The 115343-nt window shown below is 40.6% G+C and carries 118 protein-coding genes and 5 riboswitches (2 of these 123 cut by a window edge); of the genes, 75 read left to right on the top strand and 43 right to left on the bottom strand.

All coding sequences use genetic code 11. The features are described from left to right. Positions 1-386 carry the 3' end of an EAL domain-containing protein gene (locus AMD01_RS01405; RefSeq protein WP_053399596.1) on the top strand. Its footprint begins 2419 nt before the window's first position, so 386 of the gene's 2805 nt are visible here — the last part of the coding sequence; the start codon falls outside the window, past its left edge; it ends in the stop codon at positions 384-386. A gap of 83 nt (positions 387-469) precedes the next feature. Here the strand turns inward: AMD01_RS01405 and AMD01_RS01410 are convergent, their stop codons facing one another. Beyond that, on the bottom strand, positions 470-661 hold the full coding sequence (locus AMD01_RS01410) for a hypothetical protein (RefSeq protein WP_053399597.1): 192 nt from the start codon (positions 659-661) through the stop codon (positions 470-472). 207 nt (positions 662-868) lie between these two features. Here AMD01_RS01410 and gloA2 point away from each other — a divergent pair, with 207 nt between their 5' ends. Both gloA2 and AMD01_RS01420 read left to right on the top strand, forming a co-directional pair. After that, a complete protein-coding gene (gloA2, locus tag AMD01_RS01415; RefSeq protein WP_053399598.1) occupies positions 869-1255 on the top strand; it encodes an SMU1112c/YaeR family gloxylase I-like metalloprotein in 387 nt (128 codons plus the stop codon). After that, a complete protein-coding gene (locus tag AMD01_RS01420) occupies positions 1245-2075 on the top strand; it encodes a glycosyltransferase family 2 protein (RefSeq protein WP_053399599.1) in 831 nt (276 codons plus the stop codon). The genes gloA2 and AMD01_RS01420 overlap by 11 nt, the downstream gene beginning before the upstream one ends. 21 nt (positions 2076-2096) lie before the next feature. On the opposite strand, the gene AMD01_RS01425 is transcribed toward AMD01_RS01420, so the two are convergent. Beyond that, positions 2097-3065 carry a DUF2339 domain-containing protein gene (locus AMD01_RS01425; protein WP_157052571.1) on the bottom strand — a complete coding sequence of 323 codons (969 nt, stop codon included), beginning with the start codon at positions 3063-3065 and terminating at the stop codon, positions 2097-2099. After that, a complete protein-coding gene (locus AMD01_RS01430; RefSeq protein WP_053399601.1) occupies positions 3019-3609 on the bottom strand; it encodes a DUF2339 domain-containing protein in 591 nt (196 codons plus the stop codon). Before AMD01_RS01430 ends, AMD01_RS01425 begins: the two co-directional genes overlap by 47 nt. A 174-nt stretch (positions 3610-3783) precedes the next feature. Here AMD01_RS01430 and AMD01_RS01435 point away from each other — a divergent pair, with 174 nt between their 5' ends. Next, the gene (locus AMD01_RS01435; RefSeq protein ID WP_053399602.1) at positions 3784-4788 is read left to right on the top strand and encodes a helix-turn-helix transcriptional regulator; all 1005 of its coding nucleotides are present in this window, start codon (positions 3784-3786) and stop codon (positions 4786-4788) included. Between the two features lie 158 nt (positions 4789-4946). On the opposite strand, the gene AMD01_RS01440 is transcribed toward AMD01_RS01435, so the two are convergent. Both AMD01_RS01440 and AMD01_RS01445 read right to left on the bottom strand, forming a co-directional pair. Next, a complete protein-coding gene (locus tag AMD01_RS01440) occupies positions 4947-5285 on the bottom strand; it encodes a LapA family protein (RefSeq protein ID WP_053399603.1) in 339 nt (112 codons plus the stop codon). Positions 5286-5456: 171 nt separating this feature from the next. Continuing rightward, positions 5457-6182, bottom strand: coding sequence for a M48 family metallopeptidase (locus AMD01_RS01445; RefSeq protein WP_245638858.1), 726 nt, complete (start codon positions 6180-6182; stop codon positions 5457-5459). A gap of 337 nt (positions 6183-6519) precedes the next feature. Further along, positions 6520-6622: riboswitch (SAM riboswitch) on the top strand. A 118-nt stretch (positions 6623-6740) separates the two neighbouring features. On the opposite strand from AMD01_RS01445, the gene AMD01_RS01450 reads away from it, so the two are divergent. From AMD01_RS01450 to AMD01_RS23805, 4 genes are all read left to right on the top strand, one after another. Then, a complete protein-coding gene (locus AMD01_RS01450) occupies positions 6741-7019 on the top strand; it encodes a hypothetical protein (RefSeq protein WP_053399605.1) in 279 nt (92 codons plus the stop codon). Between the two features lie 96 nt (positions 7020-7115). Beyond that, positions 7116-7598, top strand: coding sequence for a competence protein ComK (locus AMD01_RS01455; protein ID WP_053399606.1), 483 nt, complete (start codon positions 7116-7118; stop codon positions 7596-7598). Positions 7599-8097: 499 nt separating this feature from the next. Continuing rightward, positions 8098-9753: a M20/M25/M40 family metallo-hydrolase gene (locus AMD01_RS01460; RefSeq protein ID WP_053399607.1), complete on the top strand. Its 1656-nt coding sequence runs from the start codon at positions 8098-8100 to the stop codon at positions 9751-9753. Between the two features lie 490 nt (positions 9754-10243). After that, complete coding sequence (locus AMD01_RS23805) at positions 10244-10390, top strand: hypothetical protein (RefSeq protein ID WP_157052572.1); 147 nt, start codon at positions 10244-10246, stop codon at positions 10388-10390. Between the two features lie 38 nt (positions 10391-10428). On the opposite strand, the gene AMD01_RS01465 is transcribed toward AMD01_RS23805, so the two are convergent. After that, positions 10429-11229: a VOC family protein gene (locus tag AMD01_RS01465; RefSeq protein WP_053399608.1), complete on the bottom strand. Its 801-nt coding sequence runs from the start codon at positions 11227-11229 to the stop codon at positions 10429-10431. 252 nt (positions 11230-11481) lie between these two features. On the opposite strand from AMD01_RS01465, the gene AMD01_RS23810 reads away from it, so the two are divergent. The 4 genes from AMD01_RS23810 (at position 11482) to splB (ending at position 13745) form a co-directional block, all read left to right on the top strand. After that, a complete protein-coding gene (locus AMD01_RS23810; RefSeq protein WP_157052573.1) occupies positions 11482-11628 on the top strand; it encodes a hypothetical protein in 147 nt (48 codons plus the stop codon). 114 nt (positions 11629-11742) lie between these two features. Beyond that, entirely contained in the window at positions 11743-12204 is a 462-nt protein-coding gene (locus tag AMD01_RS01470; protein WP_053399609.1) for a DUF5602 domain-containing protein, read from the top strand. A 104-nt stretch (positions 12205-12308) separates the two neighbouring features. Beyond that, entirely contained in the window at positions 12309-12554 is a 246-nt protein-coding gene (locus tag AMD01_RS01475; protein ID WP_053399610.1) for a transcriptional regulator SplA domain-containing protein, read from the top strand. 162 nt (positions 12555-12716) lie between these two features. After that, the gene (gene splB / locus AMD01_RS01480) at positions 12717-13745 is read left to right on the top strand and encodes a spore photoproduct lyase (RefSeq protein ID WP_053399611.1); all 1029 of its coding nucleotides are present in this window, start codon (positions 12717-12719) and stop codon (positions 13743-13745) included. A gap of 27 nt (positions 13746-13772) precedes the next feature. Here the strand turns inward: splB and AMD01_RS01485 are convergent, their stop codons facing one another. After that, entirely contained in the window at positions 13773-15074 is a 1302-nt protein-coding gene (locus tag AMD01_RS01485; RefSeq protein WP_053399612.1) for an NCS2 family permease, read from the bottom strand. 176 nt (positions 15075-15250) lie between these two features. On the opposite strand from AMD01_RS01485, the gene AMD01_RS01490 reads away from it, so the two are divergent. The 6 genes from AMD01_RS01490 (at position 15251) to msrA (ending at position 21679) form a co-directional block, all read left to right on the top strand. Beyond that, on the top strand, positions 15251-17419 hold the full coding sequence (locus tag AMD01_RS01490) for a GDYXXLXY domain-containing protein (protein ID WP_053399613.1): 2169 nt from the start codon (positions 15251-15253) through the stop codon (positions 17417-17419). A gap of 184 nt (positions 17420-17603) precedes the next feature. Next, complete coding sequence (locus tag AMD01_RS24855; protein WP_281176819.1) at positions 17604-17738, top strand: hypothetical protein; 135 nt, start codon at positions 17604-17606, stop codon at positions 17736-17738. A 163-nt stretch (positions 17739-17901) separates the two neighbouring features. Next, on the top strand, positions 17902-18381 hold the full coding sequence (locus AMD01_RS01495; protein ID WP_053399614.1) for a MerR family transcriptional regulator: 480 nt from the start codon (positions 17902-17904) through the stop codon (positions 18379-18381). Positions 18382-18560: 179 nt separating this feature from the next. After that, positions 18561-19001 (top strand): MarR family winged helix-turn-helix transcriptional regulator, encoded by a 441-nt coding sequence (locus AMD01_RS01500; RefSeq protein ID WP_053399615.1) that lies wholly within the window; start codon positions 18561-18563, stop codon positions 18999-19001. A 43-nt stretch (positions 19002-19044) separates the two neighbouring features. Beyond that, entirely contained in the window at positions 19045-20646 is a 1602-nt protein-coding gene (locus AMD01_RS01505; RefSeq protein ID WP_053399616.1) for an MDR family MFS transporter, read from the top strand. A gap of 76 nt (positions 20647-20722) precedes the next feature. Next, positions 20723-21679 (top strand): peptide-methionine (S)-S-oxide reductase MsrA, encoded by a 957-nt coding sequence (gene msrA, locus AMD01_RS01510; protein WP_053399617.1) that lies wholly within the window; start codon positions 20723-20725, stop codon positions 21677-21679. Between the two features lie 9 nt (positions 21680-21688). On the opposite strand, the gene AMD01_RS01515 is transcribed toward msrA, so the two are convergent. From AMD01_RS01515 to AMD01_RS01525, 3 genes are read right to left on the bottom strand one after another with little or no spacing between them, the layout of a single operon-like run. Then, positions 21689-22801 (bottom strand): GerAB/ArcD/ProY family transporter, encoded by a 1113-nt coding sequence (locus AMD01_RS01515; protein ID WP_053399618.1) that lies wholly within the window; start codon positions 22799-22801, stop codon positions 21689-21691. Between the two features lie 17 nt (positions 22802-22818). Beyond that, positions 22819-23913, bottom strand: coding sequence for a Ger(x)C family spore germination protein (locus tag AMD01_RS01520; protein ID WP_245638859.1), 1095 nt, complete (start codon positions 23911-23913; stop codon positions 22819-22821). A gap of 5 nt (positions 23914-23918) precedes the next feature. Beyond that, the gene (locus tag AMD01_RS01525; RefSeq protein ID WP_053399620.1) at positions 23919-25463 is read right to left on the bottom strand and encodes a spore germination protein; all 1545 of its coding nucleotides are present in this window, start codon (positions 25461-25463) and stop codon (positions 23919-23921) included. A gap of 248 nt (positions 25464-25711) precedes the next feature. On the opposite strand from AMD01_RS01525, the gene AMD01_RS01530 reads away from it, so the two are divergent. The 4 genes from AMD01_RS01530 (at position 25712) to AMD01_RS01545 (ending at position 29664) form a co-directional block, all read left to right on the top strand. Beyond that, positions 25712-26335 (top strand): DedA family protein, encoded by a 624-nt coding sequence (locus AMD01_RS01530; RefSeq protein ID WP_053399621.1) that lies wholly within the window; start codon positions 25712-25714, stop codon positions 26333-26335. A 280-nt stretch (positions 26336-26615) separates the two neighbouring features. After that, positions 26616-27416 carry a TerC family protein gene (locus AMD01_RS01535; RefSeq protein WP_053399622.1) on the top strand — a complete coding sequence of 267 codons (801 nt, stop codon included), beginning with the start codon at positions 26616-26618 and terminating at the stop codon, positions 27414-27416. A 254-nt stretch (positions 27417-27670) separates the two neighbouring features. Continuing rightward, complete coding sequence (gene sigI / locus AMD01_RS01540) at positions 27671-28420, top strand: RNA polymerase sigma factor SigI (protein WP_053400091.1); 750 nt, start codon at positions 27671-27673, stop codon at positions 28418-28420. Next, positions 28417-29664, top strand: coding sequence for an anti-sigma factor domain-containing protein (locus AMD01_RS01545; protein WP_053399623.1), 1248 nt, complete (start codon positions 28417-28419; stop codon positions 29662-29664). The genes sigI and AMD01_RS01545 overlap by 4 nt, the downstream gene beginning before the upstream one ends. A 47-nt stretch (positions 29665-29711) precedes the next feature. On the opposite strand, the gene AMD01_RS01550 is transcribed toward AMD01_RS01545, so the two are convergent. The 6 genes from AMD01_RS01550 to phaQ all read right to left on the bottom strand — a co-directional run bounded on the left by AMD01_RS01550 (position 29712) and on the right by phaQ (position 33438). Then, on the bottom strand, positions 29712-30899 hold the full coding sequence (locus AMD01_RS01550) for an MFS transporter (RefSeq protein ID WP_053399624.1): 1188 nt from the start codon (positions 30897-30899) through the stop codon (positions 29712-29714). 103 nt (positions 30900-31002) lie between these two features. Continuing rightward, entirely contained in the window at positions 31003-31443 is a 441-nt protein-coding gene (locus AMD01_RS01555; RefSeq protein WP_053399625.1) for a MarR family winged helix-turn-helix transcriptional regulator, read from the bottom strand. Positions 31444-31633: 190 nt separating this feature from the next. Then, positions 31634-31960: a hypothetical protein gene (locus tag AMD01_RS23820; protein ID WP_157052575.1), complete on the bottom strand. Its 327-nt coding sequence runs from the start codon at positions 31958-31960 to the stop codon at positions 31634-31636. A 56-nt stretch (positions 31961-32016) separates the two neighbouring features. Then, positions 32017-32211: an alpha/beta-type small acid-soluble spore protein gene (locus AMD01_RS01560; RefSeq protein ID WP_053399626.1), complete on the bottom strand. Its 195-nt coding sequence runs from the start codon at positions 32209-32211 to the stop codon at positions 32017-32019. Between the two features lie 181 nt (positions 32212-32392). After that, positions 32393-32908 (bottom strand): polyhydroxyalkanoic acid inclusion protein PhaP, encoded by a 516-nt coding sequence (gene phaP, locus AMD01_RS01565; RefSeq protein ID WP_245638860.1) that lies wholly within the window; start codon positions 32906-32908, stop codon positions 32393-32395. Between the two features lie 119 nt (positions 32909-33027). Continuing rightward, a complete protein-coding gene (phaQ, locus tag AMD01_RS01570; RefSeq protein WP_053399628.1) occupies positions 33028-33438 on the bottom strand; it encodes a poly-beta-hydroxybutyrate-responsive repressor in 411 nt (136 codons plus the stop codon). A 361-nt stretch (positions 33439-33799) separates the two neighbouring features. Between phaQ and phaR the strand changes: the two genes are divergently transcribed. The 3 genes from phaR (at position 33800) to phaC (ending at position 36382) form a co-directional block, all read left to right on the top strand. Continuing rightward, positions 33800-34363: a polyhydroxyalkanoic acid synthase subunit PhaR gene (gene phaR / locus AMD01_RS01575; RefSeq protein ID WP_245638861.1), complete on the top strand. Its 564-nt coding sequence runs from the start codon at positions 33800-33802 to the stop codon at positions 34361-34363. A 62-nt stretch (positions 34364-34425) separates the two neighbouring features. Beyond that, positions 34426-35172: an acetoacetyl-CoA reductase gene (gene phbB / locus AMD01_RS01580; protein WP_053399630.1), complete on the top strand. Its 747-nt coding sequence runs from the start codon at positions 34426-34428 to the stop codon at positions 35170-35172. A 73-nt stretch (positions 35173-35245) separates the two neighbouring features. Continuing rightward, positions 35246-36382, top strand: coding sequence for a class III poly(R)-hydroxyalkanoic acid synthase subunit PhaC (phaC, locus tag AMD01_RS01585; RefSeq protein WP_281176831.1), 1137 nt, complete (start codon positions 35246-35248; stop codon positions 36380-36382). Positions 36383-36398: 16 nt separating this feature from the next. Here the strand turns inward: phaC and AMD01_RS01590 are convergent, their stop codons facing one another. The 3 genes from AMD01_RS01590 to AMD01_RS01600 form a co-directional block, all read right to left on the bottom strand. After that, positions 36399-37748 (bottom strand): (Fe-S)-binding protein, encoded by a 1350-nt coding sequence (locus AMD01_RS01590; protein ID WP_053399632.1) that lies wholly within the window; start codon positions 37746-37748, stop codon positions 36399-36401. Then, the gene (glcD, locus tag AMD01_RS01595) at positions 37745-39157 is read right to left on the bottom strand and encodes a glycolate oxidase subunit GlcD (RefSeq protein ID WP_053399633.1); all 1413 of its coding nucleotides are present in this window, start codon (positions 39155-39157) and stop codon (positions 37745-37747) included. The genes AMD01_RS01590 and glcD overlap by 4 nt, the downstream gene beginning before the upstream one ends. A 101-nt stretch (positions 39158-39258) precedes the next feature. Continuing rightward, entirely contained in the window at positions 39259-40368 is a 1110-nt protein-coding gene (locus AMD01_RS01600; RefSeq protein WP_053399634.1) for a CdaR family transcriptional regulator, read from the bottom strand. A 332-nt stretch (positions 40369-40700) separates the two neighbouring features. On the opposite strand from AMD01_RS01600, the gene AMD01_RS01605 reads away from it, so the two are divergent. After that, positions 40701-42056 carry a TrkH family potassium uptake protein gene (locus AMD01_RS01605; protein WP_053399635.1) on the top strand — a complete coding sequence of 452 codons (1356 nt, stop codon included), beginning with the start codon at positions 40701-40703 and terminating at the stop codon, positions 42054-42056. 51 nt (positions 42057-42107) lie between these two features. Here the strand turns inward: AMD01_RS01605 and AMD01_RS01610 are convergent, their stop codons facing one another. Further along, the gene (locus tag AMD01_RS01610; RefSeq protein WP_053399636.1) at positions 42108-42587 is read right to left on the bottom strand and encodes a site-2 protease family protein; all 480 of its coding nucleotides are present in this window, start codon (positions 42585-42587) and stop codon (positions 42108-42110) included. 249 nt (positions 42588-42836) lie between these two features. Here AMD01_RS01610 and AMD01_RS24385 point away from each other — a divergent pair, with 249 nt between their 5' ends. Both AMD01_RS24385 and AMD01_RS23825 read left to right on the top strand, forming a co-directional pair. Continuing rightward, entirely contained in the window at positions 42837-42992 is a 156-nt protein-coding gene (locus AMD01_RS24385) for a hypothetical protein (protein ID WP_169775911.1), read from the top strand. A gap of 3 nt (positions 42993-42995) precedes the next feature. Continuing rightward, the gene (locus tag AMD01_RS23825; protein WP_157052576.1) at positions 42996-43142 is read left to right on the top strand and encodes a hypothetical protein; all 147 of its coding nucleotides are present in this window, start codon (positions 42996-42998) and stop codon (positions 43140-43142) included. A 163-nt stretch (positions 43143-43305) separates the two neighbouring features. Here the strand turns inward: AMD01_RS23825 and AMD01_RS01620 are convergent, their stop codons facing one another. Both AMD01_RS01620 and AMD01_RS01625 read right to left on the bottom strand, forming a co-directional pair. Further along, positions 43306-44697 carry an APC family permease gene (locus tag AMD01_RS01620; protein ID WP_053399638.1) on the bottom strand — a complete coding sequence of 464 codons (1392 nt, stop codon included), beginning with the start codon at positions 44695-44697 and terminating at the stop codon, positions 43306-43308. 206 nt (positions 44698-44903) lie between these two features. Continuing rightward, positions 44904-46673, bottom strand: coding sequence for a B12-binding domain-containing radical SAM protein (locus tag AMD01_RS01625; protein WP_053399639.1), 1770 nt, complete (start codon positions 46671-46673; stop codon positions 44904-44906). A gap of 274 nt (positions 46674-46947) precedes the next feature. On the opposite strand from AMD01_RS01625, the gene nadE reads away from it, so the two are divergent. The 4 genes from nadE (at position 46948) to AMD01_RS01645 (ending at position 52397) form a co-directional block, all read left to right on the top strand. After that, positions 46948-47778 carry an ammonia-dependent NAD(+) synthetase gene (nadE, locus tag AMD01_RS01630; RefSeq protein WP_053399640.1) on the top strand — a complete coding sequence of 277 codons (831 nt, stop codon included), beginning with the start codon at positions 46948-46950 and terminating at the stop codon, positions 47776-47778. A 246-nt stretch (positions 47779-48024) separates the two neighbouring features. After that, on the top strand, positions 48025-49818 hold the full coding sequence (locus AMD01_RS01635; protein WP_053399641.1) for a methyl-accepting chemotaxis protein: 1794 nt from the start codon (positions 48025-48027) through the stop codon (positions 49816-49818). Positions 49819-50011: 193 nt separating this feature from the next. Further along, the gene (locus tag AMD01_RS01640) at positions 50012-51853 is read left to right on the top strand and encodes a PAS domain-containing sensor histidine kinase (protein WP_053399642.1); all 1842 of its coding nucleotides are present in this window, start codon (positions 50012-50014) and stop codon (positions 51851-51853) included. A gap of 25 nt (positions 51854-51878) precedes the next feature. Then, the gene (locus AMD01_RS01645; RefSeq protein WP_053399643.1) at positions 51879-52397 is read left to right on the top strand and encodes a methylated-DNA--[protein]-cysteine S-methyltransferase; all 519 of its coding nucleotides are present in this window, start codon (positions 51879-51881) and stop codon (positions 52395-52397) included. Positions 52398-52414: 17 nt separating this feature from the next. Here AMD01_RS01645 and AMD01_RS01650 read toward each other — a convergent pair whose 3' ends face one another. From AMD01_RS01650 to AMD01_RS01665, 4 genes are all read right to left on the bottom strand, one after another. Then, entirely contained in the window at positions 52415-52873 is a 459-nt protein-coding gene (locus AMD01_RS01650) for a chemotaxis protein CheX (RefSeq protein ID WP_053399644.1), read from the bottom strand. 226 nt (positions 52874-53099) lie between these two features. Beyond that, a complete protein-coding gene (gene mtnA / locus AMD01_RS01655) occupies positions 53100-54146 on the bottom strand; it encodes an S-methyl-5-thioribose-1-phosphate isomerase (RefSeq protein ID WP_053399645.1) in 1047 nt (348 codons plus the stop codon). A 26-nt stretch (positions 54147-54172) separates the two neighbouring features. Beyond that, positions 54173-55360: an S-methyl-5-thioribose kinase gene (gene mtnK, locus AMD01_RS01660; protein WP_053399646.1), complete on the bottom strand. Its 1188-nt coding sequence runs from the start codon at positions 55358-55360 to the stop codon at positions 54173-54175. Between the two features lie 150 nt (positions 55361-55510). After that, positions 55511-55673: riboswitch (SAM riboswitch) on the bottom strand. Positions 55674-55750: 77 nt separating this feature from the next. Then, positions 55751-56524, bottom strand: coding sequence for a carbon-nitrogen family hydrolase (locus AMD01_RS01665; protein ID WP_053400092.1), 774 nt, complete (start codon positions 56522-56524; stop codon positions 55751-55753). Between the two features lie 220 nt (positions 56525-56744). Here AMD01_RS01665 and AMD01_RS01670 point away from each other — a divergent pair, with 220 nt between their 5' ends. The 10 genes from AMD01_RS01670 (at position 56745) to AMD01_RS23280 (ending at position 67180) form a co-directional block, all read left to right on the top strand. Continuing rightward, positions 56745-57923 (top strand): pyridoxal phosphate-dependent aminotransferase, encoded by a 1179-nt coding sequence (locus tag AMD01_RS01670; RefSeq protein ID WP_053399647.1) that lies wholly within the window; start codon positions 56745-56747, stop codon positions 57921-57923. Positions 57924-58085: 162 nt separating this feature from the next. Continuing rightward, positions 58086-58195: riboswitch (SAM riboswitch) on the top strand. Positions 58196-58270: 75 nt separating this feature from the next. Continuing rightward, complete coding sequence (gene mtnW / locus AMD01_RS01675) at positions 58271-59515, top strand: 2,3-diketo-5-methylthiopentyl-1-phosphate enolase (RefSeq protein WP_053399648.1); 1245 nt, start codon at positions 58271-58273, stop codon at positions 59513-59515. Further along, positions 59512-60174 (top strand): 2-hydroxy-3-keto-5-methylthiopentenyl-1-phosphate phosphatase, encoded by a 663-nt coding sequence (locus AMD01_RS01680; protein WP_053399649.1) that lies wholly within the window; start codon positions 59512-59514, stop codon positions 60172-60174. The genes mtnW and AMD01_RS01680 overlap by 4 nt, the downstream gene beginning before the upstream one ends. Beyond that, positions 60171-60800 (top strand): methylthioribulose 1-phosphate dehydratase, encoded by a 630-nt coding sequence (locus tag AMD01_RS01685; protein ID WP_053399650.1) that lies wholly within the window; start codon positions 60171-60173, stop codon positions 60798-60800. The genes AMD01_RS01680 and AMD01_RS01685 overlap by 4 nt, the downstream gene beginning before the upstream one ends. Before the next feature lie 27 nt (positions 60801-60827). Continuing rightward, positions 60828-61346 (top strand): 1,2-dihydroxy-3-keto-5-methylthiopentene dioxygenase, encoded by a 519-nt coding sequence (locus AMD01_RS01690; protein ID WP_053399651.1) that lies wholly within the window; start codon positions 60828-60830, stop codon positions 61344-61346. A 154-nt stretch (positions 61347-61500) separates the two neighbouring features. Next, the gene (locus AMD01_RS01695) at positions 61501-62592 is read left to right on the top strand and encodes a sugar ABC transporter substrate-binding protein (RefSeq protein WP_053399652.1); all 1092 of its coding nucleotides are present in this window, start codon (positions 61501-61503) and stop codon (positions 62590-62592) included. A gap of 37 nt (positions 62593-62629) precedes the next feature. Further along, on the top strand, positions 62630-64129 hold the full coding sequence (locus AMD01_RS01700) for a sugar ABC transporter ATP-binding protein (RefSeq protein ID WP_053399653.1): 1500 nt from the start codon (positions 62630-62632) through the stop codon (positions 64127-64129). 3 nt (positions 64130-64132) lie between these two features. After that, positions 64133-65155, top strand: coding sequence for an ABC transporter permease (locus tag AMD01_RS01705; protein WP_053399654.1), 1023 nt, complete (start codon positions 64133-64135; stop codon positions 65153-65155). Positions 65156-65256: 101 nt separating this feature from the next. Then, the gene (locus AMD01_RS01710) at positions 65257-66600 is read left to right on the top strand and encodes a CoA-disulfide reductase (RefSeq protein ID WP_053399655.1); all 1344 of its coding nucleotides are present in this window, start codon (positions 65257-65259) and stop codon (positions 66598-66600) included. A 349-nt stretch (positions 66601-66949) separates the two neighbouring features. Next, positions 66950-67180 (top strand): aspartyl-phosphate phosphatase Spo0E family protein, encoded by a 231-nt coding sequence (locus tag AMD01_RS23280; RefSeq protein ID WP_245638862.1) that lies wholly within the window; start codon positions 66950-66952, stop codon positions 67178-67180. Between the two features lie 120 nt (positions 67181-67300). Here the strand turns inward: AMD01_RS23280 and AMD01_RS01715 are convergent, their stop codons facing one another. Further along, positions 67301-68062 carry a DUF4931 domain-containing protein gene (locus AMD01_RS01715; RefSeq protein WP_053399656.1) on the bottom strand — a complete coding sequence of 254 codons (762 nt, stop codon included), beginning with the start codon at positions 68060-68062 and terminating at the stop codon, positions 67301-67303. 150 nt (positions 68063-68212) lie between these two features. After that, positions 68213-69739: an ATP-binding protein gene (locus tag AMD01_RS01720; RefSeq protein WP_053399657.1), complete on the bottom strand. Its 1527-nt coding sequence runs from the start codon at positions 69737-69739 to the stop codon at positions 68213-68215. Between the two features lie 254 nt (positions 69740-69993). Here AMD01_RS01720 and AMD01_RS01725 point away from each other — a divergent pair, with 254 nt between their 5' ends. After that, the gene (locus tag AMD01_RS01725; protein WP_053400093.1) at positions 69994-70464 is read left to right on the top strand and encodes a MarR family winged helix-turn-helix transcriptional regulator; all 471 of its coding nucleotides are present in this window, start codon (positions 69994-69996) and stop codon (positions 70462-70464) included. 124 nt (positions 70465-70588) lie between these two features. Beyond that, positions 70589-72283, top strand: coding sequence for a M3 family oligoendopeptidase (locus AMD01_RS01730; RefSeq protein ID WP_053399658.1), 1695 nt, complete (start codon positions 70589-70591; stop codon positions 72281-72283). A 47-nt stretch (positions 72284-72330) separates the two neighbouring features. On the opposite strand, the gene AMD01_RS01735 is transcribed toward AMD01_RS01730, so the two are convergent. Together AMD01_RS01735 and AMD01_RS01740 are read right to left on the bottom strand one after the other, a co-directional pair. Continuing rightward, the gene (locus tag AMD01_RS01735) at positions 72331-72816 is read right to left on the bottom strand and encodes a C40 family peptidase (RefSeq protein ID WP_083446411.1); all 486 of its coding nucleotides are present in this window, start codon (positions 72814-72816) and stop codon (positions 72331-72333) included. A 108-nt stretch (positions 72817-72924) separates the two neighbouring features. Continuing rightward, positions 72925-74514, bottom strand: a complete 1590-nt coding sequence (locus tag AMD01_RS01740; RefSeq protein WP_053399659.1) for a two-component system sensor histidine kinase NtrB — start codon at positions 74512-74514, stop codon at positions 72925-72927. Positions 74515-74771: 257 nt separating this feature from the next. Between AMD01_RS01740 and AMD01_RS01745 the strand changes: the two genes are divergently transcribed. Both AMD01_RS01745 and AMD01_RS01750 read left to right on the top strand, forming a co-directional pair. After that, positions 74772-79097, top strand: a complete 4326-nt coding sequence (locus AMD01_RS01745) for a pullulanase X25 domain-containing protein (protein WP_053399660.1) — start codon at positions 74772-74774, stop codon at positions 79095-79097. Between the two features lie 114 nt (positions 79098-79211). Beyond that, positions 79212-79463: a hypothetical protein gene (locus tag AMD01_RS01750; RefSeq protein WP_053399661.1), complete on the top strand. Its 252-nt coding sequence runs from the start codon at positions 79212-79214 to the stop codon at positions 79461-79463. 46 nt (positions 79464-79509) lie between these two features. Here AMD01_RS01750 and AMD01_RS01755 read toward each other — a convergent pair whose 3' ends face one another. Further along, the gene (locus tag AMD01_RS01755) at positions 79510-81636 is read right to left on the bottom strand and encodes an ATP-dependent Clp protease ATP-binding subunit (RefSeq protein ID WP_053399662.1); all 2127 of its coding nucleotides are present in this window, start codon (positions 81634-81636) and stop codon (positions 79510-79512) included. 442 nt (positions 81637-82078) lie between these two features. Between AMD01_RS01755 and nhaC the strand changes: the two genes are divergently transcribed. Together nhaC and AMD01_RS01765 are read left to right on the top strand one after the other, a co-directional pair. Beyond that, positions 82079-83473 (top strand): Na+/H+ antiporter NhaC, encoded by a 1395-nt coding sequence (gene nhaC / locus AMD01_RS01760; RefSeq protein ID WP_053399663.1) that lies wholly within the window; start codon positions 82079-82081, stop codon positions 83471-83473. Between the two features lie 266 nt (positions 83474-83739). Next, a complete protein-coding gene (locus tag AMD01_RS01765; RefSeq protein ID WP_053399664.1) occupies positions 83740-84621 on the top strand; it encodes an alpha/beta hydrolase family protein in 882 nt (293 codons plus the stop codon). A gap of 38 nt (positions 84622-84659) precedes the next feature. Here AMD01_RS01765 and AMD01_RS01770 read toward each other — a convergent pair whose 3' ends face one another. Then, positions 84660-85247, bottom strand: coding sequence for a CPBP family intramembrane glutamic endopeptidase (locus AMD01_RS01770; RefSeq protein ID WP_053399665.1), 588 nt, complete (start codon positions 85245-85247; stop codon positions 84660-84662). A gap of 122 nt (positions 85248-85369) precedes the next feature. Here AMD01_RS01770 and AMD01_RS24630 point away from each other — a divergent pair, with 122 nt between their 5' ends. Continuing rightward, positions 85370-85501 (top strand): DUF6254 family protein, encoded by a 132-nt coding sequence (locus AMD01_RS24630; RefSeq protein WP_242174146.1) that lies wholly within the window; start codon positions 85370-85372, stop codon positions 85499-85501. Between the two features lie 39 nt (positions 85502-85540). On the opposite strand, the gene AMD01_RS01775 is transcribed toward AMD01_RS24630, so the two are convergent. Further along, the gene (locus AMD01_RS01775) at positions 85541-86260 is read right to left on the bottom strand and encodes a 3-ketoacyl-ACP reductase (RefSeq protein WP_053399666.1); all 720 of its coding nucleotides are present in this window, start codon (positions 86258-86260) and stop codon (positions 85541-85543) included. Positions 86261-86452: 192 nt separating this feature from the next. On the opposite strand from AMD01_RS01775, the gene AMD01_RS01780 reads away from it, so the two are divergent. The 5 genes from AMD01_RS01780 to AMD01_RS01795 all read left to right on the top strand — a co-directional run bounded on the left by AMD01_RS01780 (position 86453) and on the right by AMD01_RS01795 (position 88661). Continuing rightward, positions 86453-87211 (top strand): hypothetical protein, encoded by a 759-nt coding sequence (locus tag AMD01_RS01780; RefSeq protein ID WP_053399667.1) that lies wholly within the window; start codon positions 86453-86455, stop codon positions 87209-87211. Positions 87212-87220: 9 nt separating this feature from the next. Continuing rightward, positions 87221-87673: a hypothetical protein gene (locus tag AMD01_RS01785; RefSeq protein ID WP_053399668.1), complete on the top strand. Its 453-nt coding sequence runs from the start codon at positions 87221-87223 to the stop codon at positions 87671-87673. A 10-nt stretch (positions 87674-87683) separates the two neighbouring features. Beyond that, on the top strand, positions 87684-87815 hold the full coding sequence (locus tag AMD01_RS24860) for a hypothetical protein (RefSeq protein ID WP_281176821.1): 132 nt from the start codon (positions 87684-87686) through the stop codon (positions 87813-87815). Then, complete coding sequence (locus tag AMD01_RS01790; RefSeq protein WP_053399669.1) at positions 87803-88033, top strand: hypothetical protein; 231 nt, start codon at positions 87803-87805, stop codon at positions 88031-88033. The genes AMD01_RS24860 and AMD01_RS01790 overlap by 13 nt, the downstream gene beginning before the upstream one ends. Before the next feature lie 148 nt (positions 88034-88181). Beyond that, on the top strand, positions 88182-88661 hold the full coding sequence (locus tag AMD01_RS01795) for a DMT family transporter (protein ID WP_053399670.1): 480 nt from the start codon (positions 88182-88184) through the stop codon (positions 88659-88661). Positions 88662-88673: 12 nt separating this feature from the next. Here the strand turns inward: AMD01_RS01795 and AMD01_RS01800 are convergent, their stop codons facing one another. After that, positions 88674-90029, bottom strand: a complete 1356-nt coding sequence (locus tag AMD01_RS01800) for a DUF2254 domain-containing protein (protein ID WP_053399671.1) — start codon at positions 90027-90029, stop codon at positions 88674-88676. A 141-nt stretch (positions 90030-90170) separates the two neighbouring features. Then, a riboswitch (PreQ1 riboswitch) is annotated at positions 90171-90214 on the top strand. Between the two features lie 161 nt (positions 90215-90375). On the opposite strand from AMD01_RS01800, the gene queC reads away from it, so the two are divergent. The 5 genes from queC (at position 90376) to AMD01_RS01825 (ending at position 93557) form a co-directional block, all read left to right on the top strand. Beyond that, complete coding sequence (gene queC, locus AMD01_RS01805; protein ID WP_053400094.1) at positions 90376-91041, top strand: 7-cyano-7-deazaguanine synthase QueC; 666 nt, start codon at positions 90376-90378, stop codon at positions 91039-91041. Then, a complete protein-coding gene (queD, locus tag AMD01_RS01810) occupies positions 91038-91481 on the top strand; it encodes a 6-carboxytetrahydropterin synthase QueD (RefSeq protein WP_053399672.1) in 444 nt (147 codons plus the stop codon). The genes queC and queD overlap by 4 nt, the downstream gene beginning before the upstream one ends. Then, positions 91471-92202: a 7-carboxy-7-deazaguanine synthase QueE gene (gene queE, locus AMD01_RS01815; RefSeq protein ID WP_211263377.1), complete on the top strand. Its 732-nt coding sequence runs from the start codon at positions 91471-91473 to the stop codon at positions 92200-92202. The genes queD and queE overlap by 11 nt, the downstream gene beginning before the upstream one ends. Before the next feature lie 98 nt (positions 92203-92300). Next, positions 92301-92798 carry a preQ(1) synthase gene (queF, locus tag AMD01_RS01820; protein ID WP_053399674.1) on the top strand — a complete coding sequence of 166 codons (498 nt, stop codon included), beginning with the start codon at positions 92301-92303 and terminating at the stop codon, positions 92796-92798. Positions 92799-92858: 60 nt separating this feature from the next. After that, entirely contained in the window at positions 92859-93557 is a 699-nt protein-coding gene (locus AMD01_RS01825) for an NAD(P)H-binding protein (RefSeq protein ID WP_053399675.1), read from the top strand. Positions 93558-93596: 39 nt separating this feature from the next. Here the strand turns inward: AMD01_RS01825 and AMD01_RS01830 are convergent, their stop codons facing one another. Continuing rightward, on the bottom strand, positions 93597-93812 hold the full coding sequence (locus AMD01_RS01830) for a hypothetical protein (protein ID WP_053399676.1): 216 nt from the start codon (positions 93810-93812) through the stop codon (positions 93597-93599). 140 nt (positions 93813-93952) lie between these two features. On the opposite strand from AMD01_RS01830, the gene AMD01_RS24390 reads away from it, so the two are divergent. Both AMD01_RS24390 and AMD01_RS01835 read left to right on the top strand, forming a co-directional pair. After that, positions 93953-94102, top strand: coding sequence for a hypothetical protein (locus AMD01_RS24390; RefSeq protein WP_169775917.1), 150 nt, complete (start codon positions 93953-93955; stop codon positions 94100-94102). Positions 94103-94239: 137 nt separating this feature from the next. Then, positions 94240-94758, top strand: coding sequence for an NAD(P)H-dependent oxidoreductase (locus AMD01_RS01835; RefSeq protein ID WP_053399677.1), 519 nt, complete (start codon positions 94240-94242; stop codon positions 94756-94758). Positions 94759-94791: 33 nt separating this feature from the next. Here the strand turns inward: AMD01_RS01835 and AMD01_RS01840 are convergent, their stop codons facing one another. Next, positions 94792-94977, bottom strand: a complete 186-nt coding sequence (locus AMD01_RS01840) for a YkvS family protein (RefSeq protein WP_053399678.1) — start codon at positions 94975-94977, stop codon at positions 94792-94794. 316 nt (positions 94978-95293) lie between these two features. On the opposite strand from AMD01_RS01840, the gene AMD01_RS01845 reads away from it, so the two are divergent. From AMD01_RS01845 to AMD01_RS01865, 5 genes are all read left to right on the top strand, one after another. Continuing rightward, positions 95294-96145, top strand: a complete 852-nt coding sequence (locus AMD01_RS01845) for a patatin-like phospholipase family protein (protein WP_053399679.1) — start codon at positions 95294-95296, stop codon at positions 96143-96145. 108 nt (positions 96146-96253) lie between these two features. Beyond that, positions 96254-97078 (top strand): EcsC family protein, encoded by an 825-nt coding sequence (locus AMD01_RS01850; protein ID WP_053399680.1) that lies wholly within the window; start codon positions 96254-96256, stop codon positions 97076-97078. 3 nt (positions 97079-97081) lie between these two features. After that, complete coding sequence (locus tag AMD01_RS01855; RefSeq protein ID WP_053399681.1) at positions 97082-97276, top strand: hypothetical protein; 195 nt, start codon at positions 97082-97084, stop codon at positions 97274-97276. A 203-nt stretch (positions 97277-97479) separates the two neighbouring features. Next, entirely contained in the window at positions 97480-97806 is a 327-nt protein-coding gene (locus AMD01_RS01860; RefSeq protein ID WP_053399682.1) for a hypothetical protein, read from the top strand. 290 nt (positions 97807-98096) lie between these two features. Continuing rightward, a complete protein-coding gene (locus AMD01_RS01865) occupies positions 98097-98915 on the top strand; it encodes a cell wall hydrolase (RefSeq protein WP_053399683.1) in 819 nt (272 codons plus the stop codon). Between the two features lie 526 nt (positions 98916-99441). Here AMD01_RS01865 and AMD01_RS01870 read toward each other — a convergent pair. Continuing rightward, positions 99442-99621, bottom strand: a complete 180-nt coding sequence (locus AMD01_RS01870; RefSeq protein ID WP_053399684.1) for a hypothetical protein — start codon at positions 99619-99621, stop codon at positions 99442-99444. A gap of 186 nt (positions 99622-99807) precedes the next feature. Here AMD01_RS01870 and AMD01_RS01875 point away from each other — a divergent pair, with 186 nt between their 5' ends. Continuing rightward, complete coding sequence (locus AMD01_RS01875; protein ID WP_053399685.1) at positions 99808-100083, top strand: hypothetical protein; 276 nt, start codon at positions 99808-99810, stop codon at positions 100081-100083. A gap of 69 nt (positions 100084-100152) precedes the next feature. Here AMD01_RS01875 and AMD01_RS01880 read toward each other — a convergent pair whose 3' ends face one another. Both AMD01_RS01880 and AMD01_RS01885 read right to left on the bottom strand, forming a co-directional pair. Then, positions 100153-100422, bottom strand: coding sequence for a hypothetical protein (locus AMD01_RS01880; protein WP_053399686.1), 270 nt, complete (start codon positions 100420-100422; stop codon positions 100153-100155). A 1-nt stretch (position 100423) separates the two neighbouring features. Next, positions 100424-100927, bottom strand: coding sequence for an RNase A-like domain-containing lipoprotein (locus AMD01_RS01885; protein WP_053399687.1), 504 nt, complete (start codon positions 100925-100927; stop codon positions 100424-100426). A gap of 172 nt (positions 100928-101099) precedes the next feature. Between AMD01_RS01885 and AMD01_RS01890 the strand changes: the two genes are divergently transcribed. Further along, entirely contained in the window at positions 101100-102395 is a 1296-nt protein-coding gene (locus AMD01_RS01890; RefSeq protein WP_053399688.1) for an NCS2 family permease, read from the top strand. Positions 102396-102455: 60 nt separating this feature from the next. On the opposite strand, the gene AMD01_RS23830 is transcribed toward AMD01_RS01890, so the two are convergent. Continuing rightward, the gene (locus tag AMD01_RS23830; protein WP_157052577.1) at positions 102456-102620 is read right to left on the bottom strand and encodes a hypothetical protein; all 165 of its coding nucleotides are present in this window, start codon (positions 102618-102620) and stop codon (positions 102456-102458) included. Positions 102621-102802: 182 nt separating this feature from the next. Here AMD01_RS23830 and AMD01_RS01895 point away from each other — a divergent pair, with 182 nt between their 5' ends. Beyond that, complete coding sequence (locus AMD01_RS01895) at positions 102803-103168, top strand: cytochrome-c oxidase (RefSeq protein WP_053399689.1); 366 nt, start codon at positions 102803-102805, stop codon at positions 103166-103168. 99 nt (positions 103169-103267) lie between these two features. After that, positions 103268-103525, top strand: a complete 258-nt coding sequence (locus AMD01_RS01900; protein ID WP_053399690.1) for a hypothetical protein — start codon at positions 103268-103270, stop codon at positions 103523-103525. A 42-nt stretch (positions 103526-103567) separates the two neighbouring features. Here AMD01_RS01900 and AMD01_RS01905 read toward each other — a convergent pair whose 3' ends face one another. Further along, the gene (locus AMD01_RS01905) at positions 103568-104383 is read right to left on the bottom strand and encodes an HAD family hydrolase (protein WP_053399691.1); all 816 of its coding nucleotides are present in this window, start codon (positions 104381-104383) and stop codon (positions 103568-103570) included. Positions 104384-104643: 260 nt separating this feature from the next. Between AMD01_RS01905 and AMD01_RS01910 the strand changes: the two genes are divergently transcribed. The 3 genes from AMD01_RS01910 to AMD01_RS01920 are packed head-to-tail and all read left to right on the top strand — an operon-like array spanning position 104644 to position 106176. After that, on the top strand, positions 104644-105165 hold the full coding sequence (locus AMD01_RS01910) for a TasA family protein (RefSeq protein ID WP_169775918.1): 522 nt from the start codon (positions 104644-104646) through the stop codon (positions 105163-105165). Between the two features lie 11 nt (positions 105166-105176). Further along, the gene (locus AMD01_RS01915; RefSeq protein ID WP_053399693.1) at positions 105177-105875 is read left to right on the top strand and encodes a signal peptidase I; all 699 of its coding nucleotides are present in this window, start codon (positions 105177-105179) and stop codon (positions 105873-105875) included. Continuing rightward, on the top strand, positions 105868-106176 hold the full coding sequence (locus AMD01_RS01920) for a hypothetical protein (protein WP_053399694.1): 309 nt from the start codon (positions 105868-105870) through the stop codon (positions 106174-106176). Before AMD01_RS01915 ends, AMD01_RS01920 begins: the two co-directional genes overlap by 8 nt. A 29-nt stretch (positions 106177-106205) precedes the next feature. Here AMD01_RS01920 and metH read toward each other — a convergent pair whose 3' ends face one another. Continuing rightward, complete coding sequence (gene metH / locus AMD01_RS01925; protein ID WP_053399695.1) at positions 106206-109655, bottom strand: methionine synthase; 3450 nt, start codon at positions 109653-109655, stop codon at positions 106206-106208. Continuing rightward, complete coding sequence (locus AMD01_RS01930; RefSeq protein ID WP_053399696.1) at positions 109656-111491, bottom strand: bifunctional homocysteine S-methyltransferase/methylenetetrahydrofolate reductase; 1836 nt, start codon at positions 111489-111491, stop codon at positions 109656-109658. A gap of 98 nt (positions 111492-111589) precedes the next feature. Beyond that, positions 111590-111696: riboswitch (SAM riboswitch) on the bottom strand. Between the two features lie 303 nt (positions 111697-111999). Here AMD01_RS01930 and AMD01_RS01935 point away from each other — a divergent pair. Together AMD01_RS01935 and AMD01_RS01940 are read left to right on the top strand one after the other, a co-directional pair. Next, positions 112000-114573: a bifunctional 2',3'-cyclic-nucleotide 2'-phosphodiesterase/3'-nucleotidase gene (locus AMD01_RS01935; protein WP_083446378.1), complete on the top strand. Its 2574-nt coding sequence runs from the start codon at positions 112000-112002 to the stop codon at positions 114571-114573. 206 nt (positions 114574-114779) lie between these two features. Then, positions 114780-115343, top strand: partial view of a YkvI family membrane protein gene (locus tag AMD01_RS01940; protein WP_245638863.1) — the 5' portion only. Its footprint extends 477 nt past the window's final position; the window shows 564 of its 1041 coding nt (coding positions 1-564); it begins with the start codon at positions 114780-114782; its stop codon lies off the right edge, out of view.

Here is a 115343-nt window from a genome sequence, read left to right on the forward strand (position 1 = left end):
AGGGGCTAGGGATTTTTATTTCAATCGATGACTTTGGATCAGGCTATTCGTCTCTTAGCTATATTAAAAAGCTTCCCATCGATTCATTAAAAATTGACCGCTCATTTATTAAGGACATTCAAGAGTCTTATAAAGAAGCAAAGATTGTCAAAGCGATTATCGGCCTTGCGCAAAGCTTAAACTTATCGGTTGTTGCAGAAGGCGTTGAACTTGCTGAGCAAGCAGCGCTTCTGCAGCGTGAGCAGTGTGATGAGGTACAGGGTTTTTATTTTAGTAAGCCGCTATCGGTTGGCGATCTTGAAGAGCTGTTTTTTGACATTGAAGAACAGGTCAAAGAGTACGCTCGTGAATATACGACTGAAATGATTGATGAAGTGTTGCTTTAGAAGGACCTAACAAACCGTTAGGTCCTTTTTTGGCTTCATACGTCTATGCGGTGATCAATGGTAAGAATATATAGGAGAAGAAATTAAGCTGGAAATTCGGCTAAAAGTTGGGTCATTCGAGTATAAATGTACTGAAGTCTTTGGATATTGGCGCAGTAGTCTTCAGAATACGGAACCGCATGCTCAAGGATATGGGTAATAATGTTTGCTTCGCTTTGCAAAACGGTTACATCCGTAGAATGATCAATACGGTCATAAAAGGTTTGTAAATCCATTTATTCGACTCTCTTTCTGCATAAGTTTTCGTATTTCCTAATTTTAGATATATAACATAAAAATGTAAATACGTTTTGAAAAAGACGAAAAAGTACATTTAGTCAGAAAGTTTCGAGCCCGAGCGTTTAAAAAAGCCATGATCGAGGTGATTCTAGTATAATAGAAAAATAAAAGAGGCTACAGTACAAAAAAGGAGGATAATCCTAATGCAGTTAAAACGAATTCATCACGTGGCCATCATCGCTAGTAATTACGAGCGTTCCAAGGATTTTTATACACGTGTGCTAGGCTGTAACGTGGTAGAAGAAACGTACCGGGCGGAACGAGATTCCTACAAGTTGGATTTAGAGGTAGGAGGCGTTTATCAAATTGAATTGTTTTCATTTCCAGGTGCACCTGAACGTCCGTCATATCCGGAAGCACGTGGTCTTCGCCATTTAGCATTTTCGGTTGAAAATATAGAAGACGCGGTGAACGAGCTAAGAGATAAAGGGATTGAGGTAGAAGACGTTCGCATTGATCCCATTACAGAGAAAAGGTATACGTTTTTTCAAGACCCAGACGGACTGCCGCTAGAGCTATATGAAGACTAAGCCGATTATTTCCGTTATTTTACCTACATATAACCGAGAAATCCCACTTGGTGAGCTTTTACAATCACTTGTTCTCCAAACTTTTTCTTCATTTGAAGTCATTATTGTTAATGACGCAGGTGAGTCTGTAAGGTCGGTGATAGAGCGTTACCCAGAGCTGTCCATTCGCTACGAGGAATTAACAGAGAATGTTGGTCATGTTCATGCCCGGAACCGTGCTGTAGAGTACGCTCAAGGGGAGTATATTTTGCTCATGGACGATGATGACCTTCTTGTCCCAACGCACCTTGAAACGATGTATGAAGCCATCCATGATGCAGACCTTGTCTATTCTGACGCCGAAATTTTCCACTACGAGTGGAATGAGTGGGGGCGAGTTGTGACGAACCGGACCGTTTTTGCGTATGAATACACGCTAGAGGGAATGAGAAGCTTTTCATCTTATATTCCGTCTGGAAGTTTATATAGAAGGTCCTTACACGAGGAAATTGGTTTATTTGATGGCGATATTCATAATTACTGGGACTGGGACTTCTTCCTACGGGTAGCAGATCAGCACCGGATTAAGCGCGTTCCGATTGCTGGTGTTCTCTACGCATGGGGAGGAAGTGGCAATCAATCTGCACAGTTGAATAGTAAGAGGGGGGCCTACTTACAAAAGCTTTGTGAAAAGCACGGGCTAGGTCAGCTCCCGCAAAAAAACTTTTGGGATATTCGAAGTGAGCCCGAAGTGCAGGCGAGGGAGACCACAACTACTATTGTATGGGACGGCGTAATTATTCCCGCCCGCCCCAACGAAACAAAAAACCCGAACGGCTAATCGTTCGGATTTTTTGTTTGGCTATTCTTTTCGTTTGTAGAAAGCGCGTGATACGCCAAGTCCAACGATTCCGAGTGCGATAAATAAAACGGCTCGTAGTGGGATCGGAATAAACGGCAAATCGTAAAAGACGAGCTTCAACAGCGTCAACATCAGCATTCCAACGCCTGCGTATTTGGCGATAGAGAATCGTTTTGTCAGACCAACCACAATCGCTAATACCGCTAGGAACATCCAAACGAACGTTAAAATAAGACGCTGTTGCTGTGGTTCGAGGTGCTTAACGGCAGCGAGCGTAAATTCCGTTGAGAACGCTAGAAGAAGCGCAGTTGATACAAAGGATATAAATGCCAAAAAGCTTCCTTTATTCGTTTTTTCATAACGTGATGCAACATACGTGATGGCGACAAAGCTTACAATAACAATGAGCCACTGAAACGTTTCAAAGGAAAAAGGATCGTTAATGTTACGCATGAATACAATTACGAGAGAAGCAAGTGAATAGCTCGTAATTCCAATGAATTTTTGAAGCAGTGATTTTGTTTTCGCTCCGATGTAATACACGGCTAATCCATCAAGTAAAAACGCCACTTCGTAATAATCTTCTCCTACAACGTGGCCAATGAAAAAGAGCGAGAAAAACGTAAGCTGAAGCAGAAGAAGCACTCTTCTTTGCTCTTTTATCACGAAGCAAAGTCCCGCAAGAACAACGAAACCAATGATTAAAAAGATCGTAATGGAACGGTCCGACCATATGCTATAAATCCAAGCATAGGTCACCATAAGACTCGTAAGTAGCGTATATCCGTGATGATACGGATGCTTTTTATCTCGGATCAGCTGAATTAAAATAAGCGCATATTGAATGAGTACCGGAAACGGGATCATTTTTTTGACGCTGTCTGTGGGATCTGTGAACAGATAAAACGCACCGAGCGCGATATTAAAGAACACGGCCGTACTGTAGTAAATCGGCCAGAAACAGCCCAATCATAATCCAGACCAAGTTCAAGATGAAAGCCGTTGTCGGACCACACATGTTATAGAGAACGTGCATCGCAAACGTGGTGATCATGAACAGCGGAATCGCTCCCCCTAATAGCACGTGTCCAAGCTTTATGCGATCCTTTTTCATCTGAAAGTAACCCACTACAAGCAGAGCGGTTGATACGACAAATCCAAGCGCAACTTTTACACTTGGTCTCATAAAACCGTAATCAGAGGCTGCTTTGAATCCCCAGATCACGCCAATAATAAAAACGAAAATGAAAAGGCGCGGTAGCCATGTTTGAATGAATTGATCCAAATGAAAAGGCTGTGGAGTTTTTATTTCCTTAATCGCGACTTCTACGTCTTCGTGTTGGACGGCAGATGTATTAGGCTGAAGAACCTCATAAGACGTAGGCGTACTTGCTTTTGGTATTGGATTTTTAATTTTAGTTGATTCAAGCTTCGTAAGTCGTTGTTTTAAATCATGAACTTCATGTTGCAGAAGTTGAACCTGTTCTTCTAACGTTTTTCTTGATTCATTCATGAAGATCGTTCCATCCTTTCCTTTAAACTAACAATCTATCAGTTATTTCCACATTTACGATTATAGCATAAATGCACTTAAAGTGTAAAATTACTCTTTTTGTCCCATTTGACGAATGGGAACCAAATATTGTAAGGTTTTGATAATAAGGTGAAAAAAGTAGGAGGAGTAAGATTGAGTGATATTGCAGGAAAACTTCGTTTGTTGGAAATTAAGGAATTATTGGAGAGAGAAACAGACGAAGAACACGAGTTGTCCACAAAAGAAATCGTCGAAAAGCTTAAATATAAATTTGGAGCAGAATACAAAGTTGATCACAGAGCGATTAAGCGTGATTTAGAAGCACTTATTCAGTCTGAGTTTGATATTATCGAAAATAAAGGAAAGTACGGGGAGATTTTTTATAGCCATCAGCATCGTCTTTTTGAAATGTACGAGCTTCGTTTGTTGGTTGATGCGGTTCTATCTGCGCGGTTTATTACGAAAAAAGAGTCAGAGCAGCTCATTGAAAAATTAAAGCATTTGACGAGCAATGAGCAAGGAAAGTCGCTTCCAACTCCCGTGTATTTTGATAAAGCCGTTAAAAGTGAGTATCAGCAAATTAAGCTTGATATTGATCATATTCACCAAGCCATTTCGAAAGGAAAAGCGATTGGCTTCCGCTACGGACGCTACAACATTGATAAGCAGTTCACCCTTGGTCGGGACGGGACAGAGTATGGGGTGATGCCACACGCGTTAATATGGACGAATAATTTTTACTATTTAATCGGTGAATTTCAGCCTGAAGGTCAAATTCGTCATTACCGAGTCGACCGTATGAGGGAAGTAACCGTGCTTGATCGCTCTATAAAGAAGAAGGACATTAACATCTCTACATATGTGAATCAAAGCTTTCGTATGTTTGCAGGAGAAGAAGAGTGGTTAAAAATTCAGTTCAGCAATGAATTAATTAATCCAATGCTTGATCACTTTGGGTTGGATGTATTCATTCGCAAAGTTGATGACGATTCATTCGAGCTTCAAACGAAAGCGAATATGAGCACAGGATTGATTGGATGGATCTTATTGTGGGGCAAGCATGCGAAGGTCATTTCGCCTGAACATATCGTCCGTCAGGTACAAGAAACCATTCAGCATATGCATGAAAACTATAGCTCTGCCGTCACTAAAAAATGAGAAAATAGAGCTAATACTTTACTAAATTTTACAAAGCATTTATAGTAATATAAATAGAGAGTAGAACTATATACCTAATTGTGTGAAGTGATCTCTCTAAGCCTACGAACCATTTACATACGAAGAGGGGATGATGCATAGCATCATCCCCTTCGTTATTACAACACTCGATTTGATGGAACGCGTGGGTCTTGTTTTGGTTTTTCAATCATTGGCTCGGGTTGACTTGGTTCGACTGGCTCAACCGGCTTTTGTTGCTCGGCTAATTCACGGTTCAAGGCTTTGACCTGATTTTTTAACCGGATGACTTTGACTGCGCTAAGCATTCCAACTGCCAATCCGCCGAATAATGCTGCTCCAAGAATGATCAGGATCAATGGCCAATCCTGAGAGCCAAATACGTAGTTGAATTGAACAGGGTCATCGTTCACGACAGCGAGTACTGCCACAATTAATGCAAAAATAAGTCCAAGAATAAAATAATTTTGTGCCTTCATTTTGTTGGCCCTCCTTTTTCACACACCTACTACATATATATATCCCATTTAAGCAAGGATAAAACAACACCATTATAGTCCGTGGTGCAGAAGAAAGCCAGAACGCAATGTGCAAAGGAAATTATTACGTAAGATGGAAGTAAATAAAAAGGACTGCTCGAAAGCAATCCTTTAGAATACGTTGATGTTGTTGTCTGTTAGCCATTGTTTGCGCTCAGCAGCGTCGTCATACAGCCCGTCAACGTTGTTTGTAAGTGCAGAAGCAACTACATACTCAATCGTTGCCATAGGGGCCATTAGAACGCGCCAGTTCACGTGTAGCGTGTCGCCTTCTTTTTTCGTTAAGTCTGTGATGTCTGCCCATTCAACATTTGAAGGAGCTTGTACATGCTCAGAAACTGCTTTTAGCGCTTCTGCAAACTTCTCGCTCGCACGATTTGTGTACCAGTCTGTTAGCATTGCTTGAATGCCTTCATTTGTTTGTTGAGTATTCCAATTTGAAGGAACCGTTGCGATGAATTTAGAGCGGAAGGTCATAGAAGGCTCTTTTACATCATCTTGAACGATATTTAGGCGGTATTGACGTCCAAGGTAGAAGAATTTTTCATCGTTTTCAAATGTTGCTGTTTTCGCAACAGGTGCAGCCGCTTGTTTTTTCACTGGTGTGCTTTCTTTCTTTTCAGCCACCTTCACCGTTCCGGATAGCTGTGTTAGAATCCAAGAAGATTTGCGTGATAGAACAGAAAGTACGTTGTTTTGGTTTAAGCCTTTAGGTACAATGACCTTAATTTGATTTTTATCACTAACTTGCACAGAGATGTCTGTTCGATTAGGAACAACTTCTACTGTGTAATCGATCGTTTGATTACCAATTTGATACGTATACATAGTTGTCATAGACTCCTTTCTCCAAAATATCATTGTAGATTGTAACTAAAAATTGGTCAAATGAAAGAAAATTATGATAATTAAATTAAGACCTTTGGTATAAGGAAAAAGACTCTCTTTTGAATGAAAAACAGCTACTTTTTTTCATTTTTTATTAAAAATGAAGGAATTCTTTCACTTTTTCTTCATTCTTCGCCTGTCGAAATAAAATTGTGCTTCGTAAGAAAAAATTGAAATGATGCCTTTTGTTCCAGTAGATATGGTTGAAAAAAGGGAAAGAATAACTATTCGAAAATTCTGTATTTACTTCTCCGCTGTGATTTGATATAGTAAATAGCAACTTAATAAGTTATCAAGAGTGAATGAGAGAACTGGCTCTATGACTTCACAGCAACCTGCCAACAGCAAGGTGCTCCAACCAGCAAAGCAATTGCTTTGGATGATAAGACGGTGAAGCTCTTTTCGTTTCTAAAGCGAAGAGAGCTTTTTTAGTACCATCGTTTTTCTCTGAAACATTGCTCCTAACATCTAGTAAGAACAAATAACGTGACGAAGGAGACGAATAACATGAAAGCAACCAAACAAGAAGAAAAACAAGCAACAGTCGAACAGAAGCTACAAGAGGTAATTGAAAGAATTAATCATTCCACGCAACCTGCACAAGCTCATTATCAACGACTCGAAAAGTTTTATGAAATTGTTATTTATGAGCAAACACATACGTACTCTATTGCGATTAACCATCACGAATTAGAGGGGATGGTATTTAATCATTGGAAACAGCTACTTCTAATTTTGAAACGAAAGTTCCATCGCGTAGGCTGTTCTGTTACTCTAGGTCTTTAGAAATGGTAAAAATTTCATAAAATCGTCATATTTTGCTGACCTCCTACGATGTAAAAAAATGTATAATGGTGTCAAATGGGGTGAGGAGGAGTTTGTATGATGATGAGAGAGAGTTATGAAATTTCGAGGAAAACGATGGCGTTGTTGCCAAATAAGGATCCTGTTTATCAAACGAAGGTAATTGAGGCAGAAGGAGAATATTTATGTGCGATTCCACCGATCAAGCTCATTCGCGCTGCCTGTTTGCGTGGCGGTGCTTCTTATGAGGGAAGGAGGGAAGCAATTATTGAACGTTATGACTACAAGCATCGCACACCAATACCGGTTTTTCCAGCCTTTAATGTGTTTGCCTTTCCAACGACGTCGCCAGACAATTATGAGTGCATGTGGCTATTTGAGAACCACATTTACAACGTTACATCTTCATCTGATAAAGCCTGTATTAACTTCCACAACGGAGCTAGCCTCGTGTTAGATTATCCCTATAAATTTATGCGCTTGCAATGGCAACGAACTGCTACGTGCGCGCGAATGGATGTTGCATTTAAAGACGCAAGGAAATTTGTCGAAATATTTTGAATAAAATAATCTCTATTTCGTTTGAAAATGTGGTATCTTAAGTTAAGTTTTTTTGGCGGGTGCTTAGGCGCTTTGATTATGAGCCTCTTTACATAGAGGAGAAAAAGAGCGATAGAAGAAGGGAGTAGGTGTAGTGGAGGAACTTCTCATTGAACACGGCAGTGATCAAAATTGCGAGCAGTTTATTGACTCAATTTTAGATTATTTGACGGAGAAGTAAGGTTCATATTCAGTAGCTTTAAAGCTAGAGTAAAAGAAGCGTTTTTGTATTCAAAGAGTGGGATGAGAGGAAGAAGGCACTGTTCGAATAACGGACAGTGCCTTTTTTTGTTTTCATCCCAAAAATCTTGTAAAGAGAAGGATGGTATGGGATGGAAGGGAGTTGTATAATGGAAGAAAAGTGCAATGAGCGAGTATCAGAAAGATGGAAGAGGATGAAAATTCGGTCACCAAAAGAGAAAGGTTTTTCACATATCTAACACAGAAGGGGGAGTGGAGTATGACACAGCGTACGTTTTTTCAAACAGCTGATGAGCTGAAGCAATTACTTTGTCATCTTGTGTCTATTCCAAGCGTAACAGGGACAAAAGCAGAGCAGGAGATGGGGAGAACGATATACGAGGATCTTGGTCAGCTACCCTATTTTCAAACACATAAGGAGCAGCTGCGTCTTCATCCAACAGGAGATGGTCGTTATGTAGTAGCGGCCCTTGCTAAGCGTTCTAATAAGAAGAAGACGGTTGTTCTCATTAGTCATTATGACGTTGTGGACGTTCAGGATTACGGAATTTGGAAGGATCGTGCTTTTTCACCTGATAAATTAACGGACTATTTTTACAATTCAAAAGAAGTTCTTCCGGAACATGTAAAAAGAGACGTAGAAACAGGAAACTGGTTGTTTGGTCGGGGAACGATGGATATGAAATGTGGATTAACTCTTCATATGAGCATGATTGAGCAGGCGGTCAACGGTGAGTTCGACGGAAACGTTTTGTTGCTTTCGGTACCGGATGAAGAGGTGAATTCGGCGGGGATGCGTAGCGCGGTAATGCTACTGCTACAGTGGCAAAAAACGTATGATCTGGAATTCGAGCTCATGTTAAATGGAGAGCCGATGTTTGCTCGTTATCCAGGCGATGAAACGAACTACGTGTATACAGGCTCTATTGGAAAAATAATGCCAGCCTTTTATTGCTATGGAAAAGAAACGCACGTTGGGGAACCGTTTGCTGGGCTGAATGCTAATCTGCTCGTAGCAAAACTTACGAGTGAGCTTGAGTTGAACGTTGATTTTTGTGAGGTCGTGGAAGGTCAGGTGAGTCCGGCGCCGACATCCCTAATGCAACGGGATTTAAAAGAGGAATATTCAGTGCAAATTCCTCATCGTTCGGTAGGATTGTACAATCTAACCATTTTTAATCGGTCGATTGTGACATTGAATCAGATGCTCCTTGAGACGGCTGAGCGGGTGGCAAGTTCGGTTGAGGAACATTATCATAAAAAAGCCTGGAAGTACGGAGCACTTTCTAATTCAGCTCCTCGCGATGTGAAAGTGCGAGTGATGACCTATGAACAGCTTTATGAATATGCCATTTTGCACCATGGTCAAGAGCACGTTGAGAGCCTTCACGCACATCTTCTGCAAAGCTTAGAAACAATTGATGAGAGAGAGCGATCCATTAAACTGGTTGATGAGCTTGCGATTTTGTGTAAAGAGCTTGCTCCGATGATCGTATTATTCTACACACCGCCTTACTATCCAGCGATTTGTTCAGCGGATCATCCGCTCATTCAATCTCTGGTAAAAAATGTAGTCACAATAGCAAAAGAAACGTATGGCACCATTTTAGAAGAACAGTTATATTTCGGGGGGATTTCGGACCTGAGCTATGCGGGGCTTCAAGATGCTCTTCAAGAGGTAGATCCACTTATTTCCAATTTACCACTGTGGCAAAAGGGCTATGCTATTCCGTTTTCAGAAATGGCCGAGCTACGGGCACCCGTTCTTAATGTCGGACCAATTGGTCGTGACGCACACCAATGGACCGAACGTTTGGAGCTTGACTATGCGTTTGGACCATTAAAAGAGCTGATCGAACAAGTGATTCATGACACCTTTTCGTTTTCGAGTCACAAAGCTGTATCGAATGAATAATGAAACGGAGCAGGCGTATAACCGAGGCCACTGAAAAAATTTGGATTTTTTAAATGATCAGTAGAACGTAAGACAGAAAAGCTGGGTCGATTTCGTTTTCCGGAATCGACCCAGCTTTTCTTCATTCTTCTTCCCTTGTTTTCCTTCATTAACTTTAACACTCTTTTTAGGTTGACGGTGCAAATGGCCCTCGCCCTTTGCATTTCCATGCTAACGAGACACGAGTATGTTGGCTACATCATACTCGTGTCTATGCTGGAGTTCGCTATTCTTTGCTTCCATTTTAGATTGTTCCTTGGATTTCTCCTGAAAGTATGCCCTTTTTTAAAAAGGTGCTTGTTCCGTATGTTCCGGTGACTTCAATGAAACAGAATAATTGGAAGCACCCATTCGAATAAATGGATTTTCTTTATTATAAAGGAAAAAAGGGGCAAGTTCCTTTCAAAATGGAAACTGGGCCCTTCTATCTGATGCAGTCGCTCTAGGTTGTTTGGAACGGAAGGTGCGAGACTCCTGCGGGATTAGCGTGACAGGTGAGACCCCGCAGCGCAGCGAGGAGGCTCACCGCACGCCCCGCGGAAAGCGAAGCGACCTGAAGTGGAAATCAACCGACTCCGTTATGAACGCAATCCTTTAAGAACTTTTTAGTGGCTTCATATAACCTGCTCCTTTTTGTTACGGATGAAGAGAAAAGCGGGCCCCTTGTAGTGAAAAAGAATAGCGATGCGGAGCATTAGAAAACGATGCAAGGAACGGACCGGCACCGAATGTCTCGTAAAATTCAGCGGCTATCCCACCTTCAGTAGGCTCACAAAGAATAAGCTTCACGCCGTCTAAATGAAGGGTCTGACAGCGTCCTTGAAGAGAAGGTGAAAAGTCGGGGGGATCTGCCTGAATTTGAAACAGCTCACTCCATTTCGTACTTAGTTGATTCATGTCAGGCGTGACGAGGTACAGGGCGTCGAATTGTAGATTCTGTTTGTCATGATTCAAGAAAGGCTGTAAGCTTTGAAGTCGTTCATCATCCTCTTGCCCCCATTGAATAAAGAACGGCATCTCAAGATCTGTCGTCGCCTCTTGTACAAACAGCATCGACCATTCTAATAATTGCCCATTTTCTGTTCGACGTGATCCTGCAACAGGTCCTATCGTTTTGTAGCCATCGTTCTGTAATCGCTCTTTCAGTTCGCTCATATTATCTGTTCGAAGGGCAAAGGTACCGAAGTGGCTTCCTTTGGAATAGTCACGAACAAACTTTTTAATGAGCTCATTATCTGATACGGTTTGTGCGAGAGAAGAGTCATTCATACCGAGCCACTCAATATAAGGCAATCCGAAATAGGCGAGAGTATTGTATGTTCCCCACTTTTCATGCTGTCCGCCCTGGACAGCGTGTATTCGATGTTCTTTCAATTGTGTTATAACTTCATTTGGATCGTGAGAAAAATGAACAAGATGATCAAAAGCTAGATTCATTTGTCGTGCTCCTTTTCAAACGTTTTTTTGTGAGCTTGAAAATCTAATGAGGACATGATGCACAAACGATTCGTGGTGTAATATCTCTACCATTTAGTCTAAAATATTCACCGGGAAATTTCTACATATACGCGTGGCATTTGTCGAATGAAAATGATTCCTTTTTACTGTTTTTGGCATTTTTAGATTAGTTCCCTCGACGCATACTTAATTTTTTGAAAAAAATTACATACAAAAAACAGGGGGAGAAATATGAAAAAGCTAGTTGGATTTTTAATTGTCATGGCACTGATGCTTGTGGGGGTATCAGTAATGGCGAAGGAGACAGCACCAAAGGTAGAAATAAATGGAGTTGACGTTTATTCTCCGTATAATCACGTATCAAAAGGGAAATTATGAGGGATTCTTTAAGGTAGCAAAGCAGCCTGTTACAGTGAATGAAAAGAAAGCGACGTTTGTTTATAAAGGAAAACATATCTTGCTCAAAAATACAAAGATGGGTTAGTTGCTCATGTGAATGCATTAGCGAGCATTTTAAAGAAAGATTATGAAACGGTTCTTACTACAAATAAAGATCAATCTGTCTACCTGTTAGTTCTTCCAAAAGGCACGATGCAGATGACGCCTTCTGTACCAAAAATGGGTGCACACTGGTTTAATCCAAAAGCGGATTTGTATCAAGCTGAAGACGGAGTAACGGTTTTTAAAACGATTTATGGCGTCGAAAAAGGCAAGCTTGTTTTTATTGAGCAAATGATTGCCCAAAAGCATTTGGCAGAAGGAAAGAGTTTTACAGACTTTGATGGAATGCAAGGTCTTCCTTCTCCAGCAATTGATCATAGCAATATTGAATTTATTGCGCACGGTCATGAAGGATTTGAAGTGCCACATTATGATATTCACCATTATTTTATTTCCAAAGCAGAACAAGACCAAATTAAAGGTGACGGAGCACCTCCTGCACACACTCATTGATCGTTATCGAAAGGAAGCCTGTTCTTATGCTTCTTTTTTTGTGTTATTTCGATTCATTCAGGGGACACTACGAATACTTCAGATGAGAGAAAGGAAGCGAAATGATGGAAAAGAAAGAGTATCAGGTAGGAGATCAAGTTTTTGTTATTTATCGCAATCCCCATACAGCAAACGTCGCTAATATTAAGTCAGCTGAAATTGTGCAGCATCCAGATAATCCAAATCAGCAGGTGCTTTTTTTACACAACACCCTTCATGTGATTGAAGATGACGATGCCATTTTTCATTCATATGAAGAAGCAGAGCAAACGTATAACGCTTATTTTAGCGGCGATCATTACGAAGGATAACGACATCTATTCGTCCCCACCATTTGAGCGTGGGGATTTTTTATAGGGAGAAATATGCAGGATAGGAACCATCCTTTTTGCTGAACTTAAGAATATAATCATCTCTATTATGGATGAAATGATGATCATGCAAAGTCGTGTTAATGAAAAGGAAGTGTGAAGATGGTAAAACCGTTTGTACCACAGTTAGTTTATATCGAACCACGTGCGCTAGAGTATCCGCTTGGCGTTCAGCTTAAGGAAAAGTTTGAAGGAATGGGAATTGAAATCCGTGAAACAACGTCACATAATCAGGTGCGAAATATACCAGGGGAGAATCATCTCCAAAAATATCGAAATGCGAAATCAACGCTTGTTGTCGGAGTAAGAAAGACGCTAAAATTTGATACGTCAAAACCATCCGCAGAATATGCGATTCCACTCGCAACGGGCTGCATGGGGCACTGTCATTATTGCTATTTACAAACGACGATGGGAAGTAAGCCGTACATCCGAACATACGTCAATACAGATGAGATTTTCGAACAGGCAGAGAAATATATGCAAGAGCGTGCACCAGAGATTACGCGCTTTGAAGCGGCGTGTACGTCTGACATCGTAGGAATTGATCATTTAACACATTCACTGAAGCACGCCATCGAATATTTCGGTCAGTCTGATCTCGGTCAGCTTCGTTTTGTGACAAAGTTTTCGCATGTTGATCATTTATTGGATGCAAAGCACAACGGTAAAACGCGCTTTCGTTTTAGTATTAACGCTGATTATGTGATTAAAAACTTTGAGCCTGGAACCTCTCCTCTAGCAGAACGTATTGAAGCGGCGGCAAAGGTCGCAAAAGCAGGATATCCGCTTGGATTCATCGTGGCGCCTATTTACATTCATGAAGGATGGCAAGATGGGTATCGCCATTTATTTGAACTGTTAGATGAGCATTTGCCACAGGAGGCGCGCAAAGACGTAACGTTTGAAATGATTCAGCATCGATTTACGAAGCCGGCGAAGCGCGTCATCGAAAAAAACTATCCAAAAACAAAGCTTGCGATGAACGAAGAAGAGCGCCGGTATAAATGGGGACGTTATGGAATTGGAAAATACGTGTATCAAAAAGATGAGGAGCACGAGCTTCGCGAAACGTTGGAATATTACATTAATCAATTCTTTCCAGAAGCAAGGATAGAATATTTCACATAAAAAAAGCATCCCAAGAGGATGCTTTTTTTAGTGAGCCAAGAAGGCAAGCTGATAGAAGAACAAGACTGCAAATACGTACACAAGTGGATGAACTTCTTTTGCTTTTCCCTTGACGATTTTTAAGATTGGGTAAGAGATAAATCCAACCGCAATTCCAGTTGCAATGCTTGATGTTAGTGGCATTGTAATGATCACAAGGAAAGCAGGGAAGGCTTCATCAAAGTCTGACCAGTTCATTTTTGCGACGTTCCCCATCATTAAGCTTCCGACAATAATCAGTGCTGGAGATGTAATAGCTGCAATGCCTGATACAGCACCAACCACTGGACTAAAGAATGCAGCAACGATGAATAAAACCGCAACTGTTAACGAAGTAAGACCTGTACGTCCACCTACTGCTACACCAGATGTTGATTCAATATAAGCAGTTGTTGGGCTTGTACCGAAAAGAGCACCAACTGATGTACCAAACGCATCTGCAAGAAGCGCTTGACGCACACGAGGCATTTTGCCGTCTTTTACAAGACCTGCCTGCTGTGCCACACCAACCATTGTTCCTGTTGTATCAAAGATCGTGACAAGTAGGAAAGAGAACACGACCGTATATAATCCGTAATGGACCACATCGCCAATCGCATGAATAGGATTACCGATAACTAATCCTTCAGGAAGATGAGGTGCTGCGACAAAGCCTTTTGTGAACTTAAGCATTCCTGTGAAGTAGGCAATAATTCCGGTAATGATCATTCCGAAGAACAATCCACCGTTTACATTTAGCGCGATTAGCACGATTGTAATTAATAAGCCGATGAGTGTTAGGACAACACCTTCAGAGCGCAAGTCTCCAAGAGCAATTAAGTTTGTTTTGTTTGACACGATAATGTTGCTCATGCGAAGTCCGACAAAAGCAATGAATAGCCCGATCCCAGCGGAGATTCCGTATTTCAAGTTTGTTGGAATCGCCTCAATCAATTTCTGACGGAACGGTGTAAGAGATAAAATAATGAAAATTAGTCCTGCAACGAATACCGCAGCAAAAGCAATGCGATAATCAATGTCGCCGTGTGAACCTAATACAATAGAAGTAAAGTAAGCATTCAGCCCCATACCAGGTGCAATTGCGATTGGATAATTAGCGGCAAGCGCCATCCAAAGAGTCGCAATGACAGCTGAAATAATGGTTGCGGTAAACACTTGGTCAAACGGGACCCCAGCAGCCGATAAAATGGCTGGATTGACGATCACGATATATACCATAGTTAAGAAGGTTGTTAACCCTGCTAGTAATTCAGTTTTTACGTTTGTCTTGTAATCCTGTAGTTTAAACATATTTAACCTCCGAAATCACGAACATTTAAACAAGCAATTTATATAATATTCGTTTTTAGTCGATAATGCAATACCTTTACACAAATTTAATAAGGAGATTTCGTTTCGTGCAGAAAAAGAAAGATTCTTTTTCCAATAAATGTGTATATAATGAAGGCAATAGGAGGGGGAGAACTGTGCAGGATAAATTGATTAGAAGTCAATACTTGCTGAGCATTTCACTTATTATAACCAGTATCATTTATTTCTTTGCATCCAACTGGGGTGGTTTTAGTAAATGGGGTAAAATTGGTCTTTCAGTCGGTCTGATTGTTTTGTTTTACGTCGTAGCAGTGCTTGCTGCGAACTGGCTGTCGAGATACCGATTTTTAGGAAATTGGCTGTTTTTCGCGGCCTCGCTAGCTTTTGGGGTAGGAATTGCGCTGCTAGGGCAAATTTACAATTCTCATGCAGACAGCTATTGGCTATTTCTTCTTTGGTTTATCCCAACGGCCGCATTTGCAATTGTAACCAAGTACCGTCCATTCTCTGTGCTTGCGTATTTGCTTTTTCATCTTGCTTACTTAGCTTATTTTTTTCCAACGGGTGCGTTTTGGATTCGTAGTCCATTTGAAGAAGTAGGAATTGTTGGTGGACTTGCGTTACTTAACGGAATTCTATTTATGTATTTGTTTGTGAGAAAAAGCGCTGCGAAAGAATTATTGTATCTTTCATATAGTATGTTTCACGTATTTGCGGTTAGCGTTAGCTTTTTCGATCGATTTGGAGGAGTCGGTCTACTCATTACGTGTCTACAAATCATCCTATTAATAGTTGCTTTAAAATATTTCTCTGTTAAACAGAAGCGTGGTCTACAAATTGTTACGATTGTGATTACGACCATTGTGGCATTTATTAAATATACGGAGCTTAGTTTTGAAGTAGGCGGAGGATTTTTCTTCTTTGGCGGCTCGCTCATTGGTGTGGTTATTGTAGTAGTAGGTAGTGTGAAGGTGATACAGCTACTAAAAAAACAATCAGAGAGCGGGGCAACCTCTCGTGCGCTATCAATCATTAAGCACGTGCTCATTATTTGTTTAACGCTCTTTTGTGCATTCACGGCGCTATCATCGATTACGGGGCTTCTGTTTCTGATCGTCCCTCAGGCACCAGAGTACCCGGGATTTGTCATTGCGATTATCTTCATCTACTTCTCGGGCTATCGCTTTTTTAGATCGTATCCAACCGTTCAATATACGCTGCTTGTAACAGGCCTTTTACTAGCGTGCTCCATTAGCCTGATGATGTCGTTTTGGTGGAGTATTGTACTGCTACTAGTTATCTTTTATATGATGAAGACGCTCCCTTATCGAGGGGTGCGGGTGATTCTCTACACGGCGCTTCATCCGATTTTGTTTGTCCTGTATTGGCGTATATTGGAGGAATTCAACGTCGGGCTTTGGGATCACCCTTATCTGTGGGAACTTGCCTTCATTGGCTTTTTAGTGATGAATATTATCGTCTGGTCGGCAAGCAAGCTGTCTTATCTGCGTGTCCTTTCTTTTTGTCTAGCGTTGATCACGGCATATGTGCTGTCTTTTCAGGGGGAACATCTCATTTACTATGTGTATAACCTCGTATTTTTGGTCGTATCCTTTCTCCTCGTTTATGATAGCTATAAAAAGAAACAAATCATTCAATTATATGTGGGATATTTCATGTGGTTCGTGTACTTGTTTACGAAATACTATGAGTACGGATGGAAACTTTTACACAAATCCATTTCATTTCTTCTCATTGGCCTTCTCATTGGAGGAATTGCATATTGGTTAGAACGTAGAAACGGTGATCGTACGCCGGTGGGCACGTTTATCTTTACAGGGCGAAAACCACTTCTAATCATCATTATTGCGGTTCAGTTTCTAATGATTGGTGGTATTACCTTCATAAAGGAACAAACGCTTGCGAACGGTACGGAGATCAAGCTTAAGCTCGAACCTGTTGATCCTCGTTCAATGTTGCAGGGAGATTATGTTCAGCTTCGCTATACGATTTCTGACTTGCCGATAAGCAAAAAAGTGAGAAGCGGAAAGCGAATTGCCGTCATTCTTCGCTCACAAGAAAATGATTTATACGGATATGGTGGCTATTATCAGTATGAAGGAAAGTGGAACAAGTCATATGTAAAAAAAGCAGGCGATGTAAAAATAGTCGGAAAGACGACTTATAACGGCGTTGAGTATGGGATTGAGAACTTCTTTGTAGAAGAAGGAACGGGATTAGATCTTCAGCAACACATTCGATACGGGCATGTAAAAGTAGCTGAAAACGGCGATGCACTTCTTCTGGATGTTACGAAGAAATAAGGAAAGGGCCAATTTTGAGGCCACTGAAAAACTTCGGATTTTTTAGATGATCAGTAGAAGGTAAGACAAAAAAGCTGGATCCATTCCGTTCTTTGGAATGGATTCAGCTTTTTCTTCCTTCTTTTTGCCATGTTTTCCTTCATTTTAAAGCAAAAAACAGCCAAGTTCCTTGCAAGATGGGAACTTGGCCATTATATCTGATGCAGTCGCTCTAGGTTGTTTGAAACGGAAGGTGCGAGACTCCTGCACGCCCCGAGGAAAGCGAAGCGACCTGGAGCGGAAATCAACCGAATCCCTTATGAATGCAACCCTTTACTGACTTTTTCAGTGTCCTCCCCAATTTTGAGTCCCTTTTTAAAGCTACCTTCTTTGTAGAAACATCACTTTCTTTGTTGAATGCTCACTAGTTTTGTCAGGTGAAAAGGATTTCTTTTTTTCTTCACGAAATGTGTAGGTAATAGTTGCGGATGGAGGGGAAAAGAATGAAAACGAGTGAGGTAGCAAAATTATTGGGGGTCAATCCAAGAACGATTACAAAATGGATTCATCAATTTGAATTGAATTGCGAAAAAAATGAGCTAGGTCATTTTGACTTTTCAGAGGAAGATGTCGAGAGTCTACGTGAAGTTCAAAAAACGATGCAGCAGGGAAGCCGTCGCCAAGGTGTTGTCACAAAGGTAGTGGACGAGGAAATGACCGGACTGTTGCAGCAGCAACTCGATGAATTGCTGACAAGAGTGATTGAAAATGAACGACGCACAGAAGAAAAAGCGGGCGAGATCGTGACGTTTCAAATTCTAGAGCATCGCAAGGAACTCGATGCGCTTCATAAGCATATTCAAAAGCTTGAAGGGACGATTGAGGAGCTAGAGACAAAGCTTAAGGATCAGCATAGCGTTCGAGAAACTAGGAAAGCAGCGCCGAAGTGGCGTACCTTTTTAACGGGATTGTTTAGTTTTTAATTCGTTCCCCCTCCGAAAAGGAGCAGCTTACGTGCTGCTTCTTTTTTCATGCTGGTTATTCAATCGGATGGAAAAAATATCTTGACGTTTTTGCCAACATCTGTTAAAAATTATTTAGTTAACGTTGTGAAATAAATATATTAAAAAGTTTAGAGTTTAGAAGAAAAGGAAGTGAATCATTGAGCAAACGACATGATCTCATCGTAGACGTAGAACGCTTGCTACGCATCGTGTTTCGTCAACTTCGTCAAGAGGTAAACGGCGTGTTGGAATCTGAACTGTCCGTAAATGAATTTATGACGTTACGAATGCTTGTAGAAGGTGGTCCTCAAAAAGTAACGGATGTTTCAAAGTATTTGAAAGTCGCACCGAGTCACGTAACGGCGATTACAGAGCTAATGCTTTCAAAAGGTTGGGTGGAAAGACAGCGCTCAGATACGGATCGTAGAATTGTTGAAATCGTTGTATTACCTGAAGGAGAAGGGGTTTTTCGCGATTTTGAAGAGCGAAAAAGAGCTTACTTCTTTGAACGTTTTCAAGATTTTACAAATGAAGAACTGACCATTATTTTAACGCTTTTTCGAAAGTTAGATCGCACAACTATTTCACAAGAAGAATAATTCATATAGTGAAAGATTTTAAACGATAAAAAGGAGATGCATCATGGAACATTTAGCTTACAAACGTAAGGTAACGATTATGATTGCGATTATGGCGGCTATGCTGTTTGCTGCGGTCAATCAAACGATCGTTGGAACAGCGCTACCTCGAATTATTGCAGAGCTTGGGGGCATCCAGTATTTTAGCTGGGTATTTACAATCTTCATGTTGGCTTCAAGTATTACCGCTATATTAGTCGGAAAGCTGTCTGATATTTATGGACGAAAGCCGTTTATTTTAGTTGGGATCGGAATTTTCTCAGTCGGCTCACTTTTAGCAGGCTTTTCGAACGATATTTTTCAATTAATTGCATGTCGCGGAGTACAGGGGCTTGGTGGTGGACTGATTATGTCGACGGCATTCGCTGCGGTTGGTGATTTGTTCGCACCGCGTGAACGAGGACGCTGGCAGGGACTGATGAGTTCTGTATTCGGATTAGCAAGCGTATTTGGTCCAACGCTTGGCGGTTGGATCGTTGATAATGCGAACTGGCACTGGGTGTTTTGGGTGTTTCTACCGTTTGGAATTGTTGCTTTTGTTCTTATCCTTGTCTTATTTCCAAACGTGGAGAAAAAAGCAGGAGAGAAAGTGGATTATGCAGGCTCACTCTTTTTAACTACGACGATTACGCCTCTTTTACTCGCTTTCTCGTGGGCAGGATCTAAGTACGACTGGGCTTCCGTGCAAATCATCGGTTTGTTTGTGGCAACCATTGCGTCATTAATTGTCTTTATTGTGGTGGAAAATAAGGTGAAAAGCCCTGTCTTACCCCTTCACTTATTCCGCAATCCAATTTTTTCGTTATCAAACATCATTGGATTTATCCTTGGGGCTGGAATGTTTGGTGCGGCGATGTATATTCCATTTTTTATTCAAGGTGTCATTGGCCGCTCAGCTACCGCTTCAGGATTTATTATGATGCCCATGACGTTTGGAATGGTTATTGCAAGTACGCTTGGCGGTCAATTCATTAGTAAGACCGGTAAATATAAAATATTGGCACTAGCAGGTCTTCTGGTCATGTCAGCTGGCATGTTCTCACTGGCGTTTATGGATCTAAATACGACCATCACACACGTCATTGTGAGTAATATTTTTATTGGTGTCGGGCTTGGTATGAGTTTCCCTGTCTTTACGCTGACAATTCAAAATGCGGTCGAACAACGTTTTCTTGGAGTTGCGACAGCTTCTGCACAGTTGTTCCGTCAAATTGGTGGAACGGTTGGCGTTGCGCTTATGGGAACGATCATGAACCTTCGTATGGAGCATGAAACAAAAGAAGTAACCTCAGAGATGGGCGCATCAATGATGAACAACCCGATGCTTGCAAAAATTGTCCAGAAGCTTGATCCACAAATTTTAATGAATCATGATGGTCTAGAAAAATTGAAAGACAGCATTCCTTCGCAGCTTGCTCCTGCGTTTGCGAAAATTATGGATTCAATGCGTGACGTACTGAGCTACGGTTTAACAGGCGTCTATTTCATTGCTGCTTTTGTGGTGTTAGCGGGTTTCCTTTTAACATTCTTCTTAAAAGAAATTCCACTTCGCTCAAGTCAGCCTGCAGATGAAAAGCAAAAAAAGGAAAAACAGCAGGCGATGTAACGAGCCGAAAAGTTGGATAGTATGCGAAGAATGCGTATAATAAGGAACACAAACAATAAAAGGATGGTGAACGAAAATGGGACAGCGACAAGAACTAGCGACATTTGCAGGAGGGTGCTTCTGGTGCATGGTGAAGCCGTTTGACGAACAGCCTGGAATTATTAGCGTGGTGTCTGGTTATACAGGCGGTCATAAAGAAAATCCAAGCTATGAAGACGTATGCTCCGAGACAACTGGGCACTATGAAGCCGTTCAAATTACGTTTGATCCAGATGTGTTCCCGTATGAAAAATTACTAACATTATACTGGCAGCAAATCGATCCAACGGATAAAGGTGGACAGTTTGCGGATCGTGGAGAATCTTACCGTACGGCGATTTTCTATCATAACGATCAGCAAAAAGAGGCGGCTGAAAAGTCGAAGCAAGAACTAGCAGAGAATGGTCCTTTTTCTGACCCAATCGTAACGGACATTCTTCCAGCACAGCCTTTTTATGAGGCGGAAGAGTATCATCAAGGGTACTACAAGAAAAATCCAATTCGCTACACTATGTACAGAAAAGGATCTGGGCGTGAGCGCTTCTTAAAAGAGACGTGGAAAGATCAAGGAAAAGAAGCCGATTTGAAAAAGAAATTAACGCCTATGCAATATGAAGTGACACAAAATAACGGCACTGAACCACCGTTCCGCAACGAATTTTGGAATCATACAGAAGAAGGCATTTACGTGGACATCGTATCAGGCGAGCCGTTGTTTAGCTCTCTAGACAAATACGATGCAGGCTGTGGCTGGCCATCCTTTACGAAACCGCTAAAAACGGAGCAAGTAAAAGAGAACATGGATGTCAGTCATAATATGGTTCGTACAGAGGTGCGAAGCAAGGACGGAGACTCACATCTTGGCCACTTATTCGATGATGGTCCTCAGCCGACCGGAATGCGCTACTGTATTAATTCTGCTGCGCTTCGATTTGTTCCAGAGAGTGAGTTAGAGGAGCAAGGGTACGGTGAATTTAAGGATTTATTTCAATAAGAAAAAAGCTCAAAGGGATGCGTTCCTTTGAGCTTTTTTGGTTTTGATTCGTTTTCGGATAAACGCGATGATAAATAAAAATGGAATGTAGCCATAAACAAGATAAAACCCAAATTGAGAGACGGTATTATTCAGGAGGTTGATCATTTGACGATCTTTAAAGTAGATTGCCCCTACAAATAAAAGAACCACTACTAAGCGTAAATACCAAGATGATTTACCACCAAATTGCTTTTTAAACATTCGAATGAATCCCCATGCTGACAAACAAATGCCAGGCATCACCACGAGAAGCCAAAGGGCAATAATCACATATTCAAAACGCTGAATGAATGGGATTTCAATGATTTTTGCCATGGTAAGAGTGGCCCAGATGGCATGATTCAGCTGTCCTTGACTAAAATACATTAGTGATACGAGCGTAATAACAAGGTAAATCAGTATCGTAAACAGGTTACCTGCTTGAGCCCATTTGTGAGACTTTTGAGCATTTTTGATAAAAGGGTAATACAGTAATAAAAACTCAAATCCCAAATATTCATAATTCATGGTTCGATGAGACAAAAAGTATTCGTATAGATTATGTTCTAGGAACGGCAGAACATTTTCTACATGGGCATACTGCATCGGAAAAATAAACGACAACATAAGCGGAAGAGGAAAAATGATACTAAAATAAATCATCCCTGCAACGACTCGAAATCCGCCCATGATGATGTAGTAAATAAGGGGTATTAACACGATAGAAATCATCCATGTTTGCATAAGTGGGAACATCCATACTTGAATAACCTCAATGTATGTTCGATAGACCGTGACGAGTAGCATGCAAAAGTACAGGGCCCATACGAGGTTTGCCATTCCTCCCAACCATTTTCCAAAGTACAGACGATGAATATCAGAGAGATCGCGACGTTCTAAATTCAAGATATAGTAACACATTGCAATTAAAAGAGATACACCGACTCCAGCAGTGATTACAGTGATCCAAGAATCTTGTCCAGCTCCCTGAATCAGGATACGCTGATAACCGAGTATTCCAACGCCAACTTGAGGGCCATGGATGAGGAGGAAGGCGAAATATGGCGAGACTTGATGATTTGGTTTAACCGCTGATTCCATAAATAACGCCTCCGTATTTATTCATTAATTCCAGTTTGAACAAGCGTTACATCTACACGTACCGATATAGGAATATCTTTATAGATAGAACGAATTCGTTCGTGATTATAATGACGAGTACGACTTCGGATAAAGTCTTTAAATCCAAGTGGATCGACATCCAGTTTTTGAATATGATTAATGATAGAGTGGGATTCACTTTCAATTTTGTTTTTTAACTGTTTTGAGATCAATTTCACATTCTCAGGGTTGTTCACATTAATCCAATAAGGATATTCCTGAAGCTTTCCATCAATTTTAAGAACAATTTGGATTTCAGGTTGTTCCCTTGTACCCTTTAAATAATATTTTCTTTTTGTATACAAGTTTTGAAGCGCAATTTGTCCTTTATGGTTTCCTTTTTTTACATTCATCATGTATCGTCCATTTTTTGAACCATCATCCAGTAGTTTAAAGATAAAGGCATGTTTCATTGGAATAACATCAACAAACTGATACTTTTTAAAAAGCGCAATGCCATTCAGCTTAATGGCATTCTTTTCACTCTTTAAATAAGGTAAAAAAGCATCACGATCTTCTGCAAAAAAATTAAACAAGAAAATTTGAAAATTTGTACGTGGAAAGCTTTCTAAACGAATGTTTTGTTCAATCAATTTGTTAATATACTGTGTGTCACTTATTTTTTTCCTCGTTACAGAGCTAAGCAACTCATGGGCACTACCTTCTGAAATAGCCAGTTGAAGTGTTCGTCCTAAATTAGGGTTACGAGAGATGGTGTTAATCGTGTTTCGCAACCCATGTTTAGCAAAAGATTCGCCCAAAAGCAAACTACGCAACTGTCCATCGGCAATAGGAAGAGGTGATTTATTGTCTAGCTTTGCAGGTACATCAAACGTCGTTTTTGTTTTTGCAGCAATTAAGCTAGGTTCTTCTGTTGCCCCATATTTAAACAAAGGATACAAGATCGTTCCCTTAATTTCCCCATCTTCATAATCATAACCAAAGGAGTTAACAATTTGGATTTCATCCACAATTTCCTGATTTGAACATCCTGTTAATGTTAGTAGAAGGAGTACTAAAATAGTGCCTAATTTTTTCATACGATCACTCATTTTCCTTATTCATTGTCTAGCTCGTTTTGTTTTTTAGGAGACTTCTTTTTAGAAGAATTTCCATCATATCGCTTTTTGGATAGAGTGCGCAAAAAGCTTGGGCGGTCGTCGAGTTTATTTAAAGCAGGGCGAATAAATGTATCTCCATAATCAGTTGGTCTAAAGGGATAAAACGGGACCAAATAAGGATTACCTAACGACTTTAGACGTAGCAGATGAGCAAGCATGAACATCATCCCCATGGTAATTCCAACAATTCCAAAGAATGCAGCGAAAAAAATGAATGGAAAACGTAAGAGACGAATTGTATTGGACATTTTAAAAATAGGTGTAGTAAAGGATGCAAGGGCTGTCAGGGATACAATAATTAATAGGACGTTACTTGTAAGAGAGGCTTCAACTGTTGCCTGTCCAATTACAATGCCTCCGACAATACCAAGTGTTTGCCCGACTTTAGATGGAAGCCTTGCACCTGCTTCCCTAAGAAGCTCGATGGTGATTTCTAGGAATAGAACTTCAACAACGGGTGGAAAAGGAACATTTGTCCTTGAAAAAATAATAGGACCAAGTAAATCTTTTGGAATCATTTCGTAATGATAGGTCACGACCGCTACATAAAGAGGAGTGGCAAAAATAGAGAAAAACACCCCGAAAATACGAATGATTCTCACAAACGATCCAACAATCCATGGAATGTAATAGTCTTCAGGTGAAATGAAAAAATCAAACAACGTGGCAGGCCCGATTATAGCATAAGGCGATCCACTACTAAAAACGACCACTTGTCCTCTTGTTAGAGAATACAAAACACGATCAAGACGTTCAGAAGTAAGCAAAGTTGGAAACGGTGTGCGAGAATAATCGTTGATAGCATGATCTAAAATAGAGCTATCAAAGATAATATCAAACTCAAAGTCATTTAATCGTTGCGTAACCGTTTCAATATAAGTAGGATTCGTTACATCTTCTAAGTATGCCACCACTACACGCGTTTGGGAGAGTGATCCGACTGTTAGCTCTTTCAGCACGAGTTTGTCAGAAACAACTTCTTTTCGCATTAAATATAAATTGATATCTAAATCTTCTACAAACCCCACCTTTGGTCCAATTACACTGAATTCATTATCGGTATCGTTCTCTTTCCGATATCCTGCGTCTGAATTTTGAACTTTAATTAAAGCGCCTTTTGGATCCTTTTTACGAATCTGAAAAAAGAGATAACCTTGTAAAATTTTTTCCTGAATTTCAGAGGGATCTGTTGAAATGCTAATGTCCTCAATTGGAATAAGATCTTTTAAATCTTCTAAATCCGTAATAGGTGCAATCGTTTCTTGAACTTTTAAGATAAACTGACGCTGCAAGCTTTCAATGTTAACTAGTGACTTAAAATAAGATACTAGGTAGTGATTGTCTTTTTGTCCGATTGACATATACAAAAAATCACTTGATTGACGAAAGTGTTCAATGATTTCCAATGTGTTTTTATCTGTTTTTGGCTTTTGTTCTGACGATCCTTTTGTTCGTTTGGAGCTGAAAAAATTTTTGAACATCTTGATCCCTCACCGCTTGTTTTATATTTAGTGGTAGTTTGTTCTTTTGCTTCCTTTTTATTCATAGCGGTTTGGACACAAAATTATCATTTGTTCTTCCACAGAGACATATGGTAGGTTAAGAAGAAGAAAAGAGAACGGAAATTCTTTTCGGACGGCACGTGAATAAAAAAGAGGCTGTTACCTTTGCATACAGCTCTCGACGTTACCAAAGAGATTAATGTATGTAGGCGGTGGATAATTACAGTATGGAACAGTGGATCTTTTCGTTTATTGAATTTTTCAAACAGTTTTCCTATTTCGGCATTATCTTTGCTCTCACGTTCGAATTTGTTCCCGCGGAGATTGTACTTCCGATGGCAGGATTTTGGGTATACGAGGGAGATATGAATTTATGGTTAACGGTTCTTGCTGGAACAATTGGTGGGGTGACCGGACCATTAACGCTCTATTTCATAGGGAGATGGGGAGGACGCCCGTTTCTTGAGAAGTACGGAAAGTATTTTTTTATAAAAGACAAGCAGCTAGATGCAGCTGATACGTTTTTCGCCCGTCATGGCGGAGCCGTTGCATTCACGGCCCGATTTTTACCAGGTGTTCGCACGCTGATTTCAATTCCATGTGGAATGGCGAAAATGAACGTCCTTGCGTTTAGTCTTTACACTTTTTTTGCCATGCTTCCTGTTACGTTTTTTTATGTGTACCTTGGCTACAAGCTCGGTCCGCATTGGGAAGATGTTGGAAAAATTATGGATCGATACACGCTTCCGATTGTCATTGGAATAATTATCCTCATCGTGATATATATATTAATTAAGCGAAAGAAAAGAAAAAGTCGCTATTCAGTCAAAGAGTTTTTGACTAAAAAGTGACAATTTTGCAAAAATGAGAAAGAAACAATTGACAGGTTTTACAGAATCTCATAAAATAAAGACAAGTAAATACGAATTTCTTCCTCAGTGAAGGGGAGTAGCGTCAGGGAAACCTGAAACAAAGTCGTCATTACATGAACATTGCGTTCATCGGCTTTGTTGGCATTTATCATGCTTAGCGAGACCTTTGCCATATTTGGCAAAGGTCTTTTTGCGTTTTCCCTTCCTTGCTGAGGTCGAATGAGTAACAAAAAATAGGAAGTGAGAGGAGACTAAACAGATGGAACTATCGTTGTTATTAGAATATGGATGGGTCTTACTGATTTTAGTAGCATTAGAGGGGATTTTGGCAGCAGACAATGCGCTAGTGATGGCAATTATGGTGAAACATCTACCGGATGACCAGCGTAAAAAAGCATTATTTTATGGATTAGCAGGTGCATTTGTTTTCCGTTTTGGTTCACTCTTTGCAATTTCGTACTTAGTGAACGTATGGCAAATGCAAGCAATTGGAGCGCTTTATTTACTCTTCATCTCGATCAATCACCTTATTAAGCACTACTTTAGAAAAGGAAACGAGGAAGAAAAGGAGTCCAAATCAAAATCGGGCTTCTGGGCTACCGTTATTAAAGTAGAGTTAGCGGATATCGCTTTTGCGGTAGATTCCATTCTTGCGGCTGTCGCTTTGGCTGTTACGTTACCAGAAACAGCACTTCCTAAAATCGGTGGATTAGACGGTGGACAATTTATCGTCATTTTCGCTGGAGGAATTATCGGGCTTGTCATTATGCGTTTTGCAGCAAACCTGTTCGTACAGGTATTGAAAAAACGTCCTGGTCTTGAGACTGCAGCCTTCTTAATCGTTGGCTGGGTTGGGGTCAAACTAGCGGTTCATACGTTGGCGCATCCAAGCCTAGGGTTTATTAGTCATCACTTCCCAGAATCAGGTTTATGGAAGGGGATTTTCTGGACGGTACTTCTCGGTATCGCTGTTGGAGGCTGGTTCTTTTCAAAAGAGAAGAAAGAAGCAGGAAACGATGAGTCCTCTGAAAATTCATACAAGAAAGCGAACAATAGCTAATGAACAATCATAGAGAGCTTCCTCTAAATAGAGGGAGTTCTCTCTTGTTAAGTGGCATAAATGGAGGGATATTTTAGGAGGTAATGTGCCGACAATATGTAAAATGTTTCGATACTTTTCTTTTTCGTAACAATCCTGGAACATGCGTAGCCAAACTGTAAGGGAGGAGTTATAATGATGGCTCGTGTTGGGGAAAGTTTTAGACTGCCCCCGAAATTTTGAGCATCGGAACGAAAGATGTAAAGGTAAAAGAGGTGAAACCATTGCTCAACGTGCTGTTTGGAGTCGGCCGACGAAAAACGTTAGAAGAAATGGCAGTTCAAATTCAAAAAGGTGACGGACAATTACAAAATGAGGTGATTGATCAGTATAAGCCTTTTATTGCGAAAACTGTCTCTAGCGTTTGTAAGAGATACATTCATGAAACAGATGATGAATTTAGCATTGGTCTCATCGCTTTTAACGAAGCTATTGAGAAATATACGAAAGAAAAAGGCAGTTCATTGTTATCGTTTGCGGAATTAATCATCAAAAGAAGGGTGATTGATTATATTCGCAAGGAAGTGCGAGTGCGATCTTGGCATTTCGATCTGAAGGAAGACATGGAAGAGGAAGGAGCTCAATCGAAGATAGAAGCTGATTTGTCCATCCATGCCTATCACAAATCCATTGAACAAGAACTGCGTCAGCAAGAAATTATTCAATTTCATGAAGTACTAAAAAAGTTTGGGATGAGTTTATCAGAAATTGTCGAACAGTCTCCCAAGCATTATGATGCCCGTATTAATGCCATCGAGGTTGCTCAATATATTGTGAATCAAGAGGAAGTTTGTGAACAGCTATTTAAAAAAAAGCAAATTCCGATTCGTCAAATTGAGCGTCACGTGAAGGTTAGTCGCAAAACGATTGAACGCAATCGAAAGTATATTATTGCGATGGCCATTGTGTTAACAGGTGACTATATCTATTTGAAAGATTACTTAAAAGGGGTGCTCAATCATTGAAAAAAGGCATTATTATGGAGATACAGCCTGATTATGTCACAATGTTAACCCCGGATGGCGAGTTCGTAAAAGCACGATATAAAAAGCGTCACTACGTAATAGGAGAAGAAGTAGAAGGTCATGAGGTTTTTATTGAAGCGACAACAGAGAAAAAGAAACGTCGCACAAAACTAGCTCTCGTGCCGCTTTTTGTAGCAGCGCTGTTGCTTCTATCATTCATTCCGTATTATTCGCAAAACCAGGTATATGCTTACATGTCCATTGACATTAATCCTAGTCTTGAATTAGAACTGAATCGTCATATGAATGTGACCGATATACATGCGTATAACAAAGAGGGAAAGACAATCATAAAAAAATTGCCTAAATGGAAGAAACGGCCTGTTCATGAAGTGACGACCAATATTATTACGCTTAGCCAAAAAGAGGGGTACTTGCAGAAAAAACACGAAATCTATATCGCGACGGCTTTAAAGCGAAAGAACGTACACGCTTATAAAAAGAAGCTACAGGAACAGGTTCAAACCATTACCACTGAATGGACAACAGATGACGTGCGTGTTACGGCAAAAGAAACTTCCTACGATACGAGGGAAAAGGCTGAAAAGCAGGGCGTGTCAACAGGATCATATCTGCGGGCACAGCCTGCTGAAAGGTCAAATGAGCAGGAAGCAGAGATGAAATTGTCTGTGCCGTCTAGTGAGAAGGTTCAGGATGAAAAAAGGGAGTCAAGCTCGGTAGAATTATCGGAGACAGAGGATACGGATCGAAAAACGGATGCGGATGAACATGCGAAAAAACAAAAAGAAAAGCAAGATCAGCCGCCAAAGCCAGCGTATCCTCCAAAAGAAAGCACAAAACTAGAAAATGAAAAATGGCTAGAGAAAGAAAAAGAAAAAAATGAACAAACTAAACAAGAAAAACTAAAAGAACAACCCGACAGAGACAACAAAAATCAACCAGTACCACCTAAAGAAGAGAGAGAAAAACCAGCTTCTGCTGAAAAAGAGAAAAATAATCATGAGAAAGATTCGAAGCATTCCAACGAGGAGGAATCATCGACTCCCCCTGATGAGGTGGAGCATGAGAAGCCAAATGACTCCACGCATGAGGAAGAACCACCGAAAAAGGTTCATAAATCAGCCGTTCCTCCGTCAGTTGAGGAAAATGCTGATGAGGAGACAATAGATGAAGAGTCCCCCTCGTCAAATGAAGAATTAAATGAGACACCATCTCAACCATAATAAAAAAACAGCCGGTGTGAATTGCGCTCACACCGGCTGTTTTTATTTTATTGCTCGACCGTATATTTTTGCGTCTGTGCAGTTGTTTTACGGAAGAAGTATAGAATAAGAAGTGCTACTACAAGCAGAGAAGAATAAGCATACATCATATGAAATGTTGTGTGGCTCACAATGCTTCCTAAAACAAGAGAGCCAAGCGCCACTCCTAAATCCATAAAGCTAAGCGTCATTGCATTTGCTGTTGGACGTTTGTCTACTTCAACGCGGCTAACTGCCCAAGCTTGGAATGTTGGCTGCATAATACCATAAGCAACGCCGTATAAAATCGCTGCTAAAATAAACATGGGCATGCTGTACGTATTTGATAGAAGAACCAATCCAATAATTCCGCACAGTGCACCGGGATACACGAGGTACTTATGTCCGAAGCGATCATAGATGCGACCAGTGAACGGACGAATGACGACCATAATGACCGCATTAATGAGGAAGAACAGAGATACGTGGCTTCCTAAGCTTGCTTCTTTACCAAGTCCATCGATAAAGTTAATAATACCTGCAAAACCGAAGTAAAACAGCATCACTAAAAAGACGGGTAATAGCGCACGAGAATCAAACGCGTAATGAAGAAGCGATGGCTTTTTCTCGGTTCCTTTCGGAGGCGTGTAGGACAATTTTAGATTTTTCACCGTAATAGCGAACACAAACGATAGAGCCATTAAGATCACAGACGAGATAATCATGATATTAAAGGAGAACGAATGTAACAAAGATAGTGCCACCATCGGTCCAAGCGTGGTACCAAGACTTGTTGCCATCCCAAAGTACCCGATTCCTTCACCAAGACGATTACCAGGAATACGATTTGTCGCCATCGTCGCTAAAATCGTTGTGTTAATTCCAAAACCAATTCCTTGAATAATGCGTAGTGGAATTAAAATTAAGAGTGCTGACTGATTATAGCTAAGAACGAGTGTCACGGTCATCACAGCGAAAACGATTAACAGCGTTCGTTTCATGTTCATTTTATGAAGTAATGCTCCCATAAATGGCCGCGTGATAATGGCCGCAATCATAAATGCTGTTGTCATAATGCCGGCCTTCGCCGTATCATGCTGAATGCCTGCAATGTACACAGGGAATCCAGCTGTTAACATTTGGACACAAATGAAAAAGATAAATGTTGTGAGGACGATCATCGTAAATGGAACGGTCCAAAGTTTTGTTTCTTTCATTATTCCGCCTTCTTTCTGTCTGAATGTATGATGTAAAAGGGGCGTCTTCACCTACGAAAAAATAAAATGACACTCAGGATGATTACTGAGTGCACAGGAAAAATTACTTTTCAGCTGTCAGATGTTGAATGTTTTTTTCTAACTGATTCATCACCTTTTGATAAATGGCAAGCTGATCCGCCTCAATGCCCTCAATGACCTCTGTAAATACCCGTTCCACAAAAGGAAAAAGCTCGTCTTTTAACGAAATACCCTTTTCTGTAATTTCAATTAAGAACGAGCGGCGATCCTCAGGATTCGGCAGGCGCTGAATAAGTGAACGCTTCTCCAACAAATCCAAAATTTTCGTTAGCGTTGCATGATCTTTCATTGATTTTTCCGCTAGCTGCTTTTGCGTTAACAGCACTTGCTTTTCCAAGCGCTTCAATACGCCCCACTGTTCGATCGTAATTTCAAAGGGCTTTAATGATAAAGTTAAAAACTGGCTTAGCTGTCGACTTGTTCGTACAGTAAGAAATCCTACCTCTTCATCTAATGATTTCATGGTAAACCTCCCGAATAACTTCCTTGTTAACAATATCACATAAAATTGTTTGTGTAAATATAGTTTGTATACAAACTATATTAGTGTGGGGTGAGAGAGGAGGGGAGTGATCGATTGAATCCGGAAAATGGTTGATAAGGAGGGGGAAGTGATCGATAAAAACGAAAAACTAATCGATAGACGAGCAAAACTAATCGATAGGCGGAGAAAAGTGCACGATAGACTGGTGAAAGTGCACGATAAGATGATACAGCGGTGAAAATGATCGATAAAAACGAAAAACCGATCGATAGACGAGCAAAACTAATCGATAGGCGGAGAAAAGTGATCGATAGAACGGTGAAAGTGCACGATAAGATGATACAGCGGTGAAAATGATCGATAAAAACGAAAAACCAATCGATAGAAGAGCAAAACTAATCCATAGACCGAGAGAACTAATCGATAGACCGGTGAAAGCAACCGATAGCGATATAAATAAACAGCGTGGAGACCCAGAGGGGGGAGTTCTGTTCACAAGCAAAAGGTGCTCGTAGGAGCACCTTTTTAGCCATATGATATAAAGTTTATAAATTATTTTTGTTGCCCGTTGAATTGTGATTGAGCTTGTTGAACAAGACGTTTTGTGATTTCTCCGCCTACAGAACCGTTGCTGCGAGCAGACGTTTCAGAACCAAGAGTTACACCAAATTCTTGAGCGATTTCGTATTTGTACTGATCTAAGAAGCTTTCTACGCCAGGTACAAGAAGTTTGTTGTTGCGTGCCATTGTGATTTCCCTCCTTTTTGTTTTGAGTACAACGAGTAAGTAACTCGTTGTTAAAGATAGTATTGCTTGTGTGGAGGAAATCATGCTGGTAATGGTATGTAGAAGAAGCGGATATTGGGTGCGCTTCCTATTTACTAAAAAATAAAACGCCGCTGCCTAAAAAGGCGAGCGGCGAAACGTCTTATTTTACAAGCGAATAAGGCTCTAGTGAATCTAAAAATGATTTTTGGAAGCTTTTTAATTGTTCCATATATTTATCTGTTAATTGTTGGAATTCATCGCGCGTTTTGTGTTGTTCGCTAAGAAGCTGACTTACTACTTGCTCATATTGCTTTTGTGCTTGTTGTACAAGAGCATAATTTGTTTTGCTTTGACTTAACGTCACGTCTTGAAGCTTTTGAAGTGCTTCGTGCGCGCGATTTGACCATTCTTCGTATGAATTTGCCACAGCGTCTCCAGCCGTTTTGCGAATGGATTCGACCGTTTTTACTTGTACTTCTTTTGCGTCTTCTTTCCATTTGTCATCTACTTCTTGAAGCTGTTCAAACGTTGTAGCGAAAAGTTCCTTTTGTTGTTCAAGCGCTTGTTTCGTCCAGCTTTCCAATTGCTTGTTGCTTTCATATACGTGATTTAACCCTTTTGACCATTGTTCCCATACTGCGTCGATCATTGAGTGATAATTAACAGTTGCCATCATTCATTCCTCCTAAAAAGTTGGTTGTACAATAAAGTAAAACGAAACGTTGTGAGGTAATAGCTTATGATGTGGGTCTAACATTTCTCATATTGGCACGCAACATTCGTTGCGAAAATCCCTTATTCGTGGCTCTTTGATTCGTCCTTCTTCGTGCCGAATGGAAACAGCATGTCTGTATATAAAGAAAAAAAGGAATTTAACATCGTTTGATATTGTTCAAGAGATCCAGCCCATAGCTCCAAGTATTGTTCCCCGGCTTTTGTTAGGGAATAGATACGTCGGGCAGGTCCATCAGCGGTTGTATCCCATTCAGATGCGATGAGATCATCTTTTTCTAGCTGTCGTAGCGTGCGATAGACATTCCCCTGATCGACGGAAGTAAACCCAAAGCTCATCAGCTGTTGAATGAGTTTATAACCGTGAAGATTCCAACCTCGTAAGCTCAGAAGTAAAAATGGAATCATAAAATTCTTAGGTGCGCCGCTCATTGTTTTTTCTGCTGCGTTTTTCGCTTCTTGTTTCTTTGTCATTGGAATGCCTCCTTTCAAAAAATCTATATGTGTAAATTACACCTATATGAATAATTTGTCAACCCTTTCCGCTTAACCCATAAATAAGGTGATAAAAGGAGGAGGGACAAACGTCACGAAATCTAAAATTCGACAAAATTAGTCGTCTTTTATCGAAAAATATTAAAAATTTTGAATTGTTTATTAAGCCTTGCACTCTTATAATAAGACATGTGGTTCATTCATAAACGTCAAATGTTAGAAAATGGTGCGCAATACTGGGTACCGGTGAATGATGAAAAGGGCAACGTCATCGATCGCTCTTGAGTAAAGGTTTACTCGATAAGAGCAAAAAAAGTGAGTGTATCAAACGAAAAGGGAGATGGAACAGTTGGACCAACAAAACGTATTTGATCCATTTTTAGCTTGGAAAGACATGTATGACAAGACGGAATCTTACTGGGGAAAAGTAATCGGTGAGAATATGAACCGTGAAGAATTCTCGCAGTGGATGGGTAAAGTGCTGAATATGAATCTTCAATATCAGCAGGTAGTCAACGAGACGACCACTCGTTACTTTGGTCAACTTAATATCCCGAGTAAGGATGATATTTCAAACGTTGCAAGCCTTGTTGTAAATGTCGAAGAAAAAGTAGAAGAATTAGAAGATCGTTTTGATGTGCTAGAAGATGCGACAAGTGCAAATGCGAATCTGAAAAAGGAATTTACTAAGTTAAAAAGTGATGTAAAATCTGTAGAAAAGAAAGTAGACCGAGTCCTCACCCTACTTGAAAATCAAGAAAAACTCCAAATAAAGCTTCAAGAACAGCTCCAAGCTCAACTTCAAGAGCAAATAAGGGAATATAGCCAGCAGCTTCAGGCGCAGCTAGAAGATCTTCAGGAACAAAGCGAAGCAGCGGTATCTTCAGAGCCCGTAAATAAATAACGATCTATTTATAGCTTATCTTCATACACTAACTATTTTAAGAATTAAGGGGAGAATTGAATATGACGACAGCATTAGCAGGTAAAGTAGCGATTATTACAGGTGGATCTAAAGGAATCGGATCGGCTATTACGAGAGAGTTAGCGTCAAATGGCGTAAAAGTAGTAGTGAACTATAATCAAAGCAAAGAATCTGCTGAGGCCATCGTAAATGAAATTAAAGCAAATGGCGGAGAAGCTTTAGCGGTTCAAGCTGACGTTTCCTATTGCGATCAAGCGGAACGTCTTGTAGAAGAAACGAAAAAACAATTTGGTCAGCTTGATATTCTTGTTAATAATGCAGGGATTACGCGCGACCGCTCGTTTAAGAAGTTAGGCGAAGAAGATTGGAAAAAAGTAATTGATGTGAACTTAAATAGCGTCTATAACACGACAACAGCAGCGCTAAGTCACTTATTAGAGGCAGAAGCAGGACGCGTCGTTAATATTTCTTCGATCATCGGCCAAGCAGGTGGGTTTGGTCAAACAAACTATGCAGCTGCCAAAGCAGGACTGATTGGTTTTACAAAATCTCTTGCCCTTGAGCTTGCAAGAACAGGCGTTACCGTGAATGCCATTTGCCCAGGCTTTATTGAAACGGAAATGGTGATGGCGATTCCGGAAAATGTGCGTGAACAAATCGTTGCCAAAATTCCTGCGCGCAGGTTTGGTCACGCGGAAGAAATTGCCCGCGGCGTTCTGTTTTTATGTCAAGACGGTTCCTACATCACCGGTCAACAACTAAACATTAACGGCGGTTTATACATGTAATCTAGTTAAGATTGTGAACTATTTTACGTACTTTATCCAATTATTAGCCCTGACGCATGTCGGGGCTAAAGCGTTGCGTCAGTCCAAGCATACTCATACTAATCGAAAGGTTGTGGAAGAAATGGCGACATCCTATATAAAAGAGTGGGAAAAGTTATTGGAAGCAATGCCAACCGAATACAAACAATCAGCAGGTCGCTTTAAGCGTGCCCTTGACATTATTACAGAGGAATCAGAACCGGAAGTGGGATTATCCCCTAAAGAAGTCATTTGGAAAAAGAACAAAGCAAAGCTTTATCGCTATATACCGAAACAAGAGAAGCTTCATAAAACACCGATTCTACTTGTGTATGCACTCATTAATAAGCCGTACATTTTAGATTTAACACCTGGTAATAGTCTCGTTGAATATCTCGTTGATCGAGGGTTTGACGTCTATCTACTAGATTGGGGAACACCTGGACTTGAAGATCAGGACATGATGCTTGATGATTATATTTTAGACTACATTCCGCGTGCGTTTAAAAAGGTGCTTCGTTACTCAGGTGCAACGGACTTATCGGTTCTTGGCTATTGCATGGGCGGAACGATGACATCGATCTTTGCTTCCTTGCATGATGACCTTCCAATTCGAAACTTAATTTTTATGACGAGCCCATTTGATTTTACTGAAACGGGTCTGTACGGCACGTTTTTAGATGAGCGCTACTTCAACCTTGATAAAGTTGTGGACACGCTAGGGAATGTCCCGCCCGATATGATTGATTTTGGCAATAAGATGTTAAAGCCAATCACTAATTTTTACGGTCCATACGTAAGCTTAGTGGATCGCTCAGAAAATCAGCGTTTCGTGGAAAGCTGGAAGCTCATGCAAAAATGGGTAGGAGACGGCATTCCATTTCCAGGTGCTGCTTATAGACAGTGGATTCGCGAATTCTACCAGGAAAATAAGCTGATCAAAGGTGAACTTGAAATTCGTGGTCGAAAAGTGGACCTTTCTAACATTAAGGTAAGCGTGCTGAATATCGCGGCAAGCCGTGATCATATTGCGATGCCTGATCAAGTGAAGGCTCTCATGGACGCGATTTCAAGTAAAGATAAAGAATTTAAGCTTCTTCAAACCGGACACGTTTCGGTTGTGTTTGGACCAAAAGCTGTGAAGGAAACGTACCCTTCAATCGGCAATTGGCTTGAAAAGCGTTCAAAATAAGCAAAAAGCACGGTCTCTAGAGGGAGACGGTGCTTTTTTGTTTCGTATATTCATAGGCCTCGATAAGTAAATCGACGATGTGAACGGCTCGCATACGATGTGCGACACCTTCTCGTTCGATACCAAGCTTCATCTGCAACAAGCAACCGGGGTTCGCCGTCACGATCGTTTCTGCTTGAACGGCTTCGACGTTTTCCATTTTGTGATCTAAAATTTGCATCGACATGTCTGATTCCACAATATTGTAAATGCCCGCTGATCCACAGCAACGGTCAGCATTTTTCATCTCTCGGAACTCAATCCCTTTAATCCCTTTTAATAGAGTTCTTGGTTCGCCAAATGTTCGCATCACGTTTCGTAAATGGCAGGAATCCTGATACGTGACAACCTGATAGGGAAGTTCTAGCTGCTGTTCGAAAAAGCGTAGCTCAACTAAAATCGACGAAATATCTTTTAGCTTTCCTTTAAACGCCTGTGCTCGCTCTTTCCAAGATAGGTCGTCTTTTAGGAGATGATCGTAGTCAATCAAAAACCCCCCGCATCCACCTGCATTCGTAATGATAAAATCTACTTCTAGCGATTCAAATGCTTCAATATTTCGCTTAGCAAGCTCTTTCGCCTTGGCTTTTTCACCGCTATGTCCATGCAGTGCTCCGCAGCAAGCCTGCTCTTTTGGAATAACAATTTCACAGCCAGCCAGCTGAAGCAACTTTAAGGTTGCGTTATTTGTATCTAGAAACATCGTATCCATTAAGCATCCCGAGAAAAAAGCCACCCGTTTTTTGACGGGACCCTCTGCGAGAAGGTGCTGAGGCCGGTTTTTCATCTCTTTTCGCGTTGGAACAGTAGGAAGCACTTTTTCCATCGTCGCGAGATTAGGAGGAAGTAAATTTAATACACCGCTTTTACGGGCCAGGCTCTGAAGACCGGATCGCTGATAAAAGCCAAGAAGTCCTGTCAGATTTTGCATTCGTCCCTGATGGGGAAACAGACCATTAAATGCAATATTTCGTGCAGTTTTGACCGAAAAAGAGTGTTTTTTGTTTTGGTTAATAATGTCGCGCGCATCCTCAAGCAAATGTCCATAGTTCACGCCAGATGGACAGACTGGTTCACAAGCACGGCAACCGAGACAAAGGTTTAGTGAACGCTCTACGTCTTCATCAGGCTCAATGATTCCATCTACAACGGCCTTCATCAATGCAATACGGCCACGAGGCGAATGCGATTCCTTATAGCCTGATTCAACGTAGGTCGGACAAGCGGGAAGGCAGAATCCGCAGCGCATACAGTTCAGTAACTCATCTTCGTTCATTTGTTCTTTAAACTGCTGCTGAATGACTTTTCGTTCCTCTGCTGTTGTCATGACGTCACCACCACTCGTTTTCGTTCATTTTTGGCGAAAATTTTCCCAGGATTCATGATGTTATATGGATCAAAGGATTGCTTAATGGCCTGCATCGCTGCAATTCCCTCTTTGCCTAGCTTTAGTTCTAAATAGGGAGCTTTCATTTCGCCCACACCGTGTTCACCTGTAATGGTACCACCAAGCTCGATCGACTTTTCGAAGATTTCGGCAAAAGCCTGCTCAACTCGGTGGATCTCCTCTTGATCTCGTACGTCTGTTGGACAAGTAGGATGAAGGTTGCCGTCACCTGCATGACCGAACGTACAAATTTTCACATCGTACTTTTCGGCAATGTCGCTGATGGCCTGCACCATTTTAGCGATTTCAGAGCGCGGGACCGTTGCATCTTCTAATATCGTTGTAGGCTTTAGACGAGCTAAAGCAGATAGCGCTGAACGTCTTGCTGTGCGAAGCGCCTCAGCGTGTTCATCAGACTGTGCGACTTCAACAGAAACGGCATGTTCTGATTTGCACAACTCCGCAATTTTTTGAATATCACGCTCTACTACTTGGAGGGGACCATCTTGTTCAATTAAGAGCACGGCTTTTACGTTAGTCGGAAGTCCAATCCGGGCGAAATCCTCTACGACAACAAGGGTTGGCTGATCTAAAAATTCAAGCGTGGTTGGAATGATTTTATTCGCAATAATGGTTGAGACCGATTTAGCAGCCGCTTCAATATCTTGATACAGCGCAAGGATCGTTTTTTTCGTTTCAGGCATGGGAATGAGTTTTAGCGTCGCTTCTGTGATGACACCTAACGTACCTTCTGATCCAATGAATAAACGGGTTAAGTCATAACCAGCGACGTCTTTTGCGAGTTTGCCACCGGTGCGAATGATGTCGCCATTCGGAAGAACAATCTCAAGTCCAATTACGTAGTCCCTCGTAACGCCGTACTTTAATCCACGAAGACCACCGGAATTTTCGTTGATGTTTCCACCAATCGTCGAAATCTTCATTGAGCTTGGATCAGGTGGGTAAAACAGTCCTTTTGCTTCAACCGCTTCAATCATCTCGAGTGTGATGACGCCTGGCTGTAGCGTTACCGTTAGGTTTTCTTCATCAATCTCAAGTATTTGTTGCATATGCTTAAACAGCATGACGATACCACCTTGTGTCGGGCATGTTCCTGCACAAAGATTGGTTCCAGATCCGCGCGGAACGATCGGCACACGATGCTCAGAGCAAATCTTTAAAATGTCCGATACATCTTTTGTATGACGAGGACTAATCACCGCATCAGGCATTGACTGAAACTGTGGTGTAGCATCATAAGAATAGACGAGGCGTTCTGCGGGTGAGTCCTCATAATTTTCTAGTCCTACAATGTTAATAAGCGTTGCACGAACGTGTTCAGAAATCATTCTGTTCCCCTGCCTTTAGCACGAATTTTATGTATGAATACTTCTATCCTATAATATTCGACCCCTGCTCTCTATAGACGATCATCTAAAATAGAGCGTTATCATTCTTTGTTTTTTAGATGATCATCTAAAAAATGAAAAGCTAAATAAAACGTAACGATGTCTGATGTCCGCTTTAAGTCGATGGAGGCAAGTTCTTCAATTTTTTTCATACGGTAATGAAGCGTATTAATATGAATGTGAAGGGCCTGAGCTGTTTGTTTTAATGCCATATTATGCTGAAGAAGTGCCCGACCTGTTTCTAACAGGTCCTCGTAATTTTCGAGCGCATGAAGCACACGATGTGAAAAATCTCGTTTCGTTTCTTTCGAAATGTTTTCTAAGCACATTTCAAGTCGAAGGTCGTGATCAAACGCAATCGGATGCTCGCTTGTGGTAACTGAAAGGGCACGGTTACTTTGCTCATAGGAGGTTCGTAAATGGTGAGGAGACACTTGTTGCCCAACACCAATTCGAATTGAAGAACCCCACGTGCCGTCCAAATAAGCGCGCCACTCATCGAGAGTTTCTTTTATATCTCGTTGAGGGTGGACGGCATGAATGATTAAAAGACGATCGGCGCCCCACGGAATAAATAAATCTTCTTCGTGATGCCATAGGTGCTGCAGTTGCCAAATATCTGCGTGTGTAAGTGAATGGTGAGGAGGAAGAGCCATTAATAATACCTGTCTTGTAGTCGTTAAATCGACATTCAAAATACGCGCCCGTTCTAAAAAGGGCGCAGACCATTCACGAAGTTGCATCCAGTCAAACACGAAGGATTCGAGCATGCGTAAGTGCCACTGCGTTTGCTCCGTGTAATAGGTATCTTGAATTAATAGCTCGGTCATTTTTCGTAGAAGTTCCCCGTAGTTCGAAATTTCAGCAGGATTTCCCGTAATACCAATCACACCAATGACTTCCTGAGATAAAAAAAGGGGAAGGTTAATTCCAGGCTTTACTCCTCGTAAAGTATGCTGATCGTTTTCTGTGATAACGATTGTTTGACGTTCTTCAATACTTCGAAGTGCGCCTTCGTGGAACTGACCGATTCGATTTTCGTCCGTCCCGGCGATAATGTGACCGTGCAAGTCGACAATAATGATGTCCTCTTTTAACAGCTTTTTCACTTCAAGAATAATTTTATGTGCTAATGATGGTAGTAAAAGCATGTCGCATTTCTCCCTATCCACTATGTTTCTTTTTAGTATAGCAAATAAGAATTTGGAACGGAGAAAGGGCGTTGTGTTTTCATAAGTAAAAAAGGGTTTTTTTGTGAAAACTATTTAAAACAATGTGAAAATATGATAAGACTTAATGATGTAGAAAAAAGGTTATCAACTATAAATTTAGCACCCTGACCAATGGTTTCAACGTGTTTAAAGGCTCATAAAAACATGCTTACATATGAAAACAGAAAAGGAAAGGGGAATATCCATCTTAATCACTGTGTGAATCGGGTAGATAAAAAAGGCGGATTTATAGACTAGAAAGGAATTATTTCATGCCAGTTGTTATACGTTCAGGACTAAAAAAATTTTCATCGGCCCAAATTATTGTCAGCTTTTACATCATTGCTGTCACGGTGTCGGTGATCTTAATTAGCTTACCAGTTGCTCATAAGCAAGGGGTTCACTTATCCTTTATGGATTCTCTTTTTACAGCCGTGAGCGCGGTCAGCGTAACGGGTCTTTCCACGATTTCAATTAAGGATACGTTCAGCGTTCCTGGAATTTTTATTCTTATTTTTGTCCTTCAATTTGGTGGGATCGGCATTATGACTCTCAGTACGTTCATTTGGCTGCTGATCGGTAAAAAGATTGGTCTACAAGAGCGACGTCTTATTATGACAGATCAAAATCAATCCAATTTATCAGGACTCGTCAACCTGATTCGTAACATTTTAATCATTATTTTAGGAATTGAAATTATCGGAGCTGTTGTGCTAGGCGTTTATTTTATGAATTATTATCCAACATGGGAAGAAGCGTTTTTACAAGGCTTTTTTGCTTCTGTAAGTGCGACGACAAATGCGGGGTTTGATATTACAGGACAATCGCTCATTCCATACGCGGATGATTATTTTGTTCAGAGCGTCAATATTTTGCTTTTAACGTTAGGAGCGATTGGCTTTCCGGTATTGATTGAACTGAAGCAGTTTTTCTTTAATTTAAAAGAAAAACGAAAATTCCACTTTACGCTAAACACAAAAATTACAACTTCCACGTTTGGAATTATTTTCGCTTTAGGCACGATCATCATTTTCTTTTTAGAATATCAACACTTCTTTAAAGGCAAAACGTTTCTCGCTAGCTTTTTTTATGCGCTGTTTCATTCGGCGACAACGAAAAGTGGCGGTTTAGCCACAATGGATGTGAGTGATTTTACTCCGGCAACTCTTCTATTTCTCTGCCTGTTAATGTTCATTGGAGCTTCTCCTAGTTCTGTCGGTGGGGGGATTCGAACAACGACCCTCGCACTTAACTTGCTGTTTCTTTATCATTATGCACGAGGAAGAAAGCATATCCGCGTCTTTAAACGCGAGATTTTAGATGAAGATGTAAGAAAGTCACTTGTTGTAACGATGATGGCGATGGTACTGTGTTTTACCGCATCGCTCATATTAATGACGACGGAACCTTTTTCACCTCTTGAAATCGTGTTTGAGGTGTGTTCGGCGTTTGGAACGACCGGCCTTTCAATGGGGATCACAGCTGATTTGAGCGTAGTGGGGAAGTTTGTCATTATGGTGCTGATGTTTATTGGTCGAATTGGCATTTTGTCGTTTATCTTCATTATTAGTGGAAAAACAGCTCCGCCTAATTATCACTATCCAAAAGAGCGTGTCATTATCGGATAGCATGAAAAAGCCCTGCTTAATCTCAGCAGGGCTTTTTTGGGGTGCTGTTTATTAGTCGATAGGATCTTTGGATTTCCCGTACTTAATGACTTCATATATCGCAAGACCGTCACTCGGGTTTCCAGCGCCGTTTTTGAACGGAAGCATGGAAAAGAAAATGAAGTACACTGAAAAATAAACGAACTGATAAAAGAAAATATTTGCAGGCAGTATACCTTTGTATATCATCGAATTGACCATAAGGATGGCGATTAAGTTAAATACACTTCCTGCTAAATAAATCAGAATGCGGGCAAATTTTGTATCGTATTTTAGATTTCCGTGCTGACACCACGCTTCCATAAAATAAAAGCTTTTGACCTCACATGGTCCGAGTTTTAAAAGGGTATTTCCGACGCCTAAAACAAAGCGGATTTTCGCACCAAAGATGCGCGCAACTAGTATGTGACCTAGCTCGTGGATAATCGTCACGATTGGTAATGTGAGAAAAAAAGCAAGGAAAAAGGTCCAAATATCATCAAGCCCAAACAAGAGAATCCCTCCTAGATGTTATGGTATGTATGTTTTAATGGTTATTCATGATGTGGAGATGAGGTTTATCTGATGTCTATTTGAGTAGTACCCTGTGTATAGGTGCTATAACATGTTTTGAAGAGGTTTTTTCTTTGTCTGTTAAAAAGTCAATGTGTTGTTAATATTTAACCGTTATGAATTCGGGAAGAAGAGGCTATTCTAAGTAGTGAGCAACACGCTCACAAAGAGGACAGGGGGATGATCGCGTTGGCAAAACGTAAAGTAGCACATGATCCTGCGAAGAAAAATAATCAAACACCTAAAGAAAGCATGCCTGATACGGAATTTTCTGTTGAGTATGGCGGGGAAGATCGCTTTAAAGCAGCAAACCGTAACTCAAAAAAGAGCCGTCAGGGGAGATAATATATGATGAAGAAAAATCATCCAAGTCAGAAAGAAAAGACGAAGAATCTGTTTCAAGAGGAGTTTGGGAGTGAAATGGGCGATTTTAACGCTCATCAAGCTTATCAACCAGAAGCAGAATCACAAGCAAAAAAACGCTGTAAAAAATAACATGCTGTGCTAGAGTGCCTTATTCTACACAGGGTTGTTTCCGATAAAAGTGCATTTGATCTGATTGCGAGGTCCTTTGCACGTAAGCAATGGAATACCAATCAATAAAGAGAAAATGCATGAAAAAATCCCTCGCAGAATCGCCTGTGAGGGATTTTTCTTATTAGCTAGCTTTTTTAAGAGTAGTGTGTTCTTTCTTTTTACCGAAGTGATAAAACAACAGCCCTAAGCCGCTAAATACAACCGGTCCAATAATAAGCGGCGCATACTCTGTCCATGTTGTTGTAGAAGAAGGAATTAGCGTCAGAACAATTGTACCGATAACGGATAAAAGTCCAACTCCTGCAATAATATACGCAACGACATTATGCTTAATTTTAAACGGACGAACACTTTTTCGATCCGTGATGCGCAGTTTTAAATAGGCGCTAATTAAAAAGATATACGGAATGAAAAAGGCAAGTGTCGCCATTAATACTAGCATATTTAACGCTGCAGAAATCGTTGGGATAAAGCTTGAAAGAATCAAAATGGCTGTTACGCCACCCGCTTGCCAAAGAATAAGGTTCGTTGGCATATTCGCTTTATTTAACTTTGTTAAAGAGGCAGGTAAAATATTCTTTCCGCTTTCTCGAATCATGACGCTTGGATTAATAATTAGGAACGATAGTGATCCACCTACTGACAATACAAAGCAAATACCAAGTATTTGCCCTAAGTTAAACGGTAAGTGAAATTGCTTTGTAACCGTGTCTGCAAATACATAAAGAGCCGTTGCGGTTTGATCAGGTGTAATATTCACCACAAATTGGAATGCAACTGTTGCTAAAATATAAACGGCACCAATTAAGATCGAAGCTGTTAAAATCGCTTTTGGAAACGTCTTTTGCGGATTACGCACATCGTTTGCGATTGTTCCGAGCATTTCCATTCCTGAAAAAGCAAACATTAAGCTAGATAAAAACATAATTGTATCAAGTGATAAATTGTTTGGCGCAATACTTTTCGCTGTAAATTCTGTTGCGGAGTGGTGTCCTGTAAACATACTCGCAAATCCAAAGCCAAAAATCAGTAGTGCAGGCACTAATACGCCAAGCGGTGCCCCGATTGAGGCAAGCTTTTCACTCATTTTTGTCCCTCGTAGCGTTAGAGCCGTGACGAATAAGAAAATACCAATCGAAATGGATGTGGTCATCCACGTATGATCCAAAATTTGTGGCTGACGAATCGCATACGCGACGTTTACTGTAATCCCAATTAAAAGAGAAGGATAGTACGTAAAATTGGCGACCCAGAAAAACCACCCGCACAAAAAGCTCGCTCGCTCACCGAACGCACGCTTCACCCAGGAAGCGAGTCCCCCTTGATCAGGGTACGTCGTTGAAAGCTCTGATACCATTAAGCTAATTGGAATAAAGTATAAACATGCGGCAATAATCCAAAAGACAATGGCCGAAGGCCCAATTGTAGAGGCAAAGGGAATATTTTTAAGTCCTAATATTGAATTGATGCTCAAAAGGGAAAGCCCCATTACACCAAGTTTTTTGTTATTCATTGCTGTCACCATCCTCGTGTGTCCAAAGTTCCATGAGTTATCATGTCATAAACATTCAAATCTGTGACTAATCATACATCAAAAAGTATAAACAACCAATATGTTTTATTAAAATAACATTTTTAAATATTTTCTGACTCTTATTGAAACGGGGAGACCGATAAAAAAGGCAACCTCTGAGAGAGATTGCCTTCGTTTATCTTTCCTTAGTTAAGAACGGGTACCGTAAAGGAAGAGAGCGGTTTTGAGTATAGTTTGGTTCTGTTTTCACGCTGATCAAAAAATACAAGAAGCAGCGATGGTTTAGAAATAATGTCGCCTGTTTCTTTGTAGACTTCATAGTCAAAAGGCAGAATTTCAAGAAGCGTATGCTTATACAATTCTTTTTCTGATAACTCTTCTGCTACAAAGGCTTCACCCATTACGCTTGCATCTGCTGAGATTTGGCGATAATAGTGTGAGCGAATAGGCTTGTCTGTTAAGTCATTCCACCATGGCTTACGTGGTTTGAACTTTTGTTTTTGTAGATAATCAAGCTTCATGAATCCAGAGATAATGTGATGATCACTGAAACCTTCCGTAAGTAAATATTCATCCAAGCGTTTAAAGAGATCTTCTAGCTGATGACCAATACGTGACCAGCCCTGCTCGTCCCAATACGTGCCAAAGCCTTGGAAAAAGTCGAACGGCGTTTCATACACATGCTTGACTAAGAATTCAATCGTATGATCCACGCGATGATCGTTCCAGTACTTCTCCAAAATGTCTTCAACCTGTTTAATACGAATAACATCTTCGAATGAAAGGACGTTATTTCGAAGAATTTCGTACGGTGAGTGATCCATGTATACGTAGTCGTGCTGATCAGCACGAAGGCGCAGTCCTGTTCCACGAAGCATTTTTAAGAAGCCAAGCTGCAACTCTTCAGGACGGAGCGCGAACACGTCGTTAAACGTATTTTTAAAGGATGCATAATCTTCATCAGGAAGACCCGCAATTAAATCAAGATGCTGATCAATTTTGCCGCCGTCTTTTACCATCGTGACCGTACGAGTAAGCTTTTGGAAGTTTTGCTTTCGCATCACAAGCTCGTTAACGGCATCATTTGTAGACTGTACACCAATTTCAAAGCGGAACAGACCTTTTGGTGCATTGTCATTAAGGAATTGAATAACTTCAGGGCGCATAATGTCCGCTGTAATTTCAAACTGGAATACGGTTCCCGGAAGATGCTCATCAATTAGAAACTGAAACATTTCCATAGCATAGCTACGGCTAATATTAAATGTACGATCCACAAATTTAATGGTTTTTGCCCCGTTTTGCATTAAGAAGCGGATGTCGTCTTTTACTTTCTCACGGTCAAAGTAGCGAACGCCTACTTCAATAGAAGAGAGGCAGAACTGACAGCTGAACGGACAGCCCCGACTTGTTTCAATATACACCACGCGTTTTGAAAGCTCGCTGCGATCCTCTTCAAAGCGGAACGGAGACGGCATTTCTTTTAGGTCGATTTTATTACGCTGTGGGTTAATGACTTTCTCTCCGTCGCGTCGGAATGCAACGCCGCTTACGTTCTCATAGTTTCCTTCACCCTCAATTTCACGAAGGAGCTGTGTGAACGTTTCTTCACCTTCACCGATTGCGATAAAGTCAGCATCTGGAATACGATCAAGCCATTGACTTACATCGTACGTTACTTCAGGTCCACCCAGAATAATCTTTACCTCTGGTTTAATTTTCTTCAGTAACTTCACCACTTTAATTGTTTCTTCGATGTTCCAAATGTAGCAGCTGAATCCAATTACATCAGGATTTCGCGTATATAAATCAGTGACAATATTTAAAATAGGGTCTTTAATTGTATATTCAGCCATTTCTACCGCAAATTCAGGTTCGGCATAAGCTTTTAAGCAGCGAAGTGCTAGGCATGTATGAATGTATTTAGCATTTAATGTACTTACGACAATATTCATTAAAATTACGAAACCTCCTATCAAATATAACGCTCTATTGTATCACATTTTTGCCAAAAAAAGCGTAAGAGATAACAAAAAAGCACGGCTTCTCTTTTTAATCTCGTTCACCAAGGTACATAATAGAGAGGGAAGTATTTTTGTCCTCGGTTTCAGTGAGGATGAATGGGGAATACTACAGGAAATAGTGTTATGCTTTTCCAACAAGACAGAACGTGAGATAATACAATGTGGTCAATCGACACAGGTCGTGATGATGAAAGGAGCTTATAACATGAGTGAATTACAACGTAAAATTATTGAGGAAATGGAAACAAAGCCTCAAATTAATCCACAAGAAGAAATTCGCCGTAGCGTCGATTTCTTGAAATCGTACATGAAAAAAAATAGCTTTCTACGTACGTTTGTACTAGGAATTTCAGGCGGTCAGGATTCTACTTTAGCTGGTAAGCTAGCACAGCTTGCTGTGAATGAATTGAATGAAGAAGCAGGAAAAGAGCACTATCAATTTATTGCGGTCCGTCTTCCTTACGGGGTGCAAGCGGACGAGCAAGATTGCCAAGATGCGCTCCAGTTTATTCAGCCTAGCCGTAGCGTAGCAGTTAACATTAAAGGTGCAGTTGATCAAGCAGTAGAAGCAGTAGAAGCTGCAACAGGTGAGAAGGTTTCCGATTTTAATAAAGGAAACATCAAAGCACGTCAGCGCATGATTGCTCAATACGCAATTGCAGGATCATCGAATGGCGTAGTTATTGGAACAGATCATTCTGCAGAAGCAGTAACAGGCTTTTATACGAAATACGGTGACGGCGGAGCAGACTTAGTACCTCTTTATCGTTTAACAAAACGTCAAGGGAAACAGCTGTTAAAAGAGCTAGGCTGCCCAGAGCACCTCTATATGAAAAAGCCAACGGCTGATCTAGAAGAAGATCGTCCACAGCTTCCAGATGAAGAAGCATTAGGGGTTACATATGAGCAGATTGATGAATATTTAGAAGGACAAGATGTTGGGGAAGAGGCAAGCAAAACGATTGAAGGTCATTACTTGAAGTCTCAGCATAAACGCCACATGCCAATTACGGTATTTGATGATTTTTGGAAATAAAGAGTAGGGAGAAGGTCGTGATTTTGGTCACGGCCTTTTTTTACAAAAGATAGAAAATTTAGTAAATGTAGTCTAATTTTCATAAAAGCAGACGATATAATAAGTGTAATTATATCGTCTGCTTTTTTTATGTCATGAATAGGAAAAAAGATTCATTTTTTTAGTGAAATAATATTTATTATTATCTAAAAATTTTCTATAATAGGAAAATAATGAAAAGAGTAGGGTGAAAGGGGATTGTAAAGCGTGAAAAAACAGCGTGAAAAAAAAGTGCGTGCAAAAAAAGAGAAAAAGCACAAAAACGCAAGTAAGCCCAATAACCGTGGGAGGGAATGGTTCAGTAGAGTATTTAACCGATTAACGCTCGGAAAAAAATATGGACTAGGTATGCTAGTAGTAATCGTGTTATTCTCCTTATCGATCATTGCTACGTTTGTTTCATTGACAGTCGTTAAGCGCGACGTAGGAAATGAAATGGACGGAAGTGAACGATCGATTACGATCGTCAACATGCAAAAACAATTCCGTGAACAAGGAAATATTATTAATAGCTATATTTTAGATAGCAATCCTGCTCATATTGATGAGATGAGACGAAATGATCTGGCGTTTAAAGAGTTGTCAAAAACACTAAAAAGTTCGATGAGTGATAAAGAACATCAAACAAAATTGACACAGATTTTAAGTAACGAAGATAAAATTGTAAAGTTATTTAATAAAGATGTCGTTGATGGTGTTGTAGCACAAAATAAGTTGGCGTATACGACGGCAAAAATGAGAGCCGATCAAATTATTACGGATAACGTAATCACGCTTGATTCACTTAATGAAATTATTCAAAGTGAACGAGATACATATGTCAATCGTGCGCAGGCTATTTTAAGTACGGCAGGTTTTATTCTATTAGGAGCCCTTGTCGTATCCATTATTATTGGATCAGGCATTATGATTGTGATTACGAGAACGTTAAACAAACAGCTAGGAATTCTCGTAAAAACAGCGAAACGGATTGCACAAGGAGAGCTGAATGTTGAACTGCCGCATTACAACGGAAAAGATGAGATTGCACAGCTCAGTGATGCGGTAGATATGATGAGGCAAAACTTGCAGGGAATGATTCAAGAAATTTCAGCTGTTTCTACTCATGTAACAGAAAAAAGTGAAGAATTGACGAAATCGTCTAGCGAAGTAAGACAAGCGAGTCTACAAATTGCTACTACGATGACACAGCTGTCAGCAGGAGCAGATGATCAGGCTAAGACAGCTTCAAATATCGCAGAAATGATGGATGGATACGTAGATAAAATCAATCACGCCACCATCGAAAGTAAAGATGTTCAGTCCGTATCTACAACGATTCTACACATGACGAAAGAAGGAAACACGTTAATGAATGAATCAACGGTGAAAATGGAAGATATTCATCGTCTCGTGAAAACGTCCGTTGATAAAGTAAAAGGATTAGATGCTCAAACAAAGCAGATTTCAAAATTAGTGAACGTAATTCGAGATATTGCCGATCAAACGAATCTTCTAGCGTTAAACGCAGCCATCGAAGCAGCACGCGCAGGTGATCACGGTCGTGGGTTTGCAGTAGTAGCTGATGAGGTGCGCAAGCTTGCTGAACAGGTGTCACACTCCGTTTCAGATATTACAAGCATCGTAAAAGGAATTCAAGCGGAGTCACACGAGGTAGTGTCTTCGTTAGTAGAAGGGTATGAACAAGTAGAAAGCGGAGCAGGTCAAATTCAGCACACGGGTAAAACGTTCCAAAACATTCACCAGTCGATTACGAATATGGATAAAAGCATCGTAACAATGACAACGAATTTAAACGATATCTCGAACGTGACGTCTAAAATCAATGAGTCGATTGAAAGCATTGCATCTGTTTCAGAGGAATCCGCAGCAGGAATTGAACAAGCTTCTGTCTCTGTTCATCAGTCAAATGCATCCATTGAGGATGTATCTGATAACTCAGCTTATTTGGCGCAGCTAGCCGATCAGCTCAATCAGATGCTCTTACGCTTTAAGCTCTAAGAATAAGCTAGATGGCATAACGCCATTTAGCTTATTTTTTTATAAAAATGGAAGCGAACGCTGTCTCTTTTTTAGGAAGAAAGACGGAGGGAATCGAAATTTCTAAGATTTTCTCCTCAGAAATAGAAGGGTATTGATCGAATCTGTAGAATAATGTGATAGCGTTGTTTAAATGTGAAAGGAGACAAAGCACGTGACCGAAAATAAAATGGTAACAGTAAAAAAAGGGATCACGGAACCATCTCGTCTTCTTAGTATGGATTCATTTCCTTCTAATGAACAAGTATTTAACTACGAACTATACCAGGATATATTCAACCAGGCAGTGGACGGGATTATTATCTTTGATGAACATGGATGGATTTTGGAAGTAAACCCTGCTTTTTGTAATCGAACATCTTATCAGCGTGAAGAATTACTTCGTATGAAGATTGATGGAATGGTCGATGAGAAGTTTCAATATAAAATACACAAGCTGTTAAAGCTTCTTCATAAAAATGGGCGTGCGAGAGGCGAACTTCCTGTCAAGCTCCATAATGGAGAAGAAAAATATTTTGAATTTATTACCACGACGCATGTTGAACAACACTATTACATGTCCATTATGAGAGACGTAACAGAAAAGCGATACATGGAAAAACAGCTCGCCAAAAGTGAACAAAAATTTCGCGAAGTGTTTGAGAATGCCCTTGATTCCATTATCATTTGGGAAGATAATGGACGAATTGTTGACGCTAATTTAGCCGCTGAACGTACGTTTGAGCTCCCTCTTTATGAGCTAATCGGAACGAATCTTCAGCGCTTTACCGATACCGGTAAAAGTGACGTATCATCCATTGTAAAAGAGTTTTTTAACAATGGAGCCATTCGGGAAGAATTATTATTTTGCATGGGAAATGGTCAAAAAAAGGAATTAGAATTTACGGCCAAACGTGGAGCCATTGAAGGATATAATATTGCTATTTTTCGAAATGTAAGTGAACGAAAGCGAATGGAGCGGGATCTACGTCAAAATGAGCAGAAATTCCGTAAAATGTTTCACGGTTCGCTCGACGGGATCGTTTTGTGGGATGAACAAAAAAGGGTTGTTGATGTGAATTCCGCAGCTTGTAACATTTTTGATCAGTCGATTGAAGAGCTCAGAGGGAAAAAAATATGGCAGTTTATACACAAAGATTCTTTTGAAGAGCTAGATTCTCACTGGCAGACGCTTGATAATAGTGGGGAAGCAGACGGTGAAATTTTGTGCGTTACGACGGGGAATGAAGAGAAAATCATTGAGTTCTCGATTAAAAAAGATATCATGCCGGGTCTCTACATGACGATTATTCGAGATGTAACGGATAAAAAGCAGTTACAAGAGCAAATACGTAAATCAGACACGCTTCAAGTCGTGGGGCAACTTGCCGCTGGTATTGCTCACGAAATACGTAATCCGATGACGGCTTTGAAAGGGTTTATCCAGCTTCTTCAGGATAACATTAATCAAGAAAATGCGCTTTATTTTGATGTGATTACCTCTGAACTGCACCGGATTGAAACAATTATTACAGAATTTTTGGTCCTGGCTAAACCACAGGCCATTCGATTTGAGAAATATCCAGTCATTAAAATCGTGCGTGAGACGATCGATCTTTTAGGCGCACAGGCGCTGCTTGAGGATGTGCAGTTTTTACCGATATTTGACTATGATCTCCCACCGATTTATTGTGAATCACATCAGCTTAAACAAGTATTCATTAATATTATCAAAAATGCTATTGAAGCGATGAAAAACGGTGGGTTTATTACGATTAAGGTCAGTCGTTATGATGAGGCGAATATTCTCGTATCGATTAAGGATGAAGGGGAAGGCATACCACCGGATCGTGTAAAGAGTCTCGGAGAACCATTTTACACGACGAAGGAAAAAGGAACGGGTTTGGGGCTAATGGTGTCCTATAAAATTATTAAAGAGCACAAAGGCCGTATAGAAGTAGAAAGTGAAATTGGATCAGGAACAACATTTGATATTATTCTTCCTACAGTTTTATAATGGCAATATGAAGGGAGATACAGCGATGTATTACTATAAAAAGATAACAACTCCCATTTTCAAAGAGCTTCATCTAGTGGCAACTGAAAAGGGAATTTCTCATATTTTTTTAACAGAAAACGAATTTGAACAGTTTCAAGCGAATGCAAGTATTCAACGGGATGATGTAGGGTATACGGAAGAGGCCGTACAGCAGATCGAAGAGTATTTTGCAGGTAGCAGAAAGGCGTTCAATCTTTCAATTGATCTGCAAAAAGGGACAGCGTTTCAACGCGAGGTGTGGCGAGCGCTGTCTGAAATCCCTTTTGGGGTAACAAAGTCTTACCAAGACGTTGCGACGCTTATTGGGAGACCAAAAGCAGTACGCGCTCTTGGTCAGGCAAACCGACATAATCCATTACCTATTGTCGTTCCGTGTCATCGAGTCATTGGAAAAGATCGGCGTTTAACAGGATATGCGGGAGATAAATTGGCTGAAAAAGAGCAGCTTCTTGCATTAGAGGGAATTTTAGTTGTAGAGGGTATGATAAAAGAGGGGCAATGATTACCATTGGCCCTCTTTTAACTGATATTTGATAGTTCTTTGTTGACAGAAATATTGATTTCTAAAAAACCTTTGTCTTCAAGCTTCAGAGGTAGTTTAAATAGTAAGTGTTGGTGCGGCGTATGAGTGTAGTTAGTGAGAAAGGTTGGTGGTGTTATATCAATATTAAGTTCATGTTGAGTTGCTTCTGTCGCAAAGTTTCCTGCTAGCATATTTCCTAGTTCACACGTAAAGGATTGCAGCATAGAGCCTTCTACAGCCATGCCAAACATAGAGGTAGCTAAATTAGACAGAGTTACTTCATCGCTTTTAATTAAGAGTTGTCCCGTAATGTCACCTGTTAGACCGATCGATACGATGCATTCGGCTGGTAGTACTTTTGGTGCGTTTTCGGTATCAACAGTAAGTGTAGTTGGAATAAAACTTTGAAAAGATGTGACAGCTTTTTCTAATACAACAGACATTGATGCTTTCATTTTCTCACCTCGATCATGACTTTTGAACTGATTCTATAATAACACAAAAAAACCAAATTTCGACTATTATTTACAGAAAAATGAATAAAAATTAATATATTTTGATTTTAATTAGTCAGAAAAGTTAATATTTTCAGTTTTAAAGAGTTGAGATCACCTGTTTTTAAAGCTTTACAGTAAAAAAGTCACGTTTACCTATCAGGAAACGTGACTTTTTTATGCATGATTAACTGAATAAAGCCGCAATCTCGGATGTGAAGTCATCTTTTAAAATTCCTTTTTCCGTAATGATGGCTGTAATCAGTTCATTCGGAGTGACATCAAAGGCTGGATTGTACACATGAATCCCATCAGGTGCGATTTGCTGACCGTGAATATGGGTAATCTCTTCTGGGCTACGTTCTTCAATCGGAATGGAAGAACCGTCTTCAATACTTGTATCAAACGTTGACAGAGGAGCTGCGACATAAAATGGAATGTCAAAAGCCTGGGCAAGTAGAGCAAGACCATATGTCCCAATTTTGTTTGCCGTATCACCATTAGCGGCAATGCGATCCGCTCCCACAATAATGGCGTTTACACCTTTTGTTTTAATGGTGTGTGCAGCCATGCTGTCTGTAATGAGAGTGACGTTGACCCCAGATTGTTGAAGCTCCCAAGCCGTTAAACGAGATCCTTGTAAAACAGGGCGTGTTTCACAAGCAAAGACTTCTAGCGGAATGTCCCGTTCAACGGACAAATGAAACGGTGCAAGCGCTGTTCCGTAGTAGGCGGTTGCGATTGAACCGGCATTGCAAATCGTCATAACTCGGTCATGTTTTGAGAAAAGAGAGAGTGCGTGATCACCAATTTGATAGCACACTTCCTCATCTTCAATTTGGATACGAATGGCTTCGTGTACAAGTGTCGTTTTTGCTTCATTTAACGATTTTACGTTGGCAATACTCGTTGTTAAGCGATCGAGCGCCCAAAATAAATTAACGGCTGTTGGACGAGAGCTTGCTAAATAATCACGGTCCTTTTGAAGCTGTGTTTCAAATTCTTCGCGTGTTTCAAATTCGTAGGACTGAGCAGCAAGCGCTAATCCAAATGCAGCTGTAATTCCAATGGCGGGTGCTCCTCTTACTTTTAAAGAGACGATCGCATCCCAAACATCTTCAATGCTTTGTAATTCAATGTATTCAACCGCTGTCGGTAAAAGCTGCTGATTTAATAATGTAATAGATGTTTCCTTCCATTCCACAGAACGAGGAACACTTAATAAATTTGTCATACGTTTTTCTTCCTTTCTAGACTCAGTTAAGCCGTTTGTTTTACTAAGTCTTCTAGCTCAGCCGGTGATGAGAGTGTTGTTTGTGATAAAAGTAGCGCACGACCTAGTCGTAAAGCTTGTCGCTTTGTTGCAATTCGCTTTTCATAAGGTTCAATACCATCTAAATCAGCTACGTGGGCTAAACCAATGGTGCGTCTAATAACCTCGCACCCCGCAAACCCGATTGCATCTTTCCAAATACGTTGAAGGACGTAATCCAGGTAGCCTTCTGTTTTTGTGTAGTGGTCACGACCTTCATTTCTCCATAGCGTTGAAAAGGTTTGAGAGAATACTTCCCACGTCTTTGCAATATGTGCATATAGCACATTGCGGCTTTCCTCTTTTTGTGAAAGGGCGTTTAGCAATAAATTGGCTACGAATTGGCCAAGATCAAATCCGAGTGGACCGTAAAAAGCAAACTCGGGATCAATAATTTTAGTTGTATGAGAATCTGCAAATATACTTCCTGTATGAAGGTCTCCGTGTACGAGCGCTTCGCCACTTGTCTTAAATTTTTGCTTTAGTTTTGCGACCTCAAGTTTTACAGCAACATCTTCCCATAATTTTTCTACATCCTGTTTTAATTCAGGTTCAAAATCATTCGTATCGTGATCAAAAAATGGGTCGGTAAAGACTAAATCCTCTGTAATTTTGCATAAGTCGGGATTAATGAATGATTTAACCGATTCCTTTTTTGCCTTTGCATCAGCGGAAAAATCAGACGTGTAAAACAGAACGTTCCCGAGAAACTCCCCAATATGCTGTGAAAGAAGAGGGTATGATTCTCCTTCAATAAGTCCTGCTCGAGAAATTTGCAGATGTGATAAGTCTTCCATCACCGTAATAGCAAGCGTTTCGTCTGTGTAATACACTTCAGGCACGTACTGCGGCACATACTTTGCAAATTCAAGTAAAGCATTGCTTTCAATTGTTGCTCGCTTTAATGTAAGAGGCCAGCTTTCACCGACTACTTTTGCATACGGTAGTGCTTGTTTAATAATGAGGCCCCGATTCGACTGATCACTTGTAACATGAAACACGAGATTTAAATTCCCATCTCCAATTTCACGGCATGTTAGCGCTTCTTGCTCGCTAAATAGCTGAAGTTTTTTGGAAAGCTTAATGGCTGTGATTTCTGTTAATGGTTCATACACTGCTTGTTGTGTTACGGACATAATATAACCTCCTGAATATTAATTATTTTCTGAACGAATAAAATAAAGGGAATTTTCAATGAATAAAGTGTGGAATAAATCGTGTACGAGCAAGAGGCGATAAAAAAGCCTCTTTCGTAGTGAAAGAGGCTTGAAGTCGAAACGTCAAACCTCTTATCTACCAGAAAGAACATCTTTCTGTTGGAATTAGCACCGTGCCTTACAGAAACAACGTGGTTTCTGGCGCCAATTGAAGCGCCCCATTTCACAATGGTATTATGGTCGGTTGCTGGGCATCACAGGGCCAAATCCCTCCGCCAGCTCTTGATAAGAGTTTGTTATTTGCATATTTTGTTTGGAAAATTAAAACTTCTGTTGAGAATATTAACAGCTAAAATGGAATGATGTCAACTACTTTTGAAAAGAAAATGAATAAAATTCAGTTCGGCGATCGGAAAAAATAGGAATTTGCTTGCGAACAGAAGCGACGAGTTGGGGGTCAATAATTCCACTAATCATCTCCTCTTGTTCACCTGCTTCAGCCACAATATCTCCCCACGGATCAATAATGAGAGAATGTCCAGCAAATACGTTGTTTGGATCGCTTCCTGACCGATTACAAGCGACCACGTAGCATTGATTTTCGATTGCTCTGCTAATCAAAAGAGCCTTCCAATGCGCAAGACGAGGAAGAGGCCATTCGGCTACAACAAACAAAACTTCCGCTCCTTTGCTTGTGTGCACGCGAATCCATTCGGGAAAGCGAATGTCATAACAAATCATGCCGGCGCATGACGTATCCTCAAGCGTAAACATATTTTCTGTTTTGCCAGAAGTTAAATAGAGATGCTCGTCCATCAGCTTAAACAAATGAAGTTTATCATACGTTCCGATCTGCTCGCCTTCTTTGCTGAAAATGTACATCGTGTTCGCAATGCCCGCGCCGTGATCGTTGGCGACCGAGCCACCGACGATGGCTACGTGATGTTTTTTTGCAAACGAAGATAAAAATGCTTTTGTTTTTTCGCCGTTTTGATCAGCAATTTCCGGTAGTCGGGTTAAGTCATAGCCCGTTGTCCATAGCTCTGGTAAGACAATGACGTCAGGTTGTTCGTGAAGCGCTTCTTCTAGTTTGAGCGTCGCTTTTTTTATATTTTCCTCAGGCTGTCCGAATGCAATGTCCATTTGTATACATACTACTTTCACTACGCGTTCCTCCTAAAGTGTACCTAAAAGATAAAGTGTCTAGTAATCTTTTAATGTTCGCTCCTCATTGCCTATACACCTCTATAAAAGTGAAAAGAACGTGATGAGGTTCTGTCGATAAAAAAGGCTTTACAAGTTGCTGATAAGGATATATCATTTTTCACTAGAATTTCAAGAAAATTTTGAGAAGGTGTAAAATATGGTGCAATTTCAACAATCAGACTTATTAAAAAAATTACCAAAGCAATTTTTTGCTTCACTAGTGGCAAAAGTCAGCAACGTAGTAGCCCAAGGGCACGACGTCATTAACTTAGGACAGGGAAATCCAGATCAGCCAACACCTACACATATCGTCGAAGCATTAAAAAAAGCAAGTGGCAATGTGGATTATCATAAATACTCACCGTTTCGCGGGCAAAAATTTTTGAAAGAGGCGGTTGTCACATTTTACGAGCGTGAGTATGGCGTAAAGCTTGATGCCGAAAAAGAAGTGGCGATTTTATTTGGTGGCAAAGCAGGGCTTGTGGAAGTTCCTCAATGTCTCCTTAATCCAGGGGATACGGTACTCGTTCCAGACCCCGGTTATCCGGACTATTGGTCAGGCGTGGAGCTAGCTCGTACAAAAATGGAGATTATGCCACTTCGAGCGGAAAATCATTTCTTACCAGATTACGAGGGAATTAGTGAAGATGTGAAAGAAAAAGCAAAGCTGATGTTTTTGAACTATCCAAACAATCCAACAGGTGCGGTTGCGACAAAGGAATTTTTTGACGATACGATCTCCTTTGCTCGTGAGCATGATGTATGTGTCGTACACGACTTTGCTTACGGAGCAATTGGCTTTGATGGTCAAAAGCCGATAAGCTTTCTAGAAGCCGAGGGTGCAAAAGACGTCGGTATTGAAATCTATACATTTTCCAAAACGTTTAATATGGCAGGGTGGCGAATTGCATTCGCTGTTGGAAATGAGAGCGTCATTGAAGCAATCAATCTTCTTCAGGATCATTTATATGTGAGTATCTTTAGCGCTGTACAAGAGGCAGCAGCGGTTGCGCTTCTTAGTTCGCAGGAATGTGTCACAGAGCTAAACGCGCTCTATGAATCTAGACGTAACGTATTCATAAATGGACTACAGGAAATCGGTTGGAAGGTAGAAGCACCAGCAGGATCATTCTTTGCATGGCTGCCTGTTCCAAAAGGATATACGTCACAGCAGTTTTCAGATTTATTGCTAGAGAAGGCCAAGGTAGTCGTAGCGCCAGGAAACGGGTTTGGAGAATACGGTGAAGGCTATGTGCGAGTAGGGTTACTGACGGAAGAACATCGACTTCAAGAAGCCGTTAAGCGCATTAAGGAACTACAGTTATTTAACGTCTGAACATGAATAAAAAAACACTGAAAATTTTAAAGATACGGTATTGACAATTTTTAATAATGCTGTCATAATCCAAATTACATGCGAACCAAGCAGGTAAATAATTCAAAACATTAACACGTATGCGTTTATTAGAAACGTAGTTTATTAAATAAATATGACACTATCTTATCAAGAGCAGGTGGAGGGACTAGCCCTATGAAGCCCGGCAACCGACTTAATAGACTTATTAAGCACGGTGCTAAATCTTGCAGCATATTGCTGACAGATAAGAAGAGTACAAGAGCGCCTCTTCTTATAATTTTAGAAGGGGCGCTTTTTTTGATAGTGTTTGAAAGGAGTTTTACGACATGAGTGAAGTCATCGCAAGTTATTTAATTCATGATTCTTCAGGGGATTTCGAAAAAAAGGCAGAGGGCATTGCCCTTGGTTTAACGGTAGGTTCATGGACGAATTTACCTCTACTAGAACAAGAACAGCTTAAAAAGCATAAAGGACGCGTCGTCTCCATTTCTGAATTAGAGACGTGTAATCGCGTAAATCAATACGCAGGGGAACAGCTAAAGCAGGCTATTGTTAAAATTGCATACCCGGCAGCAAACTTTTCGCGCGATCTACCTGCTATTTTAACAACGGTTTTCGGAAAATTATCGCTAGATGGAAAAGTGAAACTAATTGACTTAGACTTTTCAACGGACTTACTACAAGCATTTCCTGGGCCACGTTTTGGGATTGACGGTATTCGCCGTTTAACAAACGTGTCTGATCGACCGCTCGTTATGAGTATTTTCAAAGGCGTGATCGGTCGTGATCTCGATTATCTAGGAACACAGCTGCGCGAGCAGGCACTTGGTGGAGTCGACCTTGTGAAGGACGATGAAATTTTATTCGATAGCGATTTAACGCCATTTGAAAAACGCATTACAACCGGAAAAGCGATTTTGGACGGAGTTTACGAGGAAACGGGCCACCGAACGCTTTATGCGGTTAATTTAACAGGTCGTACATACGATTTAAAAGAAAAAGCGAAGCGAGCAGCAGAGCTAGGAGCGGACGCATTATTATTTAACGTATTTGCTTATGGACTTGATGTTCTTCAAGCACTACGTGAGGATGATGAAATTGGCATTCCACTGATGGCTCATCCCGCTGTGAGCGGAGCGCTAACGCCTTCTGAGTTTTATGGATTTTCTCATGGACTGCTTTTAGGAAAGCTGCTTCGCCTAACAGGTGCGGACTTCTCCCTATTTCCATCACCGTACGGAAGTGTGGCTCTCCCGTTTGAAGAAGCCATTAGCATCGGAACAGAACTGACAACTCCGAATCACTACGTGAAGCGTTCGTTCCCAGTTCCATCAGCAGGTATTCATCCTGGACTTGTCCCACTTTTAGTTCGTGATTTTGGAATTGATTCAGTTATTAATGCCGGCGGCGGTGTTCATGGTCATTCAGACGGAGCAGTTGGGGGAGGTCAGGCATTCCGTGCCGCTGTGGACGCATCGTTGAAGGGAATCGATTTACGTGATGCAGCCGACACATCAGATGCTTTGAAGAAAGCCCTTGATCTATGGGGAACGGTGGAGGTGCACGCATGAGAAACCTCATCCTGTTTTGCGATTTTGATGGGACGATTACCAATACAGATAACATTATCGCCATCATGAAACAATTCGCCCCACCAGAATGGAATGCCATTAAAGATGACGTTCTTGCACAGCGCGTTTCCGTGCAAGAAGGAGTAGGAAAGATGTTTTCTCTTCTTCCATCTTCACTGAAGAACGAAATCATTGAATTCCTACTGAAAAAAGCAGAAATTCGTGAAGGTTTTCAAGAGTTTGTGGCTTTTGCGAGAGAGAAGGGGCTGCCGCTGTATATCATAAGCGGAGGCATTGATTTTTTTGTAGAACCGCTTCTTGATGGATTAGTTGAGCCGTCTTCTATTTACTGCAACGGATCCGATTTTAGCGGCGAAAGAATTCGTATTACATGGCCTCACGACTGTGATGAACATTGTGACAACGGCTGTGGCTGCTGTAAACCGTCCCTTCTCCGCGACTTGGCTCACGGTGATGACTTCAAAGTGGTCATTGGGGATTCTATTACAGATCTACAGGCCGCGAAGCTTGCTGATGCTGTTATTGCCCGCGACTTTTTAATTGAGAAATGTGAGGAGCTTTCCATCCCTTACCGTCCGTTTTCAACATTTCATGACGTGAAAAATCATGTTCAAGAGCTGTTAGAGGTGCGCGTATGAGTTTACTTATAAAGCGCTGGCATGAGCTAGCAGACGTAAAAGAAGAACTAGCGGACCGAGATTGGTTTATGGGCACGAGTGGAAATCTTTCCATTCGTGTAGGCTCTCATCCTACGACCTTTTGGGTAACGTCAAGTGGCAAGGATAAGCGAAAGCGGACGAGTGAGGACTTTTTATTAGTAGACGGTGTGGGAAATCCTGCGGAGGAGACGGATTTAAAACCATCGGCAGAGACGCTTCTTCATGTAAAAATCTATGAACGCACACAAGCAGGCTGTGGCTTGCACGTTCATACGATTGATAACAACTTAATTTCAGAGCTATACGGAGATGAAGGTGAGGTCGTCTTTCAAGGTCAAGAGATCATTAAAGCACTCGGTCTTTGGGAGGAAGATGCCATCATAAAAGTTCCGATTATTCCGAATTATGCGGACATACCACGTTTAGCTGAAGAGTTTGCATCGCATATTCACGGTGATCAAGGTGCCGTATTAATTCGCAATCATGGTATTACCGTATGGGGACGAACGGCGTTTGAAGCAAAGAAATTTTTAGAGGCGTATGAATTTTTGTTTAGCTATCAGTTGAAATTGCGTCTTGTACAGCGTGATTTTCAAACTAATTAATAGAATTAACCATTAGGAGGAAAAAACATGGCAGTTATTCGATTACATGAAACAAATGAGCGTATCACAGATCAACAGCAAGTCGAAACATTTCTAACAAACGAAGAGGTAATTTATGAGCATTGGGATATTAACAAGCTACCACAAGCTCTTCGCGAAAACTTTGATCTAACCGATGAACAAAAAGAAGAGATTTTACAAGTATTTAATGAAGAAATTAACGATATTTCCGCTCGTCGTGGTTATCAGGCTCAAGATATCATCTCTTTATCTGATTCCACACCAAACCTAGATGAACTTCTTGCAAACTTCCAGCGTGAACATCACCACGAAGATGATGAGGTTCGATTCATCGTAAGTGGTCATGGTATTTTCGTCATTCAAGCGAAAGACGGCCATTTTTTTGACGTAGAACTAGAGCCAGGAGATTTAATTTCCGTTCCAGAACACACACAACATTATTTTACACTGATGGAAGATCGTAAAGTTGTAGCCGTGCGTATCTTTGTCACAACAGAAGGTTGGGTACCAATTTACGCATCATAAGTAGAAGGACAATGGGAAGTCAAAAGATACGAAACATCGCCTTGTTGTAGGTTGATTGAAGGGTCCATAACAAGGAGTGGGGCGTATCTTTTCTATTGTCTAACGTTAAAACATAGTATTTCGATCGAATTAATATAATAAGGAGGAACTCTTTATGAAGCGAAAACTAGTTGGACTATTCGTGTTTACGTGTGTGTTGATTTTAGCGTTAGCAGGGTGCGTGAAAGAACAGCCCCCGTTAGGTAGTGACGGTCAACCGATCGTAGCAGCTACCTCGAAACCAACGGCAGTAACGAAAACGAAAGCAACGCCTGTTAAAAAGACCGTCAAAAGAAATGGAAAGTTAAAAATTGCTCTGATTGCTGAATTTACAACAGGTACTCATGCGTCTCAATACATAAATGGTGTCAAACAAGGTGCAAAAAAAGCAGGGGTAGACTTAAGGATTTCCGATGCAAACAATGATCAATCAAAGATGGCTTCTTACTTAGACACCGCTATTAACGAACACGTGGACGGGATTTTGATTAAGCATGGTCGAACAGAGACGCTTCAACCCGGCGTAAAGAGGGCGATTAAGGCAGGAATTCCAGTCGTCGCATTTGATGTAGAGCTAAATGTTCCAGGCGTAACAACCGTTGACCAAGATGACTATATGATGGCTCTTATGGGGTTAAAGCAAATGGCACAGGATCTGAACGGTGAAGGAAACATCGTGTATATCTTTGTTGGAGGATTTGCTCCCATGGAAAAGCGAAATCAAGTGTATAACTTAATGATGCATCGCTATCCTGGTTTAAAAGAAGTGGCGAGGTTTGGGAACGCGACAGAAAATACGTCCTTAGACACGCAAAATAAGATGGAAGCAATCCTAAAACGCTATCCGAACAAGGGTGATATTAAAGCGATATGGGCACCGTGGGATGAGTTTGCGAAAGGAGCGACGCGTGCCATCAAAGAAGCGGGGCGTGATGAGATTAAAGTATATGGCATTGATTTATCTGATGAAGATTTGCAAATGATGCAGCAAGCCAACAGTCCATGGAAAGCTTCAGCCGCAGCGAACCCTGCAGCAGTAGGTGAGAAACAGCTAAATCTTTTAATTGATAAGCTGTCAGGGAAAAACATTCCTCGCTATTATTCATTTGATCCCGTTCTTGTCACACAAGACCAGCTACCAAATCAAACGATTAACATGGATCAGCTCGGACAGTACGTAAAGGATTGGAATAAAAACGACCAATAAAGAAGTGAGATGTGAACAGGAAAAGGAGGGAACCGCTATGACCGGTCAGCTGAACATGCAGCATATCTCCAAGCATTTTGGTAGTTTTCAAGCACTTAAGAAAGTGAGTTTTGATGTAAAACAGGGCGAAGTTCATGCCCTTCTAGGAGCGAACGGAGCAGGGAAAAGTACGCTAATGAAAATTTTATGTGGTGCTTATGATGGATACGAGGGAGAAATTCGTCACGGGGACAAACATCTTTCCATTCATTCACCGGCAGATGCGAAGCGAGAAGGCATTCAAATCGTTCATCAAGAAGTGGATGTCGCGCTCATCCCGTCTCTAACAGTAGCAGAGAATATTTTATTAGACGTGCAGGCTTCGAAAGACGGAGATCGCTTGTTGAATTGGAGGAAAACTCAGCAAAAAGCAAAAGAAGCGCTACAGATGCTAGGATCTTCAATCGACGTAAAAAAAGACGTATCAACGCTAACTCTTTCAGAAAAGCAGCAGGTGCTGATTGCGCGAGCGATCATTGGAAAAGCCGCATATCTCATTTTAGATGAGCCAACTGCGCCTCTTAGTATAGAAGAAACAAAACAGTTATTTCGAGTTATTCAGCACCTTACAGAAACGGGAGTAGGTGTGATTTATATTTCCCACCGGTTGCAAGAAGTGTTTGAAATCGCAGATCGTATTACGGTTCTTCGAGATGGAGAATGGGTTACAACCGTTCGCACAAAGGACACGTCAGTTAACAACGTGATCACGTCCATGCTTGGAAAAACGTTCTCAGAAGAAATCGCAAAAGCCAGCATAGAAATCGGAGAAGATCTGTTACGAGTTCAACAATTATCATGGAAGGATAAAGTAAAAGATGTTTCGTTGCAAGTTCGTGAAGGTGAGGTTGTCGGCATTGCAGGACTCGTGGGAGCTGGGAAAACGGAATTATGCCGGAGTCTCTTTGGACTCCACCCACAAGTAAAAGGTTCCATACACGTAAGAGGTAAAAAGCTACGGCTCACGACCAAACCCCACTACTACATTGAACAGGGAATTGCCCTTGTTCCAGAAGAACGTCGAAAAGAAGGTATTTTGGTAGAGGAGTCGATTTCTTCCAATTTAACGCTACCAAGTCTACAGCGCTTTACGAATTATTCATTTGTTAAGCGGAGACGAGAAGAGCGAGAGGCGAATACAATCATTCAGCAGGTGGGCATTAAAACGAATTCTACTAAACAAGCGGTTGGCACGCTGAGCGGGGGAAATCAACAGAAGGTAGCGATTGGAAAGTGGTTGCTTCGTGATGCGGATGTCTATCTGTTTGATGAACCGACAAAGGGAGTAGACGTCGGATCGAAGCAAGACATTTTTGAACTTATTCAAGGGTTGGCAAAACGAAAAAAGGGTGTGCTGTATGCTACCTGTGAGTTTAATGAGCTATTAGGCGTCGCTGACCGAATTTACGTCATGTACGACGGCCAAATCGTCAAAGAATTAACGAAAGAAGAAGCCACGCATGAAAACTTATTTTATTATGCAGCAGGAGGGAAGTAAACCATGAATAGTCAAGCGATCGAAAATAAGGAGCCTGTTCGTTTAAAGCGAAAAAAAGGTACCGCATTTGATTTTCTTTATAAGTATGGCACGGTCGTCACCATTTTACTGACGATCGTCATTTTCTCTATTTTATCGCCAACATTTCTCACAACGGCTAACTTGAGCGATATTTTACGTTCGATTTCAATTGTGACACTCATTGCGATTGGCGTGACCATTTCTCTCACGATTAACGGACTCGATTTGTCCGTTGGTTCAACGGCAGGGTTAGCGACGACTCTGTCTGCCTCAATGCTCGTGTTTCATCGTCAAGAAATCTTTGTGGCGGTGGCGATTCCTATTGTGGCGACGCTAGTAGTAGGTCTTGTAAATGCTTTTTTAGTCGTTAAAGTGAAAATCCCGGATATTCTAGCTACGCTCTCGATGATGTTTATCGTACAAGGCGTTTTGCTTACCTATACAAAAGGGTCCGCGATCTACACAAACATGCCTTTAGAAGAGGGCGGGAGGGCACCAGGTATCTTTATTCCGTCCTTCTTGAAAATCGGTCAGGGTGAGGTAGTGGGAATTCCGATTCCGGTTATCATTATGCTTGTGGCGGTACTTGTTGCACACTTGTTTTTCCGCTATACAAAACACGGACGCTTCTTTTATGTAACAGGTGGAAATATGGAAGCAGCAAGGCTATCTGGTGTCCCTGTTAATCGTTATCGTATGTATGCGTATGTGCTATCTGCTCTTTTTGCAGGTATCGGGGGCGTTGTACTAGCTGCGCGAATTGGGGTAGGAGAAGTAAACGCAGGGTCATCCTTTTTAATGGATGCTGTTGCAGCCTCTTATATTGGTTTTTCGGTGTTTGGTGCAGGAAAGCCGAATGTCGTTGGGACGTTGTTTGGTTCAATTTTAATCGGGGTGTTGTTAAATGGTTTAACGATGCTAAACGTTCCGTATTATGCACAGGATATTATAAAGGGTGCTGTTTTGGCAGGTGCACTTGCGATCACCTATTACCGCTCTAAATAACGGTTTGAAAAGGAATCAATCATTTTTACTGGTTGATTCCTTTTTTGTTATAAGGAAATGCTTGTAGGGTATAGTAACGACAGAAAGGTAGGGATGTACTGATGAAACGTGTGGTTATAATTGGAGGCGTTGCTGCTGGAATGAGCGCTGCTTCAAAGCTGCGTCGGTTAGAAGAAGAGACAGAAATTATCGTGTTTGAAAAGGGAGAAGATATTTCATACGGGGCATGTGGATTGCCTTATTATATAGCTGGAACCATTTCTTCGAGTGATCGTCTAGTCGCAAGAACAAAAGAAGAATTTGAAAAGCAAGGCATCAACGTTTATTTACGTCATGAAGCAGTAGCGCTATTTCCAGAGGAGAAAAAAATTAGAGTCGTTAATCATGCAGATGGATTAGAACGGGACGTTAACTATGATCATCTCGTTCTAGCTACGGGTGCTTCCGCTATTCAACCACCGTTTTATACGGAAGAAGCGAGCAATGTCTTTACGTTAAAAACGTTACAGGACGCTATACATATGAAAGCTTTTTTTGAGAAGACGCCTGCAAAAGACGTAACGATTATTGGCGGTGGATATATTGGCATGGAATTAGTCGAAACGATGAAAACGCTTGGAAAGCATGTTCGAGTCATCGATGTGCACGACCATGTCCTTGCAGTATATGACGAGGATATCGCACATTTGGTTCAGTCGCATCTTAAAGAGGAGCATGGCATTGAGTTTTGTCTTGGAGAAGAAGTAACGTCGCTGCAACAACAAAACGGAGAGGTTGTAGCCGTTGAAACGAAAACGAGCACCTATCAAACAGATGCGGTGATTGTGAATGTGGGAATTCGTCCTAACACGTCCTTTTTAAAGGAATCCGGGATTGAATGCTTAGAGAACGGAGCGATCCTTACAAATCAATATATGGAAACGAATCTTCCGTTTATCTACGCGGGTGGCGATTGTGCGACGAGCTATCATCGCCTGTTGAAAAAACCAGTACATATCGCTCTTGGTACAATTGCGAATAAACAAGGCCGTTTGATCGCTGAAAACATCTACGGGAAGCGTCATGCTTTTCAAGGGGTATTAGGAACAAACATTGTAAAGATTCTAGATCTCACAGTGGCGAAGACGGGTTTATCGGAAAAGGAAGCAAAAGATGCCAACATTCCCTACGGAACGGAAACCATAACGGCGAATAATGGAGCATCCTATTATCCTGGAACAGAGGAGCTAACAATTAAACTCCTTTTCAATAAGGAAAGTCATGTGATAATCGGGGCACAAATTGTCGGGGGAGCGGGCGTAGCACAGCGGATTGATACGCTTGTTGCCGGTATTTACAATGAAATGACCGCAGATGAAATGACGTATTTGGATCTTTGTTATGCCCCTCCATATGCCGGCGTCTGGGATGCTGTCCAAGTGGCTACCAATAAGATTAAGGAGTAAGTAGAGAGGAACCTCTCTACTTTTTTCCTATTTAGGGCTCTCTTATATTTAGTTTCTTTTGCTTATGTTAAAGTTTTACAATCTCTATTATAATAGTGTGCTTAATAAGTTTTTCAGGATTTGTTGAAAGACCTCTATTTTTGTCGGAAAAAATGCGAAGTTTGTAGCAGGGAATATGGGAGAAATACGGGAATTGTAGAGATATAGAGACAAACATAGCAGTAAGTTTACAAAACCTTAAAAAAAACGTTAAAAAAAATGTCTATTATTGCGACTCTATTTACATATTTAGTAGAATTTGTAATACTACGTTAGTAGAGATTTTTTTCGTTAAAAGGAGGAAGTCGCGTTGCAAATCCAAAATCAGTGTGAAGCTGAGGCGTTATTTTTAGAGATTGTCCAAAAACGCAAAAAGATGATGGACATCGCGGAGGTAAAAGGGTTCACGAGCTGTGAAACGTTGAGATGTAGCCAGGAATTAGATCTACTTCTAAATAAATATCAAAAGCATTTATCGAAGAGGGAAGAAAAACGACCCCTTTTCTCATTTTTTCAAAAAAACTTTGCGTTGCAAAAATAATAAACTTGATTAGGACTGTGACGATATAAATGATCATTTTGATATCCTCCTGTTAAACTCGTCCTTCAAAACATGGATGGTGGACGAGTTTACAGAGAATCAGAAGCTAAAAGCTGTTGGTTACGATAAATAAAGTTCTTTTACTTTTAGGGCCACATCTCCAATTTTATTTGAGACTTGAGGAATTCCATAGCCTACAAACAAAGGTGAAGTGGCGAAGCGCGGCACAATTTTCGCGTAGACGTCTCCTCGTAAATAGTAAAAGAATAAGTTATAGCTTGTGCAGCTTCGATGAAAATGATTTAACACGTAGTGAGCAGCAATTTGAATGTAGTCGGCCATCTTTGAGAGCTTTTCCTGATCAGATAGACGAACGTTAAACTCAAAGAAGCCCATTCGTGGCTTGCTAGAAAGGGTAAACTCCACTCCGCTTTCTTGATCAATCGTTACTCCTTCAAAATTCTCCAGCAAAATATCTGCATGTGCGTCTAAGTTTTTTAACCCAACAATCTGCATATGAGGATGTCGCAAAGACCCTCCTGACATCGGGCCGTGGTTTTTATAAAACATGACCGATTTAAATTCACCGCTATTCATCATTTCAAACCAATGTTTGATACCAAAAGAAATTAACGTATGAAGATGATCCTTCGAGTATTCAGACAGCTCTGATGAACAATCATCTGTTTCAATAATGACCGTTTGGAACGTATCCTCTAGTACAGGGTATTTATTTTTTAAGAAGATAATAGAGCCTTCTTGATCCAAAATGTCGGTCAAGTGCTCCACGTCACAAAAAGGACAGGAGTTTTGTCTGTTAACAATGGTTTCAGGTTTTTGAGAACCGATGGATGAATTAAAAATAAGATGTTTCTGACTCATACTATTCTCCTTTATCTCATTATTTTTAAAGGGATCAAACGGTAAAACCCCACTTCTATAAAAGTGAGGACCTGACCCTTACATATTATGAAGACGTAGTTTTATTATCGCAAACAATCGAAAAAAAGCAAAGAAGATGACCTTTCTTCGTTACTTCACGAGGGGAAGCGTAACTGCTACGGTTGTACCGACGTTAAGTTCGCTAGATATCGCTATTGTTCCCCCGTGCATTTCAATAATTCGTTTGCAGACAATAAGACCTAGCCCTGTTCCTGTTTCCTTCATCGTGAAAAAAGGAGTAAATAGCTTTGGCAATACTTCCTTTGAAATCCCCATTCCATTATCAGTCACAGATAGAACACAATACTTTCCGTCTTTAATAGCGGAAATCGTTAATTGTCCGTTTTCCTGCATCGAGTCTAGCGCATTTTTAGCAAGGTTCAATAAAACCTGCTTAATTTGATTTTGTTCGCAGGAGATGAGCAATGCAGTAGGTGGTAGATTAACTTGTACTTGGATACCGTGCATATTTGCTTCTGATTGGATGATAGGGAGTGATTCGGTAAGAATCTTTTTTATATCACAGGTTTGCAAGTTTTGTGCAGCGGGCTTTCCTAAAATTAAAAACTCGCTGACGATTTGGTTGATCCGATCAATCTCAGTCTGAATGACGGAGAAATAATACTGATCTTTTTCGTTTGTATGTGTTTCGCTTAGCAGTGTCACAAGCCCCTTAATACCAGTGAGGGGATTACGAATTTCGTGCGCCGTACCTGCAGCAAGCGTTCCGATTAGTTCAAGCTTTTGTGCTTCGTTTGCGGCTCGTTCTCGCTCATTTTGTCGTTTCGTCCGCCAAAGGTTTAAAAGTAAGAACAAAATAGTCGTGACAATTAATGAAAGGAACATCGAATAAATGAACCAGTGCGTAATTTGTGCATCTGATACGGCAGGAACCGTTACGACTAGCGTCCAAGGCGCTTGATCGAGCTTCATTGTATAGGTGAAGCTGCTATCATCGTACTCGACGTCATGATTCGTATCAAAAATTAAAATTTGATTTTTGCCATACAGCTGTACTTTATCCGCTGGGCTTGCTTGTTTCGTCAGCTTTTTCAAATAATCAAGTCGCAGAGTGGCGAGCAAAATACCGCCAATTTGCTGCTGTTCGTTTTGAACAGGTGTCGCCATCGTAACGATATAACGACCCGTCAAACGTCCATAATAAGCATCTGAAATCGCCGTTTGTTTCTGTTTGATAACGTCTTGGAAAAAGTCACGGTCATAGACATTGATGATTTTAGATAGAGGATGAGAACCGAGAAACATATCTCCCTGCATATCAACGTAATAAAGACCTGACAAGCGATCATCTTTCCTGTGCAATTGATGAAGGGTATTGGTAATGTCATCACGTCGATCTAAATCTTTGCTGTCCTGTGTGATGGGCCTAATTGTCATAGCAATGGTTTCAATACTTGTTCTCGTATCTCCGATAAAGCGATCTAGATTGTTTTTATGTAATCGAGCGGTCGATTCTGCGACGCGACGATGATCTTGTTGAAATTGATAGTATCGAAATTGTACGAAAAGTAAGCTGAGTACAATAGAAGGAATGAGAACCATTACGAGAAATAAACAAATGTTTTTTAATTTAAATTCTGAAGAATATGTGGTCATGCTAGTGTAAACCGCCTCTATTAAACGTCTTTCTAGGGTATATTATAGCAAAATTAGCGAATACTTCCTAGATAGAGAAAGAATATGGAAATGAATAAAGGTTGTTGCACGTTTACGTAGGAAATAAAATACGTGAATATAGTGGGATGATAGGGTATACTGTTTGACAATGACATACGATTTTAGTATAATTATCTCGAAGTCAAGATAAATGAATCAAGAACGAAAATGTTAAAAAGAGGGAAAAGATGTCTATGAACAAGGAAGCTACAAGAGAAGAATTAGATCAATCATTGAAGCTGTTTATTGTACTTTCAAGAGCACATCGCGCTATTAACGACCACGTACACAAGCTCATTCAAAATCATGGCTTAAACCCAACCGAATTTGCTGTATTAGAGCTTTTATATCATAAAGGAAGACAACCTCTTCAACAAATCGGAGGTAAAATTCTTTTAGCTAGCGGAAGCATTACGTATGTGATTGATAAATTAGAGAAGAAGGAATTTCTCGCACGCGTTGCTTGTCCGAGCGACCGCCGCGTGACGTATGCGGAAATTACCGACAAAGGAAAAGCCTTTATCGAGAGCATTTTCCCAAGCCACGAGCAGCGTATTCACGAGATTTTATCTGCACTGTCCGCTACTGAGAAAGATCAAGCCATTGAGCTATTGAAAAAACTTGGTCACTTTGCAAATGATTACGTACCAACAGAATCTGAATAAGTAAGTAGAGGCCTTCTGACTTAAGAAGGCCTCTTTGTTTTATGAAAAAAGAAAAGGAATATCGATAGTTTTGTCGAATTTAGTAGTGTTAGCAGTACATACATAACCTAGAGGGGGACTTTAGATGAAGTTTCAAGATTTTACATACGAACGACCAGATATTAAGAAAGTAGAAGCAAGTTTTGAAGAAGCTCTTCAGCTTTTTAAGGAAGCAAAAAGCATTGAAGAACAAGAGAGTGCGTTAAAAGCGATTCATAAAATTGAAGCAGACTTTGGCACGATGGCTACTCTTTGCTCAATCCGTCACTCGATCGATACGAACGATGAGTTTTATAAAGCTGAACAGGATTACATGGACGACGTAACGCCTCACATTCAGGCGCTTAAGCACAAGTACTATCAAGAGCTTGTTTCATCACCTTTTCGCGCAGCGCTTGAGGAAAAGTGGGGAACACAGCTATTTGCACTTGCGGATGCAGAGTTAAAAACATTTTCACCTGAGATCTTAGAGGACTTGCAGCTTGAAAACAAACTGTCTTCTGAATACACAAAGCTTGTCGCATCAGCTAAAATTCCGTTTAACGGAGAAGAGTTGACGCTCGCACAGCTTGGCCCGTACGCTGAATCTGTTGATCGTGATGTTCGTAAACAGGCGCTTGAAGCTCGTACGGGGTTTTTCAGTGAAAACGGCGAAAAATTCGATGAAATTTATGACAAGCTTGTAAAAGTTCGTACGAAAATGGCGCAAAAGTTAGGCTATGAAAACTTCGTAGAGCTTGGATATGCACGTATGTCACGCACAGACTATGACGCAGAAATGGTGGCTAACTTCCGTAAACAAGTACTCGATCACATCGTTCCATTGGCACAAGAGTTGAAAAAGCGTCAAGAAGAGCGTATTGGCGTCGATAGCTTGAAGTATTATGACGATGCGTTTGAATTTAAAACAGGGAATGCGGCACCAAAGGGTGATCCGGAGTGGATTATTGACAACGGTACAAAAATGTACGACGAGCTTTCAGCTGAAACGAAAGAGTTCTTCCACTTTATGTTAGATCGTAACCTAATGGATCTAGTAGCGAAAAAAGGGAAAGCAGGAGGCGGATACTGTACGTTTATTGATAACTACAACTCTCCGTTCATTTTCTCTAATTTCAACGGAACATCAGGCGACATTGACGTGTTGACGCATGAAGCAGGGCATGCTTTCCAAGTGTACTCTAGCCGTCATCAAGAAGTACCTGAATATTTGTGGCCAACATATGAGGCAGCAGAGATTCACTCAATGAGTATGGAATTCTTCACATGGCCATGGATGGAGCTATTCTTTAAAGACGATACGGAGAAATATCGCTTTGCACATCTAAGCTCAGGACTATTATTCCTTCCATACGGCGTATCAGTTGATGAGTTCCAACACTTTGTGTATGAAAATCCAAATGCAACGCCACAAGAACGCAAGCAAGCATGGCGTGAGATCGAAAAGAAATATACACCGTATAAAGACTACGACGGAAATGAGTATTTAGAAGAGGGTGGATTCTGGCAGCGTCAAGGCCATATTTATAATTCACCGTTTTATTACATCGACTACACGCTTGCACAAATTTGTGCATTCCAATTCTGGAAGCGCGATCGTGAAAATCATGAGGAAGCCTGGGCAGATTATCTTCACCTCTGCAAACAAGGAGGAAGCAAGTCATTTACAGGACTTGTGAAAGAAGCTAATTTAATTTCTCCATTTGAAGACGGCTGCGTAGAATCAGTCGTATCAGAAATTAAATCGTATCTAAATTCGGTTGATGATAAAGCTCTATAATGAGAAAGCCCCCCTGTCCTTTTAAAAGGACAGGGGGGCTTTTGTAGTTATTTAACTCCGATATGTTTTACCGCTGCGACTTTTGAATTCCAATAGGAGTCAAGAGAAGAAACGGCGACACCTTTTTTAGTTGTCACAGAGATGAATTTATTTTCTCCTACATAAATGCCCACATAATTAATATCCTTTTTCTTGTTATCAATCGTATCAAAGAACAGCAAATCGCCAGGTTTTACTTGCTTAAGCGTAACGACCGTTCCTTGCTTATATAAATCGGCTGTCGTACGTGGTAGTGAAACGCCTACCTTTTTATAGACATGTTGAACAAAAGCAGATGAATCAAATCCCTTAACGGTTGTGCCACCATTTTTATAAGGAGTGCCAATCAGCGTTTTTGCATAAGCAACAAGCTGACTAGATGGATCTTTGTGAACAGGAACAGCAGGTTTTGTCGTCGTTGCAGCACTAGCTGCACTAGTACCTCCCATTGCTAATCCTGTCACAAGTAGAGCGGAAAGAGTTATTTTTTTCATTGAATACACGAATACTACCTCCTAAAATTGTCACCGTGGGTACGGTCATTATCCGTGGGCATGTTATGGCCCATCTATTAGACTATTAAAAAAGGAAAATGTTACACATTATGGTGAAAAAATTTTATGATAGGAGAGAGGAAGGGAGATGCGAATGGTTGTCCCACTATTCTCTACGCTATCAATTGTTAGTTCACCGTGATGGCTGTGAATGATTCGTTGTGTCACTACGAGTCCTAAACCCGTGCCAGATTCTTTCGACGTGACAAACGGTTTGTACAAATTATTGAGAAGAGACCGAGGAATTCCAATACCCGTATCCTCTATTTTAATGTCTACTTCATCTTGATCATGACTAGCACTTAAACGTAATATACCACCATTTGGCATCGCTTCTACTGCATTCTTAAATAGATTAATAAAGACTTGTTTAAGCTGATTACTGTCACACATGATCGTAATGTGAAAATCAGCTTCATTATACTGAATGACAATTCCCTTTGATTCACATTCTTTTTCAAATAAATGCAAGGCGCCTTTTAGAAGGTGATCAAGGGTGTGGAGCGCAAACTTTTCGCGATTTGGTTTTGCTAACGATAAAAATTCCTCTAGTATTTCATTAATGCGATGAATCTCATCCATCATAATTGATGTATAGGGCTCAAATTCATGAGACTGCTCGTGAATGAGTTGCACAAATCCATTAAGAGAGGTGAGAGGATTACGAACTTCATGAGCAACCGTTGCCGCCAGTTCTCCAGCGAGCGCCAACTTATCAGAGCGACGAAGCATAACATCTAACGTTTTTTGTTCTGAAAGGTCATGAACGATATGGGTAAAAGCCATCAGTTTGCCATGATCATCGTAAATAGGTGAAATATTAATTTCAACATCAATAAGGGTACCGTCCTTACGTATATCTTGCGTTTGATAACCGATAATGTTTTGCCCGCTTTCTAACACTTTTTTGACATTTTCCAAATGCTCAATTGATTTATTTCCCGTCACAGGTAATTTTTTACCTAAAATCTCGGCTTCACTCCACCCATAGATTTGCTCAAATGCTGGGTTTATCATAATTACATGATCATCTAAATCAACAATCGACATCGCATCATTATTATTTTGGAAAAAGGATTGCAAGTACCCCTGAGTCGTGTGAAGTTCCTTTTTGGTAGCTTGTTCATTTTGATAAGCGGTTCGCCAAAGGTGATTAGCATATCTAGTGTAAAAAAGAAGGAAAATTAAGCATAGAACCGAAAATAAAATGAAGAAGATGACGTCCGTTGCCACTACTTCTGAAAAAATTTCTTCCATATTATAAAAATAGAAAAAAGATAGCAACAGAATGCAGATGATGCCAGATACGACAATAGATACGTAGTCATGATAAATCGTCGCAATGATGATGCCAAATATGAGAAAAAGATAATTGATTAAATAAGGAAATTCGATGAGTAAATAAGTCATGTAGGCATAATAAGCAAAGATATAAGACCACCTTATAATTTGCGGAGAAGGCTTGAGGACGTATGAAATAAATGCAAGGATCGCTAATACTCCTACACCTACTGGTGGAAACACCATATCCCAATCATTACCCGTTAAAATGAGTGTGACAACATCTAGTAAATAAAATGTGGTAAGTAGAATAAGTAATAAGTGATTTCGTTTTTTTAACAAAGAAATTTTGTCCAAGGGAATCATTCCTATATTTCTATAATTTATAGCTTCTACTAACAGTTATATCGTATTTTTCACCATATTTCTACCATATTTACCAAATTAGTAAGTGTAAAACTGAAATGTAAAGAGTGAGAGGTGTCAGATAAATAAATAGTAAAAAAAATCAGTCTTTTTAGTTCCTTATACCTATTTGATCAACTAACTAAGCGTGCCATAATATAGAAGAAAATGCAAGCGGTTTCATCAATTTGTCAAGGGGAGATGGGAAGATGAAGGGGGCAAAAAAGATTATCGGTTCAACCATTCTTATTTTGCTGTTAGTTCTGCAAACGGTTGCATCAGGTGGGGCTTTTACGAGTCATGCAGCTGAAAAAATAGTCACGCTGGTAGGCGATTTGCAGAATGAGTTAGGGGCAAAAAATGATTGGGACCCAGCAGATGCTGCAACTCTTATGGTCAAGCAAGCCGATGGAACGTACAAGTTCACAGGCAAGCTGCCTGCTGGAACATACGAGTACAAAGTGGCGATTAATCAATCTTGGGACGAAAATTATGGGGTAAACGGTGAGGCTGGAGGAGGTAACTACAAGCTCGTACTCGATCAAGAAAAAGTCGTCACGTTTATCTACAATGATGCTACACATAAAATAACGATACCGGTAGCATTGGATAAAGACAAGCTTCCACGTCTCGTTGGAAACATTCAGCCTGCCATTCATGCAGGAGAAGAGTGGAAGCCAGACCAATCCACAGCTATTTTTGAAGATGAAAATGGCGATAATATCTATACGTATAAAACTCTTGTTCCAAAAGGTCAGTACGAATACAAAGTGGTGTTAGGTAAAACGTGGGACGATGCTGCTTATCCAACAGACAATGCGAAACTAGTTGTTGTAAAGGATACAGAGATTACGTTCTTTTATAATCATGACACAAAACAAGTGTCGACAAACTATGATTCTGGTATGCCTGATGGAAGCATACAAATGAATGCTCTATTTCATAACACGTGGGATCTTGCCTATCGTATGCCGTTTGGAGCGATTGAAGCAGGAAAAAGCGTTAAGCTCCGCCTGCAAGCAAAAAAAGGTGATTTAACAGGTGCGAAAGTACAGCTTAAAAATTATGATAAAGGCACAACGAGTACAGAAGAAATGAGTTATGCGGGCTGGACAGAAGTAGATGGGAAGAACGTTGAACTATGGGAGACGACCGTAACTCCGAAAGAAAAGGGCGTATATGGATATAAATTTATTGCACGAGACGGCACAGCGGTAGCAGAATACGGAGAAGATACACAGGAAGGAAAAACAGGCGTTGCGACTGAGAAAAATGCAAATCTGTTTCAAATGACGGTCTATGATCCAACATTTAAAACACCAGACTGGATGAAAAAAGCCGTTGTATATCAGATTTTCCCTGATCGATTTTTTAATGGAAATCCCAAAAATGATGCAGCGAAATCGAATGCTCGTGGCAAAGAGCCAATCGAGCATATGAAGTGGAGTGACCTTCCAGATAATCCACGCCTTGCGAGTGAAGAAGCATATAAAGGTGATAACATCTGGTCAAATGATTTCTTCGGTGGAGATATTGCAGGGATTCAGAAGAAGTTAGATTATATTCAATCGCTTGGTGTAAATACGCTCTATTTAAATCCAATTGCATCTGCTTCGTCTAATCACAAGTATGATGCAACAGATTATAAAGCGATTGATCCGATGTTTGGATCACCACAAGAGTTTGACGCATTCACTAAAGAATTGAAAAAACGCAAAATGCATTTAATTTTAGACGGTGTATTTAATCATGTTGGTGATGATTCCGTCTACTTTGACCGCTATGGAAAATATCCAACGGTTGGTGCTTATGAGTATTGGGCACGCATTTATGATTTGATGAATAGCAAAAATCTTACGGAAGCAGAGGCGAAAAAAGAAGCCGAAGCACAATTTATTAAAGAAGGACAAGTATTCAGTCCGTATGGATTTCAAAATTGGTTTAACATTGAGAACGTGAAAACGAACGGTGTGTATAAATACCAAGCATGGTGGGGATTTGATTCGTTACCAGAAATCAAATCGGTACCCGGTGCCAAAGTTCCTTACAATTCGGAACTGAACAATACAAACTTTGCAAAATACATTATGTATGACAAAGATTCAGTTGCAAAATCATGGCTACAGCGCGGCGCAAGCGGTTGGCGCTTAGACGTTGCAAATGAAGTAGATCCGGAGTTTTGGCGCGAATTCCGTCATGAGCTTAAAACAGGAAAAGGCGAAGAGCCACTCATTTTAGGCGAAATTTGGGATGATGCATCCAAGTATTTCCTTGGAGATTTATATGATTCGGTGATGAACTATCGTTTTAGAGGAACGATGCTTGATTACCTAAAGAATGGGAAAGCAGAGAACGCATACGATCAGCTTCAAGCAGTAGAAGAGGATTATCCGAAAGAAGCATTTTACGCGCTTATGAACTTAATGGGTTCTCATGATACGGCTCGTGCTGTCTTTTTACTAGGAAATGGAACAGACACTTCAGAGCGTGCAGAATATGATAAAAAATATGATTATGAGCTAGGTGTACAGAGACTAAAATTAGCTTCTATTTTCCAAATGGGCTATCCAGGCGCTCCGACTATTTATTACGGAGATGAAGCTGGTGTAACAGGCTCAAAAGATCCGGATAATCGCCGTGTTTATCCTTGGGGACATGAAGATAAAGCACTTGTCGCACACTATCAAAAGGTAGGAAAGGCTAGAAAAGCAAATGCAGATTTATTTGCATTAGGTGATTTAAAAACGCTTTATGCAAAAGGGGATATTATTGCTTATGCCCGAACGAATGAGAAAAAAGCAGCGGTTGTTATCGTGAATCGAGGCAATGAAGAACAGACGGTTACAATCGATGTAAAAGATGTAGCGACAAACGGAGCATTTTTTGTCGATCAATTAAAGTTTGCTTATCATACAACCGTTAAAGATGGCAAATTAACCGTTACAATTCCAGCAATGAATGGTCGCATGCTCGTTGCAAATAAGCTTCCGAAGCAACAAGCATTTGTAAAAAATGTAGCGGTAACAGAAAGCAACCACACTGCAACACTCACATGGACTGGAAATGCCAAAGTTTACAAAGTATATCAAACGCCGATTAACGGAGCATTTTACAAAGAAGTGCAGAATACGTCTTCAGGTCGTGCGGTAATTTCAAATCTAGAAAATGGACGTTCTTATTATTTTGCGGTGACAGCAATTGATAAATACGGAAACGAATCAAAGCAGGTCGTGACGCAGGCTGTTATTCCGCACGTACCGCTAACGAATAATTACGCAATTTCAAATATGACAAAGTTAACAAATGGAGTCATTGACTTAGAAAAACCACAAACGGTGTCTGCTGATATTATGATTAAAGGCGTAACGGAAAAAGAACAGGGAGAGGGGCTACTTGTTCAACTTCAAGTAAAAGACCCTGGCCACACAAAATGGACTATCCTTCCTGCAGGATACGTAGGGCAAAATGGTGACGCAAACACGTTCCAGGGAGAATTTCTACCGATTAATCAAGGCGCATACGAAGTGAAGATAGCTCTTTCAACAGATGCCGGTCGAACGTGGGTATGGAGTAACGCGCAGACTGTTACGTTTGCAAAAGGAACAGACGCTGAGCCTCCAGCAAAGAGCGTCACTTTGAGCAATCCACAGCAGGAATCAGGACAAGTAAATTTATCATGGAATATAAACGAAGCAAAAGATCCATATATGATTGAGATTGTCCGAAACGGCAGTGTAATTGAGCGCTCAACAGATGTCAAAACGACAGCTTATAAAGATCTTAATGTCGTGAATGGACAATCCTATGAATACGCAGTGAACGTATATGATCAGGCAGGAAATATCGTCACCTCTAATACGGTTAAGGTTAAACCAGACCTTGTGTTAGTCAAGGTAACATTTAAGCTCCATGCACCTGATTATACGTCTCAAAATGCGAAGATCACGATCCCAGGAAGTATTAACGGTTGGAATACAACTGCATTCGAAATGACGCGCGGCGGTGCAGTCACGAATGATTATCAATATACGTTTGAGGCACAAGAAGGTGAAGTACTAACCTATAAATACGTAAAAGATAATTCGTGGGATAAAGAAGGATTGCCTGATCATACCCCAAGCAACAAATCAGATGATGATGTTAGTTATTATGGTTACGGAGCACAGGGGACCGATTTAAAAGTAGTCGTCACCAACCAAGGCGGAAATCAAATGGTGATTGAAGATACAATTCTACGTTGGATTGACATGCCTGTTGTGATTACGTCACATACAGACGGTCAGACTGTTTCAACGGATACGATTACTTTAAAAGGAACTGCTATTAAAGGAGGAACGCTAACGATTAACGGTGAAAAAGTGACGGTTAATGAGGATATGACCTTTACACACACCCTTCAACTTCGTAGCGGAGAGAATCCACTCACAATTAAAATTGAACCTTCTGAAAAGGCGAAGGCTGATATCTTCAAGAATGATGGTGGTGCGATTGAGAAAAATACGAAAACAATGACGTTTACAATCACGAAGAAATAATCATCAAAAAAGCAAAACCGCTATGGTTTTGCTTTTTTTGTTTCATTTTCTATACATAAATAGGTAAAAAATACCATATTATTTTTTGTAGTAACGAACAAAGGAGTGTTCATCATGACAGAGAATCGAATTATTGTCTCAAATACAAAAAGTGTGGGCCTTTCGCTCATTCTAACATTTCTTTTTGGCTCACTTGGCATGCTGTATTCCACTATTTTAGGAGCGATATTGATGATCGTGGTGGAAGGAATCTTAGGATTTTTAACATTTGGAGTAGCGCTATTCATTACTCATCCCATCTGTATGATTTGGGGTGCGGTCGCCGCTCATAATTACAATAAACGACTCGTAAATGCCGCCCATTAATATAGACAAAACAAGAGCAGGGGAATTCCCCTGCTCTTGTTTTGTTTTACTTCACGACAATTTCATCGTTTTCCACATCAACGGTAAAGGCTGTAGATGTTTCTTCTAAAATAAAGTCTGTAATGCGATTTTCAAGCTGTTCTTGAATGACGCGGCGAAGTGGTCTAGCACCGAACGCTGGGTGATAGCCAAGCTCTGCTAATTTTTCTTTTGCTGCATCAGAAACCGTCATTGATAAGTCTTGCTCTGTTAGCGTTTCTTGTAGTTCATCAAGCATGATATCCACGATTTTTACAAGATCTGCTTTTTCAAGATGGTTGAACTCAATAATAGAATCAAAGCGATTTAAGAATTCAGGCTTGAAGTAAGCAGACAGAGAATCAAGGATCGATGTTTCTTTGATCGCATCGTTCACTTTTTCAAAACCAACGGTAATTTTTTTCTCTGTAATACCAGCATTACTTGTCATAATGATTACCGTATCTTTAAAGCTCACTGTGCGGCCTTGACTATCTGTTAGACGACCGTCCTCTAAAATTTGTAAAAACATGTGCTGTACGTCAGGGTGTGCCTTTTCAATTTCATCTAATAAGATGATGGAATAAGGATTACGACGTACTTTTTCAGTCAATTGACCAGCATCATCGTGTCCTACATATCCTGGAGGAGCACCAATTAATTTAGACACGGCGTGTTTTTCCATGTATTCACTCATATCAAGGCGAACCATCGCATCTTTTGAGCCAAATAGCTCCTCGGCAAGTGTTTTCGTTAATTCGGTTTTCCCGACACCAGTTGGTCCAACGAATAAGAACGAGCCAATTGGTCGGTGTTTCGCTTTTAGACCCGCACGAGAGCGACGAATCGCTTTTGAAACTTTTTCTACCGCTTCTTGTTGACCAATTACTTTTTCGGCAATGTTAGAAGCGAGATTCTTCATTTTGTTTGCTTCGTTGTCCTGAAGTTTTCCAACAGGAATACCTGTTTTCTTTTCGATGATGGCCTGAATATGCGCTACATCAATAACAGACGTTTCAGCCGTTTGTTCGTTTAATTGTTTTTCAAGCTTCGCTTCTTCATCGCGAAGTTTGGCCGCTTTTTCATAATGTTCATCTTTTAACGCTTGCTCTTTTAGCGTAGCAATTTCTTTCAAACGAGCTTCTACATCATCTTTGTTGGCCACACCTGATTTTAAGTTCATTTTAGAGCCTGCTTCATCTAGTAAGTCAATGGCTTTATCAGGCAAGAATCGATCTTGAATGTAGCGATGAGATAAGTTAACGCAGGCACGAATCGCTTCATCGCTAAATGTTACGCCGTGGTATGTTTCATACTTATCTTGAATACCTTTTAAAATTTCAATCGCTTCATCAACAGACGGTTCGTGTACCATAACGGGTTGGAAGCGACGTTCAAGAGCCGCATCTTTTTCGATTGAGCGGTATTCTTTTAACGTTGTTGCCCCAACGAGCTGCAATTCTCCGCGAGCTAGCGCTGGTTTTAAAATGTTTCCGGCATCCATAGAGCCTTCAGCTGATCCAGCGCCAACGATTTGATGAATTTCATCAATGAATAGAATGACGTTTTTACGTTGCTGAAGTTCAGCAATTAATTGCTTCATACGTTCTTCGAACTGACCACGTACGCCTGTATTTGAAACTAGTGATGCCACGTCTAGTAGATATACTTCTTTATTTAGCAGTTTTGCAGGTACTTCGCCTTCTGAAATTTTAAGTGCGAGGCCTTCTACAATGGCTGTTTTACCTACCCCTGGTTCACCAATAAGAACAGGGTTGTTTTTGTTACGACGATTTAAAATTTCAATGACGCGTTCAACTTCTTCATCACGTCCGATTACGGGATCAATTAGACCTGCTTTAGCTACGTGTGTTAAATTTCGACCGAATTGATCAAGTAGTCCGCCGCCGTTCCCACCTTGCTGCGGTTGAGCGGCTTGGTTTGGCTGCTGTGCCGCTTGTTGATTGGCTAAATGATTGAATAAATCATCAATTGACATAGATCCAAATCCTCCTCCAAAACCTGATGGAATTTTATTTTGTTTCATTAATGATTGATAGCATATATGACACAAACGATATTCTTGTTGTTGACCATTATATTTTAAATTCACATGTACTTGTGCTTGATTTTCATGACAATGTTGACACATCATAAAAAAACGCCTCCTCAATAAGGAAATGTCAAAGATGTTTTATTTTGACTTTGACTATCTTTGACTTTAGTAAGTTCATTATACTTTGACCTTTTTTGACTTTCAAGTGTTTTGCTCGTAAATTTTTTACTCCCTCGATTGGGCTTGTAATAGTGCCTGACAACCCGCTTTCTTCCTATATAAATGGAATCGTATATGGATTACTGTTCGTTCAGTAATTTTTTTGCACTAGGTAACAGGGAATTTCCCGATTACGTCTTATCTAAACATAGAAGTAGGCATACGTAAAATAATTGAACTGAGCAAAGCAAAGAATAAACATGGAAAGTTCGTATTGACAAGACATTGCTTCAACCGTATACTCAAATAGGTTTAATACTTAACTGCATAAAAGCATAAAAGCGTTTAAGCATAAAAGCTATAAAGAAAGGATTGCAGCAAAATGAAAAAACAGCCATCATTCATACAGGCGCTTACGGTTATCATTCTTATTTTAGCGCTCATTTTTATCGGGCTTTTTGAATTTAAAGTGGAGCCTCATATACCGCTCATCATTAGCCTTGTTTTTCTCGGTTGTCTAGGGAAACTGTGGAAATACAAGTGGAAAGATATTGAGGAGGGAATTGTAAAAGGAATTACGCTTGGAATTAAGCCAATTCTAATTCTTGCTCTTGTCGGGTTGCTGATTTCAGCTTGGATGAGCAGCGGAACAATTCCGATGATTTTAAGTCTCGGCTTAGACTGGATCTCACCGAAATATTTCTTAATTAGTGCACTAGTCATCACGGTTCTTGTTTCAACGTTCACAGGGAGTACGTTCACAACGGTTAGTACTGTTGGTGTGGCGCTCATGGGAATTGCAACAGCTGTTGGGATTAGCCCAGCGCTTACAGCAGGTGCCGTTGTATCTGGAGCGGCATTTGGAGATAAAATGTCTCCGTTATCGGATACAACAAACTTCTCGTCGGGGATTTTAGATGTAAAATTATTTGATCACGTTCGACACATGATGTGGACAACTGTACCAAGCTTACTTTTAACGGCGATTATTTTTATTGTAGTAGGGTTTCAATCTGATTACTCTCACATTAATTTAAATGAATTAAAGCATTTAAAAGATGTGCTTGGTGATCAATTCACGTTAAGTTGGATTACGCTCATTTCTCCGCTTATTGTCATCGTTCTATCTGCAAGAAGAGCAGAGGTTGTCCCAACTCTTATTGCGGGGATTGCAAGTGCTTTTATTACGGCGTTACTCATTCAGCACCAGTTTTCAGTAAGTGATTTACTTACATTCTTACAAAGTGGTGTAAAAATTGATTCTGGAAATAGCATCGTCGATGGAATTGTGAATAAAGGCGGCCTTCAGTCCATGATGTGGACAATCTCACTTGTGCTGACAGCATTGTCACTAGGTGGAGTGATGAAGGAGTTAGGCATTGTTCAAGCGTTACTTAATGGACTAACGAAAATGATTCGCCGCACAGGTGACGTAACGTTAACAACTGTACTAGCATGTATCGGGGTAAATGTGATTACGGGTGAGCAATATTTATCCATTCTTCTACCAGGTCAAACGTTTCGACCGCTCTACGATAAATGGGGATTGGATCGAAAAAACCTTTCACGTACGCTAGAAGATGCAGGAACGCTTGTTAATCCGCTAATTCCATGGGGTGTGAGCGGCGCATTTATTTCTCAAGCGCTAAATGTGGATGTGGTGAGTTATTTACCATTTGCATTCTTTCTTATTTTCTGTCCTGTATTTGCTGTTATTTGGGGCTATACAGGTATTGGAATTGCCAAAGTGGCGCCAAAGAAAGATGTAGCAGCATAGTGAATAAAAAGAGGGGGTTCGTTTTGTTGCGAACCGCTTCTTTTTTTATTGAAAAAGAGGTTTAAGACAAACTATGTGCTAAATAAAATAAGACTAAAGTCCATCTAGATAAAAATAAAAAAAGGACTATGATAGGAATAGTGAATGTGCTCCTAGCGTACCAGTATTCGCCTGTAGAACAAACATTTACAGTGCGTAAAGCGCACCGGAGACCATCATCCTAATAGAGAAAGAATTAATATTGAGCATTTTTAGGAGAGACTGCGTTGAAAAAATTTATCATTATTGTTGTAAGTGCAATCGTTTGTTTTTCTTTTACAGCATTTTGGCATCATGCCAACAGTGAAGATCAAGGAGAATTTAAGCAACGAATTCCACTTCCATCCCCATATAACCAGCATGTAGATGCTTATCAGTTAACCTATCCAAGCGATGGATTAAAAATAAAAGGTTTTTTGTTACAACCCAAGCATATTGATGGAAAGCTTCCTTTACTCGTATATAACCGTGGGGGAAATCGTGAGCACGGAATGATTCGGCAAAAAACAATTTCTTATTTGGCTTCTTGGGCACAAAAGGGATATGTTGTCGTAGCGACTCAATACCGAGGAAACGGCGGTAGTGAAGGAACGGAAACATACGGCGGAAAAGATATCGATGATGTGATCAATATTATGCATATTGGTGAAAAGCTTCCGTATGTTGATACAACGAAAAAATATGCCATCGGTTATTCACGTGGCGGTATGATGACGTACTTATTAATGAAAAGCGGTGCGAAGTTTAATGCGGTAGCCGTTGTGTCTGGAATTACGGATATGTTCCAGTTTTATGATCAGCGAGGTCCAGAAATGAAGCAGGTTCTTCGACAGCTAGTAGGAGACCCAAAGGATCCAAAGGTGGCCCAAACATATCGCGATCGCTCTGTCATCTATTGGAGTGATAAGATTAATTCACCTCTGCTTATGCTTCATGGAAATCGTGACTGGCGTGTGCATTACACACAGGCTGAAAAGCTTGTACGTCAGCTTGATCAAACAGATAAGGAACATAAGTTTATTTTATACAAAGGGGCGGATCATCCGCTTACGAAGTATTTTGACGAATACAATGCTGAAATCGATAAGTGGTTTCAAGCTCATTCTTAAAAAAGCCATCCTCGCCATGGAGCGAGGACGGCTTTTTTTTATGAAAGTGGAAACAGGTAGACAAGAAGAACGTCAAACACAACGTGAGCAACCATCGCAACTTCAATTTTTTGGCGCCATTCAAACAATGCCCCCCACATAATACCACCAACAAAAGCTGCTAGAGCGAGCAATGGATTGAGCGAGCAAAGGTGAGCGGCCGTATAGAAGGATGCTGCGACAATAGTGCGTTGAAAAGGTGAAAGAGTAAAAAGCCTTTTATGCAAATAACCCCGCCAAAATAATTCTTCACCTGGTATGATGAGCAGAAACATTAGCAGGTGCTGCCACCATACAGAAGGAGAAATGGATGAGTATAAATGTCGCACGTACGGTTCGATGGGGATATGAAGCCACTGCATAAAGGCGTTGCCACTTGCAAAAAGACCGTATAAAATAACCCCACTCATAATACCAACGATCCAATCGGCTTTAGTTAAAAAGGACCATGATACATACTTAAGTGAAATGATCACCAACAAAATATACAAAAGGGGAAAGGTCACCCAAAAAGAAGTGGATGTAAAGCTACCATAAAATCCAATGCCAATTACAAAACTTAGGGCGAAAGAGAAAAGCCAATTCATACGTAAAATCCTTTCCTGTTCTTAAGGTTCATAGGGATAATTATAGCGAAGAAAGCCATGCTAATAAAGGGAATGAGTGTAACGATTCAGAACCCAACATGTTTGTAAAAGGGGATAGGACCATGACACAATCGAAAAATCAAAAAGAGCGTCAATGGAATGTGCGTAAGCATTCACAGCAACCACATGGAAAAGTAAAGTCCTTTGAAGAGCTATCTGAAGAAGTAGCGCCTCAATCGACAAATAAAAAATAGCAAAAAAGCGTGAAACGGATGAACGTTTCACGCTTTTTTTTATGGATTCGTTGACCACATGCCAGCAGATTTAATGAAAATACGAGGATGAAGTTTTAATTGTGCCACCATAATTTCTGCTAGATCTTCTGGTTGCATGACTTTTTCTGGATTTCCGTCCGTTAAGTTTTCGGCAAATGCCATTTCTGTTGCAACGGTACTTGGTGTAAGTGCCGTCACACGAACATTATGCTTACGTACTTCAAGTGCTAATGATTCCGTTAAGCCAAGTAATCCTGCTTTTGAAGCGCTGTAAGCACTTGTCACAGGTGCGCCTTTTTGACCTGCTGTAGAGGAAATATTGATGATGTCTCCACCGTTTTTCTCGATTAGCTGTGGAAGAACAGCGCGTGTGACGTAATAAACGCCCATTAAATTCACATCAATAATTTTTTTCCAGTCCTCTGGGTCTAGTTCAAGGAATTTGCCGAACTTTCCGATCCCTGCATTGTTAATGAGGATGTCTGTACCACCAAGTTCTTGGTGTAGAGATTCAACCGCTTGGTTAACCTCCTCCATTGATGAAACATCTGCCGTTGCATAAGCAACTTTTACGCCTGTTGCTTCTACTTCTTTCGCAACTTCTTTTAGTGAAGATTCCGTACGAGCTAGTAATCCTAAATTTACACCTTCGTTTGCAAGTGCAATAGCTACAGCGCGTCCAATTCCTTTTCCAGCGCCTGTAATAAGGGCTGTTTTACCTTTTAACGATTGTGCCATGTTATTGTACTCCTTTCCTACCTGTTCTTTATAAGCCATTTAATCCTACAAAAGGGGGAAACAATTGTCAAAGACAACGCCTTGTTTAATTCATCATAAAAGGCAACTTCCTTTTGGCTCATGCATATTTTACCTTTTTTAAATCAAACTAATGGTAACGAATAACGTGCAGAAAAAGGAGCTTGAAATTCCGTGCAGAGGTCCAAAATCAGGCGATACATCGGATATGCAAATTCATTAGGAACCAACACCATTCACTTTCGAAATCCATGGGTAATTGCTTGGTGGTCCGCTGCTTTTCCAGGATACGGGCATTTCACCTTAAATAAATTCTTACTGGGATTTATTTTAATGATTTGGGAAGTCGTCGTAAACAGCCTTTCGCATTTAAACGAAGCCATTTATCTATCAATGGTAGGGGAATTTAATGAGGCAAGTGAGGTACTAAAAGAACAGTGGGCAATCTTGTATGTGACCGTTTATATTTTTGCGATATGGGACAGCTATAGGCGAACGGTAGAAATGAATCAGTACTGCGTGCTTGCTAAGCGAGAAGGAAACCATACCATCGTTAAAAATGACTCCTTCTTTGAATTTAATAATGTGAGTACATACAAACCTTCCCTTGCGCTCGGGTGGTCGTTGCTTTTACCAGGGCTCGGCCATTTATACCTCAATCGTCTAATTGGAGTGGTCTACAGCATTGGCTTTTGGTTGTTTATTACGTATCAATCAAAGTACTATCAGTCGTTTTACTATATTTTAATAGGCGATTTGCAAAAAGCGAACGCCGTTGCCGATCCGCAGTGGTTATTGTTCATTCCATCCGTTTACGCTTTTTTTGCCTACGATGCTTACATTCAGGCGATTGAAATGAATCGTTTGTTTAAGATTGAGCTTGATGTTCACTTGAAGAAACGATACCAGGATAAACCGAAATTGCTCACATGAGAGAGGAAAATGAATGTGTATATTTTATCAACCTTTGAATACACAACTCAATTAGAAATGGCGCTCTCAGAAATAGAGCAAGCAGGAATCGACAAAAGCCAAATCGCTGTCGTCAGGCTGGATCACAATGACGAGAAGGGACAGGTAGCGGATTCATTTGAGCGCTTTGATGGGACGAGTTACATAGACTTAGCCGCAATTTTTGGCACTATTTTTATGCTTTTAGGAGTTATTTACGGCCACGTTTTGTATTTGGGTCCGATTCTATGGGGCATTATTGGACTCCTAATTGGGGGAGGCGGAGGGTTCATCGCTGATTATCTGTATACGAAGCGCAAGGCTTCACCGAAGCGAACACATCAAACAGAAGTTATCGTTATTATCGAATGCAATCACACAACCGAAAAAACGGTAAGAAGAATTTTAGCGGCAAATCAGTCCAAAGCGATCGGGCAGCTATGAAGAGGGGGACATGGTGCGAATTAAAAAGCTAGGTGAGCTAAAAAGCGAACGCGAACGGAAACGACTGCAAGCAAGACTAGAAAAAGTCGAAGAAGTGGTTGCTCCTCCGGAAGTTGTGATTGGCCTGGTATGGACGGATTAGTTAACTGCGAAGTCATTGAGCGCTTCATTATGAATGCAATGGGACATCATTTGGAGAAAGATCTCCGTAAAACGAAAAGTGACCCTTATCACACGATCGTAGAATACAGTTTGTCAGTGGAAGAGATTAGTGAAGAAACAAAGCTAATCATTCCGCTATGCGTCGCTACAATTGCACTCGGTCACTTTATGGCAAACACTTATATCCGCCATTTGTAAGTTGGGCTTGAGCTCATGCCGATGTACGTACATATCCCAGCGTAAATTATTATCCCGCTTCTGTTAGTAATCGTGTACAAAAGCAAACAAATACTTCTCCGTAGGAAACAACTTTCGCTATAATAGAAAAGATCTAATTAGACATGAAATGAAAAGAATACGAAATGGAGGGGCTAAGGTGGTTCGACTACTCATTATGCTATTAGCGGTCGCAGGAGGAATTGCTCAAAGTACGCAGGCGTCTATTAACGGAGCGCTCGGGAAAAAAATTGGTTCGTTTGAAGGTGCATTTTTTTCTTTTTTCATCGGCATGATTTCATTATTACTTATTACGTTTTTCTTTGGAAAAGGCAATTTATTAAACGTGTTTCAAGTTCCTAAGTGGCAGCTTTTCGGAGGACTACTAGGCGCAGCTTTTGTAGCGATTCAAGTATTTGCCGTACCGAAAGTGGGAGCTGGGGCTACCATCATTTCCATTATTGCGGGACAAATTATTATGAGTTTAATCGCAGATCAATTCGGCTTATTTGGAAATCCGAAAATCGCGCTTCATGGAACGAGACTAGTGGGCGTTTTACTACTAATCGTCGCGCTGTTTCTTATTTTCAAAGGCGGAGCAAAGGCATAATAAAACGATGCGTCATTGTGACGCATCGCTTTTTTTTGTGAGAAGGTTGAACTCTCCGGCATGATCACACGCCTTTGCTAATTGTAAAAGCAAGTCATTCAAATAGCGAAGATCGAGGGATAAAAGCACGTTGTATTCAATGCCCTCGATAATAAATTCGGCGAATTCCCATACCGTTTCTTTGATTTCGTGCTCATTGCTTTCTGCAATAAGTGTGAGCGTTTTAATAATTGCACGAATGACGGAGATGTCTTCGCGCCCGTAGTGACGAATTTGATAAAAGCTTAAATACAAATAATCGCGAAAAATCGGCTGCTGTGTAATTAAGCGTAAGTGACCGTTCGTGTCGTATCGGTATGGTTTTGGTAAATATCGTTTTCCTAAGCTTGTTAAAATGTTTCCGATTTGCTCAATAGCATTGATCGCTGTATTTGGATCATTAATAGCAGGTGAAATCGCGCGTAGGGCAATTTCAGAAAGCTTTCTCAAACCAAACTCCATGTCACGATAAGGCGCTCTTTGGGGCCCAATCGATACATAGTGAGAAAGCTCTTCTTTCAGTTTTTCTTCTGAGCTACTAGACCCCCACAGTTGGAAGAGTGGAGAATGCTCGTCTACGTAATCAGGCTGTCGTTTTGTAAGGCGAATAAGCCAGTTTCGCTCAGCGGCTAACAGGAGAAGTCCTTGTTCATCTAGAAAGTCAATATAGCCTGATTTGGCGGCTGGAATATCTAATCGTGTTCCTTTCATCACCTCTGTTAATTCTTCGTCGGATAATGACAGACGGTCATGTATGGTATCTTTTTGCTCAAAGTTTTTATGTACGGCTTGTACGGTTCCGACAGCGATATTGGAAATCAAGTTTCCCACCTGAATCCATTCGGACGTATGATGAACGAAAAACACAAAGACGGCCAAACAAATGATGGTCATAATAATAGCAAAGGTAGGCGTGATAAATGATGTCTTTTCCTTCGTTTCGCGTAGCATCACGAGTAAAATAACCGAATAAATAAATCCACCTACAAAGCTTCCTAGAACTCGCTGTGTGCTATGGTCGGTAATAAAGTTTTGCACGGTGCGGGGTGAAAAATTGGACAAAAAGGTTGTTAAGACGACCAAAATGGATGAAAACGTGATCGTCGTAATCGTTAGTAGTGATGAAGAAATGGCGCTCAATACGCTTTGAGCGACGTCCGCATCTGATAAAATAATTTTGGGAACGAGTTTCTTCATTGTATCATTGCTCGTCATGAAATAATCAAGACGAACGGTTAAGAGTGCCAAAATAAAGGCACAGATCCCGTAAACGGTAGGGACGTACCAAAAGTTCTCCCTAATAGAACGCAGGCGATCCATGAAACGCATGATGTGGTCCTCCTTCTTGTCATTTCAAACGTTATAACCGATTCATACATAAACAAAACCTCTATCTTTCATATAGTTTTTCCAATTTGAATGTGTTATAGTAGTCAAGGATAATTGAAGAAGAAATTCCGCGCGTGTAGTGCGGGAGAGGTTCGCGAACTCCCTCTATAAAAAACTATAGAAAGCTATTTGCGAGCGGTGTATTCGCTCGGACGAGTAGTTTTTTTGTTGCGCTCTTTCTGTTCGAGTAACTGAAGGGCGTTTTTTAGTAGAAACAGGGATTTGTTCATGGCTTTTCTTTCTTCTTTTATGAGAACCATTCATGAAAGAAAAGGAGACGATGAAAATGAAACAAGAAAAAGCAGTGGTTGTATTTAGTGGTGGTCAAGATAGCACAACATGTTTATTTTGGGCGCTCCAGAATTTTAAAGAGGTCGAAACCGTTACGTTTCAGTATGGACAACGCCATAGCCAAGAAATTGACGTAGCAAAATCAATTGCGGCTGAGCTTGGGGTTGAAAACACGGTATTAGATATGTCGTTATTAAACCAACTTGCTCCGAACGCGTTAACGCGTGGAGATATTGAGATTGAGCAAAAAGAAGGAGAGCTTCCATCAACGTTTGTAGATGGTCGTAATCATTTGTTTTTATCGTTTGCAGCTGTGATGGCCAAGCAAAAAGGAGCACGTCATTTAGTAACAGGCGTGTGTGAAACAGATTTCTCAGGATACCCAGATTGCCGAGACGTATTTGTAAAATCACTAAACGTTACGCTGAACTTAGCAATGGATTATCAGTTTGTCATTCATACACCGCTTATGTGGATCAACAAAGCAGAGACATGGGGGTTAGCGGATGAATTAGGAGCACTTGATTTTGTCCGTGAAAAAACGCTCACTTGCTACAACGGAGTGATTGCAGACGGTTGTGGCGAATGCCCGGCTTGTCTTCTTCGTAAGCGTGGATTGGATGAATACCTCGAACAAAAGAACGGGGGAGAACGTAAATGATTCAGCAAATCTATCCACAAGTTCAGCATTCCTATAGCTATGAATTAAATAAAGATATGCATTTTGCTGCGGCGCACTTTGTTCCTCATGAGGCTGCCGGGAAGTGTCAAAACATTCACGGTCATACGTACTTTGTGAATGTGACCATCGGTGGCGATGAGCTAGATGAATCGGGTTTTCTCGTTAATTTTCAAGTGCTTAAAAAGCTAGTGTCAGGTCAATTTGATCACACGTTATTAAATGATCACGACCAGCTTTTTAATGAGCAAAATGCCAACGATTTTCCAACAACAGAGGTTATCGCACGTAAAATTTATGAACTGATTCAAGCACATCTTGATGTGTTACCTAATAAGCCGAGCTGCTTACAGGTATTCGTTCGGGAGACGCCGACAAGCTACGTGGTATATCGTCCAAAGCAGGTGAGAAATCATGGCTAACATACCTGTATTAGAAATTTTTGGACCGACTATTCAAGGTGAAGGGATGGTTGTCGGACGTAAGACAATGTTCGTGCGTACAGCAGGCTGTGACTATTCATGTGCATGGTGCGACTCCGCTTTTACGTGGGATGGATCAGCCAAAGACGATATCCGTCAGCTCAGCGCGCATGAGATCTGGAGTGAGCTAACACAAATAGGTGGTAAGAAATTTGATCATGTTACCATTTCTGGAGGTAATCCGGCGCTCATTCGTGCTATTGGTGAATTAGTTGAGCTGCTTCATGAAAACGGCGTAAAAGTAGCGCTTGAAACACAAGGAAGCAGATGGCAGGACTGGTTTGAGCAGATTGATGATCTCACGATTTCACCGAAGCCACCGAGCTCACGTATGGAAACTAATTTTGACGTTCTTGATGACATTATCACTCGATTAAGCAGTAAAGCTCGTGAGATGGCACCTAGCTTGAAGGTTGTAGTATTCAACGAAGAAGATTTTCACTATGCAAAAGAGGTTCACGCTCGATATCCAGACATTCCATTCTTTGTCCAGGTTGGAAATGAAGACGTTCATACGTCTGATGACGGGGAGCTAATCTCTACGCTATTGAGGAAATATGAGGATTTAATTGATCGTGTCGTAGAAGACGAGATGATGAATGATGTACGCGTATTACCTCAGCTTCATGCGCTCGTTTGGGGAAATAAACGCGGCGTGTAAACCCTTACGAAAAAAAAGGAAAGAAATTAACAAAAATCATATATACAAATTAAAAAAACGCTGTTAGAATGACTAACGGGGAAAGAGAGGATGCCATTATGACTGGTAGAAAAGATGAAGAATTAGAAGGAGTAACTTTGTTAGGAAATCAAGGAACAAAGTACTTGTTTGAATACGCACCAGACGTATTAGAAGCATTCGATAACAAACATCCGAATCGAGATTATTTCGTGAAATTTAACTGCCCGGAATTTACGAGCCTTTGCCCGAAAACAGGTCAGCCGGATTTTGCAACCATTTATATTAGTTACATCCCAGATATTAAAATGGTGGAAAGTAAATCACTGAAATTGTATTTGTTCAGCTTCCGTAACCATGGGGACTTCCATGAGGACTGCATGAATATTATTATGAATGATTTAATTGAATTAATGGACCCGCGCTATATTGAAGTATGGGGGAAATTCACGCCAAGAGGTGGAATTTCCATTGATCCTTACGTCAACTATGGACGCCCAGGAACAAAATATGAAACAATGGCGGAACACCGCTTAATGAATCATGATATGTATCCTGAAACGATTGATAATCGCTAAGGTGTTCTAAAAGGAGCTCTCTTAGTCGAAAGAATATATAAGGTTAAGAAGGTGAAAAGCATGTCACAAAGATCGGCGGTTTTACTAGGCGCAACCGGTCTTGTCGGTCAAGAACTACTAGAACTATTGCTAACGAGCACTCATTACGAGAAAGTAACGGTTCTAGTTCGAAAACAACTCTCCATTCAGCATCCTAAATTAAAGCAGTTAGTCATTGATTTTAATCAACTTGAAGAACATGTGGAAGAATTCAAAGTAGACGATGTGTATTGCTGTTTAGGAACAACGATGAAAAAAGCCAAAACAAGAGCAAACTTTTTAAAAGTAGATTATGATTATCCGCTTAAGGCTGCTAAATGTGCAGAAAAGAAGAAAGTGAAAAATTTCTTGACGATCACAGCCATTGGTGCTGATCTTTGTTCTCCTTTCTTTTATAGTAAAGTAAAGGGGCAAGCGGAAGTGGATATGGCGCCGCTTTATATCCCTTCTACTCACTTTTTTAGACCGGCATTGTTATTAGGAAAGCGACAGGAATTTCGAGCGATGGAAAAGCTAAGTGGCTATATGCTTCAATCGCTGTCGTTTTTACTAGTTGGAAAATGGCGAAAGTATCGCCCGATTTTGGCAGCGAATGTTGCTAAAGCAATGTATGAGGCAGCAACACAGGATAAACCAGGTGTGCATATTCATGAGAGTCATGACATTCACACAGGTGAGTGCTACTACTCATTTACAAACGGAAAACGAGTTATTTCTTAATAGCGAAACCCCTCTTGCTTTTGTAGCAAGAGGGGTTTTTTAGTGAGCGTCATCATTGCCATCACCGTCAGCGTCATTCGACCAGCTGTGAAACGAATGACCTTGTTCATATGGTTCATTTTCTTCTTCATCTGCATAGCTCTTTGGTGTAGATGACGTTTCTTTTTTCCCTGACTTTATGGTTGATAGTAAAGTAATGAGGATAAACGCAGCGATCAGGCCGACGAAGATGATGGAAATTAGAGTTATACTCATAAGCATTCCCTCTTTCTTAAGTAGTCGCTTGAATGATACATACATAATAAAAATGAGAATTAGAACGCAGTCTTATTTTCTCATTACTTTCAAAGCGGTTCAATAAAAAATAGGTTTTGAATGAAGCAACAAACTTGCATTTGCGCAATATTATAAAGAAAAAGGGGATTATGACGGTGAAAACAACGCGTATAACGAAAAAAGTTCAGGGATGTACGCTCTTAATGCATAAATTAGGGATTATCAGCAGTGATCAGAAGGACCAGCTTTTAAGCAAGGGAAAGATGTAGTAGTATCGTTTGTTAAGTAAGCGATAGTCTCGTTTGGCCAAGGCGCGCCAAGCGAGGCTATTCTGTTTGTACGTCGACAGATGGTATGCTACTATTTTAAACAGAAAAGCATCATGGTACTGAAAGGAAGAGAGTAAATGAAAACATTAGTGTTAGTAGCACATCCAAATCTTAACAAATCGAACGTAAACCGCGCATGGGTAGAGCGCTTGTCGAAAGAGGAAGGCGTCTATGTTCATGATTTGTATGAAGAGTACCCTGATTTTAAAATTAATGCCGAAAAGGAACAAGCGCTTGCAGAGCAGTATGACCGTATCGTGTTTCAATTCCCTTTCTATTGGTACAGCACACCAGCTATTTTAAAAGAGTGGCAAGACGTTGTGCTAACGTACGGTTGGGCATACGGAAGCGAAGGAACGAAGCTTCAAGGAAAAGAATTTATGGCTGCAGTATCAACGGGAAGTCCGGAAGAAGCATACGGAGAGAACGGCCGTAACCACTATCCGATGACAGAGCTGCTTCGTCCTCTTCAAGCGATGACAAACTTAACAGGCATGACGTTTGTCGAACCATTTCTATTACAAGGTGTAAATTCACTCGATCCTGATGATCTTTCTGTTAGCGCAGAGGAGTATGTGAAAAGAGTAAAGGCTTAAAAAAAAAACAGGGTGGCCTTTGCCACCCTGTTTTTAAGCTTCACTTGGTACAATTTTGTAATTTTTATGATTTACGACTGTACGTTGCTCTAAGTCTAAGTCACGATAATTATCCATGCAAGTTAAATCGACGATGACTGAGTTTTCGTTCACCTTTTCTACGATTCCTTTTAACCCATTTTTAAATTCAATTAAGTTTCCTACTTGAGCAATTTCCATAGTCTTCTCTCCTTTATGTTTACGTCATCTTACATTCACCCTATGTGTGTTTTCTTTATAATATTTATAAAACTAGCAAAACAATGGGGATCAACGATCTATATTTTCAGATTAATCAAACAAGATAACGCTTTCTATTGTAAATAGTGTGCCTTAAAATTACAATCTAGTAAAGACATTTCTTTAAAAAATTTCAAATTAATGTAAGTTGGTGTTTTTTTTAAGAAAGACCTGCCTAAATGATCGACAAATAATCACAGATTCGCTATTATTTTTTACATACTAAATTTTTGTAAAAACAATAGAAGGTGTAACTATGTTAAGTGAAACAGGCTTGGTATTAGAAGGTGGAGGCATGAGAGGTGTGTATACAGCGGGTGTGCTCGAATACTTTATGGAACAAAATTTATTTTTTCCATACGTTGTGGGTGTTTCAGCTGGAGCTTGTCACGCTACGTCCTATTTGTCACGTCAAAGGGGGCGAAATCGTCAAGTTAACATCGATTTTGTAAACGATCCTCGCTATTTGTCGTGGCGAAATTATTTGAAAACGCGCGAAATGTTTGGAATGAACTTTATTTTCAATGAAATTCCCACAAGCATTGTCCCGTTCGATTTTACGGCATTCCATAACCGTGAGGAGCGCTTTGTTGTGGGAACGACAGATTGTGTCACAGGGAAACCAGCTTACTTTGAGAACGTGACAGATGAGAACGTCCTAATGCTTGTAAGAGCATCCAGTTCGCTTCCATTTGTAGCTCCAATTGTTAACTTTGAGGACAAGCAGCTATTAGACGGTGGCATTAGCGATCCTATTCCCGTAAGAAAAGCGCAGCTGGATGGATTTGAGAAAAACGTCATTGTTCTAACGCGCAACAAAGGGTATCGAAAGAAAAAGTCAAGCATGATGTGGATGGCAAAACGTCCTTATCGTCAATATCAAGGGCTGCTTCAAGCAATGGAAAATCGTTATCAGTTGTACAATGAAACGATGGACTACATTGAGGAGCTTGAACGACAAGGAAAGCTATTCGTTATTCGCCCTACACAACCACTGTCAGTAGGACGAATGGAGCGTAATCCTGTGAAGCTTCAAACGCTTTATGAGCAAGGGTACGAAGAAGCGACCACTCAGTATGAATCCTTAATGAAATGGTTAAAAAACTAACCGTAAGCTTTGTCTGCATGTCAGGCAAAGCTTTTTTAAAAGAAGGAAACTTTTTTTGCCTCTCATACGTATCACATATAAGTGAAAACAGGAAGTGGAGGAACTAGCGTGGAAACGAAGCAACAGCTTGAGGAACAGTTAGCCGTTATTGAAAAGTGGGAGAAGGATCAAAAGGGACTATGGTTCTGGGAGCGAATTGGACGTCTTCCTTTTAAGCTTCTTGATAAAGTAACTCCAGCTTTTTTGCAGAAAAAAATAGGGGACCTATTAGATGAAGTGGGAAACTTTGTACAATCTGGTGGGCAATATCTCGTTCAGGAAAAGGCGACGCTAAGCAAGTTTAATGGGAAGAGTGCAAATGTGATTGAAACGATTGATGATGTTCGACGCCTGCCAATTCGCACGATGAACGAGGTTGGAGAAGAACTGAGAACAAACCGTTCGCGTATTGCAGGCATCCAAGGAGCAACAACGGGATTTGGTGGGATTTTTACGCTAGCCGTTGATATTCCAGTGCTATTAGGAATCTCGTTAAAGACCCTTCAAGAAATTGCGATCTCATATGGCTATAATCCAAAAGAGAAGGAAGAACGTATCTTTATCATTAAATGCCTTCAGTTTGCTTCTTCTGATTATGTAGGAAAACAAGCCATTTTAGACGAGCTAACGGTGTACGGTGAGCCTTTAAACAATCGGCAAATGATTTCACAGCTTCAAGGGTGGCGTGAAGTCATCTATACGTACCGGGATCAGTTCGGCTGGAAAAAGCTTTTTCAAATGATCCCGATTGCAGGGATGATTTTCGGTTCCCTCACGAATAAGGCGATGATGCAGGATGTAGCAGAAGCTGGTATAATGCTATATCAGAAGAGACGGATTTTAGAGCGTCTACATGACGATCAAGTTCCTGTATTCGATGATAGCGAGGTGTGAAAGATGGATGAGCAACAGGCAACAAAGATACTAGATCAGCTTCGAGACGGAGAAGTAGAAGAAATTCATATTAAAAAAGACGATTTTTTACTGTTTCGCCCTTTTCTCGTGACGAGACCCGACTTTAAACGCTTTCGAGGAATTGCACAGCGCGGTGGAGATGTCGTGTATCACTATTTAGATGTGGCTCGGAGCTAACGAGGATGGGCTTATGAAGCGAGAATAGTCCTTATTAAGGAAGAGAATGAGAAAATCGGCAAAATAAGTGTCAAACACTCATAAACATGATAAAGTGAAGAGAGAAGTTTTATTGGATGATGGCTTGTGCAAGTAGCGGCATATTATTAGTTGATAGTCTACATTCAGTATAAAGCTTACATTGGAGTATAGGAGGGAATGGCATGGATGAATTTAAAGGAAGTAAATCGCCCTTTTATTTTGCCGATTACATTTGGAAAGATAAAAGTGGGGAAACGACTTACGGGATGCTGTTAATTAAGCGCCCAGAAGAAGACGCCGAAGAAGACCTCCATTCATTGTTACAAGAAGCACATCTTCATCAGAAGAAAGTAGCCATTACGACTGTATATGACAATCGTGAGCAGTTATTAAATGGGTATGTGGTTCATATCTCAAAAGACGAAGATGTTTTCACTTTCATGGATGAGCAAGGCGCGAAACTCGTCATTGATTTTTATGATGTAGTGGAGATCAATATAGAAGATTAACGAAACAGAAGTAAGCTTTTCGCTTGCTTCTGTTTTTTGTTTTCCGATTAAATGTGAACCCCCTAAAAAAAGGTGTGGGAATAAACAGACTATTTAGTTATAGACTTTTTCTTACTATAATTTACATAAACTAGCTCAAATATTTCTGTTTATGTAACAAATGTAAAGTGAGGCAGGAAAGTGTAACGATTTTAATGGACTTAATATAAAAGTAACCATTTTATGCAGTGTAATCCGAAAATAGGTGTGTTAACGTATGTACATACCAATTTTTCAGGAGGAATATTTTTATGAAAAAAAATAGCATGAAAAAATGGGTTATTGCTTCTACAGCTACTTTCTCATTTTTAACAATCCAAGGAGTAGCTCAAGCAGACACACAACATAATGTACATGAGGGTGATACATTATGGTCGCTTGGACAGAAGTATGGGGTTTCAGTAGATAACATTAAAAATGTCAACCATCGTCAAAACGATACCATTTATATTGGGGAAACATTGTCCATTCCAAATGGTCAGCCTGTACAAAGCGGATCTTATACCGTAGCAGCTGGTGACACACTATGGTCTATTTCATCAAAACACGGCGTATCGGTAGACGCTGTGAAACAAGCAAACAACTTATCATCAGATATAATTTCAATTGGGCAAGCATTAACAATCCCAACTGGAGGACAGGCACCAGCACCACAGCCAGCACCAGCACAAGCACAGCCGGCACCAGCGCCACAGCCAGCACAAGCAAATGCGAATAACGAAGAAAAAGAATTACTAGCCCGTCTTGTAGAAGCTGAAGCAAAAGGAGAGCCACATGCTGGTAAGGTGGCAGTTGCGACTGTTGTCTTAAACCGTGTGGATTCATCGGATTTCCCTAACTCCATTTCTGAGGTTATCAATCAACCGGGTGCATTCTCACCGGTATCAAATGGAGCAATTAACCAACCGGCTTCGGATGATTCAAAACGTGCTGTAGATGAAGCATTCGCCAATAGAGGTGCTACACAAAATGGTGCATTATTCTTTTATAACCCACAAACAGCTCAAGACGAATGGATTAAATCTCGTCAAGTAACAGCTGTAATTGGGAATCATGTTTTTGCTAAATAAAAACATGTATTGATTCTTATTTTAATAGATAAAGCTTTCCCTACATATGAGTCATTGATTACTTATATGTTTTATGAAGCCTAACCCATATGAAAAGGTGAGTAACCTTTCCGAGAACCCCGCGTTTGAATGAGACGCGGGGTTTTTAGATGGAAAATTTTTGTCTAAATAGGGAGAGGTTTGAAAAAAAGTCTTGCTTTTTGAAATCGTTTACGGTAATAATATAAATAGAAAGTCATGTTGAATGTCTGCTTTGATTCTACTTCTTTTTTAGTCTTAATGTAAGCGATTACAGTTTTATGTGATTTTGCCATCATTCATAAAGTTGTTACGGATTGCTGTCGTGCTGGGGGAAATATTCACGGTATTTAAAAAAGGGGTTTATATACACGTGTTCAAAAGTAGAAGAAAGCGATTCAACATACATACGCAGTGCAACGGAAAAGGGGCCGTCGCACTGTTTTTTTTGTGCAAAAAAGAACAGAAGCTGCACTGCTTCTGTTCTTTCGGCTTAATGAACATTTATTTACTGAGATTTAGGCTTATGGTTTTGGAGCTCTTTTTGCCTGCTGACAATTTCACCAAGGTGCATCGTAGTGTGGATGTTTCCCATTAATCCTTTTGAACTTTTTCGGCGGTTCGCCGTGAACAGAACAACAGTAAGAGCAACAATAATTGCAAAAGCAGCTATAATCCAAGGAATCATGATTAAAATCTCCTCCTGGTATAAGAAATAATTAGTAAATAAATACCCGATCGATCAGGCGGTAAACGTTGGAAGTTGGACAAATACCTAGAAAAAATCATCAACTTGAGACATATGCCCATTCACTTTCCTCTTCTGTTTCATATGCTACAAAGTAACGTAATTCGAAATGCAGGAGGGAACACTATGCAAGATCCAACATTATTATATTCATTCGATGACACACGACGTCCTTTTGGGGGTTTTGGAGGATTTGGTAGACCAGGATTCGGCTTTGGTCGTCCGGGATTTGGTTTTGGCCGTCCGGGATTTGGCTTCGGTAGACCAGGATTTGGATTTGGATTTGGACTTCCATTTGTAGGTGGATTAGCGTTAGGTACGGCATTATCAGGACCAGGATATTACCCATACTATCCACCGTATCCACCATATTCACCATATCCGTATTATCCGTATTATTAAGCCGAATGAAGGCTATAGGGGGAGATTCCCCCTATACATATAAAGATCCTGTGCCTTGGCGCAGGATCTTTATTTTTTGTGCTTCAGTTGTTGATCGTTGTGTAAAATCCACTCTTTCGTTTCAGAGACGGACAGTGCTCTAGAGCCGAATTCTTCAATTAGGTTTTGAGCCGTTTTGTATTGCTCTCCATTGATAATTTGCGTGAGCTCTACTTGAAGCTGATGCTGAATCTCAGCATCCTCTCCGTCTATAAATAGCTGAATTGCCGACCAAAAATCGTCCTGGTCTAGGCTCAACGTACAGTAGGATGTCAAAAAGTATTGAAATTCCTTATACATTTTAATCGCCTCGCTTTGCTACAGGATACGATGTAATAATCTTATATTTTCGTTCACTCGTTGGATCTTTTGCTAATACAGTGAGTGTATTATGTAACTCATTATGTACACGCATATCCGATCGAAGCACCGATTTCCCAACGGCAAAGGAGTGAGAAGTTTGAAGTACAAGGCGATCACGATTTGATTGAAGCCAGTTCTCAATGTCCTTTTCATGTACCTTCAACGCTTCTTCTACTGCTTTTGTAGCAGTATCTTTATCAGAATAAGAACTTGCTGCTGTCACGTGTTCTCGCTGTACGCGATCTGTTAATTCCTGATCTGATTTCCCAACGTGTTTTTCGAGCGTATGGCCGTTTTTGGGTGGGCCTTCCATTTCATCAAGAATGTTGCTTTCCTTCTTTTCTGAAGACGTAGGATGTGGTTGCTCGCTGCTGAGATTACACCCAGAAAGGGCAAAAACCGCTATGAGCAAAATCATCCATATCATGTATAGCTTTTTCATTTCTTCACCTCGTAAATTAGTATACAGAAAAATAAATCCACTCACAAAAATTTTGGTAAGAAGGGAAAACAGGTGGCAATCACCCTTGCAAGGCTGTTAATTTCTGATATAATAACTGACGGTGGCTTTTGCCATTGGGTGGGAGAGGGAATTTTGTAGAGAAGGAAATACTTTGAAAGCAATAGCAGAAAGAATTTTTAAGCTGAACGAACATCACACGACGTTGGGAAAAGAAAGCATTGCAGGTGTGGTCGCTTTTTTATCCATCATCTACATCGTCGCGATCAACGCAACCATTTTGTCTGATGCAGGCATTCCGTTTGAAGCAGGCGTCTTTGCAACGGTTATGACATCCTTTATTGGCTGTTTGTTAATGGCCTTTTGGGCAAATGCTCCGATTATTTTAGTTCCCGGGATGGGAATTAATGCACTATTTACGTATACAATGGTGCAATCAATGGGGTTGTCTTGGCAAGAAGCGCTTTGTGCGGTATTTGTATCAGGAGTTTTATTTGTCTTGTTGGCATTTTCACGAGTTTCAACAGTGCTTGTAAAATCCATTCCTCATTCATTAAAGGAAGCAATTACGGTTGGCGTCGGTTTGTTTTTAACGTTTATCGGACTTCAAAAAGGTGGAATTGTGAAACCAAGTGAGACGACGTTTGTTGCTCTTGGAGATTTAAGCAGTCCAGCGGTACTTGCGACGTTAATTACGCTTGCGATTACAGTGGTGTTGTTCATTCGAAACGTGCAAGGAAATTTCTTAATTAGTATGGCGATTGGTAGTTTGTTAGCCTGGCTTCTTGGAGTTGTACCCGCAGCAAGTGAAGCTCCTGTTCAAAACGGAGCAACGTTTTTTGACAGCTTTGCGGTTCTATCATTTAGTGGAGTAGCAAAGATCTCCTTTTGGGCTGCTGTCTTTTCCATGACGATGGTATTAATTTTTGAAAATATCGGTCTTATTCACGGTCATTTACAGATGACGGGAAGAGAAGACAAGTTTTCAAAAGCGTTTCAAGCGAATGCGGTATCCTCTATGCTATGTGGCATTTTTGGAACGAGTCCAACTGTTTCAACGGTTGAGAGTGCGACAGGAATAGCTTCTGGGGGACGCACAGGATTTACGTCCTTTATTACAGGAACGTTATTTTTAGTGTCGTTACTATTTATCCCGATTCTTAAACTTGTGCCAAACAGCGCCATTGCACCTATTTTAATTGTCATTGGTGGATTAATGATTCAAAATATCAAAAACATTAATCTTCAGGATTTGACAGAAGGATTTCCGGCCTTTTTAATTATTGCCTTAATTCCGCTTACGTATAGTATTGCAGATGGTATTGCATTCGGATTTATTGCGTATCCACTGTTAAAAGTGTCGCTCGGCCGAATTAAAGATGTATCTATCGCAATGTATATTATAGCGTTTTTATTTCTATTGAATTTTGTTTTGCATTATATGTCATAGTGTGTGATATAAAAAAAAGCGTCTCCTACGAATATCGTAGAGACGCTTTTTTCAATGCCGTCAGTTCTGTGAATGAGATGATTCAGAAGGGAACGGTTCAGTAGGAGTCGCAGAACGAGCAGGTTCTTTCGGGTGGCTTTCTTTTTTTCGAATGTTGAAATCAGGAAGCATGGCCATAAACAGAATAGCCCCAAAAAAGATCAAGAAGAAGGTCCAAACAGGCATATCGATCATTCTCCTTTCTAGTAATAGTATACGAATCTGCTAGATTAAAAGTTTCGTTTATTTGCAAAATAAGCTTGTACATGTTTTATAAAACCATTTTTTTACATTTAACTCAGTTTAAGCTTCTACGAAAATAAAAAGTGAATATGAATAAAAAGACCTATGAAGAATGGGGAGTTAAAATGGGTATCCGAATGATTAAAATATCTGCTGTTTATTTTGCTATCGGAATGATTTTAGGTTATTACATGTCCATTGTTCATCAATACGCGTTGACTCCTGTACATGTCCACATTAACCTTCTCGGCTGGACATCTTTGACGTTAGCTGGACTACTTTATCATCTCTTTCCCGACATTTCTAGAAATATGCTCACAAAGATTCACGTATGGCTTCACAACATTGGTTTGCCAATCATGATGATTGGACTAACATTGACTCTCGTAATGAACACTCAAACGTTTATTCCAATAGTGGCTGCAGGCGCTACATTAGTGGCGATTGGTGTACTCGTGTTTGTTTATAACGTAGTGAAGAACTTGAAATAGTTCGTTTCTTTTTTGATTGAAATTAAATTAAAGGAATTTGACCAGCAGTCACGAATATAACTAATAATACCAATCGTCATGAAAAGAGGAGGATGGAATATGGAAGAACGTGATCAGTTGCTGCGTGTTCGCGAGCTAGCCAATGAAATTTTACGTCTTAAGGTGCAAGATCGTACAACTTACGATGAGTTAGAGCTACGAAATAATGTGGAATTATTAGCACGTTCCGTAGTCGATTTGACGACGTTGCATCTAAACGAAGATGTCGATCCACCTACATCCTTGCGAGCAACAGTCTCTAAGCTTAAAATGGCGTGTAACAATATGGGGAACTACAAAAAGACTGAAATTATATAGGTAAAGAAAAGCTGACGTTTTTTGAAACGTCAGCTCTTTTTGTTATGCGTTGGGATTCATTTTGCTTTCTTCACGATTTTGGCGTAAGACAATTTCTACTGCCTCACTTACAGAATCTACCACATAGTTTGCTTCTTGTTTCACTTCGTCATACGCCTCGCTCATTGCAAAACTATTCGGCGTTAAGCGGAACATGGGGATATCATTGAAGTTATCTCCCACACAAGCAATTTCGTCTGGCTGAAGATCCAGGTGGTCAAGCAATACCGCAATGGCATTTCCTTTGCTGATATGCTTGGGCATAATATCTAAACAGCTTTTAGCTGAGATATATGTGTCAATGTCATCACCAAACATGTCATTAAGCTTTTTTTGTAACTCTAGGACCTGTTCGTGATCACCAAGCACCGTAATTTTTGAAGGATTTAGTGAAGTTGAGAAATCTTCTCGCATCGTAGGATTTTCCTGAATAGGAAAAAACATCACTTTTTCAATTTCTTTGACAACATCAGACATTTCTTCTACGAAATTCGTGTTATCCGAGCATACAAGCGTAATTTTATCAGGCATTTTAGTGAGTGAATAGAGCTTAGAGGCAAGCTCATGATCAAACGTTTTTTCGTGAAGAGATTGATCATCATGTGTGAGTACAAATGCACCATTCTGACTGACACGATGAACGTCACCTTCTAGCGATTCACTAACTTTTACAATTTCATTATCCATACGGCCTGATGCTAAGCAAATCTCCACTCCGCTTTCTTTTAACTGTTGCAGAGCATCAATTTCTTTTTGCTCCACTTTTTTATCATGATTCAAAAGCGTACCGTCTAAATCACTTACAAATAATTTAATCATTATGTTTACTCTCCTTTGCTGTAAATAGGGGGAACGTACGTAAAATAACAGCGAGCTTTTATAGAAATGTAATAGGAGCTCAAACCTTCATGCTAGCAATTATAAGGAATTGAATGTAAATGTGCAATTTAATCAACTTTCCAAACATAGGTGCATTCATTAAGTCACTTTTGTACTCCGATGAATACACTTGTAGTACTGAACAAAATTTTCACATAATCTTTCAGAGGTGAGCAACTCAAATGAAGGAAATAACGATCATGAAAAGATATGTGTGGTTAGTGGGTAGTGTTTTTTTACTACTTCCTCTTTTGTTTTTTCATTCTACCTCTGCTTTATTTACCAAACAAATGAATGATCCAAACAATACCTTTCAAACCGGCACGTTGAACATGGCTATTTCTCCGAGTGCAGTATTTAACATTAGTAATATGGTCCCCGGTGATTTTGCGACAAAAACAGTAACTGTACAAAATACAGGCAGTGTCGACTTTACGTACGTAGTAGGAGCGATTAATACTGGAAACACGAATTTATGGACAGATAAAACATACGGTCTTCAAGTTGAAATAAAAAAAGGTGTGACAACGTACTATTCAGGTCCGGTGTCTGATGTGAGTGCGAATCCAGCTTCGCCACTTTCGCTTTCTGTTGGGCAAAATGATGTCTTAACGATCAAAGTGACGCTGCCGACTTTAGCAGATAATACCTTTCAGACGCTGACAGAAGTGATTACGTTCACGTTCCAGGCTACTCAGCTACCTGGTCAAGATCGATCCTAGGAGGGGATGAGGTGAAGCAGGCATTTAGCGTTACGTTTTTAATCATCTCGCTTCTTACGTTTGTACTGTTTTGTTTCTTTTATACAGCTGGCTGGCGTTTTAGTACAGTGACCACGGGAAGCATGGAGCCAACGGTTGAGCAAGGGTCAGTAGTGGTGACAAAGCCACTGCAAATTTCAACGACGATTGTAGATCAGATCATTCTATTTCATTCAAAAAACCATCAGGCCAACATTTTGCATCGTGTTAAAAACGAGCAAATTGCAAAAGACGGAACGCTTGTGTTTACAACAAAAGGGGACGCAAACATAGTAACGGATCGGGTAGTTGTTTATCCGAATGAAGTAAAGGGGATCTACGCTTTTCACGTCCCTTATATTGGGTATTTAGCTGATTTTATTCAAAAACAACTTCTATGGGTAATTATTCTATTTTTCATCCTACTTCTCATTTGTATAAAAAAAAATCGCTTTTTTAAGCATTTTGATCGTAGTGGTCATGTCGCTCCTGGTTATTTCGGGACCTGTATACGCACTCTTCCAAAAGGGGAGGACGGACGTGGCAACGTTCTCTACGGGATCAGGCTTTTTCTTTTACTATTTATTAAACAGCACGAATGCCATGCAGCCCAACAATTCGGCTACACCGATATCAACAGGACAAAATCAGACGCTCAAAGTAAACATCGGTATTTTATCAAGTTTGCTTGATTCAGGCCGAACAATTGCTAATATCTTCACGATTACAAATAAAACCAATCAGACGCTAAATGTGCAGATAACGATTGAAAACACGTCTCGCCCGGCTCTTGCGCTTGTAGGTATTGATTATATTTTAGGAATTAGCAACCAAACAATCGCTCCCAACACAACAAAAAGTGTGAGCGTAACGGCTCAGTTTTTACCTCTTTTAAAAATAGGAGGGAGATATACGGGAAATATTGTTTTGAAAGACGTAGTGAATAATTTGGAGTACCGTGTTCCGGTAGAAGTGGTTATTTTACTCATTTGAACAGCCGGTCAAAAGACCGGCTGTTTAAATTATAATACGTTAAAATATCGCGCCTCTGGGTGAGCAAACACAAGAGCTGTGACAGAAGCTTCTGGTTCCATCATGAACCCTTCTGTTAGACGAATACCAATCTCCTCAGGATGCAGCAGACGAAAGAGTTTTTCCTGGTCCTCTAAATCTGGACAAGCTGGGTAGCCGAATGAGAAGCGCTGCCCCTGATATTTTGCTGAAAATCGTTCGTCCATTGTAAAGTCAGGAGAATCAGGGAACCCCCATTGATCACGGACCTGTTGGTGAACACGTTCAGCCAGTCCTTCAGCCGTTTCAAGTGCTAACGCTTGTAAGGCATGGCTTTTTAGAAAATCACCTCTATCTTTATATTCCTGTGCTAAAGAACGAATGCCAGTACCCGCTGTAACAGCTAAGAAGCAGACATAATCCATTTGATTAGAGTCCACAGACTTTACGTAATCAGCGAGGCAAAGATAAGGCGCCTTTTCCTGACGCGGAAACGTGAATGTTTCAATGATTTTCGCATGATCGTTCGGATCATAAATCAGAACATCGTTTCCCCGTGATTGTGCCGGGAAAAATTGATACAGAGCAGAAGGCTTAATAAGCTGTTCGGATTTAGCTTTTATGAACAGCTCGTCGACAACTTCCTTGATCTTTAACGTACGCTCATCTTTTTCTTGAAGTAGTCGTTTAATTTTCCCTTTAATTCCGAGATGATGTCCAAGCAGCATTTGCTGATTGATATAAGGCTCTACGTGAGAGAGGTCGTAATGTTTAATTACATGGCGATCCGTATCGTGTGGAACGAACACCGGTACGTCTGTTGAAATCGCTGATCGCTCCAATACAGCAGTTGCGGAACGTTCTTGCTTTTGGCTTTGAAGGAGAGCTGTGTTTGCGACCGATTTTTCCTGACGTTCTTTAATCTCGAGAATGAACTGCTGACTTTCCTGTTTATTTTGAAGGCGGTTTGCAATCGCAAGTCCGTCCATTGCATCTTTTGCATACAAGACGACTCCGTTATATTCAGGCGCAATCTTATTATCCGTGAACTTTCTTGACAGTGCGGCACCTCCTACTAAAATAGGCAGCTTGATTTCCGACTGTGTTAAGTCCTGTGCGGTTAAGACCATTTGCTGTGCGGACTTCACAAGTAGTCCAGAAAGTCCAATCATGTCCGGTTTTTCTTTTTGGACAGCATAAATTAAGTCTTGTGGCGTTACTTTAATACCAAGATCCACAACCTTAAATCCATTGTTACTCAATATAATATCGACTAAGTTTTTGCCGATGTCGTGAACATCTCCCTTAACGGTCGCGAGAAGCACTTTTCCTTTTCCATTGTCATCTTCTTTTTTCTCCATGTGTGGTTCTAAAAAAGCAACGGATGCCTTCATTACCTCTGCGCTTTGTAGCACTTCTGCGACGATTAACTGATTATCATTAAAAAGGCGACCAACTTCTGACATCCCGTTCATAAGGGGACCATTAATAATGTCGAGCGGATCGTCGTATTTAGCAAGCGCTTCTTCTAAGTCAGGTAACAATCCTTCTTTTGTTCCTTCTACAACGTAGCTCGCTAAGCGTTCTTCAAGTGACATGTTGGTGAGCTCAACCTTTGTGGTCTGCTTTTTGTCACGATAAAAATTGGTGAACACGTCAAGCGTTTGATCGTTTGTTTGGAAAAGAAGGTCATCGGCTAGCTTGATTTCATCTTCCGAAATGGACGCATAGCGCTCTAGTTTTTCCGTATTGACAATCGCATAATCAAGTCCTGCCTGTGTACAGTGATACAAGTAGACGGCGTTCAAAATTTCACGACCAACGGGAGGAAGTCCAAAAGAAACATTACTGATTCCGAGAATCGTTAAGCACTGCGGAAGCTCTTTTTTGATTAACTCAATGCCACGAATGGTTGCTTCAGCTGATCCGATATACTGCTCATCCCCTGTGCCGACAGGAAACACGAGCGGATCAAAAATAATATCGGTTGGCTCTAGTCCATATTTATTAACTAGTAGATCGTAGGAGCGCTTGGCGATTTCAACCTTTCGTTCTGCCGTAACGGCCATGCCGACCTCATCAATCGTTCCGACAACAAGCGCTGCGCCAAATTTTTTGACGAGGGGAAGGATTGCTTCAAATCGCTCTTCACCGTCTTCTAAATTAATTGAGTTGATGATCACCTTTCCCTGCGAATACGTAAGAGCTTTTTCGATTACTTTTTCATCCGTTGAGTCGATCACGAGCGGGACTTTGACTTTCTTGACGACTTCTTTGATAAAGTTCTCCATGTCTTCTAATTCATCCCGATCAGGATCGGCTAGGCAAATATCAATAACGTGTGCACCGTTTTTTACTTGAGCACGCGCTACTTCAGACGCTTCTTCAATTTTTCCTTCTGCGATCAGACGCTTAAATTTACGAGAACCGATTACATTTGTACGCTCACCAACGAAAAGAGGGCGCATCGAGTCATCATAAATAAGGGGCTCAATACCCGAAACGGCATGGGAATGAGAGGGACGCTCTAACGTTCTAGGTTCAATATCGTGTACGGCACGAGCAATCGCTTCAATATGGTCAGGAGTCGTCCCGCAACAGCCGCCTACGATGTTTAGCCATCCCTTTTCAGCAAATCCTCGAAGCTTGGTCGCGAGAAGCTCGGGAGATTCGTGGTAGCGCCCTTCTTCATCAGGAAGTCCAGCATTTGGGTAACAGCTCACAGCGGTTGTTGCAAGCTCTGACAGCGAACGAATATGATCGGTCATAAATTCGGGACCAGTCGCACAGTTTAGCCCAACTGAAAGTGGCTTCATATGCTCCAATGATAAGTAAAATGACTCAATGTCTTGACCAGCAAGCGTTGTTCCCATCGGTTCAATCGTTCCAGAAATCATAAGTGGGACTTTTTGTCCGGTAATTTCAAAGGCCTTGGAAATTCCTAAAAAGGCTGCTTTTACATTCAGCATATCTTGAGACGTTTCTAAAAGAAGAAGATCCACTCCGCCGTCAAGTAGACCTCGCGTTTGTTCCTCATAAGAATGAGTCAACTCTTCAAACGTTGTCCCGCCCGTGACGGATAATGTTTTGGTTGTCGGCCCCATTGAACCTGCCACAAAGCGTGGCCATTCAGAAGTTGAGTATGTTTCGCATGCTTCTTTTGCGAGTTTGGCTGATACGACATTAAGCTCGTAGGCAAGGTGACCGAGCTCATATTCATCAAGCACTAAAGACGTGGCGCCGAATGTATTCGTCTCAATAATATCGGCACCAGCTTCTAAATAGGTTTCGTGAATGCTCCGAATCACGGAAGGAGCGGTCAACGACAGGTATTCGTTGCACCCGTCATATTCTTCTCCACCAAAGTCTTGAGCTGTCAAGTCGGCTGCTTGAATCATCGTCCCCATCGCGCCGTCAATAATTAAAATTTTCTTTTTGAGTTGCGCATCAATCGTCGTCATTTACATCTTCCTTTCTGTGGTTACTGGTTGTTTTTGATGGATATACGACGTTAGCTGGGCCGTCATCTCATAGCGCATAAATGGTGTGATTAGGTAAATCCCGTTAAAGAGCTCGTAGGCTGTATCGATTAAATCCTTTGCAATTGCAAGACCTTCTGCTTCGCCTTGGCTACGGTCATCACCAGCGTACTCCATCGCTGCTAAAATCTCGTCTGAAAGCTTAATGCCTGGCACCTCATGATGGATGAATCGGGCATTTTTCGCACTCGTAAGCGGCATGATCCCAATGTAAATGGGAGCCTTTAGGTGCCTTGTTGCTTCATACACATCTAGTATTTGTTTCTTCGAATATAATGGCTGCGTAATAAAATAATGGGCGCCGCAGTCGATTTTCTTTTCTAAGCGCTGCACGGCACGATCCAGGTGACGAACGTTTGGATTAAAAGCAGCCGCAATAGAAAAATTCGTCTTTTGTCCGAGTGGCTTTCCGGAGTAAGACATACCTTCATTGAACTGTTGGATCAAACTAATTAAATCAAACGATGATAAGTCGTAGACGGACGTGGCTCCTGGGAAATCGCCAATCTTTGAAGGATCACCTGTAACCGCAAGCACTTGATTAATACCTAATGTATGAAGTCCCATCAAGTGAGATTGTAGCCCAATTAAGTTTCGGTCTCGACACGTAATGTGAACAAGTGGCCGCGCTTTAATATCGCTTTGCAACAGCGTCGCCATCGCCAAGTTGCTAATGCGAGGGGAGGCGAGAGAATTATCTGCAAGCGTAATGGCATCTACCCCAACATCTTTTAACGCCTGAGCACCTCGTAAAAACTCACTGGCTCCAAGCTTTTTCGGTGGATCTAATTCAACGATAACCGAGCGTCTTTCCTGCACAAGATTATGAAGGTGCGGCTCAACCGGTTCGCCGTGGTCCTCAATAATAATCAATGGGCGCTTTTTGACGAGCTTTTCTGTAACGGGTGGAAGCCCTTTGACCGCTGATGCGATGGCTTCAATATGAGCAGGAGTTGTCCCGCAGCATCCGCCTATCAAACGAACACCTTGCTCACGAAATGCTTTAGCGGTCTGGTAAAAATAATCTTCGTCTGTTTCATATACCAGTCTACCGTCCTGATAATCTGGTAAGCTTGCATTTGGATAAGCCGACAGAAAGGCTTTTTCGGGAAGATCGACTTCTGTTAACGATTCAATCATATGATAGGGGCCTAGGCGGCAGTTAAGACCAACAAGATCAGCTCCGAGACTTTCTAACTGTTTAAAAGCGTCATTAAGATGAGTGCCGTCCTGAAGTACTCCAACTTCGTGAAGAGAAGCGTGTGTAATAATAGGTAAATTCGTTTCTTTGCGAGCAATCTCAAGAACCGTTTTTAGTTCTTCAAAGTCATAGTAGGTTTCAAAAAGAAGTCCATCAATGTCTCCTTGAAGAAGCCAAAAGAGCTGCTCTCTGACACTCCGTTTAATTTCATCAATTGTCAGGACACTCTTTCGGAAGGAGCGGATGCCACCAATAGTGCCAACAACATATTTGTCACCAGCTGCTTTGCGTGCAAGCTTGGTAGCGGCAACGTTAATATCTTTCACGGATTCTTCTAATCCGTAGCGTGCAAGCTTCTGATAATTTGCACCATACGTATTCGTCTGAATAACGTCTGATCCCGCTTGAATATACGCTTCATGAATTCGCTGAATTTCTTCACTTTTCGTTACATTGAGTTCTTCAAAACAGCTATCTACTCCATGCGCATAGAGCAGAGTACCTGTTGCGCCGTCTCCGATTAGTATTTTATTTTGTAAATCTGTTAATAATCCCAAAAAAATGGCCTCCTTAAATGAATGGAAGAAAGAGATACATAGAAGGCTATTGGTAAAAAAGAAAAAAGCCTTCTATGGTAGAAGACTTTTAAATCGCCTTCTCATCTTCCAAGCAATACTTGCTTAGCTGGATTTAGCACCGTGTCCACGACGACTGGTTGCTGAGGTTTCGTAGGGCCAGTCCCTCCACCTCTCTTGATAAGAATCTGGTATTTATTTTTAAAATGATTAGTACTAATTTATCTGATTTTTATAAATAATACAACACTTATTGGGAAACTTTTTAATGTAAGCGTTATCTTACGAAGAGGAGCGATTCAGGGCTTAAATAGAGAGAACAATTTACATATATTATGAGGATAGCCTCGAATCGAAAAGAGTTATGCTACATTATATTAATTGTGTAAATAGTTGATAATTTTTTGTAAAATATGTTTTCTTTTGTCGAGTTTTGTTTTAGAATGGAATTGTTCGGACTTTTACAAAAGTTATAGTGGGGGGAACCATTTTGAAGAAAACGAAAAAACGATTTGCGGCAGGTACAGCGTTAGCCTTAGGATTAATCATTCCTCAAGTAGCACCAACACTTACATATGCAGACGTTGTGAATGAAAACGTCGTAAAATTACGTATTCTTGAAACTTCAGATATCCATACAAATCTAGTAAACTACGATTATTTCCAAGATAAAAAGACAGAAAAGTTCGGTCTTTCTAAAACAGCGGGCTTAATTCAAGCGGCGCGTACAGAAAACCCAAATACGCTATTGTTCGATAATGGTGACATTTTACAAGGAACACCGTTAAGTGATTACGTAGCAAAAAACATTTTTCCGACTTACAAGGACAAAAAAGAAGAATTTGTAAATCCGGTCTTTAAAGTGCTTAACTTATTAAAGTATGACGGAGCAACCGCTGGAAATCATGAGTTTAACTACGGACTTGATTTCTTAAACAATAGCATTGATGATGCAAACTTCGCGTATGTGAATGCAAACGTATATCACGATGACAATGCAGATGGAAAGCCTGAACTTGATCATCCGTACTTTAAGCAATATGAAATTTTAGATCGTGAAGTGACTGATCAAAACGGTAACAAGCACACGGTAAAAGTCGGTGTAACAGGATTTGTTCCGCCAGATATTATGAATTGGGATAGCGCGAATCTAAAAGGAAAAGTAGCAGTAACAGATATCGTAGAATCAGCTAAAAAAATTGTTCCTGAAATGAAAAAAGCTGGTGCGGATGTTGTCGTTGTTCTTTCCCACTCAGGTATCAGCACAGATCCATACACAGAGAACATGGAAAATGCCTCTTACTATGTCACGCAAGTTCCTGGCGTAGACGTTGTCTTAACAGGGCATCAGCATAAAAAATTCCCGGCGCTTCCTGGGACAGCAGCAGACTACAAAGATAGCGCAGAGCTAAAAATCGATAACGCAAAAGGAACGATTAACGGAATTCCTGTCACAATGCCAAGTTCAACGGGTGACGTGTTAGGACAAGTTGATTTAACACTTGAGCAAGTAGACGGCAAGTGGAAAGTAAAAGACAGTCAATCGGCGTTAAAACCGGTAGCAGATGCAAAAGGGACGTCTCTTGTAGAGTCTGACAAAGCTGTTGAAGATGCTGTAAAAGATGAGCATGAAGCAACAATTAAATATGTAAATCAGGCAGTAGGTAAGACAACAGCGCCAATTAACAGCTATTTCGCTCTTGTAAAAGATGATCCGTCTGTCCAAATCGTAAACCAAGCGCAAAAGTGGTATATGGAAAAGAAGTTAGCAACAACGGAATATAAAAATCTTCCTGTACTGTCATCTGCAGCACCGTTTAAAGCGGGTGCACGTGGTGGAGCTGGCTATTACACAGACATCAAAGCTGGAGATTTAGCGATTAAAAACGTAGCAGATTTATACGTATATCCAAATACGGTATATGCGCTTAAATTAACAGGTAAGGAAATTAAAGAGTGGTTAGAGTGGTCAGCAGGACAGTTCAACCAAGTGGATCCATCTAAAACAGAAGAACAATCTCTTGTTAATTTGGATTTCCCTACTTACAACTTTGATATTATTGATGGAATTAAGTATCAAATCGACGTGACACAGCCATATCGCTACAAAGATTACACAGTAGCTGATGAAAATGCACATCGTATTAAAAACGTTGAGTATGACGGAAAACCACTTAAGGACGATCAGGAATTTGTTGTTGTAACGAACAACTATCGTGCAAGCACAAACCAAGTGATTAACCCAGGTGGGAAAAATACGATTTTGGCGTCTCCGGACGAAAACCGTCAAGTAATCATTGACTATATTCGTGAAAATGATGAAATCAATCCAACAGCAGACAACAACTGGACGTTTGCACCGGTAAACAAAGATGTGAATGTGACGTTTGAATCTTCTCCTAAAGCGCAAGAGTACCTTGCTGAAAAAGGACCAATTAGCTATGTTGGAGAAAGTGCAAACAGCTTCGCAAAATATCAGCTTACATTACCAAAACAAGCGACACAGCCTGAAACACCAAAACAAAAGTTCAAAGATGTGGCTGAAGATCACTGGGCATATAAATACATTCAAGAGTTAACGGACAAAGGTGTGCTAAAAGGCGTATCGACAGACATGTTCAATCCGAATGCGGCGATTACACGCGGTCAGTTCGTTTCCATTATTGCGCGCTCATTAGATTTAGAAGCGAAAAAATCTTCTGTATTTAAAGACGTGTCGGCAAATTCAGCTCTTGGTGCGGACATTCAAGCAGCGTACGAAGCTGGAATTGCAGTGGGGACAACGAAAACACGCTTCGAGCCGTCTAAGCCAATCACACGTGCTCAAATGGCTGTTCTTGTGATGCGAGCGTATGATTACAAAACAGGAAAAACGTACAAAGCAGAGAAGCACGCTCCATACCTAGATACTGAGAAACTAGGAGACTGGGCAGTACCTTCGATTGATGCGGCGTACGAGCTAGGCTTTATGACAGGTGCGACTGAGAAATCATTCAAGCCACAAGATCCTGCTAAGCGTGATCAAGCAGCACGCGTGTTATATCAACTTATTCAAAAGTTCTAATTCGCTAACGAATACCTCTAGGTCTCTTTTGACCTAGGGGTATTTTCATGTCACAAACCAGACTGTTCATCTTTCAAATTCATTGTACTTTTTTTAGCAATACTCTTCCTCCATGCTATAATTTCTATTTTTCATCGTATTCGGCGTATTTTATTGGACGTGCTCATATAGTGTAAAAAGGGGCTTCATGGATGGAGGGGAAAAGCTTGAATAGAAAGTGGAAGCTTACGCTGCAGGTAGCAGCTACATATATCGGAACGGTAGTAGGAGCTGGGTTTGCGACTGGAAAAGAGATTGTCCAATTTTTTACGCAGTACGGCGTACTTGGTATGCTCGGTATTTTAGTGAGTGGTCTCCTTTTTATATGGTTGGGTGCCAGAATGATGATCATTGCACAAAATATTGGAGCATCGTCTTATCAAGAACTTAACGATCACCTATTTGGTAAAACGATTGGAAAAGGAATTAATTTCTTTATGATTTTGGTTTTAATTGGAATGACGTCAATTATGCTTGCAAGTACAGGAGCGATCGCAAAAGAGCACCTTGGCATCTGGCCACAGGCTGGAATGCTCATCACAATGATTGCTGTATATTTGCTTATTTTAAGAGGAGTACAAGGGCTTTTACTAGTCAATTCACTTGTTGTCCCGGCAATGCTCACGTTCTCTCTTATTGTAATTTGGCCGTACCTCCGTGAATTTACGATGTTCAAGCAAGATATATTTGAAAATACGAGTCATACGCGCTGGTTCGTAAGCGCCATTTTA

This window comes from Priestia koreensis (assembly GCF_001274935.1).
In the GTDB taxonomy this organism is placed as follows: Bacteria; Bacillota; Bacilli; order Bacillales; family Bacillaceae_H; genus Bacillus_AG; species Bacillus_AG koreensis.

Bases quoted from the DNA above. Each gene is read 5' to 3' on its own strand.
- AMD01_RS01410 (WP_053399597.1), bottom strand. From the start codon at position 661: ATGGATTTACAAACCTTTTATGACCGTATTGATCATTCTACGGATGTA.
- gloA2 (WP_053399598.1), top strand. From the start codon at position 869: ATGCAGTTAAAACGAATTCATCACGTGGCCATCATCGCTAGTAATTAC.
- AMD01_RS01420 (WP_053399599.1), top strand. From the start codon at position 1,245: ATGAAGACTAAGCCGATTATTTCCGTTATTTTACCTACATATAACCGA.
- AMD01_RS01430 (WP_053399601.1), bottom strand. From the start codon at position 3,609: ATGAATGAATCAAGAAAAACGTTAGAAGAACAGGTTCAACTTCTGCAA.
- AMD01_RS01440 (WP_053399603.1), bottom strand. From the start codon at position 5,285: ATGAAGGCACAAAATTATTTTATTCTTGGACTTATTTTTGCATTAATT.
- AMD01_RS01445 (WP_245638858.1), bottom strand. From the start codon at position 6,182: ATGACAACTATGTATACGTATCAAATTGGTAATCAAACGATCGATTAC.
- AMD01_RS01450 (WP_053399605.1), top strand. From the start codon at position 6,741: ATGAAAGCAACCAAACAAGAAGAAAAACAAGCAACAGTCGAACAGAAG.
- AMD01_RS01455 (WP_053399606.1), top strand. From the start codon at position 7,116: ATGATGATGAGAGAGAGTTATGAAATTTCGAGGAAAACGATGGCGTTG.
- AMD01_RS01460 (WP_053399607.1), top strand. From the start codon at position 8,098: ATGACACAGCGTACGTTTTTTCAAACAGCTGATGAGCTGAAGCAATTA.
- AMD01_RS01465 (WP_053399608.1), bottom strand. From the start codon at position 11,229: ATGAATCTAGCTTTTGATCATCTTGTTCATTTTTCTCACGATCCAAAT.
- AMD01_RS23810 (WP_157052573.1), top strand. From the start codon at position 11,482: ATGAAAAAGCTAGTTGGATTTTTAATTGTCATGGCACTGATGCTTGTG.
- AMD01_RS01475 (WP_053399610.1), top strand. From the start codon at position 12,309: ATGGAAAAGAAAGAGTATCAGGTAGGAGATCAAGTTTTTGTTATTTAT.
- splB (WP_053399611.1), top strand. From the start codon at position 12,717: ATGGTAAAACCGTTTGTACCACAGTTAGTTTATATCGAACCACGTGCG.
- AMD01_RS01485 (WP_053399612.1), bottom strand. From the start codon at position 15,074: ATGTTTAAACTACAGGATTACAAGACAAACGTAAAAACTGAATTACTA.
- AMD01_RS01495 (WP_053399614.1), top strand. From the start codon at position 17,902: ATGAAAACGAGTGAGGTAGCAAAATTATTGGGGGTCAATCCAAGAACG.
- AMD01_RS01505 (WP_053399616.1), top strand. From the start codon at position 19,045: ATGGAACATTTAGCTTACAAACGTAAGGTAACGATTATGATTGCGATT.
- msrA (WP_053399617.1), top strand. From the start codon at position 20,723: ATGGGACAGCGACAAGAACTAGCGACATTTGCAGGAGGGTGCTTCTGG.
- AMD01_RS01515 (WP_053399618.1), bottom strand. From the start codon at position 22,801: ATGGAATCAGCGGTTAAACCAAATCATCAAGTCTCGCCATATTTCGCC.
- AMD01_RS01520 (WP_245638859.1), bottom strand. From the start codon at position 23,913: ATGAGTGATCGTATGAAAAAATTAGGCACTATTTTAGTACTCCTTCTA.
- AMD01_RS01525 (WP_053399620.1), bottom strand. From the start codon at position 25,463: ATGTTCAAAAATTTTTTCAGCTCCAAACGAACAAAAGGATCGTCAGAA.
- AMD01_RS01530 (WP_053399621.1), top strand. From the start codon at position 25,712: ATGGAACAGTGGATCTTTTCGTTTATTGAATTTTTCAAACAGTTTTCC.
- AMD01_RS01535 (WP_053399622.1), top strand. From the start codon at position 26,616: ATGGAACTATCGTTGTTATTAGAATATGGATGGGTCTTACTGATTTTA.
- AMD01_RS01550 (WP_053399624.1), bottom strand. From the start codon at position 30,899: ATGAAAGAAACAAAACTTTGGACCGTTCCATTTACGATGATCGTCCTC.
- AMD01_RS01555 (WP_053399625.1), bottom strand. From the start codon at position 31,443: ATGAAATCATTAGATGAAGAGGTAGGATTTCTTACTGTACGAACAAGT.
- AMD01_RS01560 (WP_053399626.1), bottom strand. From the start codon at position 32,211: ATGGCACGCAACAACAAACTTCTTGTACCTGGCGTAGAAAGCTTCTTA.
- phaP (WP_245638860.1), bottom strand. From the start codon at position 32,908: ATGATGGCAACTGTTAATTATCACTCAATGATCGACGCAGTATGGGAA.
- phaQ (WP_053399628.1), bottom strand. From the start codon at position 33,438: ATGACAAAGAAACAAGAAGCGAAAAACGCAGCAGAAAAAACAATGAGC.
- phaR (WP_245638861.1), top strand. From the start codon at position 33,800: ATGGAACAGTTGGACCAACAAAACGTATTTGATCCATTTTTAGCTTGG.
- phbB (WP_053399630.1), top strand. From the start codon at position 34,426: ATGACGACAGCATTAGCAGGTAAAGTAGCGATTATTACAGGTGGATCT.
- AMD01_RS01590 (WP_053399632.1), bottom strand. From the start codon at position 37,748: ATGACAACAGCAGAGGAACGAAAAGTCATTCAGCAGCAGTTTAAAGAA.
- glcD (WP_053399633.1), bottom strand. From the start codon at position 39,157: ATGATTTCTGAACACGTTCGTGCAACGCTTATTAACATTGTAGGACTA.
- AMD01_RS01600 (WP_053399634.1), bottom strand. From the start codon at position 40,368: ATGCTTTTACTACCATCATTAGCACATAAAATTATTCTTGAAGTGAAA.
- AMD01_RS01605 (WP_053399635.1), top strand. From the start codon at position 40,701: ATGCCAGTTGTTATACGTTCAGGACTAAAAAAATTTTCATCGGCCCAA.
- AMD01_RS23825 (WP_157052576.1), top strand. From the start codon at position 42,996: ATGATGAAGAAAAATCATCCAAGTCAGAAAGAAAAGACGAAGAATCTG.
- AMD01_RS01620 (WP_053399638.1), bottom strand. From the start codon at position 44,697: ATGAATAACAAAAAACTTGGTGTAATGGGGCTTTCCCTTTTGAGCATC.
- AMD01_RS01625 (WP_053399639.1), bottom strand. From the start codon at position 46,673: ATGAATATTGTCGTAAGTACATTAAATGCTAAATACATTCATACATGC.
- nadE (WP_053399640.1), top strand. From the start codon at position 46,948: ATGAGTGAATTACAACGTAAAATTATTGAGGAAATGGAAACAAAGCCT.
- AMD01_RS01645 (WP_053399643.1), top strand. From the start codon at position 51,879: ATGTATTACTATAAAAAGATAACAACTCCCATTTTCAAAGAGCTTCAT.
- AMD01_RS01650 (WP_053399644.1), bottom strand. From the start codon at position 52,873: ATGAAAGCATCAATGTCTGTTGTATTAGAAAAAGCTGTCACATCTTTT.
- mtnA (WP_053399645.1), bottom strand. From the start codon at position 54,146: ATGACAAATTTATTAAGTGTTCCTCGTTCTGTGGAATGGAAGGAAACA.
- mtnK (WP_053399646.1), bottom strand. From the start codon at position 55,360: ATGTCCGTAACACAACAAGCAGTGTATGAACCATTAACAGAAATCACA.
- AMD01_RS01665 (WP_053400092.1), bottom strand. From the start codon at position 56,524: ATGGACATTGCATTCGGACAGCCTGAGGAAAATATAAAAAAAGCGACG.
- AMD01_RS01670 (WP_053399647.1), top strand. From the start codon at position 56,745: ATGGTGCAATTTCAACAATCAGACTTATTAAAAAAATTACCAAAGCAA.
- mtnW (WP_053399648.1), top strand. From the start codon at position 58,271: ATGAGTGAAGTCATCGCAAGTTATTTAATTCATGATTCTTCAGGGGAT.
- AMD01_RS01680 (WP_053399649.1), top strand. From the start codon at position 59,512: ATGAGAAACCTCATCCTGTTTTGCGATTTTGATGGGACGATTACCAAT.
- AMD01_RS01685 (WP_053399650.1), top strand. From the start codon at position 60,171: ATGAGTTTACTTATAAAGCGCTGGCATGAGCTAGCAGACGTAAAAGAA.
- AMD01_RS01690 (WP_053399651.1), top strand. From the start codon at position 60,828: ATGGCAGTTATTCGATTACATGAAACAAATGAGCGTATCACAGATCAA.
- AMD01_RS01695 (WP_053399652.1), top strand. From the start codon at position 61,501: ATGAAGCGAAAACTAGTTGGACTATTCGTGTTTACGTGTGTGTTGATT.
- AMD01_RS01700 (WP_053399653.1), top strand. From the start codon at position 62,630: ATGACCGGTCAGCTGAACATGCAGCATATCTCCAAGCATTTTGGTAGT.
- AMD01_RS01705 (WP_053399654.1), top strand. From the start codon at position 64,133: ATGAATAGTCAAGCGATCGAAAATAAGGAGCCTGTTCGTTTAAAGCGA.
- AMD01_RS01710 (WP_053399655.1), top strand. From the start codon at position 65,257: ATGAAACGTGTGGTTATAATTGGAGGCGTTGCTGCTGGAATGAGCGCT.
- AMD01_RS01715 (WP_053399656.1), bottom strand. From the start codon at position 68,062: ATGAGTCAGAAACATCTTATTTTTAATTCATCCATCGGTTCTCAAAAA.
- AMD01_RS01720 (WP_053399657.1), bottom strand. From the start codon at position 69,739: ATGACCACATATTCTTCAGAATTTAAATTAAAAAACATTTGTTTATTT.
- AMD01_RS01725 (WP_053400093.1), top strand. From the start codon at position 69,994: ATGAACAAGGAAGCTACAAGAGAAGAATTAGATCAATCATTGAAGCTG.
- AMD01_RS01730 (WP_053399658.1), top strand. From the start codon at position 70,589: ATGAAGTTTCAAGATTTTACATACGAACGACCAGATATTAAGAAAGTA.
- AMD01_RS01735 (WP_083446411.1), bottom strand. From the start codon at position 72,816: ATGAAAAAAATAACTCTTTCCGCTCTACTTGTGACAGGATTAGCAATG.
- AMD01_RS01745 (WP_053399660.1), top strand. From the start codon at position 74,772: ATGAAGGGGGCAAAAAAGATTATCGGTTCAACCATTCTTATTTTGCTG.
- AMD01_RS01750 (WP_053399661.1), top strand. From the start codon at position 79,212: ATGACAGAGAATCGAATTATTGTCTCAAATACAAAAAGTGTGGGCCTT.
- AMD01_RS01755 (WP_053399662.1), bottom strand. From the start codon at position 81,636: ATGATGTGTCAACATTGTCATGAAAATCAAGCACAAGTACATGTGAAT.
- nhaC (WP_053399663.1), top strand. From the start codon at position 82,079: ATGAAAAAACAGCCATCATTCATACAGGCGCTTACGGTTATCATTCTT.
- AMD01_RS01770 (WP_053399665.1), bottom strand. From the start codon at position 85,247: ATGAATTGGCTTTTCTCTTTCGCCCTAAGTTTTGTAATTGGCATTGGA.
- AMD01_RS24630 (WP_242174146.1), top strand. From the start codon at position 85,370: ATGACACAATCGAAAAATCAAAAAGAGCGTCAATGGAATGTGCGTAAG.
- AMD01_RS01775 (WP_053399666.1), bottom strand. From the start codon at position 86,260: ATGGCACAATCGTTAAAAGGTAAAACAGCCCTTATTACAGGCGCTGGA.
- AMD01_RS01785 (WP_053399668.1), top strand. From the start codon at position 87,221: ATGAATGTGTATATTTTATCAACCTTTGAATACACAACTCAATTAGAA.
- AMD01_RS24860 (WP_281176821.1), top strand. From the start codon at position 87,684: ATGGTGCGAATTAAAAAGCTAGGTGAGCTAAAAAGCGAACGCGAACGG.
- AMD01_RS01790 (WP_053399669.1), top strand. From the start codon at position 87,803: ATGGACGGATTAGTTAACTGCGAAGTCATTGAGCGCTTCATTATGAAT.
- AMD01_RS01795 (WP_053399670.1), top strand. From the start codon at position 88,182: ATGAAAAGAATACGAAATGGAGGGGCTAAGGTGGTTCGACTACTCATT.
- AMD01_RS01800 (WP_053399671.1), bottom strand. From the start codon at position 90,029: ATGCGTTTCATGGATCGCCTGCGTTCTATTAGGGAGAACTTTTGGTAC.
- queC (WP_053400094.1), top strand. From the start codon at position 90,376: ATGAAACAAGAAAAAGCAGTGGTTGTATTTAGTGGTGGTCAAGATAGC.
- queD (WP_053399672.1), top strand. From the start codon at position 91,038: ATGATTCAGCAAATCTATCCACAAGTTCAGCATTCCTATAGCTATGAA.
- queF (WP_053399674.1), top strand. From the start codon at position 92,301: ATGACTGGTAGAAAAGATGAAGAATTAGAAGGAGTAACTTTGTTAGGA.
- AMD01_RS01825 (WP_053399675.1), top strand. From the start codon at position 92,859: ATGTCACAAAGATCGGCGGTTTTACTAGGCGCAACCGGTCTTGTCGGT.
- AMD01_RS01830 (WP_053399676.1), bottom strand. From the start codon at position 93,812: ATGAGTATAACTCTAATTTCCATCATCTTCGTCGGCCTGATCGCTGCG.
- AMD01_RS01835 (WP_053399677.1), top strand. From the start codon at position 94,240: ATGAAAACATTAGTGTTAGTAGCACATCCAAATCTTAACAAATCGAAC.
- AMD01_RS01840 (WP_053399678.1), bottom strand. From the start codon at position 94,977: ATGGAAATTGCTCAAGTAGGAAACTTAATTGAATTTAAAAATGGGTTA.
- AMD01_RS01845 (WP_053399679.1), top strand. From the start codon at position 95,294: ATGTTAAGTGAAACAGGCTTGGTATTAGAAGGTGGAGGCATGAGAGGT.
- AMD01_RS01855 (WP_053399681.1), top strand. From the start codon at position 97,082: ATGGATGAGCAACAGGCAACAAAGATACTAGATCAGCTTCGAGACGGA.
- AMD01_RS01860 (WP_053399682.1), top strand. From the start codon at position 97,480: ATGGATGAATTTAAAGGAAGTAAATCGCCCTTTTATTTTGCCGATTAC.
- AMD01_RS01865 (WP_053399683.1), top strand. From the start codon at position 98,097: ATGAAAAAAAATAGCATGAAAAAATGGGTTATTGCTTCTACAGCTACT.
- AMD01_RS01870 (WP_053399684.1), bottom strand. From the start codon at position 99,621: ATGATTCCTTGGATTATAGCTGCTTTTGCAATTATTGTTGCTCTTACT.
- AMD01_RS01875 (WP_053399685.1), top strand. From the start codon at position 99,808: ATGCAAGATCCAACATTATTATATTCATTCGATGACACACGACGTCCT.
- AMD01_RS01880 (WP_053399686.1), bottom strand. From the start codon at position 100,422: ATGTATAAGGAATTTCAATACTTTTTGACATCCTACTGTACGTTGAGC.
- AMD01_RS01885 (WP_053399687.1), bottom strand. From the start codon at position 100,927: ATGAAAAAGCTATACATGATATGGATGATTTTGCTCATAGCGGTTTTT.
- AMD01_RS23830 (WP_157052577.1), bottom strand. From the start codon at position 102,620: ATGCCTGTTTGGACCTTCTTCTTGATCTTTTTTGGGGCTATTCTGTTT.
- AMD01_RS01895 (WP_053399689.1), top strand. From the start codon at position 102,803: ATGGGTATCCGAATGATTAAAATATCTGCTGTTTATTTTGCTATCGGA.
- AMD01_RS01900 (WP_053399690.1), top strand. From the start codon at position 103,268: ATGGAAGAACGTGATCAGTTGCTGCGTGTTCGCGAGCTAGCCAATGAA.
- AMD01_RS01905 (WP_053399691.1), bottom strand. From the start codon at position 104,383: ATGATTAAATTATTTGTAAGTGATTTAGACGGTACGCTTTTGAATCAT.
- AMD01_RS01910 (WP_169775918.1), top strand. From the start codon at position 104,644: ATGAAAAGATATGTGTGGTTAGTGGGTAGTGTTTTTTTACTACTTCCT.
- metH (WP_053399695.1), bottom strand. From the start codon at position 109,655: ATGACGACGATTGATGCGCAACTCAAAAAGAAAATTTTAATTATTGAC.